Genomic DNA, 115,343 nt, shown 5'->3' on the forward strand with positions numbered 1-115,343 from the left:
GTTTAAACAAACTTATAATTATAACTATGATGGAAGAGATAATTTATAAGAATATTATTGTTGTAGTAAAAATATAACAGATTGAAGATTAATTTGTAAATATTACTAAAAAAATAACAGGATTAATAAATTAGAATATTTCTCAGATCGAAAAAAGACTGTTATTACTTACCTATGTAAAGTTGATAAAAATAATAACTGAATAGAGATCATAAAAAAGATTAATGGAATTGATATGTATAAATGGATTAGAAAAATACAGTACTATTAAAAATCTACAAAAATTGCCAATTAATTAAATTGTAATGAAATAAATTTAATTTAAACTATTCCTCGTCCCTTTCTGCCAAAGAATCCTTCAATTTCAGCAGTTCAGCCTTCACAAATTCCAGCCTGTCGATAATGGTGATGGTTTCGGAGATCTTGCTGTTGGTGGTTAATGCGATTTTGGCACCGTCCAAAGTGTAGCCCTTTTCTTTTACGAGATGATAAATGATCTGAAGATTTTTAATGTCTTCCGGAGTGAAATACCGGTTGCCTTTTTTGTTCTTTTTGGGCTTAATGATGGGGAATTCCTGTTCCCAATAACGTATTAATGAAGTATTTACATCAAAAGCTTTCGCTACTTCTCCTATTGAATAATACAGTTTATCAGGTAAATTTATCTTCATTTTTAGAATCGTAATGGTCAAAGATAAAAATTTTTTAAATCCCACAGCAAATTCAGAAGGCAAAAGTTCTTTTTTTACTTTGTAAATCAGGGGATAAAAGTCATTTTTATAGTACAGGAAGTTTTATTGTTTTTGTTATTTTTGAAGGATAAAAATTTCTAAAAAATTGAACTCTATCTCTGTCCTGCATATCAATCTTTTTCAGCCGGGTAAAAACACTTCGGATTTTTATTTTAACCGAATGAAAGAGCATCTGGTTTTGGGACACAGGCATATTGAAAAACCGCACCGTCATGATTTTTATGCCACGATTCTCTTTACAAAAGGAAGCGGAACACATGAAATCGATTTTCAGAAATATGACGTTTCGGAGGGAAGCTTATTTTTTATGTCTCCGGGACAGATTCACAGTTGGGAACTTTCTGAGGATATCGACGGATATATTTTTTTCTGCTCACAGGATTTTTACGAAATGCATTACGTCAATCAGAAGCTCAGAAGTTTTCCCTTTTTCGGATCGGTTAATTTCCCCAGAAAATTACAGCTTACTGCAACGGAACTAAGGGAAAATAATCACCTTTTTGCAGCACTGGAAAAAGAATATCAGCTTCAGAACGTGATGAAAGATGGTTTTATCCTTTCACTGATGTCACAGATTTTTATCCACGCAACAAGAGCTTTTTCAAAAGAGCTGGGAAAAGAAAATTCTGAGGTTAACATTTCTTATTTTAAACACTATCAACAGTTTGAAAATCTTATTGAAGAGCATTTTGCAAAAGAAAAATCCGTTGCCTTCTATGCTTCTCTGCTGGAAATTTCATCCAAACATTTAAACAGAATTACCAGAACTGTCGTTCAGAAAACAGCGACTGATGTTATTACAGAAAGGATAATTCTGGAAGCCAAAAGAATGCTTATGTATCTCGATGAAAGCCTTACGGAAATTGCGTTCCGTCTTGGCTTCGAAGAATATTCCTATTTTGTGAGAGTCTTCCGTAAAACTTCCGGCATGACTCCCACGCAATTCATTAAAAAATATAAGGCTTAATTTTTGTTGATAGTTGTCCGTTTTTAGTTGATGGTGTGAAGTTTAACTCCAAACTCTAAAATCCTCAAACTCTCAAACTCAATATCTACAATACCAATTGAAAAGGTCCTTCAAATACCGTTTCGAAAGAATCTACCATATTTCCTTTTTCATCAAACACGCCGATCGTCATATTCTGCTTAGAGAACCGGATCTCTTTTTCGGGGAACGAAATGTTGATATTTCCTTTTAAGATCTGATCTCCTTTCAATATGATTTTTTCATTGCCAAAGAAATTGATTTCCGCATTCTTAGGATTCAAGACTTTTATTGTGAGTGTTTTCTTTTCGTTGGATTTGTTTAAAAGCGTATAAATAAAAGTATTCGTAATTTTTCCGTTTTTAATGAAAAATGTTGATCCTGCCGGTTTTATGAATTTCGCTTCCATCGAACCTCTGTCATACATCAGAAATCCTAAAAACCCGATCAGTAAACCTAAAATCACCGTTGTTGCCTTCATTCTTCCGGTAAATTTGAATTTTTCCTGATTTTCAATTTCCGCTTCTGTGGCATAACGGATCAGTCCTTTCGGAAGACCTACTTTTACCATAATTTCGTCGCACGCATCAATACAGGCGGTGCAGTTTACGCATTCCAGTTGCTGTCCGTTTCGGATGTCAATTCCTGTAGGACAGACAACAACACATTGATTACAGTCTATACAATCTCCTTTTCCGACGGCTTTTCGGTCTTCGTCTTTTTTCCATTTGGAGCGGTTTTCACCTCTTTTAAAATCATAATAAACATTGATGGTCTGTTTGTCGATCAGAACGCCCTGCAATCTTCCGTACGGACAAACCAAAGTACAAACCTGCTCTCTCAGCCACGAAAAAACAAAATAGAAAGCCGCAGTGAAACAGATCATCGCAAGAAACTTCAAAGGATTTTCAGCGGGACCTTCGGTAATGATTCTGAAAACTTCTTCATAACCGACAATATACATGAACATGAAATTCGTAATCACCACAGAAAGAACGGCGTAAGCAGACCATTTGGTGAGCCTTTTTCTTATTTTTTCGCTGTTCCATTCCTGTCGGTCGAGCTTCATCTGTTTATTACGGTCGCCCTCGATCCAGTATTCTATTTTCCGGAAAACCCCTTCCATAAAAATGGTCTGCGGACAAAGCCAGCCACAGAAAATCCTTCCGAAAACAACGGTGAAAAGCATCACAAAAATAACGGAAGTGACGGCGCCAAGTGCTAAAATGAAAAAATCCTGCAGATAAAACGGCTGTCCGAAAATAAAAAATTTCCTGTCGATAACATTAAATAAAAGAAAAGGATTATGGTTGATTTTCACAAAAGGTAAAGTGAAAAATATCACCAAAAGCAAATAAGTTACATAATCTCTGTAGTTGGTAAATTTTCCTTTGGGTTTTCTGGGATAGACCCATTTTCTTCTTCCGATTTCGTCCATTGTTCCTACGGAATTTCTAAAACTTTCCTCATAAAGTTCCGGAGCCTGAAAATTACTGTTCTGTGTGTTCATCTTTTCGGTATTATCTGAAAATTCGTGTGAGGAGCATTTAAAACCTGTTAAATGCTCATTTCAAATATTTTTTACTTGAATCCTGTAGTGTTTTTCACTGATGCAAAGCTCTGCAATAATTGTTTCCGGAACTAATATGATCTGCTTCTGAAATAGTACAATTCGGACATCTTGGAGTCTGTTTTTATTTGATCAAAAAGAGAAAATAAACTTTGAATCTTGTTCTGCATATCGTAAATTGCTGACTTTAAATTGTGCGGAATGAAAAATATTTTAAAAACCGGCTCGCTTGGTTTGATTTTAGCAGTATACAGCTGTCAATCAGTAAATACCACTAAAATGTTTTATGAAGATGTAAAGCCCGAGAAAGTTTCGGATCAGTTCAGTTTTACCGAAGGTCCTTCCTCGGATAAAGAAGGGAATGTGTACTTCACGGATCAGCCGAATGATAAGATTTATTATTGGGACTGGAAGACCAATAAAGTGATCGAGTTCATGAATAAAACGGGAAGAGCCAACGGAACGCATTTCGACAAAGACGATAATTTAATCACCTGCTCCGATGATCAGGGCGAAATCTGGAAGATTTCAAAAGATAAAAAAGTACAGGTTCTGCTGAAAGGTTTTGAAGGCAAAAGACTGAACGGACCGAATGATGTCTGGAATGACGAGTTTGGCGGAATGTATTTTACCGATCCTCTGTATGTAAGAGATTACTGGGTGAATTTTAAGCAGGAAACTCCGCATAAAAGTTTATACTACAGAAATAAAGACGGACAGATTTCCAAACTTGAAACCTTTACACAGCCGAATGGAGTGGTAGGAAGCGAAAAATTCAGAAAATTGTATGTTTCGGATATTGATGCCGGAAAAACGTATGTCTATGATATTTTGGGCGAAGGAAAATTATCCGAGAAAAAACTTTTCTGCGAAATGGGTTCCGACGGAATGACGTTAGACAAGCACGGAAATCTTTATTTGACAGGAAAAGGGGTTCATGTATTCAACAGAGAAGGAAAGAAAATTTATCATATTCCCATCGAAGAAGACTGGACTTCCAATGTGACTTTCGGAGGGAAAAATAACGAAGTTCTGTTCATCACTGCTTCAAAATCTGTTTATACTTTACCGACACGGGTAAGAGGAGTGAGATAAATTTAAGGTTGAGGTTAAGGTTTAGATAAGCGCTGTGTTTTAATCTCAGCCTTAATCTAAATCTTAACCTCAACCTCAATCTTAATACGCCACTTCCATTTTTACTTTCTTGCCCTTCAGTTTTTCATTGGCAAGTTTTTTCAGAAGTGCATTCACTTTATTTCTCGATACGGCAACGTAAGAAGTCGTGTCTTTTACTTCGATCAAGCCGACATCTTCTTTCTGGAGTTCTCCTTTTTTCAGCAGATAGCCAACAATATCCACTTTATTCACTTTGTCTTTTTTTCCGGAGCTGATGTAAATGGTCTGGAAAGGCGTTTTTTCCGGCACTTTGGTAAATCCGGCTACGCTGTCTTCCGGCGTATTGCTTTTAATGAAAGGGAAATTTTCATCTTCCGTCATAATAAGATACGCAAAACCTTTCGCGTTCATTCTTGCTGTACGACCGTTTCTGTGGATAAAAGCATCCTCTTTCGGCGGTAACTGATAATGAACGATGGATTCTACTTCCGGAACATCTAACCCTCTTGCAGCCAGATCAGTGGTAATTAAAATTCTTGCGGAATCGTTCCTAAATTTCAGCAGGGCGCGTTCTCTTTCATCCTGTTCCATTCCTCCGTGGAAGGTTTCTCTGTCAATTCCTTTCTGTCGGAGAAGCTCGGAAATCCGGTCAACTGCTTCTCGGTGATTGCAGAAAATCAGAGTTCTTTTGTTCCCGATTTTACAGATTAAATTAAATAACGTGTCCAGTTTTTCTTCCGGCGTAGTCATTACTTTTTTAAACTGAATATCGGGTTTCGCCTCGCTTAATTTTAGAAAGTTAATGATTTTCTCGTCTTTTAGTCCGGTAAATGCAGGAATTTCGTCCATTGCCGTTGCGGAAGTTAAAATTCTCTGAGACAATCCTTTCAATGAATTGGAAATAAACTCCATATCATCATGAAAACCAAGCTCAAGAGCCTTATCAAACTCATCCAGAACCAGCGTTTGGATGGTTTTCGGATCAAAATTATTATTTCTCAAATGATAAACCACTCTTCCGGGTGTTCCGATTAATACAGCCGGAGCTTCAATCAGGTTGTTTACCTCAATTTTTTTGTCGTGACCGCCATAACATACGGAAACTTTAAAATCGGTTCCCATTGCTTTAAAAACCTGCTCGATCTGTAAAGCCAGTTCTCGCGCCGGAACCAGAATAAGAGCCTGAATTCCTGAACTGTTTTTCTTTAAATTTCGCAGTACAGGAAACAAAAAAGCCAGTGTTTTTCCCGAACCGGTAGGAGAGAGCAGAACAACATCCTGATTGTTTTCTGTCGCTTTGTATGTAGATTTCTGCATCTGATTCATGTCCTGAATCTGCAGTTTTTCGTAGATAGATTCTAATTCCATGGTGCAAAGATACAGAATTCGTTATGGTTGTTGGGTAGTTGTTTTTTCAGTTCAAAGTTTAATATTTGTATTAACTAAAAGCTGTCAATAAAAATTATGAGGAGCTTTTTCCGGCTTTCCACTATACCTTTTGAGTTGCGGACGGAGCGAAGCGCAGTCCGCAACCCAAAAGGATGCCGCTGCAATCCGAGCTAAATTAATGATTGAATTAGAATGATGATTTAGCGGTCTTAGGTAGCGTCATTTAATTAAAACAATATTTCAGGGATGAATATTTATAAAGTATGCATTGTCTGATAAGAATATGCAGTATTTTGATGCTCAGAATATTATTGTTTGTTTCAAATAAATTTCATATCTTTGCACCCACTTTTGTGGCGAAAAGGTTTGAAGAGTAAATAACTAAAAATTAATTACTTCCGTATTTTTCAATTCACATTTATTCAGACCGTTGAAAGAGAAGGAATACAAATTTTATTAGAATTATGTCAAAAGAGACAAATTCAGCAGAATTATTATTAAATCAAAACGTAGCACCTGAACAATTTGACTGGGATTCTTTCGAATCTGGTCTTGATGCTGATGCTAGAAAAGAGAAAAGCGATTTAGAAGAAATCTACAACGGATCTTTAAACAACTTAGACGATAACGACGTTCTAATTGGTAAAGTAGTAAGATTAACTGATAAAGAAGCTATCGTAGACATCAACTTCAAGTCTGAAGGTGTTATTTCTCTTAACGAATTCCGTTACAACCAAGGTCTTAAAGTAGGAGACGAGGTAGAAGTAATGGTAGACAGAAGAGAGGATAAAACAGGACAGTTACAGTTATCTCACAGAAAAGCAAGAACGCTAAAAGCTTGGGATAAAGTAAACGAACTTCACGAAACAGGTGAAATCGTTAACGGTTTTGTTAAGTCTAGAACTAAAGGAGGTATGATCGTTGACGTACACGGAATCGAAGCATTCTTACCTGGTTCTCAGATCGACGTTAAGCCAATTAAAGATTACGATCAGTTCGTAGGAAAAACTATGGAGTTCAAAGTTGTGAAAATCAACCCTGAGTTCAAAAACGTAGTAGTATCTCACAAAGCATTGATCGAAGCAGATATCGAAGGTCAGAAAAAAGAAATCATCGCTCAGTTAGAAAAAGGACAGGTTCTTGAAGGTACTGTTAAGAATATTACTTCTTACGGTGTGTTCATCGACTTAGGAGGTGTAGATGGATTGATCCACATTACAGACCTTTCTTGGTCTAGAGTGAACCACCCATCTGAAATCCTTGAGGACGGACAGACTGTAAAAGTGGTTATCCTTGATTTTGATGATGAGAAAACAAGAATCCAGTTAGGTATGAAGCAATTAGAAGCTCATCCTTGGGATGCTCTTTCTGCTGACTTAAAAGTTGGAGATAAAGTAAAAGGAAAAGTAGTAGTTCTTGCTGACTATGGTGCATTCGTAGAAATCGCTCCGGGAGTAGAAGGATTAATCCACGTTTCTGAAATGTCTTGGTCTACTCACTTGAGATCTGCAGGAGACTTCGTAAAAGTAGGTGATGAGGTAGAAGCTGAAGTACTTACTTTAGACAGAGAAGACAGAAAAATTTCTCTTGGTATCAAGCAATTAAGCAAAGATCCATGGGAAAATATCGAAGCTAAGTATCCTGTAGGATCTAAGCACGTAGGAACTGTAAGAAACTTCACTAACTTTGGTGTATTCGTAGAGTTAGAAGAAGGTATCGACGGTTTAATCTACATTTCTGATCTTTCTTGGACTAAGAAAATCAAGCACCCATCTGAATTCTGTGCAGTTGGTGATAAATTAGATGTTGTAGTTCTTGAACTAGACATCCAGGCTAGAAGATTATCTCTAGGTCACAAACAATTAACTGAAAACCCTTGGGATGCATTCGAAACTAAATATGCTGAAGGAACAGTTCACGCTGGTAAAGCGGTAGAAGTACACGATAAAGGTGCTTCTGTACAGTTCGAAGATGCTGAAGTTGAAGCATTCTGCCCATCAAGATTATTAGAGAAGGAAGACGGATCTAAAATCAAGAAAGGTGAAGAGGCTGATTTCAAAGTAATTGAATTCAACAAAGAATTCAAGAGAGTAGTAGTTTCTCACACAGGGATCTTCAGAGACGAAGAGAAGAAAAACGTAAGAGAAAACTCTAACAACAGATCTAATAATGTTTCATCATCTTCAAACGAAGAGAGATCTACTCTTGGAGACATCGATGCATTAGCAGAATTAAAAAGAAAAATGGAAGAAGGGAAATAATACCTGATTCATTTTAAATATTAAGCCACTCGTTTGAGTGGCTTTTTTGCTTTTAAACAATAGATAATATTACCTCTATAATGTGGGAATTTGAATTTGATTTATTCACAAAATAAAGAGAATTTATTTACTGTTATCAAATTAAATATCTATTTAAATAATTTTAAATATAATATTGTTTTATTATTAATTATATGTAAATTAGCGGCTTTATTAGTGTATATGAAAAAAGTAGCTTTACCCCTTTTATTTGTAGTTTCTGCAATGTTTCCTTCTGTTCTTTTCGGACAGGATAATGAGAAGTTAATTAAGGATTATATTTCTCAAAATAAGATCAGAGAATATAAAAAATCAGATCTTGCGAATTTTAAGATTGATAATGTTGATGAGTCAAAGTCATTAAATGGAAATGTAATTAAATTCCAGCAGACTTATAACGGACTTCCTGTTTACAATGCGGAAGGTACTGTTTTGGTAAGAGATAGTAAGATAATTTATTATTCTGATACTTTTTTGAAAGATTATACTTCTTCTGTATCAAATACCGCTTCTATTACGAAGACTACTGCTCTTCAGAAAATAGCTGAAAATTTACAGAAAGAAAAAATTCAGAATTATCCTATTTTAGGGTATAATAATGCAGATTTAAATAATGGACCTGCCGCAAAACAGAGATTGGTATATGTACAAGATAATGGTGCTTTAAAATTAGCTTACCAGTTTTCTTTTCCGGAGCCGAATTCTCCAAGCTATTGGGATATTTTGGTGGATGCAAACACAGGAAATATTATCAGCAAACTTGATTTGAATTTATCTTGTAACTTCCATCATGATGCCTATTCTCGTGATTACAGTCATGTTCATAATGAGACTATTGCGGGACCACTAAAGCAAGAAGAAAGTAAAAATAGTTTTTCACTTTTGGCACCCGATAATGCTTCTTATAATGTTTTTGCATTACCGATAGAGGCTCCTACTTTTGGTTCCCGATCCATTGTAAGTAATCCATGGATTTTGACAGCTTCTCCGGAAGGTTGGCATTATGATGGCACAACTCGTTATACAATTACCAGAGGTAACAATGTACATGCTTATGAGGATACATCAGCTTTAAATGCGCCAGGTTTTTCACCAGATGGAGGAGCTACAAGAAACTTTAATTATCCTTTTAACATTAATGATGATCCATTTAATAATCAGAGTGCTGCAATAACGAATTTATTTTATATCAATAATAAAATTCATGATATCTTCTATATGTTTGGATTTACTCCGGCAGCAAGAAATTTTCAGAATACTAATTTTGGTCTAGGTGGTGTTGGTAATGATTACGTACAGGCTGAAGCACAAGATGGGGGAGGAACAAATAACGCTAACTTTGCAAGTCCTAGTGATGGAAATAAACCAACGATGCAAATGTATCTTTGGTCAACTGTGAACAGAATATTTTATTATAATGCTCCAACTTCAGCAGTACCTCGTCAACCAATTGCAGGCACAGCTTTATTTGGAAATGCGTTAGATGCTACCGGAGTTACAGGAAATGTGCAGTTATCTTCTGTTTTAGATGGTTGTACAGCAATACCTGCTGGATCTTTAACGGGTAAGATTGGTTTAGTAGAAAGAGGAACCTGTAATTTTACAGTTAAGGTGAAAAATGCACAAAATGCAGGAGCTACAGCAGTAATTATTTATAATAACACCACAAATGGTGATACGGTTGGAAATATGTCCGGAACTGATGCAACGATTACAATCCCATCCGTTTTAATTTCAAACACTGAAGGTGAATATATTAAAAGCCAGCTTTCAGCCAATACAGCTGTAAATGTAACTCTAAAAAATGATCCTGCGAGCAGCGTGACACCAGATGGAAGCTTTGATAATGGAATAGTAGTTCACGAATATGGACATGGAATTTCAAATCGATTAACAGGAACTGGTGCGGGTTGTTTAAATTCATCTGCAGACAAAGAACAGATGGGTGAAGGTTGGTCAGATTTCTTTGCGTTGATGTTAACAAATAAAGCTGGAGATAACGCTTCTGTACCGAGAGGTATTGGAACATATGCTGTAGGACAAGGAATTTCTGGAGGAGGTATTCGACCGGCAAGATATTCTCCAGACTTTACTATAAATGATTATACTTATGGTGATACGAATGGAATGGAATATACAAATACAAGTGGACAAATAGTTCCTGATGTTCATTCCATTGGATTTGTTTGGGCTTCAATGCTTTGGGATCTTCATTGGCAGTATGTTGCTAAATATGGGTATTCTTCTGATGTGATGTCAAATACGACTAATGGTAGTTCAAGAGTTCTACAGTTAGTTACAGATGCTTTAAAACTCCAAATTTGTAATCCAACATTTATTGACGGAAGAAATGCTATAATAGCAGCAGACCAGGCTAAAGGAGGTGCAGACAGATGTATGATCTGGAGAACTTTTGCGAAAAGAGGGCTTGGAGTAAATGCTGCTGCTGGTTCGAAAACCAATATCAACGATCAGGTAGAAGATTTCACTGTCCCTGCAGACTGTGTGTTAGCTACAGACGAAGTAAAAGTTGTTAAAAATAACATTTCAATTTATCCGAATCCTGCGAAGAATGAGTTCTTCATCAATTTCCCAAGCAATACATTAGGAAAAGTAAGTGTCGAAATTTATGATATGTCTGGAAAACTAGTTTCTTCAGAAGATAAAATTTCTCCGGATGCTAAGAAATCAATTTCGACAGACAAGTTGATTAACGGAACTTACATGGTGAAAGTAAAAGGCATCGGTATTGATGCGGCATCAAAAGTTATTGTTAAAAAATAATCTGAACATTTATAAATTTTAGTTACGGCGCGAGCGAAGCTCGCGCCGTAACTTTTTTACATTAATCCCATCTCATTAATTTAATAATATATCCGTACCTTTGCAGGCTGTAAAAAATGAATTATGCAGAAGAGAAATATATTAAAGGGAGTTTTATTTGTAGGGATTGGAGCCAGTATATACGGAATGTTGGCAACGTTTGTTAAACTCGCTTATCAGGATGGGTACACCACTTCAGAAGTTACAACATCACAGTTTTTATTGGGAATTGTTGGTCTTTTAGTCTTAAATTTTATTCAGACAATCACCTCTAAAAAAGCATTACCGTCACCAACATCAAAAGAAGTAAGAAACTTAATGTTGGCTGGAACTTCATTAGGCTGTACCAGTTTGTTTTATTACATTGCTGTACAGTACATTAATGTTTCGATTGCGATTGTTTTACTGATGCAGTCGGTCTGGTTCAGTGTAGTGGTGGAAAGTTTTCTGACAAAAAAAATACCCAATGCAAGAAAAATCGTTTCTGTAATTATTGTTTTGGTGGGAACTATTTTAGCAACCAATTTAATCAACGAAAGCTTGGATTTGGATTGGAAAGGCATTTTCTGGGGATTATTGGCAGCAGCTTCCTATACGCTTACTATGTTTACTTCCAATACATTAGCGACACATTTGCCTGTTTTCAGAAAAAGTATTATTATGCTTTTGGGTGGATCAGTTGTTGTTTTTGCATTCTTGTTTTTTGCACAGATCGGGCCGTTGCACTTCGAAGGATTAAAATCTTTTTACCTTACTTTTACAGATAATACAGAGCATATTCATTCCTTTAATTATTCAATTTTATGGAAATATGGTTTAATTTTATCACTTTTCGGAACCATAATTCCACCGATTTTATTTAATGTCGGATTTCCGAATGCCGGACTCGGATTGGGAAGTATCGTTTCTTCTTTGGAACTGCCGGTTTCCGTAACAATGGCATTTGTTTTATTGGGAGAAAAAGTTATTTTTATTCAGTGGGTGGGAATTATATTGATTCTTTTTGCCATTGTTTTAATGAATCTTCCCAAAAAAGACAAACAACTAGCTGAAATATCTTAAATAAATCATCATAAATACTTGAAAACCGTTCTTTTGGAACGGTTTTTTAATTTCAGTAGATAAAATGGTTTATGAAATATTACAGAAATATATTTACCGCATTAATTTTTATTACAAGTACGAATCTTTTATTATCACAGGTGAAACCACTGGATGCGGAATTAACGAACTATCAGTATCCTTTCGAAGTTCAGTTTTTAAATTTCAAATCTCAGAAAAACGATTTGAGAATGGCTTATATGGATGTTCATCCTAAAAAGTCAAACGGTAAAACTATAATGCTTCTTCATGGTAAAAATTTTGACGGAGCTTATTGGGAAAGGACCGCCAAAGACCTTTCAGATAATGGTTTCAGAGTGATTATTCCGGATCAGATAGGATTTGGAAAATCTTCGAAGCCTCAAAGTTACCAGTTTTCATTTTCGCAGTTGGCAGAAAATACAAAAGCCATTTTGGATAAATTAAAAATCGATAAAATTATCGTTTTAGGACATTCGATGGGAGGGATGGTTGCGACAAGGTTTACTTTACAATACCCCGAAAAAGTCGAAAAATTGATCATGGAAAATCCAATCGGATTGGAAGATTATAAAACATTTGCCACTTATCAAACCATCGATCAGGCATATCAGTCAGAATTAAAGAATACCGCAGAAACCTATAAAAATTATCAGCTTAAATTTTATTACGATAATAAATGGAAAGCAGGATATCAACCCTGGTTAGACTTAATTGCAGGATGGACTGTACATCCTGATTATCCAAAAGTTGCATGGGATGCAGCCTTAACTTCGGATATGATTTACAATCAGCCGGTTTGCTATGAATTTAAAAACATAAAAGTTCCGACTTTACTCATTATCGGTACAAGAGACAGAACCGCGATCGGGAAAGACCGCGCTCCAAAAGAACTGCAGCCCAAAATGGGGCAATATCAGGAATTAGGAAAGAAAACACAAAAACAGATTGTTGGTTCTAAACTCGTGGAAATCGAAAACGTAGGTCATCTTCCGCATATCGAAGTTTATGATAAATTCTGGAATGCGCTGTATGAATTTATTAAGTAGAAAAGCAAAAGGTTTGATGATTGAAAATTTAAATGATTGAGAGAATATATAAATTTATTTTTAATGAATGAATTCCCCTCCTCTGGAGGGGTGGCAAAAATTTCCTGAAATTTTTGACGGGGTGGTTTTAAAATGCATTCTTTTCTTAGCCCCGATTGCAGTAAAAATCCTTTTTTGAAAAAAAAAGATTGCAGCGGAAAGCGGGAAAAAGCTCCAAATAAATATGTACTTCAAATAAAAAGAGACCGCTAAAAATTAGCAGTCTCTTTTCGTATGTATTGTTGTCTGAATTATTTCTTCTTGTAAGCAGCGTCTTTAATTCTCGCTTTTTTACCTCTAAGGTCTCTGAAGTAGTAGATTCTAGATCTTCTAACTTTACCTCTTCTGTCAACTTCGATTTTTTGAAGAGCCGGCATGTTGATTGGGAATACTCTTTCTACACCTACATCACCAGACATTTTTCTGATCGTGAAAGTTTTTGTAGAACCAGTACCTCTCAATTGGATAACTGTTCCTTTGAAGAACTGAGTTCTTGTTTTTTGTCCTTCTTTAATTTCGTAGTAAACAGTGATCGTATCACCAGCTTTGAATTCAGGGAATTCTTTTTTTGTAATGTACTTGTCTTGTACGTACTTTAATAAATCCATTATTAATAAATAAAATGTTAAAGCTAAGCAACTTACACGGACTTCGTCAGAGGTTGAATAACAGGTTGCAAATGTACAAAACATTTTTGAAATTTTCCAAACAATTTTATATTAAATATGATGAAATTTTCTACCCATTTTTCGGCTCAGATTTAATATTTCCTTCAACTTCCCATCAGACACAGTTTACATGTGAATTCTACTTTTGCACGAAAATAAAATCAGACAATAAAAATTTTGATAATTCATTGATATACAATTTTTAATCTCAATAAATCTAATAAAAAGTAAACTAAAAATGAAACATTATTTTTTCTTTTTCCTCTTCGTCGTCCAGATGGTTTTTGGGCAGGCTTTGTATCCTTACTTACAAAATCCTACACCAACTTCCATGATCATCAACTGGAAAACCTCTTCCAATAATGAAACCACCGTTTTTTACGGAACCAGCCCCACCAATCTGAATGTTACATTCACAGGAACAACGAATATTTTTTCAGATACAGGATATAACAACAATTATTTTTACCACACCGCAAAAATTGCCAATCTTCAGCCTAACACAAAATACTATTATAAGATTAAAACAGGAACCAGCGAATCTGCGGTGTATAATTTCCGGACACTTCCTTTACCGGGACAGGCGGCAACAGCCAACGGAAAAATCCGTTTCCTTATCATGGGGGATAATCAGATTAAAGCAGAACCGAGATACGATACCTTAACTTTAAATGCGTATAAAAAATTAAAGGAAAAATTCGGCGCAGCTTCCGATCCTTCAGATAATATTGCTTTAACCTTCATGGTAGGAGATCAGGTAGATGTGGGAACTCTGGATCATTACGAAAATGTTCATTTCAAGAAAAACATTAATTTATCGCCTTATCTTCCGATTCAGACTACAGTGGGAAACCATGAAACATACGGAAGTATGGGAATGAATTCCTATTATGCACATTTTTACATCGATGAAATTCAGTATAAAAACATTAGCTCAGGAAACGAAAATTACTATGCGCAACAGGCTGGAAACGTTTTGTTTATAAGTTTGAGTTCCGAACATACCGGTTCTGCGCAAATGACTTGGCTGCAACAGGTATTAAATGCTGCAAACGGCGATTCTACGGTCGACTGGATCATTTCTCTTAGCCACAGACCGTATCAGGCGGAACAATATGTAGGAGATATTTCTACGTGGGTAAGAAACAGTGCAGTTCCGCTTTTAACCACTTCTTCAAAGTATTTAATGCACGTCGGAGCGCATCACCATTTATACCACAGAGGTCAGTTGAAAAATACACCCAATTACCAGATTATTTCCGGTGGAGTTGCATGGGATCAGTACTGGGGAATGTCGACGGAACAGGATTTTGATGATGTTCAGAAAACATTAACAGACTGGACTTATCAAATTGTGGAAGTAGATGTAAACTCAGGAAAAGTAGATGTGGAATCCTATTCTATCGGAGGGGTTTATCATAAAAAATATAATGAGCTGATTGATACGTTCCACCGCTATAAAAACCAGCCAAAACCAGCAAAACCTTCCATTTCCAATACATTTACGGCGCCAGTTACTTTACCGTTAACTTTAAACGGAAGTGCATTTTCAAGCTCAAACGGAGAATTGCTGAATACCACTCAGTTTTTAATTAGTAAAGCTGCCGATTTTTCTATTATTGAAAAAGAATTTTACAGAGATTACGAAAACTGGTTCGGAAAAGACGGAAATGGAACTCCCGATGTCACGAAAAACCTGAATGCAGGAGTAGACATTACCAAAGCGACCATTGCCGCCAACTCAATAACCAACGGAAACTATTATGTAAAAGTGCGTTACAGAGACCGCAATATGGAGTGGAGCGACTGGAGTGATGTGAAACAGTTTACAGTAACCGGAAGTGTAATTTCTAACCCTACATTTACTTTGAACAAAACAGAATATCTTCAAAACGAGCCCATTATTGCCAATTTTACAGACGGTCCCGGAAATAATCAGGACTGGGTAGGAATTTATAAAAAAGGACAGAATCCTTCTGCCGTCACTTCTCAGGCTTTCATGTACACTAACGGACAAACCGCAGGAACAGCCACTTTTCCGAACGGAATTGCTGCCAAAGGTCAGTATTTTGCAGGATTTTTTGCCAATAATGGTTACACGGAAATTACACCGAGAAAAAATTTCTACGTAGGTCCGAAAGTTAATTTAAGCACAACTTCAGATGTTTATCCTGTAGGAGGAACTGTAACCGTAAATTTCTCCAACGGACCGAATCTAAACAAAGACTGGATCGGAATTTATAAAATGGGACACACGCCCGGAACCATAAATTCTACACAGTGGAGCTATGTAACAACCGCTTCGGGAACGCTTAATTTTACAGGACTTGCCAAAGGATATTATTATGCACAGTACTTTTTGGAAGACGGTTATACAACGGTTGGCGAGAAAGTTTTCTTTAAAGTAGGGGATGTGGTAACCGAACTTTGGATCAACAAGCCGGTTTACAGTTTAGGGGAAAATATCACCGCTTCATGGACGGATTCTCCGGGAATCATCAAAGACTGGCTCGGAATTTATCCTCAGAATATTTCGGTTCCGGATGATCAGTTTGTTTCGTATACTTATTTTGACGGAATTACACAGGGAACCAAAACAATCACCGGAACAGCAGTTCCTGCAACGCCGGGAAATTATTATATGGTGATGTTTACCAACGATTCTTACACGGAAGTTTCAAACAGAGTTCAGTTTCAGGTAACCGGAACAACTTTAGGAACAGAAGAAACAAAAAGTACAGAAAAAAATGTGGTGCTTTATCCGAATCCTACAAAACCGGGTGAACCGACTTTCATCAAAAGTGATTATCCGATCGAAAAAATAGAACTTCTTTCTGCCAACGGAGACCTTTTATATCAGTCGAAAAATGTAAATAACCAGCGTTTTTCTTTGGTGAATGAAAATCTTCCGAAAGGAGTGTATTTTGTAAAAGTATACACAAGAAAATTATTTACCTTAAAATTAGTCATTCAGTAAGACACTTCATTTTTCATATAAAACAACAAAACGGGCTTAGAAAAGTCCGTTTTTGTTATTTTGGTAATTTTCACATCAATGATATATTGACCCATTGCTCATCAATTATCAATCATCAATTATCAATTGTCAATCATTCAAATTGGAGCTGTTTCCAGCTTTCGCTACTCGCTTTTTTTTGTTTTCGGCGGCTGCGAAGCAGCCGCCGAAAACAAAAAAAGAGCTCAGACATGCCGCTCAATCTGGGCTAAAACATTCTCCGTAGCTCAATATTTGACATTCAAAAATCAATTATCAGTAGATTTCAGTGCCCATGCAATCAGCGGAGCCTGCATAAAAAGTCTTCCCAATCTCTGATTATCCGTGTTTAGTCCAAAAGAATCCCTTCTGTTCTTGTATTGGGCAATATTCCCGGGAAAAACAGCCGCGAAAAATCCCGCAACAATTCTTCCCATATTTTTTCTGTATTTTTTAGGCGTTGCGATCATTGCCGTTCCTAAAGCGATTTCAGCAACTCCCGAATAAATAACAGTATCATCTTTATCCAGAGGAACCCATTCCGGAACCTGCGCCTGAAACTCTTTCCTTGCGAAAGTAAGATGTCCTATTCCTGCGGTAATAAGAAATGCGCCGAGTGCAATTCTTGAAATATTTTTTGCTTCCATAATATAGATATTTGTGGGGTGATGATGTAGACTATCCAAATTTCAGACCACGAAAAAAATCAAAAAATCCTGAACACCGGATATATGAGAAAAATTATTAAATTTAGCCAACAGAAAAATCTAATATTTCATGATAGATAAAAGAGTAAAAAATGCAAAGGAAGCCATCGAAGGCATTAAAGACGGAATGACATTAATGTTAGGCGGATTCGGACTTTGCGGAATTCCTGAAAACTCAATTAATGCCTTGGTAGAGAGTGATGTAAAAGACTTAACCTGTATTTCAAACAACGCCGGAGTAGACGATTTCGGTTTGGGATTACTGCTTCACAAAAGACAGATCAAAAAAATGATTTCGTCTTATGTGGGAGAAAATGCAGAATTCGAAAGACAGATGCTTTCAGGAGAACTGGAAGTGGAACTAACTCCACAGGGAACTTTGGCAGAAAAATGCAGAGCGGCACAGGCTGGAATTCCCGCTTTTTACACACCGGCAGGTTTCGGGACGGAAGTAGCGGAAGGAAAAGAAGTAAAAGATTTCAAAGGAAAACCCCACATTCTGGAATATGCTTATGAAGCGGACTTCTCAATTGTAAAAGCATGGAAAGGAGATCACGCCGGAAACCTAATCTTCAAAGGATCGGCAAGAAATTTTAATCATCCGATGGCGGGAGCAGGAAAAATTACGATTGCAGAAGTAGAAGAATTGGTAGAGCCGGGAGAATTGGATCCTAACCAGATTCACATTCCGGGAATCATGATTCAGAGAATTTTTCAGGGTGAAAAATTCGAAAAAAGAATCGAGCAGAGAACCGTTAGAAAAAGAGATTAATTATAAGAAAATTATAAACGTTTATAATTTGTTCATGCATATTGCTCAATAATGATACGGCTTATTTCAATCATTGCTTTTCTGTTCGTGTTTTCCTGTAAAGAAAACAAGATGGTAAAAGATAAGAAAGTGGAAACTTCATTAAACGGCATAAAAAAGGAATCTCAACATCAAATCAAAGAATTTGCAACTTTAGAATTTCGGAGATCATACGTTGGGCACGAGAATTTATCCGAGAGACAGCTTAAAGAATTATACAATTCAAATCCGACTTTGCTGATTGAAAGTACAACAGAAATGGTAAGCAATTTAAATCGAGCCGGATTAATGGATAAACAGGGTTTAGTTATTTCAAAATTTGAGAATAAAAAAGTAAAGAAATCATTTTTAGATAAAGAAAACAAATTAGAAATAAATTTTGACTATTATCCGGATCATAATTCTGAAATAAAAATTGTAGTAAAAGATCATGCAAAAAAGATTTATAAAACAATTGAGTTATCAGTAAGCTATCTTATTGGAGTCATTTTAAAAGATATTGATGGAGATAATTTAAAAGAAATTCTGATAGTAAAAGTAGGATATGTAGTGAACGGAGATAATTTTGATCTACAAATTTTAAAATATCAGTAAAGACTTCGTTCAATTTTCATAAAGGACGAGCTGAAGTAATACTCTGGATTACAAAATAATACCCCGAAATCAACATTCGGGGTAATTTATTTTAGTTATAAAAGCCTAATTGTCATTCTGAACAAAGTGAAGAATCTCACAATCATATAAACTTCCATCTCATCTACACCAAAGTTTTTCTTTCCCCGATCTGCTGTCTCCACATGGCATAATACAAACCTTTTTCTTCAATAAGATTAAGATGAGAGCCGGTTTCTACAATTTGTCCGCGTTCTAAAACGTAAATTCTGTCGGCGTGCATAATCGTGCTTAAACGGTGTGCAATAAGAACCGTAATCTGCTCTTTTTCCTTTGAAATTTCTTTAATGGTTGTGGTAATTTCCTCTTCGGTAATACTGTCCAGTGCAGAAGTGGCTTCATCAAAGATCAGTAAATGAGGTTTTCTCAGTAATGCTCTTGCAATCGCAATTCTCTGCTTTTCACCACCGCTTAGTTTTAGTCCGCCTTCTCCGATCACGGTATTAATCCCGTTTTCAGCACGTTCCAAAAGCGCGGTACAGCTTGATTTTTTTAAAGCCAGTTGCAAATCTTCTTCCGTTGCAGAAGGATTTACAAACAAAAGATTTTCTTTAATAGTTCCAGCAAAAAGCTGAGTGTCCTGCGTTACAAATCCGATCTGGTTTCTCAGTTCATCAAAATCAAATTCCTTTCCGTTGATATTGTTGTATAAAATAGAGCCTTCCTGCGGTCTGTACAATCCCACCAACAGTTTTACCAGAGTACTTTTTCCCGAACCGCTTGGTCCCACAAAAGCAATGGTTTCTCCGTTTTTTACATTAAAGGAAATAGAACTTAAAGCCTTATAATGCGCAGTCTGATGCTGAAAAGAAACTTTTTCAAACTCAAGCTCCTCAATAGCTCCGATTTTCTTCGGCGTTAAAGGTTTCGGTTCCACTTCTTTTTTCATCACCCGGTCGAAATTATTCAGCGAAGCCTGAGCTTCACGGTAAGAAATGATGATGTTTCCGATTTCCTGCATAGGTCCGAAAATAAAGAATCCGTAAAACATTAACGATAAATACTGTCCTGGAGTTACAATATTTTTAAAAATTAATAACAACAACGTAAATGTGATGATCTGCTGTAAAAAATTAACCAGAGTTCCCTGTACAAAACTCAGGGAACGGATACTTTTTACCTTTCTCAGTTCCAGATTCAGAATTTTATAGGTATTGTTGTTCAGACGTTCAACTTCCTGATTGGTCAGTCCCAGACTTTTTACAATCTCAATATTTCTGAGACTTTCCGTGGTACTTCCCGCAAGATTGGTTGTTTCGGTAACAATATTTTTCTGAATGGTTTTTATTCTCTTGCTTAATAAATTCGTTACCACTGCAATAAAAATAATTCCCACTACATAAACCGGCATAATCGACCAGTGCAGACGAATCGCGTACACAGAAACGAAAATAATACTCACCAGAATTCCAAAAAAGACATTAATGAAATTATTGATAAACTTTACAGAATCTTCACGTACTTTCGTTAAAATGGAAAGTGTTTCACCGCTTCTCTGGTCTTCAAATTCCTGAAAAGGAAGCCTCATCGAATGCTTCAGACCGTCCGTGAATATTTTAGCCCCAAATTTCTGAATAATCACATTCACCACATAATCCTGAAACGCTTTGGCAACACGGCTGATCATCGCAGTACCGATTAAAAGTCCTAAAAAGTAAAAAACACCATGATAGATATCAGTTCCGTAAAGATAGTCTTCCATATTTCGGGGAAGAGTTTTCTCTTTATCAAAAAAATTGGGATGGGTTACAAGTTTGTCTAATATGTTTCCTGTAATCGCAGGTGCAAACAAAGAAAAAACCTGATTTACAGCCGCTAAAATAAGCGATATAATAATCAGCCATTTATAAGGTTTGAGGTAATGTAATAAAATTTTCATCGTTTAAATTAAAAGATTACAAATCTACGACAATTTGCCTTTCAAAATTTATCATAGGATAAGAAAGAAAATTATTTCGTAATTCTGAAAAAATGGCTAATTTGGCGGGATAAGATTAAGCTATGCTGACTAAAGAACAAATTGCACAAAGAATTTCAAGAGAAGTAAAAGACGGATATTATGTAAATTTAGGAATCGGAATTCCCACATTGGTTGCCAACTACGTTCCGGACAATCTTTCGGTAGAGTTCCAGAGTGAGAACGGAGTTTTGGGAATGGGGCCCTTTCCTTTTGAAGGAGAAGAAGATGCAGATGTCATTAATGCAGGAAAACAGACGATCACGATTTTAGACGGAGGTTCCTTCTTCGATTCGGCGTTCAGTTTCGGGATGATCAGAGCACAGAAAGTAGATCTTACCATTTTAGGAGCGATGGAAGTTGCCGAAAACGGAGATATTGCCAACTGGAAAATTCCGGGGAAAATGGTGAAAGGAATGGGCGGAGCAATGGATCTGGTAGCTTCGGCGGAAAATATTATCGTTGCGATGATGCACGTAAACAAAGCAGGAGAAAGTAAAATACTTAAAAAATGTACGCTTCCATTAACCGGAGTAAACTGCGTGAAAAGAGTAGTTACCGAATTAGCCGTTTTAGATGTTACTCCTCAAGGTTTTAAACTTATTGAAAGAGCTCCGGGAGTTTCTGTGGAGCACATCATACAATCTACAGAAGCTGATCTGATTATTGAAGGAGAAATTCCGGAAATGCAGTTCTGATAAAAAATAAAAGCTGTTTCAATTGTCTGAAACAGCTTTTTTGTTAAGCTTCATTTATTTCATTCAAACCTATGAGCCTATAAAATATCTTCAGATTTCTTTAAAATAAAAATTTAAAACCGAAAGACAGCGTAGAGATTGCATTTCCGTTAGGTCCGAATACCGCCTTATTATAATCCGGTACTACAGTGGCAACATGAGCCAGAGAAAAATCTGTTGTTTTAATATCTTTTGTTGTTCCCGGATAGTTTTTAATTGTTGTATATGAAAGATTAGCCAGATTATAAGAAAATTCTACCGTAAAATTTTTGGTGAGAACATAATCTAATCCTCCGGAAACAGCCAGCCCTATCTGATTTACCTTGATATCACTATTCGGTACAGATTGTCCGTTTGCTGTCATTTTTGTTTTTCCTGAAATGATAGGAACTGCAAGTTGCCCGAAAAAGAAAAGTCCTCCGTGTATATTCCAGTATTTTCTTGCCAGAGGTTCCACCACCATAAGATTCGTTTTTAAAGTTACATTATCCGCAACCTGATTTTGAGATTTTACACCAATATTTCCTGCTGCAATTCCTACGGCAGTGGAAGGCCCCACAAAATAACCGGCGAGAGGAAGAATCGTAGTACTGGACGATTTACCGGTTTCCGAACCGTCATTTGTGCTTTGATAGCCAAATTGTGCAGTTGCAAACCAAGTTCCTTTTAGACCTTCTTGCTTTTCCTGTGCGTTGCATAGCCCCATTATTATCGTAGAGCCAGCTAATAACATTTTTTTCATGTTCCTAATTTTATTTATTTAACACGATCAAATTTAGGGGGTATTCATCTTTTTTTGTGATGATTTTCGCTGATATTTGTCATTTTGATATTTATCATTTTTGCTAAAAAATATAAATTTTATTTTTAAATTTACGGTATATTAAGCATTTTTATTATGTTATTTTTAATTAATAATTGTTTATTTTAAATTTTATATATTTAAAATATGAATTGAATTTTCAATTATTATTCATAAAATCAATATTCATTTTTTTTATTGAAGAAGCTAACTTTTATCATACTCCGGAATTCTAAAAACAACAGTTTGTTCGCTAACTTTGAGTATGCAAAATGGAGTTTAGTAAGTGATTTCTTTAAAAACAATTTAAATTTTGAATATTATGAAACAAAGAATTCCTGTATCTCAGATCATGACGAAAGACTTAATAACTCTTAATGTTTCGAATACACTGTATGATGCCGAAAAATTATTTAAGAATCACAAAATAAGACACATTCCTGTTGTGGAAGATAAAAAACTGCTGGGAGTATTAAGCTATTCCGATTTATTGAAAATCAGCTATGCAGATGTGGAAGAAGCAGAGGATGTTGAAACAGATGGAGTTTCTGCCGTAGTATATGATATTTTCAGCATTTCGCAGGTGATGACGAAAAGCCCGATGATTGTAGAACCCAATACAACCATTAAAGAAGTGGTGGAAATTTTATCTGAACAGAGCTTTCATTCTATTCCTGTAGTGGAAAATGGAGAACTGAAAGGGATTGTAACTACCACAGATATTTTAAAATATTTATTGAAACAATATTAAATTACAGATAGTACTTCTGCTTTATTTTGATATCGGATATTAAGCAGACAATTAACAGATTATCATGAATTAATCCCTTCAAAACCGGACATTTTGAAGGGATTAGATTTTAAATTATTTGCCGTCCTGCGCTCCGAAAACCTTCTGCAAAATACTTGTGGTTCTCATGGCGGGAGTATTTCGGATTCCGCTTTCTTTTTCTGCTACCATTTTGAAAACTCCGTTAATGGTTTCTGTGGTTACATATTCATTAAGATCTGTAGTTACAGCCTGTCCTGTAAAAGTATTGTATTTAGAAATAATATTGCTCCAGACTTTATCGGCTCCCACTTTTCCCAGTGAAGCTTTTACTTTTGGCTGAAACGCTGTAAATAATTGCGATTGAGTTTTAGTCTGTAAATAGTTTGTCGCTGCATTATTACTTCCCAGTAAAATATTTTTAGCATCCGTGATCGTCATTGAAGTAATCGCTTTTGTAAAGATCGGGGCAGCTTCCGTTACGGCATCTTCCGCAGCTCTGTTCAGCAATTTCACGCCCTGATCGGCAAGACTTCCCAACCCGATAGAGCGTAAAGTAGTGTCGATTTTTCTCAGTTTTTCCGGCATTAAGATTTTTACAGCTTCATTTTTCAGGAAACCGTCCGTTACACCTAATTTTTTCACGCCTTCATTCACACCCAGACTTAATGCTTCCTTTAGTCCCGAAGAAATCTGCGTTGAAGTAAGACTTCCGAGGTTGATTGGAGATGTGGTTGTAGTCGTTTTTGGAGTGGTTGCTGTTCCGCTGGTTTGAGCAGGAACTTTTGGATTGTTAAGATCAATTCCCGTCTGATCTTTCACGGTAGATTTTATAACATCTAAAATCTGTGCATGTGCAGAAACAGAAAATAAAAGTCCGCCCACCAATAGAAATGTTTTTCTCATCGTTTATTTTTTACAAAATTAGATGTTTTCTTATTTAATAAGTTAAATTACGTTTAAAAATTTTCAGAAAATAAGTATATTCGCTTAATCTTAAACTCACAAAATGCAGCGTTTTTTACTGGTACTTTCTGTGCTTTTTTCAAGTCTTTTTTTTACTCAAACCAGATTAAATTTAATTCCCTATCCGCAAAAGGTTGAATTAAAAACAGGGAATTTCGAGGTAAGCGGGAATACACTTTTCGTGGGAGACAAAAAATCGAATGAATACAAATATTTTATGGATAATTTTAAAAAAATCTATCCAAAAAATTCATCTCAAAACATAAAAAAAACAAAGCCAAATTTTATTTCGCTACTGTTAAATAAAGATTTAAAAATTGATAATAAACGAGAGTTTAATTCAAATTACATTATAAATATCAGCAACGAAATGATGATGGTTATTGGAAAGAACCCTGAAGGTCTTTTTCAAGGCATTCAAACTCTTTTACAATTAATAAAAACTTCAGAAGACGGAAAAATTCCCGCTCTCGAAATCCAGGATTCCCCAAAATTTCAATGGAGAGGAATGCATTTGGACGTTTCAAGACATTTTTTCACCGTTGAAGAAGTAAAACAATACATCGATTATCTTGCGATGTACAAACTCAATACTTTCCACTGGCATTTAACCGACGATCAGGGTTGGAGAATTGAGATCAAAAAATATCCGAAATTAACGCAGATCGGTTCAAAACGTAAAGAATCGATGATCGGAGCGTATGTTGATAATACCTTCGACGGAAAACCTTACGGACCTTATTTTTATACGCAGGATCAGATTAAAGAAGTCGTAAAATACGCTCAGGAAAGACATATTACCATAGTTCCAGAAATTGAAATGCCGGGTCACGCTTTAGCTGCATTGTCCGCCTATCCGGATTTAGCCTGTACAAAAGGATCTTTCGAACCTGCCACAAAATGGGGCGTTTTTGATGATGTTTTCTGTCCGAAAGACGAAACTTTTACCTTTTTAGAAAACGTTTTAGATGAGGTAATTGCACTTTTTCCTTCGCAATACATCCACATCGGAGGCGATGAATGTCCGAAAACAAGATGGAAAGAATGCCCTCATTGTCAGGAATTAATCAAAAAAAATAACCTGAAAGATGAGCATGGTCTGCAAAGCTATTTTATCCAAAGAATTGAAAAATATGTGAATTCAAAAGGCAGAAAAATTATCGGTTGGGACGAAATTCTTGAAGGCGGACTGGCTCCGAATGCCGCAGTTATGAGCTGGACAGGAATTAAAGGCGGGGTTGAAGCTGCCAAATCCGGTCATTTTGCCGTTATGACTCCCGGTTCTTACTGTTATTTTGATCATTATCAGGGAGATCCGGCGACGGAACCCAATGCTTTCGGAGGATTTACGCCTTTGGATAAGGTCTATTCTTACAATCCGATTCCCGAAGAACTGAATGCTGAACAGGCAAAATATATTTTAGGAGTTCAGGCAAATTTATGGACGGAGTATATTCTCGATTTCAAACACGTTCAGTATATGATTTTCCCGAGATTACTGGCGCTTTCTGAAGTGGGATGGGGAACTGCTGATCCTAAAAATTATAAGGAATTTGAAGGAAGAGTAGTAAATGAATTCAGAAATCTGGATAAAATGGGTGTGAATTACGCCAAAAGCATTTACAATGTTTCAGGGAAAGTAATTTCTTCTGAAAATGGAGTAGCTTACGAACTTTCAACCTCACAAAATCTGGATGGAATACGATATACAGTGGACGGAACAGATCCTTCTGCCAATTCTCAGACCTATAAAAATCCTGTTCAGATTTCAAAATCAATGACGGTTAAATCGGCTTATTTCGAAAACGGAAAACTGAAAAGTGCCATATCTTCACAAAGTTTCACGATATCCAAGACAACAGGCAAAAAAATCACTTTGGAAGAACAACCGAGCGAAAATTATTCTTTTGGCGGAGCTTTTACTTTAGTCGACGGAATTACTGGAAACCAAAAACAACTGGGAAAAACATGGCTCGGTTTTAATGGAAAAGATGTGGTAGCAACGATTGATTTCGGACAAAAAACTCAGTTTTCAGAGGTGTACTTTAATACTTTAGACAACAAAGGAAGCTGGATTCATTTCGCAAAATCTGCCCAGATTTTTGTGTCTGAAAACGGAACAGATTTTAAATTAATCAAAGAAATCGGAAAAGAAGAAATCCTTTCATCACAAGGAAAAATTAAAGTGAATGCAGGAAGTCAGAATTCAAAATACATTAAGATTAAAATAGAAAATGCAGGCATTATTCCTGCCGGAAATCCGGGTGCGGATTCTAAAGCGTGGCTTTTTGTTGACGAAATTGGCGTAAATTAGTCTTAGAAATTTTATTATGCAGGATTCAGTGCTTTCTTCAGAATTTACTTCCTCTCCGGAACTGGTGGAAAAGCTTTACAGATACGGAGTTACAAAAACCTATGAGGAAGGTGATATTATTCTCGATGAAAATTCGTCCATCCGTTCCATTCCGATTGTGATGAAAGGGATGATGAAGGTGATCCGCACCGAAGAAGACGGGAGGGAAATTCTTCTGTACTACATCAAAGCAGGAGAAAGCTGCATCATGTCTTTTCTGGGCGGAATGCATAATGAAAAAAGCATCGTAAAAGCGGAAGTAGAAGAAGATACCGAAATTCTGTTTCTGCCTGTAGACAAGGTTTCATTGTTTATTAAGGAATATCCGGAATGGCTCGATTATATTTTCAGGTTGTACCATAAACGTTTTGAAGAACTCTTGGATATCATCAATGCGATCGCTTTCAAAAAAGTAGATGAAAGACTGCTGAATCTTCTCCATAAAAAATCTGAAATTCTGAATTCCAAAACCATCATAATCACCCACGAACAGCTTGCCAATGAACTAGGAACCGCCAGAGTCGTCGTTTCCCGACTCCTGAAACAACTCGAAGATTCCGGAAAACTCCAGCTCGGACGAAATAAAATTATGATTTTAGAAGATTAGACAAATCTCTTTGCGATCTTATCTAAGTGAATAGTTTATGCTGAGCTTGTCGAAGTAGCTTCGCGAACTTAAAAACATTTAGTAGTCAAAAAAATCTTCGTGAACTTCGCGATCAAAAAATCTTACAAGTTCGCAAACTTAAAAAACACGCTATAAAAAATCCTTCTGTAACAAAAGTAGCGGTACACCTTTCCCAATATCTTCAATTTTGCATCATAAAGTTGAAAACATGGAAATTTTTGGATATCTCGCTTCTGTTTTAATAGGAATTTCGTTAGGTTTAATCGGTGGTGGCGGAAGCATTCTTACCGTTCCCGTTTTGGTTTACCTTTTCGGGTTAGATGCTTTTCTGGCAACAGAATATTCCCTATTTATTGTCGGAATCAGCAGTGTGGTCGGTTCAGTTTCCTATTTTAAAAAAGGATTGGTGAATTTTAAAACCGCACTTGTTTTCGGCATTCCGTCCATTATTTCCATTTTCCTGACAAGAAATTATATTGTACCCTTAATTCCCGATGAAGTTGTTACGGTCGGCAACTTTGTGGTAACGAAAGATATTTTGTTGCTTTTAATTTTTGCGGGATTAATGATTTTAGCTTCCTACAAAATGATTCAGAAAACTACAGATTGTGTTACCGAAACATCAGATTTACAGAAAAACAGTACCCTTTTGGCTGCAGGAGAAGGATCTGTTGTCGGAATTTTAACAGGTTTAGTCGGAGCAGGAGGCGGATTTATGATCATTCCTGCTCTTGTTAATCTCCTCAAAACCCCAATGAAAGCAGCCATCGGAACTTCGCTGGTTATCATTTCGCTTAATTCGCTCATCGGATTTTTCTCATCAATGAATGCTGTGAAAATCGATTGGAAATTATTAACCACCATTTCATCAATTGCCATTGTAGGCATCATCATCGGTTCGCAGTTATCTAAAAAAATCGACGGAAAAAAACTCAAACCTGCATTCGGATGGTTCATTCTTGTGATGGGAATTTACATCGTCGTTAAAGAACTTTTTTTGTAGTTTTTTCTTTATTAGGGCAGCTGTTTCCGCCCTCCGTTCCCGCTTTTTTGTTCCGTTGCGCTCCACAAAAAGAGCTCCACTCAGGTCGGGCTGCGAAAGATTCGGGGTAAAAAGTATCAAAGTTTAAATTTCTGAATGTAGAAAATATAATATCCTAAAGTCCAATCATTTAAAAGTGTTAGCATCTTTATGACACTCAAAAAGCATAGTAGTCAAAAAATCTTGAGTACATAGTGTTTTAACGTGAGTTTGATGTAAAAACAGTACAAAAGTATCAATAGGAATGGGCTTCAGCCCATTTTAATAATCAAGAAAACAATGGGCTTTAGCCAAAACTTGTACTTAAAGTTAATTTTAGAATAACCATGAAATTCAATCTCTTATAAGCTTTAGCGGCTTTGTGAAACTAAAAAAAATGTGTATTTAAAAAAACTCCGTGGTCTTTGCGTTCAAAAAATAAAACCCCTTCTGTAACAAAAGTAGCGGTACAGAAAATCCCAAACCAAGAAATTTGTATCAGAAAAAATAAGTAAAATTTAAAATCATAAAAAATGAAAATAGAACAGATTTATACAGGATGTTTAGCGCAGGGCGCTTATTACATTGTTTCTAACGGTGAAGCGGCAATCATAGATCCATTAAGAGAAACGCAGCCTTATATTGACCGTCTTAAAAAAGATAATGTTACGCTGAAATACATTTTTGAAACCCACTTTCACGCAGATTTTGTAAGCGGACATTTAGATTTAAGCAAAAAAACAAATGCATCCATTGTTTACGGACCGACTGCAAAACCTGAATTTGAAGCCATTATTGCAGAAGACAATCAGGTTTTTGAGGTAGGAAATATAACCATAAAAGTTCTGCACACACCCGGTCATACCATGGAAAGTTCATCTTTTCTTCTGATTGACGAAAACGGAAAAGAAACGGCACTTTTCAGCGGAGATACCTTGTTTTTAGGCGATGTAGGCCGTCCCGATCTGGCGCAGAAAGCAGCAAACATGACGCAGGAAGAACTTGCCGGTTTGCTTTATGAAAGTCTGTACTACAAAATTTTACCTTTGAATGACGATATTACCGTTTATCCGGCACACGGAGCGGGTTCTGCATGCGGAAAAAATATGCAGAAAGAAACAGTAGATTCATTGGGAAACCAGAAGAAAACCAATTACGCCTTGAATCAGAAAGATAAGGAAAGTTTCATCAAAGCGGTTACAGACGGACTTCTTCCGCCTCCTGCGTATTTTGGAATGAATGTGGCAATGAATAAAAAAGGGTACGACAGTTTCGATGAGGTCTTGGTAAAAGGTTTACAGGCGTTTTCTCCTGACAAATTTGAAGAAATGGCAGAACATTCCGGGGCTTTGATTTTGGACGTAAGAAACAATGAAGATTTTGCAAGAGGATTTGTTCCGCAATCCATTAATATCGGACTGAATGGCGATTTTGCACCTTGGGTCGGAGCTTTGATTGTGGATGTAAAACAGCCGATTCTGCTCATAACCAACGAAAACGAAGAGGAAGAAACCGTGATCCGATTAAGCCGTGTAGGATTTGACAATGTTCTCGGATTTTTAAAAGGAAGTTTCAACGCATGGAAAGACAGCGGTAAAGAAACCGATTCCGTTAACAGAATTTCCGCACAGCAATTCGAACAGGAAATTAAAGAAAAAGAAGCGAAAATTATTGATGTCCGAAAAGAGAGTGAGTACAATGCAGAACATATAGATGAAGCATTCAACAAACCTTTGGCATACATCAACGAATGGATCAGTTCAATCGATCCGGCAGAACATTTCTATCTTCACTGTGCAGGAGGTTACAGAAGTATGATGGCTGCAAGTATTCTTCAGGCAAGAGGCTACCGCAATTTTAGTGAAATTGAAGGCGGGTTCAGCGCAATTTCTCAAACAGACATTCCGGTAAGTGATTTTGTTTGTCAGAGTAAAATTTTAAAATAGATTTAACAAAGAAAGAGACAAAAGATCTTTGGAGATCCAAAATCAGGCAGAATAAAAATCAACAGAGTTATTTTGAAAAGAAAACTTAGCGCTCTTGGCGTTTAAATCCAAAAAATAGGTCAATTTCTGCTGAAGTCGATTTTATTTGCAATCTTTACATCAAACTCACGTTAAAATCATTAATCAGAATATAAAACAGTTTTAATACAAATACTTAATGTTAGAAATCATAAAAGAACCTTGGCCGTGGTACGTTGCAGGACCGTTAATCGGGCTTACTGTTCCGGCTTTGCTGATTTTGGGAAACAAATCTTTCGGGATCAGTTCATCGCTCAGACATATCTGTGCAGCCTGTATTCCTGCAAATATCGGCTTTTTTAAATACGACTGGAAAAAAGAACTCTGGAATTTATTTTTCGTTTTCGGAATTTTTTTAGGCGGAATCATTGCGTCCCAATTTTTAATGAATCCACAAGAAATTACCGTTAACCAGAATCTCAAAACAGAATTAGCAGCCTACGGAATTACAGATTACAGCAATCTCGTTCCGACACAGCTCATGAATTTTACCAGTCTTTTTACAGTAAGAGGATTTATTATGATGGTGGTCGGTGGCTTTTTGGTAGGTTTCGGGACGCGTTACGCGGGAGGATGTACAAGCGGACACGCCATCATGGGACTTTCCAACCTTCAGGGCGCTTCCTTGATTGCAACAATCTGCTTTATGGCAGGAGGCTTTTTAATGGCAAATGTTATTCTGCCTATAATTCTTTCACTTTAAATAAAAAAAATGACACAGGAAAAAGATAGAAGACATCAGGACAGCATTTGTACCAACGAAAGTCAGCTCAAGCACAAATGGTATCACAATTTAAAATACATGATCGTTGGAATATTGTTCGGAATTGTATTTGTAAAAGCAGAAATTATAAGCTGGTTCAGGATTCAGGAAATGTTCCGGTTACAGTCTTTTCATATGTACGGCGTTATCGGAAGCGCTATTCTAACAGGAATGATTTCCGTATTGATCATTAAAAAATTTAATATCAAAACCATTTATGGCGAAAAAATTTCTATTGCTCCGAAGAAATTTAATAAAGGACAAATTTATGGCGGACTGATCTTCGGATTTGGATGGGCCATAACAGGAGCCTGTCCCGGACCGCTTTTTGCACAGATCGGAACCGGAGCCTTTGCCGTAATCATTACTTTGCTGAGTGCCATTTTCGGAACTTGGGTGTATGGATATTTCAGGGAAAAATTACCTCATTAATTTTCAATAAAATCATTTGAGCGGTAGAAAATCTACCGCTTTTTTTATTTCATCTTCATGCGAAAAATCCTTAATTTGGAGCCAAATAAATCTGAGTATGCAAAGTAGAAGAAAGTTTCTGAAAAAATCTGCCGTCGCTTCACTGGCTTTAGCGGTAAATCCGTTGGATCTGTTAGCTAAAAATCAGCCTGAAAACAACAATACAGTCATTAATAAGCCGATCGTTCTTTCCACATGGAATTTCGGTTTAAAAGCCAATGAAGAAGCCTGGACGATTCTCGGAAAAGGAGGAAGAGCTTTGGATGCAGTGGAAAAAGGAGTCCGCCTTGTGGAAAATGATCCGGAAGAGAGAAGTGTAGGTTATGGCGGTCGTCCCGACAGAGACGGAAGAGTTACTTTGGATGCCTGTATTATGGACGAAAATTACAATATCGGTTCTGTTGCCTGTCTTGAAAATATTAAAAATCCGATTTCCGTAGCAAGGGCAGTAATGGAAAAAACACCTCACGTAATGCTGGTTGGAGATGGAGCTTTGCAGTTTGCCGTTTCGCAGGGATTCAAAAAAGAAAATATTCTCACTCCCGAATCCGAAAAAGAGTGGAAAGAATGGCTGAAAGACAGTAAATATCAACCGATCGTCAATATCGAAAATCACGATACAATCGGAATGATCGCTCTGGATGCGAACGGAAATCTTTCAGGTGCGTGTACAACGAGCGGAATGGCTTTCAAAATGCACGGAAGAGTAGGAGACTCTCCGATTATTGGTGCAGGTTTGTTTGTTGATAATGAGGTGGGTGCAGCAACAGCAACCGGTCATGGTGAAGAAGTGATCCGAACTGTAGGAACGCATTTGGTGGTAGAATTAATGAGACAGGGAAGAACGCCGCAACAGGCTTGTAAAGAAGCTGTTGAAAGAATTGTAAAAATTACACAGCGTAGAAATAAAAATCTGAAGGATATTCAGGTGGGTTTTATTGCCCTTAATAAAAAAGGAGAATATGGCTCCTACTGTATTCAGGATGGGTTTAATTTTGCGGTGTATGACCAGAAAGGAAACCGTCTGGAAAAACCAGGTTTTGCATTAAAATAGATGTAATCATCAATAGGAACGGGCTTTAGCCCGTTTTTCAAAATAAAAAATCCATTGGCTTTAGCCAAAACTTAGATTAAAAAAATGTCAAAAATAGAAATAGCGTGCTTCAATCCGGAATCTGCATTAATCGCTTTTGAAAACGGTGCAGACCGAATAGAATTGTGTGACGGATTAAGCGAAGGCGGAACCACGCCTGATTTTGAAACCGTACAACAACTTCGTGGAAAAATCAATATTCCAATCTTTGTGATGGTTCGTCCTCGTGGTGGAGATTTCACGTACACTGATGAAGAATTTGAGCAGATGAAATCAGATCTGATTCAATTAAAATCTTTAAACGTAGACGGTTTCGTATTCGGAATTCTGGATGAAAATGATGAGGTGAATAGTGAACAGAATAAAATTTTGGTTGAACTGGCAAAACCTTATCCATGTACATTTCATCGTGCTTTTGACCGTGCAAAAGATTTAGAAAAATCATTGGAAAAAGTTATTGAATGCGGCTTTACAACCATTCTGACTTCAGGACAGAAACCCAATGTTTCGGAAGGAAAGGAAAATCTTAAAAGATTAGTAGAGTTATCCAGTGGCAGAATAGAAATTCTTGTCGGTGGCGGACTTCGGTCATCCAATATTCAGGAAATACGGGAATTTACCAAAGCCGGATATTTTCATTCTTCCGCAATTACGGACGGTGGAACTTTTGCGAATGCTGAAGAGATTGTTGCTTTGAAGAATAAATAAATTTTCCAACTAAAAAATATATATCAAGTTTGTCATTCTGAATGAAACGGAGTGGAGTGAAGAATCTAAATATAAATGTTGAGATTCTTCCTTCGTCAGAATGACAAAGTAAGCGTTTGAATTTTACTAATAATCAATCTATTAATGAAAAAATCCATACTTTTTACTTTCCTTTTCATACAAATCTTGACCAACGCACAAACTTCAGAGCGTAATTTATCCTCTGAAAAATGGAAATTCAAAAATTCCAAAGAGAATAATTGGTTGACTGCTTCTGTTCCGGGAACTGTTCATTTGGATTTGATGAATAACAAGATCATTCCCGATCCTTATAAAGATGAAAATGAAAAAAAAGTACAATGGATAGAAAATGAAGACTGGGATTATCAGACTTCATTTAACATTTCCTCAAAGGATTTGGAAAATCAAAATATTGAATTGATTTTTAATGGATTGGATACGTTTTCCGAGATTTATTTAAATGGGAAATTGATTCAATCGACAGACAATATGTTCAGAAAATGGACAATTCCGGTTAGACAAAGTTTAAAGAACGGTGAAAATATTTTACAGGTAAAATTCAGATCTGCGGTAAATGTCGGAAAAGAATTAGCCCAAAAAGTTCCTTTCACCATGCCGGAATCTCCGAGAAGTTTTGTGAGAAAAGCGCAATATCAGTTCGGTTGGGATTGGGGACCAAGATTAGTGACGGCAGGAATCTGGAAAGACGTTAAATTGAATTTCTGGAACATTGCGAGGCTAGGTCATGTAAAAATCGAACAAAAAATTTTAACAAAGCAAAAAGCAGATTTAAATATTCATGCTGAAATTTTCACTAAAGAAGAAGGGAAATACAGTTTTTCAATTAACGGAAAATCTCAAAATATTTCTTTAAAATCCGGATTGAATTTAATTTCAATTCCTTATCAGATTCAAAATCCGAAATTATGGCAACCCAACGGTTGGGGCGATCCGAACTTATATGATATCAAAGTTTCTTTACAAAAAGATTCAAAAATAATTGCTGAAAAATCTGAAAAAATCGGACTGAGAACAGTGGAATTAATTCAGGAAAAAGATGCAAAAGGAAAATCGTTTTATTTCAAAGTAAACGGAAAACCAATGTATGCGAAAGGAACCAATTGGATTCCGGGCGACAGCTTTTCTCCGAGAATGACCAAAGAAAAATACCAAAAACTCATCAAAGACTGCAAAGAAGCCAACATGAATATGATCCGTGTCTGGGGCGGCGGAATTTATGAAGATGACGAATTCTACAAAGCCTGCGACGAAAATGGAATTTTGGTTTGGCAGGATTTTATGTTTGCAGGGAGCTTTTATCCGTCCGATGAAAACTTTCAGAAAAATGTTGAACTTGAAGTAAAAGATCAGATCGAAAGGCTTCAGAATCATCCTTCTCTGGCGTTGTGGTGCGGAAATAACGAAATCGATGAAGCGATCGTCAATTGGGGTTATCAGAAACAGTTTAAATATTCAAAGGAAGATTCGCTGCAGGTCTGGAAAGATTATAAGAAAATTTTTCATGAAGTAATTCCCAATTCCATTCAGAAATATGCGTCTTCCGATAAGCAAATCTATTGGGAAAGCTCACCGTCCATCGGATGGGGACATAAAGAAAGCCTTACGGAAGGCGATTCCCATTATTGGGGCGTTTGGTGGGGAGAACAGCCGTTTGAAATTTACAATGAAAAAGTTCCGCGTTTTGCTTCAGAATATGGTTTTCAGGGAATGCCAACATTGGAAACTACAAAATCCATGTTTTCAGGAAATCCTGATTTAAGCTTACAAAATGGAACCATAAAAGCTCATGAAAAGCATTCCAGAGGCTGGGAAATTATTGAAAATTACATGAAGCGTGATTATATCGTTCCGACAGATTTTGTGAAATACAATTATGTTTCGCAGTTGCTTCAGTCTCGCGGAATGCAGATTGCCATTGAAGCGCACCGCAGAGCAAAACCTTACAATATGGGAACTTTATACTGGCAACTCAACGATTGTTGGCCTGTCGTTTCATGGTCTTCCATAGATTATTCAGGAAACTGGAAAGCGCTGCATTATCAGGTGAAAAGGAGCTTTGAAAATCAGGTGATTTTAGTGGAAGAAAAGGAGGGAATTCTAAATTTTTACGGAATTAATGACGGATCTGATACAATTAAAGACGTAAGCTTAGAGTTTGAAGTTAATAATTTTAAAGGTGAGAATATTCTTGCTGCAGTTTCAACTCCGAAACAAAATTGGGAAGGAGCTGTAAAGTTTGATTCTTCATCTATCAATGAACTAGTCGGTGAGGCTGATAAAAATGAACTGTTTTTAAATGTAATTTTAAGAGGAAAAGATGAAAAAATAATTGCCGAAAGCAACTATTTCTTTGCAAAGCCAAAAGATTTAAAATTAACAAAACCCAACCTCAAAATCAGGAAAATATCTGCCACTGAAATTGAAATTTCCACAGATGTTTTGGCAAAAGACGTTTATCTGATAGGAGATACCCATTTCAGCGATAATTTTTTCGATTTGCTTCCAAAAACATCCAAAAGAATTACCCTTTCAAAACAATTGGAGAAAATAGAGGTAATGAGCTTGTTTGATACGATGAATTGATATTGGATTTATATAAAGCTGCTATTCTGAATATATACAGAAAGTTTACAAACGGAGTTCAGAATCGTAATTAAAAATACTTTGTAGCCAATGCAATAGATTCTTCCTTCGTCAGAATGACAAAAATAAAGTTTTTTGATAATGGGAAATAAGCGATTAAAAAGAAATCAACCGTAAATTTGCACAATAATTCAAAACTATGGTAAATTTTGTTCTGATTGCAGTGTGTATTATCGCGGGAATGGTTTTCAAAGCAACAAAATCCATCCATCCCGATGCGCATAAGGGAATCAACACCTGGATTCTCTATCTTGCACTTCCGGCGGTTTCATTCAAATATTTACCGAAAGTTCACTGGTCGGCAGAAATGCTGTTTCCGGTGGTGGCAACTTTTCTTACAGCGGTTTTCTGCTTTTTCTTTATGATGTTTTACAGCAGAAGCAAAGGCTATTCACGGCGTTCCCGAAGCACTCTGGAACTCGTAAGCGGCTACAGCAATACTTCGTTTATCGGTTTTCCGCTCATTTCAGCTTTTTACGGAGAAAGTTTACTGAGTATTGCCATTATCTGTGATCAGACCATGTTTTTTGCACTTTCAACATTAGGAATTATTGCCGCTTTAAAAGGCGGAAGCAAATCCGGAAAGATCAGCGCTGCATTTATTCTGAAAAGACTCGTTACCTTTCCGCCTTTAATTGGCTGTGTCGCTGCATTGATTCTGTCTCAATTCGTTGATTTCACTCCTGCAGAACCTTTTTTCGATAAATTAGCAGCCACAGTTAGTCCGTTGGCTTTATTTTCAGTCGGATTACAACTGAAATTCAATGGCTGGAAAAAACTGATTCCCCAAATGTCGGTTTCCATGTTTTACAAACTTATTCTGGCTCCGGCAATAACGCTCGGATTAGCACTTTTACTCGGAATAAAAGGAAATATTGCCAGAATTACCATCTTCGAATCGGCAATGCCTACAGTCGTTACCTCAAGCATTATTGCGGAGCAGTACCGATTAAATACAAAACTTACCAATTTAACGATCGGCTTCAGTATTATTGCGGCTTTTTTTACTTCCGCAATCTGGTTTTACATTATCGATTATTTTTTTAATGGATAATGGACATTATTATTTTTAATGTGAGTTTAGTGTAAAAACTATACAAAAACATCAATAGGGATTTATCCTATTTTAATGATTAAGATAACAATTGGCTTTAGCCAAAACGTATGCTAAATTTCGGTTAAAATCAATTTTGATTATGAATTTTCACATTGGACTAAAACTTAACTCTCTTAAACTCTCAAACGCTTCAACATTTTTTTTGGAGCTTTTTCCGGCTTTCCACTGTATCTTTTGGGTTACGGGCTCCGCTTCGCTCCGCCCGCAACCCAAAAGGATGTCGTTGCAATCCGGGCTAAATAAAACTCATGGCGACGAGCAGCGCGACGAAATAATCTCCAATTGAACCGATTAATTTTGAAACTTTTGTATGGTTTAGATTCTTTCAGAACGACAAACTTGATGTTCATTTTTATAAAAATTGTTTAAAGTAAAATGGTAGAAAACTCTATAGAGTTTTATCTGTGTAGACATCATATTCGAAGGCGTTTGGCGTTCCGTAGGAACGCTATCTTTAGACAATTTATCGTATTTACAGATATCAATCCTACGGATTGATGGATAGATTTATTCTTATTTCTACACAGATTCCGCTCCCAAAGGAGCAAAACTCTTTTTGATAATAAGCTTTAAATATTTCATCTCATTTGCTGAGTCAAACGCCTTTGCGAACGAAAAAATATATATAATCATTTAAAGAAAATCTTAGCGGTCATTGCGCTTAAAAGTATCCCATAAAAACACACCATCAAAAAAATTGCAGTTCACAAAAGAAAAAATTAATTTTACACTTTAAATTTTTCCCTTGAATTACGCCCAGATTGTTTTACCGTTAAACCTAAAAGGATCTTTCACTTATAAAGTTCCCGAAGAACTGCAAACACGAATTCAGACAGGAATGAGAGTTTTGGTTCCTTTTGGCGGCAAAAAAATCTATACGGGAATTGTTTTTGAACTTCACAACAATGCGCCTGAAACTTTCGTAGCAAAAGAAGTCATCAGTCTTCTCGACGATCAGCCGATTGTTCCGCAGGAGCAGATTAACTTCTGGAACTGGCTTTCCGACTATTATTTGTGCGGTTTGGGAGAAATTTACCGTTTTGCTTTTCCTTCGTCTTTGAAACTTGAAAGTGAAACCTACCTCAAGCTGAAGCCGAATGTAAAAGTTGACTTTGAAAACCTTGATGTTAACGAAATGTATCTCATTCAGGCTTTGGAAGTACGGCAATTGATTAATCTGACTGATATTGAAGCATTTATTCCAAAGAAAGATATCATTAAAACCGTCAATTCTTTAATCGATTTGCAGTACATTGAAATCGACGAAAAAATTGCCGAAAAATACAGAGCGAAAGAAATTGCGTACGTAAAAATCAATGATGAGGTTTTACAGCGTCAAAATCTTACAGAAATACTTTTATCCTTAAAAAGAGCGCAAAAGCAGAAAGACCTTTTCCTCCATATTTTAGAAAAGCAGACCGAAAATCCTGATTTGCCCATCAAAAAATCAGAACTTTTTGAAGACGGATATTTCGGAAGTTCGCACTTTAAGGCTTTGGCAGATAAAAATCTGGTAGAAGAATATTATATGCAAAAAGACCGCATTGAAAGTTATGAAGGTGAAATAGAAGAGATCGAAGAACTTTCGGAAGCCCAGAAAGAAGCGAAAAATGAAGTGGATGAAGCCTTTGAAGAAGGAAAAAATGTTCTGCTTCACGGAGTAACTTCTTCCGGAAAAACACATATTTATTTAGAGAAGATAGAAGAATGCATCAGCGAAGGAAAAAATGTGCTGTTTTTACTTCCCGAAATTTCTTTAACCAAACAGATCACTCAACGATTAGAAAAAAAATACGGAAGACAACTTGGGTTTTACCATCAGAAACTTACGGATTTTGAGAGGGTGGAAGTCTGGAGAAGAATCAGGCAGAATGATATTAAAGTTTTAATCGGAACACGAAATTCTTTGTTTTTACCTTTTCAGAATGTCGGGTTGGTTATTGTGGATGAAGAACATGATTCTGCGTACCGTCCGAGAGAGGTTTCTCCTTATTTCAATGCAAAAGATGCGGCACTGGTTTTTGGAAATTTTTATGGGGCAAAAGTCATTTTAGGATCTGCAACACCTTCTGTGGAAAGCTATTACAACGCCAGAAAAGATAAAATGAAATACGTTTTTCTGGAAGAGCGCTTTGGAAATGTCAATCTTCCTGAATATGAACTCATTAATTTCAAAGAAGCTCAGGAATCCAAAAAAGTATCCGGAAATTTTTCTTTGCAGTTGATTGACGAGATTAAAAAAGTGATCGAGGAAAAAAATCAGACGATTGTTCTCCATAACCGCCGCGGTTACGCCAATGTTGTGGAATGCGAAACCTGCGGTTACGTGAACTACTGTTCCAATTGCGATGTAGTAATGACGTATCACAAAGCTGCCAACGAAATGAAATGTCATTACTGCGGACAGAGAGCATCCAAACCCAAGGTTTGCCCGAAATGTCATTCCGAAAACCTGAACGAAAGAGGAGTTGGAGTAGAGCAGATCCATGAAGAAGTATCTAAATTATTTCCCGATCATGAAGTGGACCGAATGGATGTGGATTCCATGAGAAAGAAATTTGCCTACGAAAAATTATACGAAAAAATTGAAGATCGGGAGACCGATATCGTTGTCGGGACTCAAATGATCTCAAAAGGTCTGGATTTTGATCACATCGAGCTGGTTGCCATTCCAAAAGCCGATTCCTTGTTATATGTTCAGGATTTCAGAGCAGAAGAAAGAGCTTATCAACTCATTACTCAGGTTTCCGGAAGAGCGGGAAGAGTTTCCGGAAAAGGAAAAGTGTTAATACAGACTTTTAATCCGGATCATTCTGTTTTTCAGTTAATTAAAATGAATAGTCCGGCGAAAATCTATAAATATATTTTAACGGAACGCCAGAAATTCCATTATCCGCCTTTTACAAAGCTGATTATGATAGAACTGAAGCACAGGAGAGAGGATAAAGCCAACCGCGCTTCCCAGTTTTTAGGATCCATCCTTAGAAAATATCTTCCCGAAGATTGTGTTCTGGGTCCGGAAAAAGCTCAGATTGCGCGACTTAACAATCTCTATCAGTTCCAGATCATGCTAAAACTTCCCAAAGGTAAAAAGTATGAAGAGTATAAAAAAAGGGTTTTAGCAAGTCTGAAAGAATTTGATGAAATTACAGCGTATCACAGCATCAGAAAAGACGTTTTTGTAGATTTTTAACAATTTTTAACAAACTTTATACTCTTTTTATAATAGTCTACTGAACTGCCATACAACAATATTTTCTACATTTGATCGTTGATTATATGTTTGGTGTTTTGCATTTCAATTTAACCCGTTGATTTTTAAACCATCCAAACTATAGCAAAAGAAAAATAGATGGTAAATTTCAGAAAGTATATTTCAGGTGTTGCGGTGCTGGCTTCAGGATTTTTTCTTGCACAGTCTACCGTTTCTACAGTTCTGTATTCTCCGGCTTACGACAATCAGAAGAGCAGTTTAAACTTACCTTCTCCCATCACTTCCATGGTGGAAAAAACTATTTTGTCGCCGAAAGAACTTGTAGACATTAATGTAAACACTATGATGACCGATCCTGTGCTGAAAAATGCAACTTGGGGATTCGTAGTGTACGACCCGAAAACGAAGAAAGTAATTTCTTCGTATAACGAAAATACTCCTTTGGTTCCAGCTTCTACAACGAAATTATTAACTACCGAAACGGCAATGAATATGCTGGGCGAAAGTTATCGTTGGAATACCCAATTAGAATATTCAGGAACAGTGGATGAAAACGGAGTGTTAAACGGAAATCTTTACATCGTCGGAAGCGGAGATCCTTCTTTAGGAACCAATAAAGGCGGAGCTTGGGCTTACAGAGACATTATTACAGATTTCAAAGAAGGACTTTCTCGTGAGGGAATCAAAAAGGTAAATGGGGATATTATTATCCAGACAGCGCTTTTCAAAGGCAATATTTCGAAGCTTCCGGAAAATGTTGTATGGTTGGAAAACAATAATTACTATTTGCCGGTTGGTACAACGAAAGAGATCAATCCTGCCAATGAAAAACTGATCGTAAAGAAAGGAAACAACTTTTCAACCGATAAGAAATTTTTCTACGTTTCTCCGTACAACAACCAGATGGTGTATGCAGATAAATACGAAGGCGACGGAATTTTAACAACAAAATTACCCGATGCTCCGGCTTATCTTGCAAACTCTTTCAAAACAACTCTCGTAAAAAGCGGAATTTCTGTAACAGGGAAAGTAACTCCTAAAATGACGGATGCGAATCCTGAAGCCAGAAAATTAGTTTCCGTGTATAAATCTCCTACTTTAGCGGACATTATTTATTATACCAATCAGCACAGCGATAACGGTCTTGCTGAAGCATTGTTAAAAACGGTTGGTTTTCAGAGTCTTGGAGACCAGACCACAGAATCCGGAAGAAAAGTAGTAACGGAACATCTTAAAAATGAAGGTTTCGATATGCTTGGTTTAAATTATATCGACGGAAGCGGACTTTCGAGAAGCAATAACGTAACGCCGATTGCCCAGGCAAAATTCTTAACCTCTTTAATGGATGAAAAATATTACAAAACATATTTAAATTCATTACCGATTGGAGGACAGTCCGGAACGTTGAAAAGAATGTTCAACGGACTTGGAAACGGACAGGTTTTTGCAAAAACAGGAACGCTGAATAAAGTAAAAACATTAGCAGGATACATGAAAACGAATACAGGAAAAACGCTGGTTTTCTCTTTAATGGTGAACAACTACGCAGGATCTGTAGACATGGTAAAGAAAAGAATGGAAAAAATTCTTGAACCTGCTTTAGATTTATAGAATTGTTAAAATTTAACGAATAATAAAACCTTTTAATCATCGATTGGAAGGTTTTTTTATATCTTTGATATATTTTTTAAATTGAATATGAAAAAGTTTTACTTTTTAGTTTTGGGTATGCTTACTTTTCAGCAATTAAGCGCTCAGAATGAAAATATCGAAAGAAAAGCGATGATGGCGAAGGAAATGAAATCTTTCGCTCACAAAATGGCGGTCGGAAACGTCAACCCGAATACCCTGAATTACGATCTCCAGTATCAGAGGCTGGATCTTACCATTAATCCGGCGGTGTATAATGTTTCGGGTTCCGTAACGTCTCATTTTAAACCCAACCAGAGTTTAAGCTCTATTTATTTTGATCTGGATAATCAGATGACGGTTTCGGGAGTGCAGTATCACGGAACGCCGCTTACTTTTCAGCAGTTGTCTACCAAAGAACTGAAAATCAACTTTCAGTCTGCTATTGCGGCAAATGTGCTGGATTCTTTAACGGTAACGTATTCAGGATCGCCTGCAACAACCAATAATGCCTTTTTTAACGGAACACAGGGCGGAACCGCAGTTTTATCTACTTTAAATGAACCTTACGGAGCGCAGGACTGGTTTCCTACAAAACAGAGTCTGAACGACAAAATCGAAAGAGTAGATATAAAAGTAACCACCCCTTCACAATACAGCGTTGCTTCCAACGGAAAGCCCATGTCTGAAACCATTTTAGGCAATGGTCAGAAACTGACGTTCTGGAGAACGCAGTATCCGACTGCAGCATATCTGATCGCTCTTTCCATCACCAACTTCGTAAAATTAACGGATACAATGGGAAATCCTCCTTTTCCGTTCATTAATTATATTTTTCCGGCAACGTCCACAAATACAACAAGTATGAATAACATCGACTGGACAAAAACGGTGATGAATACTTTTGAAACCTACTTCGGACCTTATCCTTTCCGAAATGAAAAATACGGACATATGGAATTTCAGGCGGGTGGCGGAATGGAACATCAAACCATGTCTTCCATGGCGGGATGGAGCAGAAGTCTCATTGCCCATGAGTTGGCTCACCAGTGGTTTGGAGACAAAGTAACCTGCGGTGCGTGGAACGACATCTGGCTGAATGAAGGTTTTGCCACGTTTGGAGAACATGTTGCCAATGAAAAATTGCTGATGACGAGCACCGACTTTTTAAATTATCTGTTGACTCAGAAAAACTTTGTTACAGGTTCGCCAACAGGAAGTGTTTATGTTGCTGATGCCAATCTTAACAGTGTAGGAACCATTTTCAACAGCAGATTGTCTTATTCAAAAGGAGCGTATGTGCTGAGAATGCTGAAATGGATTTTGGGAGATGCTGCATTTTATCAGGCAATTCAGGAATACCATTCCAGACCGAATTTGGCTTATAATTATGTGAAAACTCAGGATTTTAATGCGTCTTTATTAACGTCTACCGGAAAAGATTTTACAGAATTCTTCAACGACTGGATTTACGGACAGGGTTATCCTACGTATGATATCCGTTGGAAGCAGGTAGGAAATACCGTTACTTTCAGAGCGTCTCAGACGCAAAGCAGTTCAACGGTAAGTTTCTTCGAAATGCCTTTACCGATCAAAGTAAACGGAACAGGAGGACAGGTTGCTTATTTTGCTTTGAATAATACGACCAACAACCAGTATTTTACGCAGTCGGTAACATTTCCTGTAGCGAGTGTAGAATTTAATTATGAATATCAGATTCTGGACAGAAATTCTACGGTAACTCAGGATAACACACTGGGAACTGCAGATTTAGTTAAAGAAGAATTTGCTTTATATCCGAATCCGGCTAAAAATGAACTGAACTTAAAAGGGATTACAAAGCCTACAGATTTCTCCATTTATTTCACAGACGGTAAATTGGTAAGACAGGGAACGTATCAGCCGGAGAAATCAATCAATATTTTAGAATTGGTTCCGGGAACGTATATTTTTAAAATTAACGATAAGAACGTGAAGTTTTTAAAGAAATAATTTTTACAGCATAAAGTCAAAACCTTCAGATTTTCTGAAGGTTTTTTGTTTAAAAATGGTTAAATGAAATTGGATAATAGGTGTATAAAGATCTTTCTGAGGAAAATATTAAATAAAGTAGTTCCATGATAATATATTTAGGGTTAATAATTCACTAAATCTGAAAGCTTTTTTGTCTTTTAATGGCGCGATTGGCTTTTCTTCTGGCTTTTCTTACCTTAAAATCGAACCATTTTTCTTTGAATAAATTTCGCATCACATTATCAAAATTCCGGATCAGGACTAAGTTTTTAAAGACCCGCCATTTTTCCAGCCAGCTATAAGGCAAAGCTCTTACAGAAACAGAATATCCTTCCGTTTCATACTGAATGTAATGCCACCATCCGGAAGGAATATAAAGCGTTTCGCCGGGTTGTATAACAGCTTCATAACCGTTTATGTATTTCAGTCCCGGAAATTCTTCGAAATCAGGCTCTTTAATATTGGTGATGGAATGAAAGTTATAAGGAAGTTTATACAGCAGATCCGACTGTTCCCACGGAAAAAGCCAGATTCGTTTAATGCCTTGAAACTGAGTTATGAAAACATGGGACATATCAATATCCACATGATTTCGGGTAACCGAACCTTCACCTCCGAAAAACATAAAAGGAAGCCATTTTATAATTTTTCCATTTGTAACATCGTTGTAAATGATATCATTTTTTAATTCTGGTTTAATGCTTAATAAATTGAATAAAAAAAGACGATGTTCGGTAGGAGAGGAAGTTATAAGATCCAGATATTCTGAAAAAGTACTCTGTCCGATTGGTTTACTGGCGATTCTGTCCAGAGATTCAATTTCACTTCCATAGATATTCACTTTATGTTCTCCTGCAATTTCTTTAAAATATTCATAATTCCATTTTTCAAAAGCAGGACTTTCAGGAGCCGCAAAATCTTTTAAGATTACTGGCTTTGCAGGTTTTAGATAGGTTTTGATAAAATCCTCTGATGATATATTTTCAATTTTTTGTACTGGTGATAATCGCATTTTCTGATTTTATTCAGCAAATATAGCAATTAGTCTACCAAAATTATAGACTATTAACAAAAGTATTATGATTTTGTACAGACATTTACAATAAAAAGGAGAAATCCTGTTACTTTACCGCGATTTTATTAAATTAGCGCATCTTAAAAATTATTAGAAATGATCTCTAAAAAGTATCTTGAAAATTTACAGAACGAACTTCAGAATATTGAAAACGACGGACTTTACAAAAGAGAAAGAATCATCACTTCTCAGCAGAGTGCCGAAATAGAAGCCAACGGAAAAAAGCTGCTGAACTTCTGTGCGAACAATTATCTGGGATTATCCAACCATCCTGAAGTGATGAAAGCTTCTCAGGAAATGATAGAATCTCACGGTTACGGAATGTCTTCGGTTCGTTTTATCTGCGGAACTCAGGATATCCATAAACAACTGGAGCAGAAAATTGCAGACTTTTTAGGTCTTGAAGATACCATTTTGTATGCTGCCTGTTTTGATGCGAACGGAGGAGTTTTTGAACCTTTATTTACGGAAGAGGACGCGATTATTTCAGATGAACTGAACCACGCTTCCATTATCGATGGTGTTCGTTTGTGTAAAGCAGCGAGATACCGTTACAAAAACAACAATATGGAAGATCTGGAAGCTCAGTTAATTGCAGCTTCCGAAAAAAATCACCGTTTTAAAATCATTGTTACAGACGGCGTTTTCTCAATGGACGGAATCGTTGCAGATCTGAAAGGAGTTTGTGATCTTGCCGATAAATACGATGCTTTGGTAATGGTAGATGATTCTCATGCAACAGGTTTCATTGGGAAAACAGGTCGCGGAACGCACGAAGCCAACGAAGTGATGGGTAGAGTAGACATTATTACTTCCACGCTTGGAAAAGCTTTGGGCGGGGCTTTAGGCGGATTTACTTCCGGTAAAAAAGAAATCATTGATATGCTGAGACAGCGTTCAAGACCGTATTTGTTTTCAAACTCTTTGGCTCCGGGAATCGTGGGAGCAGCTTTGAAGGTTTTGGACATGATTTCTGAAGATACTTCTCTTCGCGATAAAGTAATGGAAAATGCAGAATATTTCAGAGCGGAAATGATATCTAAAGGTTTCGATATTCCGGATGGTGATGCTGCCATTGTTCCTGTAATGCTTTATGATGCGCCTTTGGCTCAGAAAATGGCTGAAAAGTTAATGGACGAAGGAATTTATGTAATCGGATTCTTCTATCCGGTGGTTCCGAAAGGAAAAGCGAGAATCAGAGTTCAGCTTTCAGCGGCACATACGAGAGAACATCTTGATAAGGCAATTGCTGCTTTTGAAAAAGTTGGAAAAGAATTGGGAGTAATTTCTTAAAAATAAAACACCTCTACAATTGTAGAATAAAAACAGAATTTCTATATTTACGGAAATTCTGTTTTTTTATGCAAAAAATATCCCTCATTTTACTGAGTGTTTTATTATTGGCTTCCTGCAACACCAAGATGAATCAGTACATCAAAGACGAAAAGAATGTCAGTAAACGACACGGCAAATGGAAGGAAGAATATTCTTCGGATGAAGGAACGCTGATTGCCGTCGGAAAATATAAGAACGGTGAAAAAGTCGGGATCTGGAAAACCACATTGAATAATCAGCTTTTTCAGAAAGATAAAATAAAAAAGAACATTACAAAGACCAAGATATACCATCAGAACGGGAAGCTGATGCAAAGCGGACAGTCTAAAATGGATGTCTCTAAAAATGAACGCCACTGGTATTACTTCGGAGACTGGAAATTTTACAACGAAAAAGGAAATCTCCAATATATAAAGAAGTATGAAGATGGTAAAAAAGTAGACAGTATTTCATTCGACAAACACTAAGCTTGAAAATCCCTCAGCTTTTTAATATAAAATAATGAACATAACAGAATAAAAGCAAGATTTATTCTGTTTTCTAGTAAATATTTTTGTCATTAACATTATATTTGCCATTAATTTTTCAGAATGCTTTACACCATAATAAAAGCGCTTCATATTATCTTCATGGTAAGCTATTTTGCGGGAATTTTTTATCTCGTAAGAATTTTTGTATACTATAAAGATACCGATGAATTCGCGGAAGAAAAGAAAAAGATCCTCAGAGAACAATATACGTTTATGGCCCGAAGGCTCTGGAACATCATCACCGTTCCTGCCGGAGTAATCATGACGGTTTGCGGACTGACAATGATTTTTCTGAATCTCGGATTGATGAAAATGCCATGGTTTCATTTGAAACTAACTTTTTTGGTTGGTTTGGCTTTTTTTCATTATTGGGCTTGGCGAAAGCTGCTTTTAATTATAAAGCTAAACGGCGAAACGCTATCTACTTCTAATGTGAAACTGAGACAGATTAATGAGATTGCTACATTCATTTTATTTCTGGTGGTTTTTACGGTAATTTTAAAATCTTCTGTTATAGAATATTGGTGGCAATTAATCGTCGGATTTTTCGTTCTGGTATTTTTAATCATGATGACGGTAAAACTGGTAAATAAGAATAAGAATAAGAAAAAGTAATGATTCGGTTGATGGTTGTTGGTTTATAGTTGATGGGTGAATTTTATATCAAAAAACAGTCAACTAAAAACAATCAACGATCAACTAAAAACAATCAACATTTGACAATAAAACTATGATTGCAATTTTAAAAAAAGAACTTTGGAGCTACTTCGGAAACTGGAGCGCGTGGGTAATCATCGCGGCTTTCAGTCTGATCGCGACGCTGTTTCTGTTTTTTTTCGACAACGACTCCAACATTTTTGAGATCGGAATGGCTTCTCTGCAAAGTTATTTCGTCCTGGTTCCTTGGTTACTGATGTTTATTATTCCCGCACTTTCCATGAAAACTTTTGCGGAAGAACAGCAGACTGGAACCTTAAACTGGCTGTTTTCTCAACCGCTGAAAGTTTCAGATCTTGTTTTCGGAAAATTTCTTTCAGTTTGGATTGTTGGAATTTTATGCCTGATTCCATCGTTAATTTACCTTTACACGGTTTATGTTTTGGGCGTTCCTGCCGGAAATGTAGATCTGGGAATGACGTTCGGAAGCTATATCGGGTTAATTATTTTAATTGCAGCATTTTCCGGAGTGGGAATTTTGGCGTCTTCGCTTTCCCAAAACCAGATTATGGCTTATCTGTTGGGCGTTTTCATGTGTTTCATCATGTATTTCGGGATCGAGCAACTGGCAAGTTATAAATTGTTGGGAGGCGCAGATTTTATTTTACAGAATGTAGGGTTTTACCAGCATTTCTTAGGCTTTACAAGAGGTCTTATCGATTTTAAGGATGTGGCTTATTTTGCTTTAATCATCGGTGTTACATTAGTTTTGTCCAATCATTTCATTAATAAAAAGAAGTAGAATGATGAAGAAGATACAGTTCAAATCTCCGCTAGGAATTTTACTTTTCGTGGTTTTGCCATTGGTGGTTATTCTTGCTATTTCAGGAATAAGATTGGATTTAACCAAAGAAAAAAGATATACGCTTTCCGATAATACCGTTAAGGTTCTGGAATCTGTAAATAAACCTTTGGTCGTCGATGTTTATCTGGAAGGAGACTTTCCGGCAAGTTTCAAGCAGCTTCAGAGCGAAACGAAATTTATGCTGGAAGAGTTCAGAAAAATTAATCCGAAGATCGATTTTAAATTCATCGATCCTATTAAAACCAAAATGTCTAAAGATACTTTGATGGCGATGGGAATGCAGCCTTCCATGCTTCCGGACATCAAAGACGGCAAAGTTTCTCAGATCATGCTCTTTCCTTATGCAGTAGTAAAATATGATAAGAGGGGAGTTTCCATTCCTTTGGTGGTTCAGCAGACAGGAATTGATGCCGATCAGCAACTTACGAAATCTATTGAAAATTTAGAGTACAATCTGGTTTCGAACATTAAAAATATTGCGGCGCACAAAAGAAAGAAAATCGGGATTCTGGTGAATCAGGATGAGCTGAATCCAAGAGAATTTCAGGGATTCATGCAACTGGCAACAGAAAGTTATGATGCAGGTCCTATTATTCCTAAAAACCAAACCGAACTTACCATCGCAGATATTCCGACCTTAAAGCAAATGAATGCTTTGGTGATCGCTAAACCTAGAAAGGCTTTTACGGACGGTGAAAAAGTAATTCTTGACCAATACATCATGAACGGCGGAAAAACATTGTGGATGATTGATGCCGTAAATGCGGAAATGGATACGTTGATGAGGTCTCAAAAGGTAATGCCTTTTCCTGTAGACATCAATATGACGGATTTTTTCTTCAATTATGGAATCAGGATCAATCCGGCTTTGGTGAAAGATGTGAAGAAGTTTGCGCTGTTGAGATTAGTAACGGGAGAAGTGAGCGGAAATCCACAGTACACCAGTCTTCCGTGGCCGTATTTTCCTTTGGGAATTGCAGAAAGCAACAATCCGATTACGAAAAATATCAATCCTGTCAAGTTTGAGTTTCCGACTTCCATCGATACACTGGGCGGAAGAAAAAATATCAAAACGAACGTTCTTTTTGAATCGAGTGAAAGAACTTTATTGAAGCAGGTTCCGAATTATGTGGATCTGAAAGAAATTTCCAGTGTCGACAGTCTCGGACAGATGGAAAAACCAAGCACACCGAAGATTTATGCAGTATCTTTAGAAGGAAAATTCAATTCTGCATATGCTTCCAGAATCGAAAGAAAATCCTATCCGAATTTTAAAAGTTCGAGCCCTGAAAATAAAATGATTGTGATCGCCGACGGAGACGTAGGAAGAAATAAAGTTCTGAAAGGAGAACCGCTTCCTTTAGGCGTAGATTTGCTTACCAACGAACAGTTTGGAAACGAACAGTTCCTGAGAAATGCATTAGATTATCTTCTGGACGACAGCAATCTTATGGATCTCAGAAACCGAAACATCGAAGAAAGGCTTCTTGACCGACAGAGAATCACGGAAGAGAAAAACAACTGGCAATGGTTTAATTTGCTGCTTCCTTTAGTGATTATCGGTATTTTGGGAGGTTTGTTCTTCTGGCTGAGAAAGAAGAAGTTTGGATAAAATAAAAAGAGAAGTTTTTGCTTCTCTTTTTTATTTAGTGTTGTTTTTAAGGATGATTTATTTAATAGATATAAATTTTTTTCTCTGCGTCAGTTCAAGTTTTTTTCGCACCAACGCGAAGGAAAATGTATTGAGAACTTTTAGAATAAAATTTTCATTGTAAATCAAGAAAATGACCGGATTTCTCCGGTCAATTATAAGATTCTAAATTTTTCAAACCCTGAAATTAATTCAGCTTAATAACTCCGGAAGCAGGAGCGCCGCCGCCTGATGGAGGAGGACCACCCGCTGAAGCACTGTCGGCTAACATTCGGTATTGTGCGGTTCCTTTTTCAGTTTTAATGGTTCCGGAAACAGTATATAAATAAAGATCCCCGGAAACGGAATAAGGATTTGCCGAATTGTTGATATAAAAATTAATTTCCACGGTTGACATTTTCTTTGCCAGTTCCAGGAAAGCGTTCATCAATGTAGTGATCTGAGCTTCTGTAAGTCCTTTTGACAACATGCTCTCTTTTGTTTTCTCGTAGGAAGCAGAAGCGCCTCCACCACCGAAAAACCAGGTCCATACAGAAAGGTTGGCACTGGCTGCGGTTTTTTCAAATTCTTTCACTTGAGTCTGAGCGCTTGCATCCAGCATGCCCATCGCAAGGTTATTAAGTTTTTGTACGTCTTCGCTTGACATGGCAGAGATCTGAAGCTTAGCTTTGATTCTTCCTTCAGCGTGAGCCGGAACCGTGTAAGAAAGCCCGGTAAGCTGGCCCTGTCCGGATACTTCAATCGAGTAAGCTTCTGTAGCGCTGCCCGATGATCTTGCGGCATCAAAAATTACGCGTTCAAAAGGATCGTTGATCCCGACTCCTGTTTTGGTGATTTCAATTGTTTCCATTTTTTTGTTTTTTGGTTATTGTTAGTTTTTACCCTTTAGAGGGCTAGATGATTTGATAAACCAAAGTAACAAAGAAAAAAACAGGAAGGGTAGCGTAGAAATTACTAAATGTTATATTGGGTATAAATACTTACTAGTGTGGTGTTTTTTAATTAATTGTTAGTTTGCTGTAAGTTTATTAATTATGATATTAGTTTATTGAACATTTGATATTGATCAAAATAATCAGGCTGGATTGCTACATAAAATGGTTTCTCAAAATTTTCAATTTTGAAATTTGCTGTATTTTTTATTTTATTTATATAATGAAAAAGCACTTCAATAAAATCATGTCCATTCATCGAATATTTAATATCGCAATTAATTGATTCCTCAATTTTTTTAATGAATTACTTTGTTTCTTATCCAATCAATTAGACGCTCTATTGTTGGTTCAAGTCCTAACCTCTTTTCATTTAAATACTTTTTGATAGTATTTCTTTCGTAATCTTTCGAATAAATTATATCAGAATGATTATATAAAACGGCTCTGGAATCTATAGTCCAAAAAGTTTTTCAACTTTAATTTGGGTCACATTCAAGTTATTGTTTTTATAAATCTTCTCAATTAAACAACCTCCTAAACTCCCCCGGAGACTGATTCGTCTTCTGCTTAAATAACTTACTGAACGACTGCGGATGTTCAAAACCCAGTTCATACGCAATTTCACTTACGGATAAATTCGTTGTACTCAGACGTTCTTTTGCGAGAGCAATCAGCTTATTCTGTATGTGTTGCTGTGTGTTCTGCTGCGTATGGATGCGTAATAAACTTCCCAGATAATTGGGTGAAATATTCAGTTGTTCGGCGATGGTTTTCACAGAAGGAATGCCATGTTCGAGAAGATTTCCGCTGTTAAAATACTGCGAAAGAACTTCCTCAAATTTATCCAGCAATTCGTGACTCGATTTTTTTCTGGTCAAAAACTGTCTTTCGTAAAAACGTTCAGAATAGATTAAAAATAATTCCAGTTGCGCAACAATAAGCTCCTGCGTGAATTTATCAATATTTGTCTGGTACTCCTTTTCGATGTTTTTAAACAGATCCACAATAATTTTTTCTTCCTTATCCGACAGAAAAAGCGCTTCATTGATCTGGTAACTGAAAAATTCGTAGGATTTCATTTTTTTGATGAGCGAAGTTCCCCAAAGAAAATCAGGATGAATCAGCAAAAGATATCCGGTCGGTTCAAACTCAACATCTGGCTTCATCTCAATTCTTAGAAACTGCATCGGCGAAACAAAACACAGCACGCCCGAATCAAAATCATATTCCTGCTGCCCATAATTAAACTTCGCGTTTACATTCCTTTTCAGCCCCACCGAATAAAAATTCTGGGTCCATTTCAGTTCCGTATCATTTACAGGATAGCGGACTTTGCTGTAATCAATCAAGCTGATCAGCGGATGATCCGGACTCGGCAGATTACAGAAAGCATGAAAATCGGAGATCGAATGAAAACGGAAGGTCTCTTTCATAATAACGAAGTTAATTGTTTTTAGTGATTTTTTATGAAATAAATGTTCTTTTGTTGAGACATAAGAGCCTGAAGCGTTAAGAAAATTAAAATGTAATCCGTTAAAAAATTTCCACTGTCTGAGCGCGGGTTATAATCCAGAACCGAAGAACGAATTTTGATTCGCGCGAGTTTTGGGAATTTTAGGATTACGTTTTAATTTTTAGCATTCAGGATCTAAGTCTTGAATTTTTGGTTCTTTTGTTTCAAGACAAAAGAAATAAATCACTCTTAAATTGCTGTAGAATTTGATAAACGTTCATACTTTTACATTACCTGAGATACAAATCAAAAATGTCTAAATCAGATGGCTTTTCCGACATAAGAGCCTGAAGCGTTAAGAAAATTAAAACGTAATCCGTTAAAAAATTTCCACTGTCTGAGCGCGGGTACAATTCATAATCGAAGAACGAATTTTGATTCGCGCGAGTTTTGGGAATTTTAGGATTACGTTTTAATTTTTAGCATTCAGGATCTAAGTCTTGAATTTTTGGTTCTTTTGTTTCAAGACAAAAGAAGTAAATCAATTCTAAATTGCTGTAGAATTTGCTAAAACCTCCCATTTCCTTGCATCCCCTGTAATCGCATCTACTTTATTGGTAAGAAACTCCATGGTTCCTACGCCTAAAAGGAAATGAACCGGTGGATTTTCCTCTTTGCTCAACTGAATCAGAACGTCTGCTGCTTTTACAGGATCGTTCGGCTGGTTTCCGTTGATTTCGTCAAGATGTGCCTGTTCCGAACTTCTTGCCGCTTCATAAGCCTGAATAGGATTTGCCGGAGTTTTTACCGAATCTTTAGCCAAAAAATCTGTACGGAAATATCCAGGATAAACTACTGTTGCATGAATTCCGAAATCTTTCGCTTCTTCAGCCAAAGCTTCTGTAAATCCTGCTACTGCAAATTTAGTAGAGCAGTAAATTCCCCAACCCGGAAAATTTCCCGAAAAACCTCCGATGGACGAAATATTGAAAATATTTCCCGATTTCTGCTCACGAAGATAAGGCATTGCATTTCTGATGACGTTTAAAGTTCCGAAAACATTTACTGCATAATTTTCCCTTGCTTCCTCATCCGTAAGCTCTTCCAGCGTTCCGATCTGTCCGTATCCTGCATTATTAACCACAACGTTAATCTGTCCGAAATGCTCTGTGGTTTTTGCAATGGCAGATTTTACATCATTATTGTCCGTAATATTTACACTTAAGGGCAGAAAGTTTTCCGAAGCCTCTCCGAAAGCAGAAATTAAAGAATTTACAGTGCGGCTTGTTGCAGCCACCTGAAATCCTTCGGATAATAATTTTTTAACCAGTTCAAATCCTAAACCTTTTGACGCTCCCGTTACGAACCATACTTTTTTTGTTTCCATTTTTAAATGTTTTATTGTTTTTAATTGATGGTACAAAGATGGAAAGTTGTGCAGTGGGAAATGTAGCCGAATCGGGAAAGAATGTATTCAGATCGTGAATGATATAAAAACAAAAAAGAGAAACGGGAAAGTTTCTCTTTAATATACTAATCGTGAGTTCGATGTAAAATCAGGACAAAATATCAATAGGAATTGGCTTTAGCACATTTTAATAGGATGTTTAAACTTAATAGTTATAACCATCGCAAAGGCGAAAATATTTATTAAATACGGTCTCTTCCTAAGGCGCATAGATTTTATCTGCGATAAAATTAAGCATCAATCTTTATTGAAAATCTTTGATTTTCTTGCGCCTTAAAGATTTGAGATTAATAAAAATCTTGCGTCTTTGAGTTTTCCAACAAGAATATTTTATTTTTTAAAAGTTTAAAAAAAACAATTGGCTTTAGCCAAAAACTTATACTAAATTTCGGTTAAAATTAATTTTCAATCTTCTAACATCAAACTTACTTTAATTAAGATAAAATCAATCTTCCAAAACAGGAATAATATGTTCCCAATTCAGTTGTCGGGCAAAGTCCAAAGCTGTTTTTCCGGATTTTGTCTTTAAATTTTTATCCCCTCCTGCTGCAAGAATCACTTCCACAGAACTTAGATTTCCGGCAATTGTTTCCGCATGAAGCATAGAATAGCCGTTTATATCCTGACCTGTAATCTCATCCGGATTTTCGCTGACGAATTTTACCAGCTCTTCCTTCATATTTCTGCTCATCGGATGCTCCACAAGATTTTCAGGATGCTCTTTCTGTTCATAAACGATTTCAATATCATTAAAATCTCCGAAATCCATTTGCCATGCATTGTCATGTGCTTTTCTTTCCGCCGGAGACATATCCGAACGCATTTTCTGGATCGTAAATCCGCCATAAGCTTTCGGAGGAAGAGACTCTGAAGAAGATGAAAACAGTTTTGAAAGTCCTTTCGTTTTTTTTGCGCGTTGCGGCATGGCAAAAAGCCAGTCGCTGATTTCATTTACAGGAATTTCCACATAATCTCCGACTTCAACATTGGTGAGTTTATTCGGTTTGTTGATGAGGTAGCCTTTGATAAGATCGCCATCGAAATGGATGTCATTGATCCACATATGTTCTACAATAGGTGAGTCTGAAGAAGGATCTTCCTGAGAAAAAGCCACTTTCACGCATGAAACACTCAGTGCCGGAATAATTCTTCTGTATTCCCAAGATTGTTCTCTCCAGAAATATTTAAAAGTTTCCTGCGCTTTTTTATAAGCCTTAGACATTTCAGGATCTGCTGCGTCTGCGAAAAATATTTTATTTTCTGACATTTTATTTTAATTATTAGTTTTAATTTTGCTGAAAATTTATTCTGTTATTTTTATTTTGACCAAAATACAGAAAAATATAAGAACAGAAGGTTGAATTTTACATAAAAATCTGTTTAAACTTTTTATTTAACCGCAAAAGCCGCAAAAGATGAACTAAACGTCTATTTAAAGTTGTGATTATAAATAAGAAGATCACAACAGTTTTTAAAAATCTTTGATTTTTATTCTTTTAAGCGCTTTGATTATTATTGAAATTCGCTTTATCATTATATTTTGCATCTTTTGCGGTTAATTCTGAAATTAGTTTAACCACAAGTTTAAAAATATTTAAGCGGCTTCCGATCCTGATTTGAATTAAAAATTCACGATTCACCTTGATACAAAACTAGCCTTGAAATCTGTTTTCAAGCTTCGCGAGTCAAATTTCATTTGCCTTTGCCTTCTCAAAATTATACTGATAAAAATAATCTTTGCGTTGAAAAAATCAAATTGAGAAAAGTCCTTAAATGTTTCTTTTGTTACCACATTTAGGACAGAATGTTGCGGTTTCCGTCCGGTAAGGTTTTCCGCAGTTTTCACAGTCAGGACCATACATATCAATGAAATGATGCATGATGGAATTAGGATTTGTTTCTTCAAAACCGGTTAAATTATTGTAATAATCCAGCAGTTTTTTGAAATTTTCGTTTAAAGGCGTTTTTCTGGCTGTTTTAAATTCCTGAAGTCCTTCAGCTAATAATTTCGAAGCGATTTTTCCCTCTTCTTCATCAAGCATGGGAACATCCATTCTGCACCTCCAGCAATATCTTATTTTCATAATATATTTTTTGTATCCTTTAGAAACTATTCACTAAACATCCTTTATAAAATCCTCATATTCATAATAAAACCGTTCAAAGCCATCCATTTTTTCAACAAAAAATTCAAAGGCTTCCCGCCATGTATTTTTATTGAAAACAGAAATACCGTGCTTTTCAACCCAGATTCGGCTGATAACTTTTCCGTTTTCCAGCGTATAAAATTCTTCCTTATGAAAATCGCCGATAAAATCCTTCAGAATATCTTCCAGTGACCATATTTTGTTGTAGTACGCATCTCTGAAAACTTCATCCTTCATTTCAATATCCAGAGAAACTTCCGCTTTTTTCTTATCCGCATAAAATTTAAACGACATATCCTTGATTTTGGTATCGTACAAAATCCATTTTCTTGGAAAAGACTTTCCGAAAGCCGTCCAAAACTCTTTCTTTAACTGCTGTGCTTCCTGTTTACTGAACATGAGGCAAAAATAGGGATTTTGGCCGGAAGAAGGAAGCGAGAAGAGGGAAGTTATGCGGTCCCTGAAAACTTCCAGCATCCATCTTCTAACTTTCATTCTCAATATTATACATATCAAACAATTTTCTTATTTTTGTAGTAATGCTGTCTAAAAAATCTCAATACGCTTTCAAGGCACTGTCATATCTTGTAGAAAAGAGAAATGACGGACCGATTCTTATTTCCGAAATTGCCGAACACAAGAAAATTCCTTTAAAGTTTCTGGAAAATATACTGCTTGAGCTTAAAAAAGCGGACATTCTCGATAGCAAAAAAGGAAAAGGAGGAGGCTATTTTTTCAAAGAAAAGCCGGAAAATGTAAAGCTGGCGAAAATTATTCGTCTTGTGAACGGACCCATCGCACTGCTTCCTTGTGTAAGTTTAAATTTTTACGAAAAATGCGACGACTGCAGTGAAGATCATTGCGGTTTGCACGACGTTCTGATCGAAGTTCGCGACGCTTCGCTGAATATTCTGGAGAAGAGAACGTTAATGGATTTGGTGGATTAATCAGATCCTTTTTTTTAAAATAATTAGTCTACTTTTTTGGTAGGATAGTAATTTTATCTGATATTTGCATAACTTCAAATGAACAAAATATGATTTCAAAAGAAGATGCAGAGTTACTGAAACAGCTTTCCGCAGAAGAGGGACTGAAATTTATTTCTTCAAAAATTTCTGAAGGGGTTGTTTTTTCAACCTCACTCGGTCAGGAAGATCAGGTAATTACGGATATGATTTTCAAAAATTATCTGCCGGTAAAAGTGTTCACGCTTGATACAGGAAGACTTTTTTACGAGCATTACGAGTTGCTTTCCCAAAATAATGCCCGATACAAAACAAAAACGGAAGTCTATTTTCCGGAAAGTTCAGACGTGGAAAAATATGTGAATGAAAAAGGAATCAATGCATTTTATCATTCCATAGAAAACAGAAAAGAATGCTGTTTTATCCGTAAGGTTAAACCTTTAAACCGTGCGTTGGAAAATGCAAAAGTCTGGATTACCGGATTGCGTTCCGAACAGTCTGAAAACAGAGAAAATATGCCGGTTATAGAATGGGACGAAGATCGTAAACTTTACAAATATAACCCCTTAATTCACTGGAATTACCAGAATGTTTTAGATTATCTGAAAGAAAATAAAGTTCAGGAATTGTCTTTACATAAAAAAGGATTCATCAGTGTCGGTTGTCAACCCTGTACAAGAGCAATCGAAGAAGGAGAAAATCCGCGCGCCGGACGATGGTGGTGGGAAAGTTCACAGAAAGAATGCGGTCTGCATTCTCATTAATTCAAAAAAATAAAAAATGACGACACATACGTTAGACTATCTGGAGCAGTTGGAAGCAGAAAGTATCTACATTATGAGGGAAATTGCCGCTCAGTTTGAAAAACCCGCGTTGCTTTTCAGTGGCGGAAAAGATTCTATCACTTTGGTTCATCTGGCAAAAAAAGCTTTTGCTCCGATGAAAATTCCTTTTCCGTTGGTTCATATCGATACAGGACATAATTTTCCTGAAGCCTTGCAGTTCAGAGATTATTTAGCAGAAAATATCGGCGCGGAACTGATTGTAAGAAAAGTGGAAGATACCATTAAAGCTAAAAATTTAACAGAACCGAAAGGAAAATTTGCTTCCAGAAACTGGCTGCAAACCCACACTTTATTAGATACGATTGAAGAATTCGGATTTGATGCCTGTATTGGCGGAGCGAGAAGAGACGAAGAAAAAGCCAGAGCCAAAGAACGTTTTTTCTCTGTGCGGGATGAATTCGGACAATGGGATCCGAAGCTGCAGCGTCCCGAATTGTGGAACATCTACAACGGAAGAATCAACAAAGGTGAAAACGTAAGAGTTTTTCCGATTTCGAACTGGACGGAACTTGATGTCTGGAATTATATTAAAAAAGAAAATATCCAGTTGCCATCCATTTACTTCGCACATGAGCGTGAGGTGATTGAATATGAAGGACAGTTAATTGCCGTATCAGATTTTATTCAGATTGATGAAAATGATACGATTGTCAGTAAAAAAGTACGTTACAGAACCGTCGGAGACATGACTTGTACCGCCGCAGTAGAAAGTGCTGCCGAAACCTTGGATGAGGTTGTGAATGAAATCACGGCATCCAGAATTTCCGAGCGCGGCGAAACCCGAATCGACGATAAAGTGACGGAAGCTGCAATGGAAGACCGGAAGAAAGGAGGTTATTTTTAGGCTGGAAGATGGAGGCTGGATGTTGGAAGTCAGAAGTTGGAAGTTTTTGCATTAAGCTTTCAGTCTCAACCTTAATCTCAACCTTTATATTTAGGATAGAAGTTGGAAGATGGAAGTCAGAAGTTTTTGTAGTAAGCCTTCAGTCTTAACCTCAACCTTATCCTCAACCTTATCCTCAACCTTATCCTTAACCTTAACCTCACTCAATTACTCATAATTAATAAAACAAACGTGAACATATTAAGATTTATAACGGCAGGAAGTGTAGACGACGGGAAAAGTACCCTAATCGGAAGACTTCTGTACGACAGTAAAAATATATTGATCGATCAGCTTGAAGCACTCGAAAAACAGTCAAAAAATAAAAACGAAAACGGAGTAGACCTTGCTATTTTAACCGATGGTTTAAGAGCAGAAAGAGAGCAGGGAATTACCATCGATGTTGCGTACCGTTATTTTTCAACGCCGAAAAGAAAATTTATTATTGCGGATGCACCGGGACATATTCAGTATACAAGAAATATGATTACGGGAGCTTCTAATTCGCAACTGATTGTTATTCTGATTGATGCAAGACAGGGCGTGATTGAACAGACAAGAAGACACTCCATTATTGCGTCTTTATTGAAGATGAAAAATGTGGTGGTCGCCATCAATAAAATGGATCTCGTTGAGTATTCTGAAAAAGTTTTTAAGGATATAAAAGCTCAGTATGAATTGGTTGCAGAAAAACTAGGGTTAAAAAATGTAAATTATTTCCCGATCTCGGCATTTCATGGCGACAATATTGTTGAAAGATCCGAAAATATGGCTTGGTATGAAGGTTCTACGCTGTTGGATTTCCTCGAAACAGTTGAAATCAATTCAGATCAAAACTTTCAGAGTCCGAGATTTCAGGTTCAGTATGTCATTCGTCCGCAAACGGAGGATCTGCATGATTACAGAGGATACGCAGGAGAAGTTCTTTCGGGAATTTACAAAAAAGGTGATGAAATTACGGTGCTACCTCAGAATATTCAGACTAAAATTTCAAAAATAGAAACAGGGGGGAAAGAAGTGGAATTTGTTTTTGCCAATCATCCCGCAGTTCTGCATGTTGAAGATGATATTGATATCAGCAGAGGTGATTTTTTAGTAAAAACCGAAAGCCTTCCGAAAGTTGAAAATGAAATTGAAGCCGTTGCCTGCTGGCTGGATAAAAAGGAATTAAACGAAGGAAACAAATATTTCATTCAGCACAAAAGCAAACTTTTAAAAGCGATTGTCAAAGAAATTGAATATAAAATAGACGTTAATACTTTAGAAAAAACGCCGGTTTCTGAAAGCATAAAATTAAACGAAGTCGTAAAAGTCCGTTTAAAAACAGCTTCACCCCTGGTTTTCGACAGCTTTGAAGAAAGCAATGCAACAGGCAACGCAATATTGATCGACGAGACAGGCAATTCAACGGTGGGAGCCGTAATGATTTTATAAATTAAACATAATCTGAACCATTGAAGAAAGATTTAAAAAGATAAGCTGATTTAAAGTGAATTTCTCTTAGCTGTATAAATATTTCAGAGTGGTTTAAAACGATAGAAAACAGAAAAAATGGTTATTTCAAGAAAAGTTCAGTTCAGGTTAAATGTATTTTTTGTGACGATCGCACTTCTGTCGGTTGTTGCCTTTACGATGTATGAACTGGGTTATCTGGATGAACTGTTCACTGTTTTAGCCAAAGACAATTACATTTTCTATTGGATGATGTTGGTGGGAGTTTTGGCAGAAATCGTTGCAGGATCGATGGGAATGGGATACGGCGTAATTTGTACGACTACGCTTTTGTTTCTCGGAATTCCGCCTCATGCGGTGAGTGCGAGTATTCATTCTGCGGAAAGCTTTACTACGGCAGCCGGAAGCATCAGTCATATCAGACTGAAAAACGTAAGCAAAAGTCTGGTGAAAAGACTCGCCATTCCTGCGATTTTCGGAGCAGTGATCGGGGCGGTTTCACTCACATATCTCGGAGAATATTATTCAAAAATCACCAAAACAATTATTTCCTTCTACACATTATATCTGGGAATTCAGATTTTATCCAATGCGTTTAAAAATAGGCAGGACAAAAAATTAAAACGGAAAACAAATTTAACGCGTTTGGGAGTGATTGGAGGTTTTATCGATTCCTTTGCCGGAGGAGGATGGGGACCGTTGGTAACGGGAACTTTAATTAAAAATTCCTTTACGCCGAGATTTGCGGTGGGAAGTTCTACGGTGGCAAAATTTATTTTAACCTTAACAGCAGCCATTACTTTTATTTTCACATTGGGAATTCAGCACTGGAATATCATTCTCGGTCTTCTGATCGGAGGAATTTTTACCGCTCCTTTTTCTGCGATGTTAACGGCAAAACTTCCTGTGAAAAGTATGTTTATCATTATCGGAACTTTGGTGATCGTGATGAGCTCAATTACCATTTACAAATCTGTTTTTTAGTGATAAAATCTGTTAAATGTGGAAAAATAAAAGCATGAAATATCTTTTCGGTTTTGAAAATATTCTACATTTACACCACTAAAAAAATAACAATGAACATAAACGTAGTTGCGCTTTTCAGATTTAATGAGAATTATCTGATGGAAGCAGTTGAACTTTTCCAGATTTTGGTAAGAGAAACCAGAAAAGAAGAGGGATGTCTGCAGTATGACCTTATTGAAGACAAAGATAACAAAGGAACTTTTTTCATGGTGGAATTGTGGGAAAGTGAAGAACACCTGAACCGCCACAACGGGCAGGATCATTTGCTGAATTTCAGAAGAGACGTTTCTAAAATGCTGGAAAGTTCTACTCAGGTATTTAAAGGATTTAAAACTCTGTAAACTGTAATAAGAAAGTTAGTCACTTAAAAATAACTTCAATCTTCCTGAGGTAAACATAAAACTAAAAGGCTGTTCACTATTGCGGACAGCCTTTTATTAGAAAAAATAGAAAGTATTATCAATAAAGCTCCTGTGAACTTTTGTGATCCTGTGAAAAGTTTATTTTTTAATGAATTTTGATTTTACGATTTCTCCTTCCGCTGTTTCAATCAGGATATAATAAACTCCGGTTTGAAGCGTACTGATATCAAACAATCTTCCGGATAATTTTCCTTCGGCTGTTTTCTGACCTCCCGCTGAATAGATCTGAATTTTTTTCGGTTCTTTTTTAGCAACAAACAGCAATGCGGTATTGTCGGAATTCACTGCAAACTGTACACTTTCCTTTGATTTTGCCTGATCTGAAACTGCAAGTATCGAACTTACCGCGTAAGAAATATCATCCAACTGAATCGCTGTATGATTAAGACTTCCTACAATTCTGAAGGCAATATATTGTTTATTGGATGCAGGAATCGGTACGGAATACTGCGTATCTGTTGAAGTAAGCGTAATCGTATTTCCAATCTTTGTAAAACTTGCCATATCTGCTGTTGTAACGCCGTCCACAAATCCAACTTCAATAGTTCCGGTGCTTCCTGCGGAAGATCCTGCTGTAAGGGAAGACTTGAACGTAAGTGTCTGACTTCCATTGGGTGCAATAATTTGCGGAGCAATAGCATAACCCGGTGTATTCGTCGTGAAAAAGCTGTAATACTGGATATGTTTGTCCGCAGCATTCGAATTATCAACATATACCCACGGTCCGGAACCACTCTGTACACGGTTCCAGTTATTTTGTGGCCATGCTGCACCTGTTCCTGCCGTGAAAGATTCAAAATTCTCATTAATCGCTGTTACCTGTGCATTTCCCGAAATCGCTGTAAGCAGTAAACCTCCAATAAGTAGTCCTAATTTCATAACATTATTTTTATTTAGAATTATTCTACAAAATTATATAATTATTTTTAATTGTTCTAAATAAAATATTATATTTGTCAAAAATTTTTGATCCTATGAAGAAGAAATTGCTTTCTGTTCTGGCTTTAACAATGATTTTGTGGATGGACGCGCAGAAAAAAGATTCTGTAAAGCTGGAAAAAATTGAAGAGGTTGTCCTTACCGGACAGTATACTCAGCAATCCATTAATAAATCAATTTATAAAGTGGAGGTCATCGACGCGCAGCAGATCAAAAATATGGCAGCAACCAATGTGGCAGATGTTTTAAACCAAAGTCTGAACATCCTGATTACTTCAGACCGCAATTCAGGAAATTCAACGGCGAGTTTACTGGGACTGGGTGGAGAATATACCAAAATCCTGATCGACAATATTCCTGTGGTGGGAGATGTAGGATTGGGAAACAATATAGATCTCACCAAACTCAATATCAATAATGTAGAACGTATTGAAGTGGTAAGAGGTTCAATGGGAGTGGATTACGGAAGCAATGCCGTTGCCGGAGTCATCAATGTCATTACCAAAAAAAGCACTCAGAAAAAATTAACGTTAAATGCTTCGGTTCAGGAAGAAACCGTAGGAAAAGAATACAATTGGTACAAAAAAGGAGAGGGAAGGCATATCCAAACGCTGAATGCAGGATATAACTTAAATGAAAACTGGTACATCGGAGCCAATATCAATCATAACGATTTTCAGGGATTCAAGGGAACGCAGGAAGGATATAAATATTTTGAACAGGACGGAAAAAGAGGATATCTGTGGCAGCCGAAAGATGTTCTGAATATCGACGGAGTGATCCGATACAGTAAAAATAAAACGTCCGTTTTCTATAAATTCGGCTTCGTTAATGAAAAACTCAATTTCTACAGCCCGATTGTTTCAGAACTTTATTTAGGAGAGGGAAACAGAACTTATACTTCTGCCGACAGAGATTACCTCACAACAAGATACGTCAATCAGTTAAATGTTCAGACCAAATTAGGCAGCATCAATTATACAGGTGATTTTTCTTATCAGACTCAGGACAGAAAATACAGAGATTTTACCTATGACATTCCGAACAGGAAAGTAATGGGAACCAAAGAAGCTTATCAGTCCTATAACAAAGCAGATGTCATCTATTCGCGAGGTGTTTTCAGCAATTTTCTTGATGATAAAAAAATAGATTTCCAGTTGGGTTATGAACTCGATCATACCAAAGGATACGCAGGTTTTATAGCAGGAGATTTTGCAGGAAATAATGTCGATCGAAAAATTTTCAATTACGCCAATTTTATTTCTGCAGAATGGAATCCTACAGGCTGGCTTTCATTAAGACCCGGTTACCGTTTGGCGCTGAGTGATAAATTTGATACACAGCACAATTATTCCTTAACGGTAAGAGGAAAAATAGATGATTCCAGTAATATCCGACTCGTGGCAGGAAGCGCGAACCGGTTTCCCAATTTTGATGAACTCTACACCTATTTTGTCGACAGCAACCACGACATCAGAGGAAATGAAGATTTAAAACCGGAAGAAGGAATCACGATCTCTTTAAACGGAGACAAAAAATTCAGCACCAGTTCGGGATGGAATGTTCAGGTAGGAGCGAGCGCAACGTACATGGATCTCAAAAACAGGATAGAAGTTCTGCAGATCAATCAGAGTCCGTTGCAGTACAAATACATCAATATCAACAAATTCAGATCATTACTTTTTGAAGCCAATTTTAAAGTTCAGAAAAACCAGTTCAGCCTTGCAGCCAATGCTTCTTATTATGGCATCGGAAAAGAGCTCTTTTCGGGAACTCTGGTTTCTCCAGATGATTTCTTTTATACATTCGAAGGAAAACTGGCTGCAAACTATACCCTCCCAAAAACAGGAACCAATGTTTCGTTGTTTTACAGACACGTCGGAAAACTTCAGATGTTTGTCTTAGACAGTCAGGATATTGCCCATCCTTTTTATTATGTGGGAGAGCGCGGCAACTTTAACATGATGGATTTCGTGGTAAGTCAGCCGTTTTTCAAAAATCATTTTGAACTCAGTGCAGGAATCAAGAACATTTTTGATGTTTCATCCGTAAGAGACACCACCGTTGCCGGAACCGCACACGGAACCACCGATCCGAACTCGAACCTTTTCTACGGCAGAAGCTACTTCACCAGACTAACCTACAACTTTTAAAAAATAATCATTGAAATGAAAAAAATAATGCTTTATCTCTTCATCGGGACATCATTCATCACCCAGTCCTGCATTAATGATAATGAAGATCCCGTTGCCATATCAAAAATTGAAGGTTCCATCGTGAATCCTACCGTTGGCGGACCTACACAGCCCAATCAGGTCTGGTTTGATCTGGGAACGGATTCTGAAGTGCTGACCAAAAGAACCGATTGGGACCTCGCTTTGTATTCAGGAAGCAATTTTAAAGTCATTCTTAATTCTTCTCTGATGATGGCAGCAGGAAAAATCCCGAATGCTACAAATATCGATTTGGTCACAGAAGCTGAGGTTTCCGGTTTGCAGGATCTTGTACAGGTTGCGAATTTTAATCCTTCCAACACCATTTATATTGATGATGTAAAGGGAAATTTTCCTTCAGGCTATACTGCAATTGAAGAAATTAAACCCAATGAATCTGAAAATGCAGTATACCTTCTGAACATGGGGAAAGGAATTTACACAGGAAATGTTCCCGCAGGAAGTGTTACCACAGCCGGAGAAAACAGAGGATGGATGAAAATTCAGATCTCGAGAACTTCAAACGGAGGATATAAAATAAAATACGCCCCATTAAATTCTGCGTCTCACAAGGAATTAACCATCAATAAAAACTCCGCGTACAATTATAATTTTGTTAGTCTGAAAAATGAAAAAGAACTCTTCATTCAGCCTGAAAAAAAGAAATGGGATCTTTGCTTTTCGGTCTTTACCAATACCATTACAGGAGCAGGAAGTTATGTGTATGCAGACTTTATCACCATCAATAATGTAGGTGGAGCAGGAGCTTATGAAGTAAAAGCTTCAGGAACCACAACCGGGGTTGAAGCCTACAATAATTTTAAAGTTTCGGATATCGATCAGTCGAAATTCATCTACAACGATCAGCGCGTTATCGGAGGAAACTGGAGAGAAGTCGGACCTTCCGGATATCAGGTGAAAGGTGATGTATTTTATGTCATCAAAGATCCGGACGGATATTACTTTAAGCTGAGATTCACCAGACTTACGAGCAACAGCGGCGAAAGAGGCTATCCGCAGTTCGAATACAAACCCTTGTTCTAAAAATTTTAAATCAAATAAAAAGATATCATGAAAAAATTCATTCTTGCCGCATCTGTATTAATGGCAGTCTATTCCTGCAAAAAAGAAGGAACTGCTACTGAAAATAAAACAGAACAAAGCTCTGAAGCTCCAAAATCTGCGCATAAAATCGTAACGCTGAATGGCGGAATCACCGAAATTGTAGCTGCTTTGGGTCACGAAAAAGAAATCGTGGGAACCGACGTGACAAGTACTTTTCCCGAATCTCTTAAATCGACAGCTAAAGATCTGGGACACGTAAGATCAATGACCATCGAGCCGATTATGGCAGTTTCTCCCACCTTAATTTTAGCTTCCGATAAAGACATCAATCCTGAACTGATGGGGAAAATTAAATCTTCCGGCATCAAAACAGAAATTTTTAAACAGGAATTTACCGTTGACGGAACTAAAAAACTGATCGCAGAAGTGGCGAAAGCAGTCGGAAATACAGATTATCAGAAACTGAATGATAAAATTGATGCCGATCTGAAACAGATTCAGCCGATTGCCAAAAAACCGAAAGTCCTGTTCATCTACGCAAGAGGAAATATGCTTATGGTTTCAGGAAAAAATACACCGATGGCTTCTTTAATTGAAATTGCAGGCGGACAAAATGCCGTTAATGATTTTGAAGATTTCAAACCTTTAACGCCGGAAGCGGTTGTAAAAGCAAATCCGGATGTGTTATTCTTCTTCACGAGCGGACTGCAGGGAGCGGGAGGAAACGAAGGAGCGCTAAAAATGCCGGGTGTTTCCCAAACCAATGCCGGAAAAAATAAAAAAATTATTGCCATGGACGGCGGTCTTGTTTCCGGTTTCGGACCAAGATTAGGACAGGCAGCAGTAGAATTAAACCAACTTCTGATTGAAAGCACCAAGTAAATTATCCGTTTACATCATCATAAGCACCGTATTGCTTTGTATCATTGCAGTATGGTCGCTTAACACCGGAGTTTACGATTTCGGAGGTCAGTCTGCATTCACTGTTTTACAAAAAATAATGAACGGAGATCAGTCACTCACAATGAGCGATAAATATGTAGTCTGGGACGTGAGAGCAGCCAGAATTGTGATGGCGATCCTTATCGGAAGTATGTTGGCGGTTTCGGGAACAGGTTTGCAGGGATTGTTCAGAAATCCTCTGGCAACGGGAGATTTAATCGGGCTCACTTCCGGCGCAACCCTGCTTGCAGCCATTACCATCGTTTTGGGAGGATATTTCAGAGAATTTCTTCCTGAAGCCGTACAGTTTTCATTGGTGGGGATTGCTGCTTTTATCGGTTCTTTTATTTCCATGCTTCTGGTGTACAGAATTTCAACCAGCGGCGGTAAAACCAATGTCGTGATGATGTTATTATCGGGAGTTGCCATTACAGCGATCGGATTTTCGATTACAGGTTTCCTGATTTACATCTCAAAAGACGATCAGTTAAGAGATTTAACGTTCTGGAATTTAGGAAGTTTAGCCGCTGCAACATGGACGAAGAATATCATTTTGGGAATCGTTCTGGTTATTTCATACACGGTTTTACTGCCAAAAGGCAAAGCGTTGAATGCAATGATGTTAGGCGAAAAAGATGCACAGCATTTGGGAATTAATGTAGAAAGATTAAAAAAGCAGATCATCCTTATTTCGGCTTTAATGGTAGGAAGCTGTGTGGCATTTTCAGGAACCATTGGTTTTGTAGGGCTTATCGTTCCATATATTTTAAGATTTTTGTTTAAATCAGACTATGCTGTTATTTTACCGTTATCAGCAGTTTGCGGAAGCATTTTACTGTTGACGGCAGATACTTTCAGCAGGAGTATTGTGGAACCTTCGGAACTTCCGATCGGGATTTTAACCGCCTTAATGGGAGGTCCTATTTTCATTGCGATTTTAGTTAAATTTAAAAAATCACTGTTATGATAAAAGCGCATCAGATCAGTTATCAGCATAAAACCTTTCATATTCTGGATTCTGTAGATGTTCATCTGGAATATGGCGAGTTTCTGGCAATTGTCGGTCCGAACGGAGCAGGAAAATCGAGCCTTCTGAGTATTCTTGCCAATGAAATTAAATCTGAACAGCAGATTGTATTTAAAAACAGACATATCAACGACTGGAATGTGAAAGAGCTTTCAAAACACAAAGCCAAATTTTCACAGCACAACAGCAACGATATTCCGCTGGAAGTAAAAGAGGTCGTGATGATGGGACGTTATCCGTATTTCGATGCACAGCCTAAAACAGAAGACCATGAATCGACAAACCGAATGATGAATGAAACGGATATTCTGCATTTAAAAGAAAGAGAATACAACACTTTATCGGGAGGCGAAAAACAGCGCGTTCATCTTTCGAGGGTTTTTGCGCAGCTTCAGAACGAAATTGCCCACAAACTTGTTTTTTTAGATGAACCTTTAAATAATTTAGACATTAAACATCAGTACAAAGCATTGGAAATCATTAAAAATTTCACCAAAAAAGCCAATTCTGCGATTGTTGTTCTTCATGATCTCAATCTTGCCGCACAATATGCCGATAAAGTTTTATTAATGAAATCAGGAAAAGTTGCTGCGTACGGAACTCCGGAAGAGGTTTTCACCGCAGAAAATATCCGGGAAGCCTACAATTTTCCGTGTACGATCTGCAATCATCCGGTAACTTCGCACCCAATGATTATTTTTGGATAATATGGATACAGAAAAACTGAAAATATTAGCACAGAATCTCGCCCATCCTCAAGGAGAAAAGGGAATTGAGATCGGCGAAATGATGAATGAAACCAACATCGGAATGACGTTGGAAAGCATACAAACCCTTTTAATAGAAGACAATGAACACATTCTGGAAATCGGTCATGGAAATGCAGGGCATGTCAGAAATATTTTAAACAAAGCCATTGATGTAAAATATACCGGAATTGATATTTCGGAAACCATGCATCATGAAGCCATAAAACTGAATAAAGATTTTGAGAATCAGGCTGAATTTATCCTGTATGAAGGAACAGAACTGCCTTTTGAAGACAAAACATTCGATAAAATATTTACCGTAAACACTGTTTATTTCTGGCAGAAACCAACAGATTTTCTCAATGAAATTTACAGAGTTCTGAAAGACAACGGAACATTTGTTCTCACTTTCGGACAGCGGGATTTCATGGAAAAACTCCCTTTTACACAGTTCGGTTTTACGTTGTACAATACCGATGAAATGGAGGAAACTGTTTCCAAAAGTTATTTTAAAAGAATGAAAATTTCCGAACGGCAGGAAGAAGTAAAAAGTAAAACCGGAGAAGAAACCATCACAAGAAATTATACAATTTTAACCATTAAAAAATAAATAAATGAGCACATTAGTAAACGATCTGAAGGAAAAATGGGAAGCTCTTAAAGCTGAAAATCCGCATCTGAGAATCCGAAATGCCGCAGCAGAACTCGGAGTAAGCGAAGCGGAACTGTTGGCAACCAGCGTAGGAGAAGGCGTAACGGTTCTGAAGTCGGAATTCCAGAATATTTTAGCAGAAGTGGAGCAGTTAGGAAAAGTAATGGCGCTTACACGCAACGAAGAGTGCGTTCACGAAAGAAAAGGAGTGTATCTGAACGGCGATTTCAGCAGTCCTCATGCACAGCTTTTCGTGGGAGAAGATATTGATTTAAGAATTTTCCTGAATCACTGGAAATTTGCTTTCGCAGTGGTGGAAGGAGATAAAAAAAGCCTTCAGTTTTTCGGAAAAGACGGTTTGGCGCTGCATAAAATTTATCTTACCAAAGACAGCAACGAAGCTGCATTCGATGAAATGGCAGAAAAATATAAAGCAGATGAGCAGAACGGATCTTTCGATTTTGAAAAAGCAGCTCCGAAAGCAGAAGAAAAACCGGATGCCGAAATTGATGTAGAAGGCTTCCAAAAAGCATGGACAGAACTGAAAGATACCCACGATTTCTTTATGATGACCCGAAAATTCGGAGTGAGCAGAACGCAGGCGTTGAGACTGGCTCCTGAAGGTTTTGCAAAGAAAATTGAAAGCTCAAAAGTCGTAAACGTACTGGAAGATGCATCGGAAAAAGAACTTCCGATCATGATTTTTGTCGGAAACAGAGGAATCATCCAGATTCATACGGGAAATGTGAAAAAAACACTTTGGCATCAGCAATGGTTCAACGTAATGGATCCGGATTTCAATCTGCATCTGGACGTTACCAAAATTGCGGAAGCATGGATTGTGAAAAAACCGACGGAAGACGGAGAAGTGACCGCTATTGAAGTTTTCAATAAAGAGGGCGATTTTATCGTTCAGTTTTTCGGAAAAAGAAAACCCGGAATCCCGGAACTGCAGGAATGGAAAAACCTCGTCGCAGATCTTGAAAAATAAATTGAAATAGTTAGATAGTTTCTTTAAGCCGTTTTGTTTTTTACAGGCGGCTTTTTTTATCTAAACACGAATTTATTGAATGGTTTCACGAATGATACAATATTTAACGCGAAGAACGCGAAGTCTTTTTGACCTAATTGAGCATATTTTTTTGTTCGCAAGGGCACTTCGTTCAGCAAATGATAGAACTAGCCATAGCTGAGTGAATAGTTTATACTGAGCTTGTCGAAGTACCTTTGCGAACGAAAAATCAACAGCATAATTTTTAAAACAAAACTTAGCGATCCTTGCGTTATAAAAATAAATCAACGTTACATTGTGTCATTCGTGAAACCATTTGTGTGATTTGTGTTTAAAAAAACAACAGAAAATTAAATAAAATTTTTTCAATTGCATTCACTCTGAAAATTTTAACGCAAAGTAGATATTTTAAGGTAAATATTTTAAAGTAAGCAAAGTTATTCAGATTTCATCTGTTATTAAGCGAACGTTTTATGATTGCATTTGGCAATGTTTTAGCTGAGTGACTCGTTCTATCATTTGCTGAACGAAGTGCCTTTGCGAACGAAAAATATCCTCAATAAGTTAAAAACAAAACTTAGCGATCCTTGCGCGCTAAAAATAAATCAACGTTACATTGTATCATTTGTGTTTAAAAAAACAACAGAAAATTAAATAAAATTTTTTCAATTGCATTCACTCTGAAAATTTTAACGCAAAGTAGATATTTTAAGGTAAATATTTTAAAGTAAGCAAAGTTATTCAGATTTCATCTGTTATTAAGCGAACGTTTTATGATTGCATTTGGCAATGTCTTAGCTGAGTGGCTCGTTTTATCATTTGCTGAACGAAGTGCCCTTGCGAACGAAAAATATCCTCAATAAACTAAAAACAAAACTTAGCGATCCTTGCGTTATAAAAATAAACAACATTACATTGTGTCATTCGTGAAGCCATTTGTATCATTGGTGTTTAAAAAAGCTTCGAATTAAAATAAACAATAGATCATTAAAAAATTAAAGTTATATCGTGATATTCGTGAAACTATTTGTGTTATTCGTGTTTAAAAAAACAACAGAAAATTAAAATTATATCATGATATTTGTAAAGCCATTCGTGTTTAAAAAACAAATTAAAATGAAAAACCTTTTCACTGCCTTTTTTCTTACTGTTTTCTGCTCATTTCAGGCACAGCAATTTAAAGCCTATCAGTTTTACGACAAAAAAGGAAAATCAATAAAGCCTGAAAAACTCATCAGACAACTGGCTGATTACGACGTGGTTTTCTTTGGTGAAAATCATAACAACTCCATCAACCACTGGTTACATCTTAAAGTGACGGAAGGTTTGTATACTCAGAAAAACGGACAGCTTATTTTAGGTGCTGAAATGTTCGAAAGAGACAATCAGCCGCAACTGAATCAATATCTCAACGGGAAAATAGACGCGAAAACACTGAAAGATTCCGCAAGACTCTGGAATAATTTCACGACCGATTATAGACCTTTGGTTGATTTTGCCAAAGCAAAAAAGCTGAATTTCATCGCAACGAATATTCCCAGAAAATACGCTTCCCAAACCGCCAAAGAAGGTCTGGAATCTCTGAATAATTTATCTGAAAAAGAAAAATCTTATATCGCACAGCTTCCCATAAAAGTAACGCTCGAAACACCGGGTTACCCTGAAATGAAAGCGATGATGGGCGATCACGCAGACGGAACCAAAGTGATGAATTTTATTTCCGCTCAGGCAGTAAAAGATGCGACTATGGCAGAATCTATCCTGAAAAATCTGCAATCCGGAAAAACATTCATCCATTACAACGGAAACTATCACAGCAAGGAATTTGGCGGGATTTACTGGTACATTAAACAAAAGAATCCGAACCTGAAAATGGCGGTCATTTCTGTTTTTGAATCGGATGATCCTGAATTAAAAGTTCCTGAGAAAGACTATATTCCTACAGATTTTAATCTGATCATTCCCAGTGATATGACGAAAACGTATTGAGAAAGAGCCAGGTAAAAAGTTAAAAGTAAAAAGCTATGTTTTCATTTAGATTAAAAGTGTGTGAGAATTTAAACAGATTCTTCCTTCGTCAGAATGACAATGATTCGTTTAAAAGACAATGAGGTCTGCATATTTTTCATTGCTTTTTACCAAAAATTCAATTGGGTTTTAACCAAAACATACAAAACTTAGCCTGCAATATTTATCTTTGCAAAACATTCAGAAAAATGAAAAAAATATCCCTTCTTTTCATCCTTTTCATCGGTTTGATGAACGCTCAAAAACTGACACCAAGCGAAATTTCCATTATCAATCAGGGAGATAAAAATTCTGCGTTGCCGATTTATCAGACTACAGACGAAAATCAGCACAAGACGTTATTAAGCCTTTCCGCAGAAATCGATCCGTTGGATAAAAACACGGCAGTTTTGGTCAGCAGAATGAAAGAATCTTTACTTTCCACCGATGGCGGAGTGGGAATTGCCGCACCACAGGTTGGAATCAACAGAAAAGTAATCTGGGTTCAGCGTTTTGATAAAAAAGGTGAACCGTTGGAATATTTCATCAATCCTGTCATTGTCTGGAGATCAGAATTACAGAATTTAGGTCCCGAAGGCGATCTTTCGATTCCCGATTTCAGAGATCAGTTTTACCGAAGCAAAGTCATTCAGCTTGAATATGTCGATTTAAAAGGTCAGAAATATTCAGAAATTGTGGAAGGCTTTACAGCCGTTATTTTCCAGCACGAAATCGATCATCTTTTCGGAATTTTAATTTCAGACAAAAAAGAAAAAGAGAAAAACGATTCTTATCAGAAAGTGGATGCTTTTAAGAAGAGTGATTCTGGGATGAGGTAAGAATTATTTGGCTTTTATCAATTCATAATTGTTCATCCTTCGGAAAGTATAAAACTCCATTCCGTTATTTTCCATAAAACTGACAATGTCGTAAATTGTCGAACCTTTTAAAGTATCATTTTTCAAAGCAAAAGATATATTCAAAGGAGTTCCGTTTGATTTTTGGGTAATAGCTGCTTTATTTTGAGCAAGAATTTTTATGATTTCTATTGTTTTAATTTTTTGCAGTTTATCAGCGAATATATTACTCTTTTCTATAAAAATAAGAGAATCCTGTTTTGAAAAAGAAGGCTGATTACCACACATGAGAACTGTTGGTTTAAAAGTGTCTATTGCATAATAGGAGATGTTTTTATCTACTATTACAAAATGAATGGCTCCGTGCATATAATTTTTGTTCAGCCTTTTATCGTATCTGTCTAAAAATAAGATGTTTGAAGAATCATTTTTGACATGATTTTTACGTATGCTGTCCAGTTTTTTATTCAGAAGTGAAACACTGAAATTATTTTTAGGAATTAAAAGTTCATTTTCATCTTTCTTAGTTTGAGTACAGCTAAAAAATAGGAATAAGATGATAACAGTTAAATTGAACTTCATGTACGGATTGCATTTGTTAAGAGTAAACAAAATTATTTTTGTTCGGTCTAAATTTATCATTATATATTTTGTGGAGTCCACATTTTCAGAAATTTAAATTTTTTCGGGTATTCCTCTTTCGGGCAAAATGCCAAAGCGACTTCTCTGTTGTCTAGTGAAGATTCAGTTAGTAAAACATAATCTGTCTCATTTTTAAAACTGTTAAATTCGGTTTCGTTTACGACACAAACTACTTTTTTGAATATTCCGCTGATCCATTGAATCATATTTTCGTTGTCCTCAAATTTTTTGTAGCAGGCTAAAGAAGCGTGTGCAGTAATTACAGGAACTAATTTGTCAGGAACAGTATTCAAAACGATGATGTACATTTTCATATAGTAACTTTTTACAATTTGAAAGATACAATAAGTTGTTTCAACTTTTATTGAACCAAAAAGATGAGAGGAATTTTTATTCTTTTGAGAACTTCGAATATCCTTATAAACGCTTTAATTTTCTTTATCTCTTTTGCGGTTAAAATCGAAATTACCTAAAAAAATACAATTAATATCTTCTGATCTGCACATTCGAAACATTTCTGATCTTAATTTTTCTTCCGGCTTTTTTCAGCAAACCGGTTTCAGGATTTCTTTTAAAAACAGTGACATTATTTGTTGCCGTATTGGCGGTGATTAAAAATTGTCCGCTTGGATCGAGATTAAATGTTCTCGGATGTTTTCCTTTTACAGACTGATAACCGATTGTTTTCAGGCTTCCATCGTCCTGAATCGAAAAAATAACAATATTATCTTCTTTTCCTCTATTGGAAGCGTACAAAAACTTTCCGTCCGGCGAAAGATGAACATCAGAACTTTCAAAATCTTCTTTATAGGTTTCAGAATGGGTAAAAATCCTCTGAAGCGGTTTTAGTTTTCCGTTTTCGTAAGCATAAACACTGACTGCACCGCCCATTTCTTCAATACAGTACGCGAATTTTCCATTCGGATGAAAGGTAAAATGCCTCGGTCCCGCTCCTAAAGTTGTTTTTATAAAAGGAATTTCAGCTTCCTGCAAAGGTGTATCTTTTTCATTGTTAAAACGATAGGCGCGAATTTTATCCGCTCCGAGATCAGGCAGAAATAGATAATCGGAATCCGGAGAAAAAACAGTGGCATGGATGTGTGCACGATCCTGTCTGTCGGGATTTACACTTCCTTCCGAAAACTGTATATTCTGCACAAAAGGTTCAAGAGTTCCGTTATCTGAAATCGGGTAAACAGAAACGCTTCCTTCCGTATAATTTCCATTAACGAGCCATTTTCCGCTTGGATGAACCGTCAGGTAAACCGGATTTTCACCACCGCTGCTTTGTTTACTGATGAACTGTAAAGATTTTTTTTCAGGATTAAATTCAAAACTGCTTACACTTCCGCCGTTCTTTGTTTTGCTTTCCGTACACGCAAAAAGATATTTTCCGTCCGGCGACAAAGTGAGAAAAGACGGATTTGAAATCCCCGAAACAGAAGCAATTTTCGATAGTTTTCCGTTTTGCGTGTTCAATTCATACACATAAATTCCCTCCGTTTCTTTTTCCCAGTTGAAGGAACCGAAAAAAACATACGTATGTTGAGCATACAACTGAAGGCAGCTAAAAATTGTGATGAATAAGGTGAAAGGCTTTTTCAAATGATTATGTTTTTTAAAGAAATTCTGTTTAAACTTTTTTACCGCAAAAGATGCAAAAGATTGTAACACTTTAGTTGTTTAAGTTTACTACTTAAATGGGAAAAAGGTAACATAAGTTTAAAAAAAATCCAAAGATTTTTTCTCTTTGCAGACTTTTGAAATACCTTTGAATAAATCCAATAAAGACTTTTGTGTACTTTTTGCGGTTAAATTTAAAATGAGTTTACAACAAACATATAAACGTTTTTCGGATGAAACAAATTTCTGTTTGATATTTCTCATATTACTAAACAAAAAAATCTGCTTCCAAAGAAACAGATTCTGATATTTATACCGTAAAACGCTGAATTAGTTGTTCGTAACTGAAAGTTTTACTTCGATATTATTTCTTGTCGCATTAGAGTACGGACAGATTTGGTGCGCTTTTTCTGTTAAAGCCTGTGCTTCCTCAATAGAAACTTCAGGAATATTTACATCAAGCTGAACCGCCAATCCGAAACCGCCGTTTTCCAACTGTCCGATGCTTACTTCCGCCGTTACCGTAGTTTCTCCGGTTTTTGCTTTAGACAAAGAAATTACTCGGTTCAGTGCGCTGTCGAAACATGCAGAATATCCTGCTGCGAAAAGCATTTCAGGGTTGGTGAAATCGTCATTGGCTCCGCCTAAAGCTTTAGGCATTTTCACGTCCAGATCAAGAACCCCGTTTTCGCTTTTTACGTGTCCGTTTCTTCCTCCTGTTGCAGTTACTTTTGTTGTATACAAAGTTTTCATTTATTTTTCTATTTTAGTTAATATTTTTTGAACATTTTCTTTCAGAGCTTTCCAGTCTTCAGGCGATGCTCCGATTTTCTGAAATAATTTTTCCGGAATTCCGCAGGCTTTTTCCTGTAAATTTCTGCCGGATTCTGTGATGAAAACTTCCACCACACGTTCATCTTCTTTTTTTCTTTTTCTTTCGATAAATCCTTTATTTTCAAGTCTTTTAAGAAGCGGTGTAAGCGTTCCGCTGTCCAGATAGAGCTTTTCGCCGATGCTGTTCACTGGAAGTCCGTCATGTTCCCAAAGCACCATCATCACAAGATACTGCGGATAAGTAATATCCAACTCATCAAGAAAAGGACGGTAAAGCCCCGTAATTTCTTTCGCAATAACGTATAAAGGAAAGCAGAGCTGGTTTTCTAATTTTAAAAATTCGGGATTTTCCATGATTTCTGAAAAATGAAGAGGTTTTTATTTTTTGATGATGAATTCTTCCATCGGAATTCTTACTTTTTTCATGTGCGACAGCCAGTCGTTTTTCTCGTCTCTGTATCCTAAATACAATAAGCTCACACTCTTTAAGCCTAAAGCCCTCAAGCCCAAAATTTCATCCACCACTTCATTGCTGAAACCTTCTGCAGGAGTGCTGTCTACTTTAAGTTCCGCAGCCTGAGCCATGGCAAGTCCTAAAGCAATGTACGTTTGTCTTGCAGTATGCGCGAAATGTTCTTCGGGAGTCTGCGCACCGTAGATTTCTTTAATTTTATCGGTATAGCTGGAAAATCTTCCTCTCGGCAAATCTCTTACATCGGTGTGATGATCGTATACTTTATCGATTTTCTCATCGGAATAGCTGTCCCATGCCGCGAAAACCAAAACATGAGAAGAATCTCTCATTACTTCAGGATTCAATGCTCCCTGAACCATTTTTTCTTTTAATTCCTGATTTTCCACTACGATCACACGGAAAGGCTGTAATCCGGAAGAAGTAGGAGCGAGTCTTGCGGCTTCTAAAATTTTATTTAAATCTTCTTCTGATACTTTTTTTGTTGGATCGTATGCTTTTACAGCGTGTCTCCAGTTTAAATCTTCTATTAATGACATTTTTGTTAATTTTTTATTTGAATAATATGATGCAAAAATATTGCCAAATTAAATTGTGTACAATTTAATTTTGTTAAATTTAATTTAAAAATTTTTAAAACCTTCTTAAAACATCGCAGGAATCGGATTTTTTCTGAAGACTGAACTTTCCACTTTTGCTGAAGAATTTTAAACCAAAAACAATGCAGAGATTTAAAAACAAAACCGCTCTGATTACAGGCGGAACCAACCGAATGGGATTCTCAACAGCACAACAGTTTATAGAAGAAGGCGGAAAGGCAATCATCACTGGAAGAAGTGAAGAAAATGTAAAAAATGCCGTAAATAAACTAGGCGAAAATGCGTTCGGAATTGTTTCGGATGCCGGAAAAATAAGCGACCTGATGAATCTTAGAAATGAAGTTGAAAAATTAACGGAACATATTGATCTGGTATTTGCAAATGCAGGATACGGAAGATTTGCTTCGATTGAAAATGTGGATGCACATCATTTTGATGAACTTTTCAATATGCTGGTAAAAGGCAGCTTTTTTACTGTTCAGCAGATGCTTCCTTTAATGAAAGAGGGGAGTTCGGTTGTGTTTAATACTTCTTTTGTCACAGAATTCGGGATGTCCAATTTTTCCGTGTATTCTGCGGCAAAAGCGGCAGTTCAGTCTTTTATTAAAACTTTCGCAACTGAATTGACGACTAAAGGAATCCGAGTGAATGGAATTAGTCCGGGACATATCAAAACCAATATTTTTAATAATACGGGTTTAAATTCAGAACAGATTGATGAAGCCGTACAACATATTATTCCTACCATTCCTTTTAAAAGACAGGGAGAACCTTCGGAAATTGCAAAAGCGATACTTTTTCTTGCTTCTGATGAAGCATCTTACATTCACGGAGCGGAATTGAGAATTGATGCCGGAATATCTGTAATTAAATGATAATGTGATGAAAAGATTATTTTACGTCTTTGATCTGTCTGATAATATTGGTTTTATTTTCAATGCCAATATCATATTTTTTACTTTTCTTAAGACTTAAAGTTGCCTTTTCGATAAGATGGGTATAATCCTGAGATTTTTTTGAAAGATAGAAAACCTGCGCGCTGATTCCTATGGAAACACGGGCAAATTCCTGTGGTCGATCCGGATCATCTGTAATATCGGTAATCACTGAATTGTTGTACCATGTAAGGTTTTGTGAACTTTGATTGCCGGAGCAGGAAATGACCATCATTATTATGCAGAGGATATAGGTTGAGAATTTCATGAAAATAAAATTTAAAAAAAGCTCCTGCAAAATAACAAATAATTGCAGGAGCTATATAAAGATTTGTTAGAATCCGCAGCTTGCTACACTTGGAGCCGGAACAGGAGAGCATCCGGACAATGTAGAAAATGTTGTCAGTACACAATTCGTGTTTATATAATTGTTGTCATAAAGCAGCGAACCGGACGGACTTCTGTAATATACATTTCCTGCCGTATTGGCGTAAGAAGAAGCAGAGGCGGAACCACAGCTTGTATTTACGCACGCATTTCTCCATGCAGTATCAGTTACCGGTCCGGAGGTGAAAAGAGAAGGATCTATAATTCTTTTTTCCACCACACCGGAAGCATTTTTAAAGCTTACTAAAATAGCTACGTGATATCCCCACGAAACACAGCACGTTCCTGTAGAAGCTTTCAGGTTTCCGTAGACGAATTGTTTTTCGCAGTCATAACCTGCATTCAGAAGGATCTGTCTCATTTTATGAGCTCTTGCGTAACATCCGTCTACTGCATATCTGAACGTGATGCATGGTGAAGAAGCTGTAGAAGTTCCGCACGACTGATTTTTGATCTGTATGAAAAGATTGTTCAGAGTTGCCTGATTCGGAATTACACTTACTGCTTTACTGGTTTCGCTTTGAGTTTCTTTGGTGAAGATGGATTTGAAGTAAGTAACATCTTCATCGGTTGCTTTTTCAACTTTGGCAATTTCGTTGGAATTTTTTTTCAGGAAAACATGAACCGGAGTTTCATTTTCGACCGCTGATTGAATCATTGAGATGAAGGCTTCATTCTCTTTGCTGTCTTTAATTTCATAGAACTGCGCAGAAATGATGAAAGAAACTTTCAGTACATTGCCTTCTTTTTGAATCCCTACCGGAATAGTGCTGCCAAAGTCTCTCATGGCATTTTCATTGTTTTCTTTTACAACAAGATTCGGATCCTGATTGGCACTGGAATCTGAACAGGCATTGGAGGAAAGTACCATTACAAATGCCATTGCGGATAGCAGAAATTTTTTCATAGTTTTAATTTTTGTGGTTAATGAGGTGCAGTTTATTCTTAATAGTTCACTGCATTGTGATTTTAAAAGTAATAAAAAATTGAATATAAAATTCAAAATTTTTAAGAATTTTTATCATGCATTCAGATTGCCGATGAATACTGGAAAAATTAAATTGGGCAAATGTATTTAACGTGAGTTCGATGAAATTAATGGGTAATAAATTGATCATATTTTATCAATCTCACCAGACTTCAGTCTGATGCGAAGATTACCGATCAAGGTTAGGTTGGGTAAAATTGATGATAAGATTTGTCTGAAGCCTGTTTGTTTTTCTGATAAAGTTGTTTATAGTAAAAATCTTTGCTCCTTTAGGAGCAGAATCTGTGTAGAAATAAGAATCAGTTCATCAATCAATCCGTAGGATTGATATCTGTAATTCTCAATGAATTTTCTAAAGATAGCGTTCCTACGGAACGCCGAACGTACGTCTAATATTGATTTTTTAATTAAAAATCCCTGCACATCGCAATATGCAGGGAAATGTTATTTAGTAAAAATTACTTCGCAATAAGTTCCGCTTCGAAAACCTCTGTAAAATGCTTTCTTATTTTCGCTTTAATATCTTCCATTTCTTTAGGAGTGAGTTCTCTTTCCAGTTCTCTTTTTAAGGAAGTTACCTGTTTGTCTTTAATGCCGCACGGAATGATGTATTCAAAATAACGCATATCCGTATTTACATTTAAAGCAAATCCGTGTAAAGTTACCCATCGTGAAGCTTTTACCCCCATAGCGCAGATCTTTCTTGCATAAGGTTTTCCCACATCCAGCCAGACTCCTGTTTCTCCGGGAGAACGTTCGCCTTTCAATCCGTATTCGGCAATGGTTCTGATGATGACTTCTTCCAGATTTCTCATGTATTTATGAATATCCGTGAAGAAATTTTCAAGGTCTAAAATAGGATAGCCTACAATCTGTCCGTAACCGTGATACGTAATATCTCCGCCGCGGTTTACCTTTACGAAAGTGGCATCAATCTCTTTCAGTTTATCAATTCCGGCAAGCATATTTTCTTCATGTCCGCTTTTTCCCAGCGTATACACATGAGGATGTTCTACAAGAAGAAAATGATTGGGCGTTTCGCTGTGCTGTTCCGCAGGAAGATCGCGGTTTTTAATTTTCAGATCTATGATGTTTTTCATCAGAGATTCCTGATAATCCCACGCCGACTGATATTCCCGCGTTCCTAAGTCTTCAAATTCTACTACTTTATTCTGAATTGTATTCATATCATTTTTTGAATACACAAATTTAGTGATTTTTAGGCTTTAATGGAATGGATGAAATCTATAGCTTTGGTCTTCCAGTCTCTATTTTGAAGTAAAATGTTGACGAAAGCAGTTCCGATGATCCCGCCATCCGCTTTTTCGGTTACATTTTCGAAGTCTTCTTTTGATTTGATTCCAAAACCGATCATCACCGGATTTTTCAAAGGAAGTGAAGCTAATCTTGAAAGATATTCCTCGTTTTTGAGAACAGCCTGATCGTTTCCAGTGGTTGAAGACGAACTTACCGCATACAAAAATCCGGAACTTAAGGAATCGAGGTATAAAATTCTTTCGTCCGAAGTTTCGGGAGTCACCAGAAAGGTGAAATTCAGATGGTATTTTGCTAAAACTTTCTGATAATTTTTCTCGAATTCAATAGGAGGGAGATCGGGAATAATTAATCCTGAAACTCCGCTTTCCGAACATGCTGCACAGAATTCTTCAAATCCGAAACGCAGCACCGGATTGATGTAGCCCATTAAAATTAAAGGAATTTTTATTTCGTTTCTAATAGATTTCAATTGTGAGAAGAGTTTTTCGATGGTCATTCCGTTTTTCAGGGCTAATTCATGAGCCTGCTGAATAACGGGACCGTCTGCAACAGGATCTGAATACGGCATCCCGATTTCGATCATCTCTACGCCGGAATCCTGAATTAATTGTATGATTTCAGCAGTGTTTTCCAGCTCGGGAATTCCTGCGGTGAAGTATATATTTAGTTTTTTCATTTAAAAATGCTTTTTAATGATGTCATTTCGTAAAATCTGCTTAAAATGTTTTTTATTTTAACCGCAAAAGGTGCAAAAGATATTTATAATGTATGATTATAATATATTTTAAGCTCTCAAAAGTTTAAAAATCAAAGATTTTTTGAAAGCTGTTGTGATCTTTTTATTGATAAACACTAATCATTTAGTTTATCTTTTATGACTTTTATGGTTAAATAAAGTGTAAGTTCATCAGTTCTTCGTAATGACAAAAATTATTTTTGATGTTGACGATGCGATCCGGCTTGAACGGAGCTCTTTTTGTGCAGCAAAGCGGAACAAAAAAGCGGGAGTGGAAGACGGAAATTATCGCCCGAATTATTTTACAAATGTTTCAAATACGTTTCCATGTCTTTATCTCCGCGACCGCTGAGACAAATGACCACAATATCGTCTTCGTTGAATTTCTTTTTGTCGAAAACCGCGAGCGCGTGAGAGCTTTCCAGAGCGGGAATGATGCCTTCGATTTTGGTGAGTTCGAACGCTGATTTTAGTGCTTCATCGTCGTTGATGCTGAAAAATTCTGCTCTTTGTTCCCTGAACAGATTTGCGTGAAAAGGTCCTATTCCGGGATAATCCAGCCCTGCAGAAATGGAGTGGGGCTCGATAACCTGTCCGTCATTGGTCTGCATCACAAGGCTTTTGCTTCCGTGAAGAATGCCTAAAGTTCCCAGAAAAGTCGTTGCGGCAGATTTTCCGGATTCTACGCCGAAACCACCGGCTTCAGCAGCAATAATTTTCACGTGTTTTTCGTTCACAAAATGGTAAAAAGCGCCTGCTGCATTGCTTCCACCACCAACACAGGCAATAATATAATCAGGATTTTCTCTTCCTGTCTGTTCCAGAAGCTGTTCTTTTATCTCTTTTGAAATCACACTCTGAAATCTCGCCACAAGATCCGGAAAAGGATGCGGACCGACCACACTTCCGATGACGTAATGAGTGGTCACGGGATTGTTGATCCAGTCTCTTAAGGCTTCATTTACAGCATCTTTTAGTGTTTTGGAACCTGAAGTTGCGGGAACGACTTTTGCGCCGAGCATTTTCATTCTTGCGACATTGGGAGCCTGTCTCTGGATATCGACTTCACCCATGTAAACAATGCATTCCAGTCCTAAAAGCGCGCAGGCTGTAGCGGTGGCAACGCCGTGTTGTCCGGCTCCGGTTTCGGCAATGATTCTGTTTTTTCCGAGACGTTTTGCCAACAAAACCTGTCCTAAAGCGTTATTGATTTTATGCGCTCCGGTGTGGTTGAGATCTTCTCTTTTTAAGTAAATTTTGGTGTTGTATTTCCGGCTTAAATTTTTCGCAAAATACAATGGTGTTGTACGTCCTACGTAATTTTTTAACAAATCCTGATATTCCTGTTGAAAATCTTCAGATTCAATAATGTCAAGATAGTTTTTTTGCAGTTCCTCTACGTTCGGGTAGAGCATTTCCGGGATGAAAGCGCCTCCGAATTCTCCATAATATCCGTGTTCGTCGGGGTTTCTATAATTCATTTTGTAATGTATTTATCAGTGAAAGGTTATAATCAAACTGCTGTTTGCTGATCTGTCTGTTCTGATGCAGCAGATGCAGTTTTGCAGTTAAATCTATTAAAATATCTAAATCTAATTTCGAGTTGTACATGGTAATCGCAATTTCAAGATTATCAACAAGATAATAAGAGTCGAATTTCTCATACAGGCAGAAAATTTTACAGTAAACGATTCCAAAATCATATTTCACACTGGCTTTTACGTTGCTGTCGAGTAATTTATCGGCAATCACTACCAAATGATAGCTGTCCCAGAAATGAATGGTTTTAAAGAAATATTCGACATCTTCTTTGTGAAAATTTTTAATGATTTCGATGAAATCACTTAATAATCCTCCGATGTACCAATATTCTGTATTGCTGTCATTTTCAGAGACAAAATCATGCAGTCTTTCTACTTTTTCATTTTCAAATTTTTGAGAAAACAGGACTCTGTGAACGGATTTTCCGATCTCTTCAAGATTTAATTTCTTAAATTTTAAAAGCTTCAGTTTTCTCGAATAATATTTTTTCAATGTTTTTTGTTTTTTTATTGTAAGCTTGTTTAAACTTTTTTACCACAAAAGATGCAAAAGATTGTAACACTTTAGTTGTTTAAGTTTACTACTTAATGGAAAAAAGAGCACATAAGTTTAAAAATCAAAGATTTTTTTTCTTTGCAGACTTTTGAAATACTTTAAATAAATCCAATAAAGTCTTTTGTATCTTTTGCGGTTAATTTTAAATGAGTTTAAACAAATTTTGTGTTTTAATTTATGATCAGATCAGTTTTTCTTTAAATATTTTTATCCGGCTGATGTTTTTAACTCCGGGTTCTGTTTCGAACCTCGAATTGATGTCCAGAGCAAAAGGCTTTTGTTGTAAAATGCCGATGTTTTCTGTATTTTCTTCTGAAATTCCGCCACTTAAAAAATAGGGAAGGGGAATTTCAATGTCGTTTAACAGATTCCAGTCGAAGGTCTTTCCTGTTCCTCCAAATGATTTTGAATCGGTGTCGAAAAGAATATAATCGTTTGTTTGCGCATATTGATTGATTGTTTTCTGAAGCTCATCAGAGTTTTGATTTCCAATTCGGATCACTTTGATGATTTTGATTTCAGAATTTAATTTTTTTCTTAATTCTGTAATAAAATATTCATCTTCATCGCCGTGAAGCTGTATGAAATTCAGTTTTGCTTTTTCTGCTGTTTCAACTATTTTTTCTAAGTTTTCATTTACGAAAACGCCGACTTTTCCTGGATGTTCAATTGCTGAAATCTGTTCCGGATTCAAATGCTTCAAAACATACCTGAGCGATTTTTCATAAAAGATAAAACCAAGAAAGTCTGTCTGTAAAGATATTAACTTCTGAATCTGATCAGATTGGGTTAATCCACAAACTTTTAGCTTTGGAGCATTTTTATTCGTCAATAGATTGTTGTCTGTAAAATTCATACCAGATTTTTAAATTCCTGTACTCGTAATAAATTCAGCCAACTTTTTTCCGGGATCTTCATGTTTCATAAAATATTCGCCCATCAGAAATCCGTCGAAACCTTCATTTTTTAAATATCTGAAATCTTCTTCGTTGTAGATTCCGCTTTCGGCAACAGACAGAATGTCTTTCGGAAGCTGATTTTTCAAATTAACCGAATGTTGCAGATCCACTTTGAAATCTTTCAAGTTCCTGTTGTTAATTCCCACAAGATCAATGTTTTTATTAATGTGTTTCAGCTCTTCTTCGGTATGGATTTCCAGTAAAACTTCCAATCCCAACTCGTGAGAAAGTTCTGTAAATTCTGAAACCTGTTGTGGTGAAAGACAGGCTGCAATCAATAAAATAACATCTGCACCGATGCTTTTGGCTTCATAAAACTGATATTCATCGATCATGAAATCTTTTCGCAGAATCGGAATATTTACAGAATTTCTTACATTCAGAATATCCTCAGAACTTCCTCCGAAAAAATCACGATCCGTTAAAACAGAAATTCCGCTCGCCCCGAATTTTTCATATGCGGAAACCACTTTTAAAGGTGAAACTGTATCATTAATAATTCCTTTTGAGGGAGATTGTCTTTTGAATTCGGCAATGATTCCGCTTCTCTTTTTTAAGCTTTCTTTCAGTGAAAAATTTTCTCTTCCGAAAAATTCAGATTCCTTCAATGCTGAGATTGAAGTATTCGATTTCGAGAAGGAAACCTCTTCTTTTTTTCTTTGTATGATTTTATCTAAAATATTCATCTTTCTTTTTAATTTACTATTCATTGTCATTTCGAACGTAATGAAATGAAGTGAGAAATCTGTTTTTTAAATGTAGTTATGTGTACCTAAAGTTTTCAGCATATTCTGTGTTTTTATAGATTCTTCACTTCACTGCGTTTCGCTCTGAATGACAAAAGACCGATAATGAAATGAAAAAGTATTATTCCAAAAGAAGTTCCAGACTTCTTAATGCTTTTCCTCCATGTAAACTTTCTTTCGCCATCAAAAGGCAATCTTCATAGCTTCCGAATTTTTCGGTGTGATAAAGGGCGACGGCTGCATTTGCCAATACGACTGTATTCTGTTGTTCCGTTCCTTTTCCCTGAAGAATATTTCTGAAAATTTTTGCCGTTTCCTGAGGCGTTTCTCCCGCTTTTATACTTTCATGCGTGATAGAATCAAAACCAAGATCTTCCGTGGAATAGACTTCTTCTCCTTTTTTGGTAATAATTTTACTGTCGTGGGTAAGACTGATCTCGTCGTAGCCGTCCATCCCGTGAACAAGGATAAAATCACGGTTGTCCTTCTGCAAAAGATACTGGTAAATTCTTGCGATTTCCAGATTGTAAACGCCGATCATGGAAAACTGAGGTTTTGCCGGATTCACAAGCGGGCCGAGAAGGTTGAAAAACGTTCTGAGACCTAAAGCTCTTCGCAGCGCACCAACCGATTGCAGTGCCGGATGAAAGTAGGGAGCGTGTAAAAAACAGATGTTGGCTTTTTCAAGATCTTCCTGAAGTCTTTCCGAACTGTTTTTGAATTCATAGCCCAGTTCTTCCAGTACATTGGAAGATCCGGTGATGGTAGAAGCTCCGTAATTTCCGTGTTTTGTTACTTTCTGTCCCGTTCCTGCAACTACAAAACTTGCTAAAGTTGAGATATTGATAGTGTTTTTTCCGTCACCGCCCGTTCCTACAATATCAATGGCATCTCCGGAATCGATGTTTACGGGAACTGCCATTTGCAGAAGGGCTTCACGAAAGCCTTCCAGCTCTTTAAGTGTGATATTTCGCATGAGGAAAACACTTATAAAAGCCGTAACTTCGGTTGCATTGAATTTATTCTGGGCAATCTCAATCATAATCGCCTTTGCCTCAGATTTGGACAAGGTATGATGATTAAAAAGGTATTGCAGGATCTCTTTCATTTGTGGAGGTTTTATGGTTGAGGGAATTTGTGCTGTTTTCAATTGAGTAGAAAGTTTTTGATAATAATTTCTCCCTGCGGAGTAAGAATGCTTTCCGGATGAAACTGTACGCCGTGAACATCATATTTTTTGTGCTGTAACGCCATAATCATTCCATCTTTGTCTACTGCGGTAATTTCCAGTTCTTCCGGCAGATCTTCGCGGTTAACAACCCAACTGTGGTATCTTCCGACTTCAATTCCGCTGGATAGATTTTTAAAAATTTTGGTATCTTCTTTTACGAAATCTGCGGAAGTTGCCACTCCATGAAAAATTTCGGAAAGATTGGTTAAACTTCCTCCAAAAGCTTCTGCAATTGCCTGCTGACCGAGACATACGCCTAAAATGCTTTTTGTAGGAGCGTATTCTTTGATCAGATCCAGTAAAATTCCGGCTTCTTCCGGAATTCCGGGACCGGGTGAAAGCACGATTTTATCGTACTGATCGATTTCTTCCAGACTGATCTGGTCATTCTTTACCACATCCACTTTGGTATCCAAAACTCTCTCGATAATCTGAACCAGATTGTAGGTAAAGCTGTCGTAATTATCGAATACGAGAACTTTAGTTTGTTTTATAGTATTGCTCATTTTTTTTGATTTTAATAATTTTCGACTAATTTCTCCGCTTTTTCCACTGCTTTTTTCAGGGCATTCAGTTTATTGTTTACTTCCTGAAGCTCACTTTCGGGGTTTGATTTTGCCACAAGTCCGGCTCCTGCCTGATAATACAGCGTATTGTTTTTGCTTAAAAAAGTACGGATCATAATTGCCTGATTGCAGTCTCCGTTCAAGCCAATCATTCCGATGCATCCGCCATAATAACCTCTGGAATCTTTTTCATATTGGTTAATTAACTGCAACGCTCTGTGTTTTGGGGCTCCGCTTAAAGTTCCCTGCGGAAAAGTTGTTGCCACCATTTCGAAAGGATTTACATTTTCCTGCAGATCTGCGGTTACTTCGCTTACCATGTGGATAACGTGAGAGAAAAGCTGTATTTCCTTTAATTTGGTTACCGTTACGTTTTTTCCGAGTTTTCCAAGATCATTCCTTGCAAGATCAACAAGCATCGTGTGTTCTGCATTTTCTTTTTCATCGTTTTTTAAATTTTCGATAGACTGGAGATCCGTTTCAAAATGTCCTGTTCGTTTGAATGTTCCGGCAATCGGATGAATAACGGCTTTGTTGTTTTTGATGATTAACTGGCTTTCAGGGCTTGAACCGAAGAGTTTGTAATTGCCATAATCGAAGAAAAATAAATAAGGGGAAGGATTGATGTTTCTTAATGCACGGTAGACATTGAATTCATCTCCTTTAAATTTCTGCTGAAATCTTCTGCTTAAAACCAATTGAAAAACATCGCCTCTCATGCAGTGTTTCTGGGCTGTTTTTACGAGTTCAATATATTCTTCATCCGTAATATTAGAAGTTTCTGCTCCTTCTTTTTCGAAAGGATAAATTACGGAATTCAGATTCTTGATTAAGCTTTCAAGAAGGTAAAATTCAGATTTTACACCTTCCATCTGATTTTCAATAATATGCATTTCATCATTGTAATGATTGATGGCAATAACATATTGATATAATCGGTAACGAAGAATCGGGATTTCAACTTTGGGACTCTGTGCTTTGAACTGAATATTTTCAAAAAACTGAACCGCCTCGAAACTGGTATATCCGAAAAGACTTTGTGCCGTCTGTTCTATAGGATCTGCCGTTTTTTCGCATTCGAAAAGATCTGAGAAATTCTGAAAAACATCTTCAATTTTATTTTCAATGATAAATTGTTTTACAGGTTCCTGTCCCGGAAGCTTTATTTCAAAATCATTTAAATTTTTAATTTCAATTCCGGCAATCGCATTGATGGCAATGAAAGAGAAGTTGTTATCGATATTTTTAGAATCTGAGCTTTCCAGAAGAATAGTATCTCTGAATTTGTCGCGAATCTGCAGATAGATATTCATCGGAGTCTGAAGATCTCCGAGTGTTTTTTTGGAAACGGTTTTTATTTTTATCTTTTTACTGAACATTGCAGTTGAATTTTAAAATGGATGAAACAAAAAAAGACTTCAACGGATTACGTCAAAGTCTTTATTATTTGTTATAAATTATTTCTGTTGGTTGTTTAGCATTAACAACATGACAATAACATCAGACCCGACGAAGAGTTTGAATGCCACCACCACATATTTTTGTTGTTAACCATAGTACAAATGTATATAATTTTTTTAATATGAAAACAAAAAAATTATGAAATTAAAAAAAACTTTTATGGTTGTCCGCAATTTGTCATCATTAAAAAACCTTTGAGTTCTTTGCTGAGTGAAACGCCTTTGCGAACCCAAAAACAGTTGGCATATAAAAGAATCTTAGCGAACCCTTTGCGTTAAAAAGCAATATGATTAATAACAGATCATCAAAAAACTTAATCTGAAACTGATGGCTTTCACTAATCAGAAGAATCATTTAGCAGAAAAAATTTAATGAAATATCTTTAAAGTGGAGGTTTATCATAAGTTTGAAACTTTATTTTTTATATTTTTGTCTAAATTTTATAGGAAAAATAATGAAAAAAGTATTAGCAATCGCGTTTATCGGTGGTTTATTGGCAGCTAGCTGCTCTAAAAAGCCAAATCATGACTTACAGGACAGCAACACGATGTTGCCAGAGCCGGATGCTCCAACTGTGGTGGATTCTACTGCCAAAAAAACTGAAGCAGCAAAAGTAAATGCCGCAGAATCTCTTCCTGCAGCTGAAGCTAAAGCAGATACTCTTACAAAAAAATAATGAAAAATCTGTTTTTGACAGGATGTCTGGCAATGCTGATGTTTTCCTGTTCCAAAAAAGAAAATACACCTGTTGATGCGGCTTCTCCTGAAGCTACATCAATGAATGAACCGGCGAAAAGTAATCTTTCCGGCGACAAAATTATTGAAACGCTGGACTGTTCCGGATGTCATGCGGTGAATGAAAGAATGATAGGACCTTCTTATCAGGAAATAGCGGATAAGTATTCTGAAAAAGATGCAGAAATGCTGGCTTCCAAGATTATAGAAGGCGGAAGCGGAGTTTGGGGAGGCGTTCCGATGTCTCCACATCCACAGGTATCGAAAGAAGATGCCAAAAAAATGGTACAGTATATTTTAAGTCTGAAAAAATAATTGATGACTGAAAAGTCTGCTTTACATCCAAGAAATCTGCATCGTGATCCTTATGATTTCGAAAAGCTGATTTCCTGTGTACCGGAACTTAAACATTATGTTTTTGTGAACGCTTATCAAAGTGTAACAATTAATTTCAGTCTTCCGAAGGCTGTAAAATTGCTGAATAAAGCTTTGCTGTTACACTTTTATAAGGTTCAGGATTGGGATATTCCCGATGGTAATCTCTGTCCTCCGATTCCCGGAAGAGCAGATTACATTCATTATATTGCCGATTTAATCGGTGAAAAAGATCCTCAGAATTCTGATATTAAAGGACTGGATATCGGGACAGGAGCAAATCTTGTCTATCCTTTAATTGCCCATCGTTCTTACGGGTGGAAAATGCTTGGAACTGATATTAACGACATTTCCCTGAAAAATGCAGAATATATTTTAAGTCAGAATCCGGATTTATTACCTTTTATACATCTGAAAAAACAGCCGAAAACTCAACGTATTTTCAAAAATATTATTGATAAAGAAGATCGTTTTGTATTTTCGATGTGCAATCCGCCTTTTCATGATTCCGAAGAATCTGCCATGAAAGGGAATTTCAGAAAGACAAAAAATCTCAAAAAATCTACGGTTAAAAAACCATTACTGAATTTCGGAGGACAACAGTCGGAATTATGGTGTGAAGGCGGAGAACTGGCTTTCATTACAAATATGATTCGCGAAAGTGCTCTGTATTCCTCTCAGGTTTTATGGTTTACCTGTCTTGTTTCCAAAAAAGAGAACCTCAGTAAATTAACATTCCTTTTAAAGAAAATAAAAGCAGTCGATTTCAGGATTATCGAAATGTCTCAGGGACAGAAAATCAGCCGTATATTGGCTTGGACCTTTGTTGATCTTAATAAGCATAAAGACTGGTTTTTGAAGTCAAAAATATAAATGTCCTACATTATATTGGTAAGGCGTTTTAATATTGTGTTTTTAGAACAATTTTCTTTACAATATCTGCGTCTGAGTATTCTATCCATGCAAAATATCAAGCCTATTGTTTTCGGTAGATAAACTTGGTATCGGTTTGACGCTGTCTGCTAATTTAGCAGCCGAATTGATTTGTGACTGTACATAATAATCTATTACAGCATAAAATATTTGCTTCAACTTTAAAGCAGAATTTTATAAATAATCACTAAATTTGTACGCTTTTAGAAAAATAAGAAATGCAATTATCAGAACAAGAAATCATTAGAAGAGAAAAGCTGAATAAGCTTGTTGAAATGGGGATTAATGCATTCCCGGCGGATGAATACATCATTACAGATACTACAGAATCTATAAAACAGGATTTCGCAGAAAGTAAACAGGTGAAGATCGCGGGAAGACTGATGTCGCGAAGAATTCAGGGGAAAGCTTCTTTTGCTGAGTTGCAGGATTCTACAGGAAGAATTCAGGTGTATTTTAACAGGGATGAGATCTGTACAGGAGAAGATAAAACGTTATATAATGAAGTGTACAAACATCTTTTGGATATCGGAGATATTATCGGAATTGAAGGTGAGCTGTTTACAACACAGGTAGGAGAGAAGACGGTTTTGGTGAAAAATTTCACGCTGTTAACGAAATCTTTAAGACCTCTTCCACAGGCAAAAACGGATGAAAACGGTGTTGTTCATGATGCATTCAATGATCCGGAGCTAAGATACAGACAGCGTTATGTAGATTTAACGGTAAATCCTCAGATTAAGGAAGTTTTCGTAAAAAGAACAAAATTGTTCAATGCAATGAGAACATTCTTTAATGATGCAGGATATTTTGAGGTGGAAACTCCGATCTTACAGGCGATTCCGGGAGGAGCTGCGGCAAGACCTTTCATTACACATCACAATGCTTTGGATATTCCTTTATATTTAAGAATTGCCAACGAGTTATATCTTAAAAGATTAATCGTAGGTGGTTTTGACGGGGTTTATGAATTCTCCAAAAACTTCAGAAATGAAGGAATGGACAGAACCCACAATCCGGAATTTACCGCAATGGAAATTTATGTAGCCTACAAAGACTACAACTGGATGATGGATTTCACGGAGAAGTTATTAGAGTTCTGTGCCATTCAGGTGAACGGAACAACAAAAGCTACTTTCGGGGAATACGAAGTGGATTTCAAAGCGCCTTACCAGAGAATTTCCATGACGGATGCGATCCTGAAATTTACAGGATTCGATATCACCGGAAAAACAGAACAGGAATTATTCGATTTTGCAAAATCTATCGGAATTGATGTGAATGAAACGATGGGGAAAGGAAAATTAATTGATGAAATTTTTGGTGAAAAATGCGAAGGAAACTTTATTCAGCCAACTTTCATTACAGATTATCCGATCGAAATGTCACCGCTTACGAAAAAGCACAGAAGCAAAGAAGGTTTAACCGAGCGTTTTGAACTGATGGTTTGCGGAAAAGAAATCGCCAATGCGTATTCTGAGCTTAATGATCCGATTGACCAGAGAGAACGTTTTGAGGAGCAGCTAAAATTATCAGAAAAAGGAGACGACGAAGCAGGACAGTTTATTGATGAAGATTTCTTAAGAGCGCTGGAATACGGAATGCCGCCAACTTCCGGTTTAGGAATCGGAATGGACAGATTAATTATGTTCCTTACAAATAATGCATCCATTCAGGAAGTTTTATTCTTCCCTCAGATGAGACCTGAAAAAGCGGTTCCTCAAATTGAACTGGGTGAAGATGAAAAAGTAATTCTTGAAATTTTAAAATCAGGAGAACAGATTGCTTTGGCAGAAGTGAAAGAGCAATCTCAACTTTCAGGAAAGAAATGGGACAAGGCATCCAAAACTTTAACGAAAAATAATATCGTGAAAGTGGAGAAGATTGATGAGGTTCTTTTGATGAAACTGGTTTAAGATTTTATATCATATAATTTAGTTCCGGCGGAAGCAAAGCTTCCGCCGGAATTTTTTATAAAGCACAAAAAACTATTTTTGCATAATTTACGTTATTCATAAAAACTAAATGAGATGAGAATTCTTATCGTCCTTATTTTTCTGTTCGTCAATGTGAAAGCTCAGATGCTTAGTTCGGTTTATTTTGAGTACAATAGTTCTAAACTGACGAAAGAATCGCAGAAAAAGCTTGACAGTCTGGCGCAGTTGAGAAGCAATCTGAAATTCAGAATTTTTGGAAATTGTGATATTTCCGGAACTTCGGAATACAATAAAAAGCTGTCTGAAAATCGTGCTAATGCGGTTAATCAATATTTACAGTCAAAAGTCGGAAATAATATCAAACTGGAAAGTGTAGTAGGATTGGGAAAAGAAAAACCCATCAATGACAACAGTACCGAAGAATTGCGCGGTAAAAACAGAAGGGTAGATGTATTTATTGATCGGGTGATGATTGCCGGAGAAATACATTCGGGGAAAACCTTTGAGAGCTTTTTCAGCAAAAAAGTTTCAGAAATGAAAATCGGAGAAACTTTTTCTTTGCCGAATGTTAATTTTATCGGAGGTCGCCACGTATGGCTGCCAAAAGGAAATAGTGTATTGATGCAGTTAGCGGAAATTTTAAAAAATAATCCGACAATCGAAGTAGAATTGCAGGGACATATCTGCTGTGATTATGACAATTTCGATGGTGAAGATTTAGATTTGAAAACATTTAACCTATCTTGGGCGAGAGCCAATGCCATCAAAGAATTTCTGGAAAAACAGGGAATTGCTTCCACGCGCATCAAAGCAACCGGAATGGGACATCTCAATCCTGTTGTTTATCCCGAAAGAAAGGAAGAGGATTTCATGAAGAACAGGAGGGTGGAAATTGTTTTGCTTAAAAAATAGATTACAAGATTTCGGCGCAGCAAAGCTGCGCCGAAACTATTATACCTTTTAAAATTATCTTCTCAGTTTACTGAATGATGCCATCAGATAAAACAAAAACGGAAGGATGAAAACAGAGCCGAGCATTAACGCCCATCCCAAAGCCGAAATTGTTTTTGGCGCTGCAACGTTGTCTAATAAAGAAAGATGTTCTCCGTTTGCAAACAGAATAATATTCGGATTGTGCTGATATGTGGCGGCAACCAGAATCATAATCACCTGAAATCCTGCTAAAGCTCTTACAGGTAAAAGTTTACGGCGATTCATTGCTCTCAGAATCAAAAATAGACAGATGGTAGCAAAAACCGTTGCCATAATTCCCAAAGGCTTTGAGAAAACCCACATCAGTAAAGGAATATCGGAAAAATAAGCCGTGATGAAAACCAGAAGTCCTGCGATAACAACAAAGATCATGGTCTGTTTGGATTTTCTGATCATCATACCCAGTTCAAAACGGTCGGAAGTCTCTCTCAAAGCAAAAACGGAAGCAAGATAAGCACAGATGGAAACGGTAAATAAACCTACTGCAACACCAAACCAGTTCAGCCAACTGAAAATATACAAATCTAAAAAATTGGTCGCCTCCGGATTAATAGAATGGGAGATCGTTGCTGCTGCCGTTAATCCCAGAAAAAAAGGAGTCAGTAAACTCGCAAAGTAAAAAATCTGTGTGTAAATGCGTTGCCAACTGTCTTCCACCGCATCATAATGCCGGAACGTAAAAGCTGTCCCGCGTGCAATAATTCCCACCAGCATTAAAACCAAAGGAATATGAAGGTACGTGGAAAGCGTGGTGTAAACCTCCGGAAAACCGACAAAAAGAATAACAATGGCAATAATCAGCCACATATGATTGGCTTCCCAAACCGGAGCAATAGAAGTGTACATCAGAGTCTGCGTTTTGGGTCTGTTCTTTTTTCTGGTGAACTGTTCCACAATTCCCGCTCCGAAATCGGCTCCGCCTAAAATAACATACAGGCAGATCGATAGCCAGAGAAATCCTATAACAACATAAATCATGACTTTTTATTTTTAGAGTTAAACTGTGGATCGGTAGGATCGTATAATTGGGGAACCATTTTAATCTGTCTTGTTAAAAGGAAAATAATAACCAAAGAGAGTGACGCGAAAATCGCGGTAAAAAAGTAAAAAGAATACTGAATTCCCGGCATTGGTGTCACGGCATCGGCTGTTTTCATAATTCCGTAAATAATCCACGGCTGTCTTCCCACTTCAGTTACTGTCCATCCAGCTTCCAGAGCAATATATCCGAAAGGAGTTGCATATAAAAATGTTTTCAAAAGCCAGTTTTTGGAAAGCCATTCTTTCCTGAAAAACGTTGCATACAGAAAAACACTTCCAATAATAATCATCACAACGCCAAAAAAAATCATGATCTGAAAAGCATAATGCACAACCGCAATCGGAGGCCATTCATCTTTTGGAAAATCTTTCAGTCCTTTTACTTCAGCATTAAAATCATTAGCTACTAAAAAACTCAGAACTTTCGGGATTTTTACGGCATATTTTATCTCTTCTTTTTTCTCATCCGGAATTCCGCCAATAACAAATGAAGCCCCTTTTTCCGTTTCAAAATGGGCTTCCATGGCAGCTAATTTTATCGGTTGTCTTTCTGCAACGGATTTTGCGGCAACATCACCACTTAAGGGTGCTCCGAATGCTCCGATCAAAGCAAATCCTGCTGCAATTCTGAAAGCTTTGGTATGAAATTCAACATTTTTTTTCTTTAGAATCAAGAAAGCATGAACTCCGGCAACGGCAAATCCAGTAGCACAAAACGCTGCAACCGTCATGTGTAAAGCCTGAGGAAACCACGCGTCATTAAACATGGCTTTAATAGGATCTATATTTAAATATTGTCCGTTCACATAATCGAATCCTGCCGGAGAATTCATCCATGCGTTTGCGGCAACCACTAAAATTCCCGAAGCCAAACCACTTAATCCTACCAAAAATCCGCAGAACCAATGAAACCATTTATTAAATCTGTCCCATCCATACAGAAAAAATCCGATTGCGATGGCTTCAATAAAGAACGCGGTTCCCTCCAGAGAGAAAGGCATTCCGAAAATAGGTCCTGCATGTTTCATAAATTCCGGCCAGAGAAGTCCAAGCTCAAAGGAAAGCATCGTTCCGGAAACAGCACCGGTTGCAAAAAGGATTGCCACACCCTTGCTCCAGGCTTTCGTAAGACCTTTATAAACTTCGTTTTTTGTTTTTAAGTATTTCCAGTGTGCAAAAGCCATAAGAAAAGGCATAACCATACCCACACAGGAAAAAATAATGTGGAAGCCGAGTGACATTGCCATCTGTGCACGAGCTGCAAGAAAGTCGTCCATAAACCATTCATTTTGAGTAAATAAATTTACGTATAAATTAAAGATGTACATTATGATTTACAACAGCATTTGTTTGAGAAATAGGTTTTAACTTTGATATTTTTTAAGAGAAAACAATCTTTGCTTTTTGTGGAAAAATCAATACTTTTTTGACACTTTTTAACTTTCATACCTCGAAAAAAATCACGATATTTGTAAGTCTTTGCATTTAGCAGGATTTTTTAATATTTATATGAGTCAGAAACAATATACAGCGAGTAGTATTCAGGCATTGGAAGGAATGGAACACGTACGTATGCGTCCTTCAATGTACATTGGTGATGTGGGAGTAAGAGGTCTCCATCATTTGGTTTATGAAGTAGTAGATAACTCTATCGACGAAGCGTTGGCAGGATACTGCGACACGATCTTTGTCAGCATTAAAGAAGGAAACGGGATCGAGGTTAGCGATAACGGTAGAGGTATTCCTGTGGATTTCCACGAAAAAGAACAAAAATCCGCTCTTGAGGTTGTAATGACGAAAATCGGGGCAGGAGGTAAGTTTGATAAAGATTCTTATAAAGTTTCCGGAGGTCTTCACGGAGTTGGGGTATCGTGTGTAAACGCACTTTCCAACGAAATGGTAACGACAGTTTACAGAGACGGAAACGTTTATCAGCAGATATATTCAAGAGGTAAAGCTCAGACGGGCGTTGAGGAAATAGGACACAGCGATCAGAGAGGAACAAAACAGTTCTTCCAGCCGGATGATTCTATCTTTACAGAACTGGTGTATAATTATGATACATTAGCAAGCCGTTTAAGAGAGCTTTCTTATTTAAATAAAGGAATTACCATTACCCTTACAGACGAAAGAGAAAAACTGGAAGACGGTTCTTTCAGATCAGAAGTTTTCCATTCTGAAGGAGGTTTAAAGGAGTTCGTTGCCTTTATTGACGGAAACCGTGAGTCGATCATGGAAAATGTTATTTTCATGGAAGGCGAAAGAGACGATATTCCTGTAGAAGTGGCAATGCGTTACAATACGTCATTTAATGAGAATCTTCACTCATACGTTAATAATATAAATACTCACGAAGGAGGTACTCACTTGGCAGGTTTCAGACGTGCTTTAACGAGAACTTTAAAGAAATATGCAGACGATTTAGGGATTCCTCAGAAAGAAAAAGTAGAAATTACAGGAGATGATTTTCGTGAAGGACTTACCGCTGTAATTTCCGTAAAAGTAATGGAACCTCAGTTTGAAGGACAGACCAAAACGAAATTAGGAAACTCTGAAGTTTCGGGAGCTGTTGATAAAATTGTAGGGGAAATGCTTACTAACTTTTTGGAAGAAAATCCTAACGAAGCAAAAATTATCGTTCAGAAAGTAGTGTTGGCTGCAAAAGCAAGACAGGCTGCGAAAAAAGCCCGTGAAATGGTTCAGAGAAAATCTCCGATGGGAGGTTCCGGACTTCCCGGGAAATTATCCGACTGTTCTTCAAAAGATCCGGCAGAATCAGAAATTTTCTTAGTTGAGGGAGATTCCGCGGGTGGAACGGCAAAACAGGGTCGCGACAGATTCTTTCAGGCAATTCTTCCGTTAAGAGGTAAAATTCTGAATGTTGAGAAATCAATGCTTCATAAAGTATATGATAATGAGGAGATTAAAAATATTTATACCGCTTTAGGAGTTTCCGTAGGTACGGAAGAAGACAGCAAAGCGTTGAATATGGCGAAGTTAAGATATCATAAAATCGTAATCATGACCGATGCCGATATCGATGGTTCTCACATCTCAACCTTAATCTTAACGTTCTTCTTCAGATATATGAAGGAATTGATTGAAAACGGCTATATTTATATTGCTCAGCCGCCTTTGTATTTATTGAAAAAAGGAAACAAAAAAGTATATGCTTACAACGAAAAAGAGCGTGAAGAATTTACTTTGGAAATGTCTCCGGATGGAAAAGGTGTTGAAGTTCAGCGTTATAAAGGTCTTGGAGAGATGAATCCTGAACAGCTTTGGGAAACCACTCTGAATCCTGAACACAGAATTCTGAAGCAGGTAACCATCGATAATGCGGTGGAAGCAGACAGTGTATTTTCTATGTTGATGGGCGACGAAGTTCCGCCAAGAAGAGAATTTATAGAAAAGAATGCCAAATATGCGAAAATTGATGCATAATTGAATTCAAAAAATACGATTATAAAAGACTTCAGCAATGAAGTCTTTTTTTTTCAATATGAACCATTCAATACAATAAAAAATAATTTTGTCAGTTATAAGATTTCATTATTTTTGCTAAATTTTAATAACCATGATGAAAATACTTTGTATTGGAGCGCTTTCGATGGCTTCTTTTTACTACTCACAAAATTTTCCGGTTTCTGCCATTCCTGAGACTCTGAAGAAAAATGCAGATGCGGTCATCAGGAAAGATCTAACGACGATTCAGGTTAATAAAATTGATGATATCAGATATCAGTATTATACGGTGACCACTGTTTTGAATAAAGACGGCGACTCCGATGCGCAGATTTATATTCCTTATGAAAAAGGCAATAGCATTTCAGACATCAGGGTAAATATTTACGATGAATCCGGAAAGAAAATAAAGTCATTTTCCAAATCAGATTTTGGGGATTTTGCCAATAATAATCAGGGAACGTTCTATTCGGATAACCGAGTGATGGCTTTGTCTTATACGCCTACGCAATATCCTTACACTGTGGAATTTTCCTATCAGATCGCAGATGAAAATACGGTTTTCCTGCCGGATTTTATTCCATTCAGATCAACTAATCTTTCGCTGGAAGAAGCTCAGATGAAGATCATCAACAAATCAGGCATCGAGCTTAAAACAAAAACATATCTTTCGGCTTATAACTATACTTCAGTTACAGAAAGCGATAATGCAGGAGAAAAAATATATTCTTATAAAAATGTTCCGGCTATTGATGATGCTTTTTTGCTTCCCCAACCGATAAAAATTTTGCCAAAAGTAAGTTTTGCGTTAACGAAATTCAATCTTGAAGGAAAACAGGGGAGTATAAACAACTGGAGTGAGTTCGGATCTTGGTATTACAACAGCATTTTACAGCCGGTTTCTTTATCAACGCCTGCAATTAAAGCGGAAGTTGCAGCACTGAATTTACAGGGAACAACCGAAGAAAAGGTAAAAAAACTGTATCAGTATATGCAGAGCAAGACAAGGTATATTTTTGTAGCCTTGGGAATCGGCGGTTGGCAGCCGATGCTTCCGGATGAAGTTCAGAAAAAAGGATATGGCGACTGCAAAGGATTAACGAATTACATGAAAACTTTACTGGATGAAGCCGGAATTCCGTCTTATTATTCGGTGATCAATTCCGGTTCCTCTCCGGTTTCGTTTGATAAAGATTTTCCTAAAATGGGAGGAAACCATGTTATTCTGATGGTTCCTGCTGAAAAAGGAAATATCTGGCTTGAAAATACATCTCAGCAAATAGCTTTTAATCATCTAAGTTACGGAACCACAGAAAGAAATGTGCTTTCCATCAGAAAAAACGGAATTGAATTAATTGATACTCCGGTTTATGCAGCAGACCAAAGCAAAGAAAAACAGCTTTTAAAAATAAAGCTTAATGAAGACAACAGTATTTCCGGCGAAGGTAATTTTGCGTACACGGGAATTCAGTATGATAACAATCTCGTTCTGGCAACGATGTCACCAAAAGAAAGAAACGAAGCCATAAAAAATCTTCTGGATGTTCTTCATTTTGAAAAGATTGAAATGAAAAATTTCCTGAACGATAAAGACAATGCCGTTGCAAAATTTGATCTTGATTTTAAAGCCAATAATTATTCTAAAAATGCAGGAAGCAGCATCATTTTCAGAGCGGTACCCATTTATTCAAACAATGTTTACAAAACAGACGAAAACAGGGAATTGCCTTTTGAATTAAGACAGTCTTTTCAGGATGAATACGAAATCAACTTTGCGCTTCCTAAAAACTATAAAATAGAGGAACTTCCCGAGAATGTGACCTTAAATTCAGAATTCGGAACCTACAAATTAAGCTTTGTAAAAAATGGCGAAGAATTGAAAGTCAGCCGAACCATAAGAATCAATAAAGGACTTTATCCTAAAGAAAAATATAACGATTACGTTAATTTCAGAAAAAAAACCATTAACATCGACAACTCAAAAATTTTAATTTCTAAAATTTAACATGAAAAAAATATTTCTAGTGGCTTTCTGTTCAATGAATTTGATATTTATTGAAGCTCAGAAGCATGAATTTCTTAACTATCCTAAATTTAATGATGCAGATCTTTCAAAGCAGAAATCAGCGTTGGATGAAAATGCACCTGCCGAAATTTTATTCAAATCTCTGCATTTCAGCATTGATAACAATACCGGAAATCTTGTGAAAAAAGCTTTTTACAGGGTGAAAATCTATGATAAGGACAAAGCAGAAGACTGGTTGAATCTTGAAATTCCGTTATACCAAAGCGGAAGCGATCAGGAAACCATTTCGAAGGTAAAAGCTTTCACATACAATCTGGAAAACGGTACTTCCGTAGCTACAAAAGTTGATAAAAGTTCGAAATATAAAAGTAAAGAGAGCAAATATGTTTCCATCACAAAATTTGCATTCCCGAATGTAAAAAACGGCTCTGTTATCGAATACCAGTATGAAGTGACTTCTCCGTTTCTCTATGTGGTTCCGGAAATCATGATCGAAACAGATACACCGTCGTTATACACGGAATATGTTTTAGACAGCCCTTCAAACATTGCCTATAATGTTAATTACACAGGTTTTCTTACTCCTAAATATAGAGAAATCGATGAAAGAATGATGTACGGAATGAATTACAGAACATACCGCTTCGGATTTGAAAACATAAAAGGATTTAAAACAGAAAAATTTGTAAATAACGACCGAAATTACAGAACAAAAATTGGTGCAGAGCTTCATTCTACAAACTTCAGAGAACTTAAATTGTATTCTTCGTCGTGGGAACAGATTAAGCAGAGGTTGTATGAAAATGAAGATTTCGGAGGCGAATTAAAGAAAACAAGACTGGCAAAAGACAATATGCCTGCAAATATTTCAGGAATTTCAGGAGAGATAGAAAAAGCCAATGCTGTTTTTGATTATGTTAAAAATACCTTTACATGGAACAAAGACAGAGGGATTTATACAGAAGACGGTATCAAAAAAATGCTGGAAACAAAAACCGGAAATGCGGCAGAAATCAATCTTTTTCTGGTCATGATGCTTCGTGAAGCCGGAATTAAAGCAGATCCGCTTACGATTTCTACGGTGAGCAACGGTTTTATTAATATCGCTTCACCCAATGTTTCCAACATGAATTTTGTAATTGCTGCTGTTCAGACAAAAGATGGCTTTCATTTGTATGATGCGACTTCAAAGCAGTCTTCGATCGATCAGTTACCGCCAAGAGACTGGAACCAGTTCGGAATTTTGATGAATAAAGACAAAGTTCAGCAATTATCCATGATCAATGCAAAAACAAGTTTTACCTATCTTACGGCGGAGGCAAAAATTAATACAGACGGAAGCATTTCGGGAACCTATTCCGATAAAGACACAGGAACGTATGCTATTTTTGCAAAAGAGAGCTATGACGATAATGCAGAGAAATACAAAAAGCAGTATAAAGATAATTTTGCGATAGACTTTACCAATATCGATTCAAAAGTACATGAAAACGGTGATTTTGAAAGCACCATGAAGTTTTCTTCCGAAAATTTAATCGACAGGATCGGAAAGAAAATGATTATCAATCCGATGTTGTTTTTAAATAAAAACTCAAATGAATTCGATCAGACAGAAGAAAGAAAATACCTTATCGATTTTACTTCGCCGTTCACAAGAATTAAGAAAATAGTCTTGGAAATTCCGGAAGGATATACTATTGAAGAAATGCCGAAAAACAAAAAAATTGTAACCGACGATAAAGAAATCGAATACAGTTATATTGCTGAACAAAAAGGAAACAGGATCGAAGTAATTTCCACCACCAAAGTTAAGAGTCCGAATTATGAGAAAGAATATTATCCGGCTTTTAAACAGATTTGGGGAGTTGCTTCCAAACAGGAAAACCAGGTCATCAGTCTTGTAAAAAAACAGTAATTAAATTTTTTTTTCAAAAATAATCTCAAACCATTCATTTTTTGAATGGTTTTTGCATTGAAGAAGGAAAATCAGAATTATGAAAAATACCATTGCCGTCTTGGCACTTTCTTCTTTCTTTGTTTTTTCTGCCTGTAAAAAGACGGAAAGAAATAATATAAATGAAACAGAAGCTGCAGCTCCCGAAAAGTTTACAGTAGATTCCGTGAAAATTAGCGATTCCACGAAATTAAGCGATTCTTTAACCGTTAAATATACTTCCAAAATGTTGCTGTTCCCGACAGTAAAGGATAAAAAATTATTAGACAGCATTTATTTTACAGAAAAAAATATTGGCGATTTTTCCAGAGAAGGATTGCTGAATTATCTTCAGAAAAGCAAAAACGAATATTTTAATAACATCAGAAAAGATTCAAAAGACTGGATTTCAGATATTTCATTCTCTCAGGAATGGTATTCGGATACAGCAATGAAAGTAAGATCCAATACCAATGATTATCTCCAGATAGAATACTTTTGGGCTTCTTATGAAGGAGGTGCACACGATAATTATGGATATGCAGAAAGAGTTTTTGATCTTCAAAACAATAAAAAGCTTGAATTAAAAGACATTACTTCCATGCCGAAAGAAAAAATGGAAGCCCTTTTAATGAAAAATATCAACAAAACCAACAGTGGAACAACAGATGATAAAGGAGAAGTTAATAATTCTGAAATGCTTTTGGTAGACAAAATTCCGGCAACGGAAAATTTTTATTTTGATGACAAAAACCTATATTTCCATTACAGTCCGTATGAAATTACAGCTTTTGCAGCAGGAGACATTACGATTCCGGTTTCGTGGGCAGAAATGAAAGGCACACTTACTCCCGAATTGATGAAAAGAATGAAAATTAAATAATAATAATGCTTCCAGATCGGGAGCATTTTTTATTTTTGCACTAATGGAAAAAGTCGCTTTCATCATCAATCCTTTTTCGGCGAAAAAAAATTATCAGCCGTTTCTTAACGAACTGAAAGCAAAGGTAAAAGATCCTTTGTATTACATCTCGGAATCCATTCCCGGAACCGATCAGTTTATTCAGGATCATTTTAACACCGTTGATATTTTTGTAGCCATCGGAGGCGACGGAACCATTTCTACCGTAGCCGGAAATCTCATCAACACAGAAAAAATTCTGGCGATTTTTCCGGCAGGTTCCGGAAACGGATTTTCCAACGAAACCCAGTTCAGCAAAAATCTGGATGAATTACTGGAAAAGATCAAAACCAAAAATTCCAGAAAGATTGATACGTTCACAGTAAACGACAGACTTTCCATTAATGTTTCAGGAACCGGCTTCGATGGTAAAGTCGTAAAGGAATTTGAAAAAACCACAAGAGGATTTAAAAACTACATCAAAGTTTCCTTTAAGACCTTTTTCAGCTACAAGCCAATCAAACTTAAGTTTTTTGACGAAAAATACAAGCAGTACAACGGGAAATATTTAATGGTGAACATCGCCAACACAAGACAGTTTGGAAACAACGCCTACATCGCACCTCATGCAAGTAAAAGTGACGGTTTGGTAGATATGGTTCTAGTCAAAAAATTCCCTTTCTTCTATTCCATGCTTTTTGCGTTCAGAATGTTTACCAAAAAACTGAAACAGGACGATTACGTTACCTATTTGCCTGTTTCCGAAATAGAATTTAAGGTGAATACCAAAAACTGGCATCTCGACGGAGAATTCAACAAAATAAAATCTCCGGTTCATGTAAAAGTTCAGCCTTCGAGTTTAAGAATTTTAATCTAAAAACGGTCATTCCGGTAAAAAAGAAATTGTTTTCTATTTAATTTTAGGAGCTGTTTCGCGCTTTCGCTACTCGCTTTTTTTGGATTCGGCGGCTGCGAAGCAGCCGCCGAATCCAAAAAAGAGCTCAGACACGTCGCTCAATGGTAAGTTTGCATTAAACAAAAACAGATTGATAACTTAGTTAAAAATATTAACCAGAAGAGCAAAAGCAGCAGGATAAAGACAGACGCTCGAATGATACTTTGATATCGCCCGTGATTTTATTCCCCTGCTGCTGTTTTCTTCCAAATCCGGATAGAACATTGTTGGTAAAACTTTTACCATGGTGGATCAGAAGAAAACCTCTTTATAAAAAAAGATTTACGATGACAAAATTATCAAAAAAAGTGATTGGTGTAGATGTAGGATCAAAGTTTTTAACGATAAGCTTTAATGATTTAAATAATTGTGATCAGGTTTACAACATCGAAAACAACCGGGGCTCTATTTTATCTTTTCTAGATAAAATTTCCTTAGAAAATTATTGTCTGGTTATAGAATCTACGGGTAATTACAGCAGTAGGATTCTTCATCTTTCTCTGGAAAAAGGATTTGAGACCAGTCTTATTAACTGCATGTCTATTAAACATTTTTGCAGGATGAAAAACATCATCACTAAAACAGATGCAGAAGATGCTAAAGCCATCAGACTCTATGGAGAATTGTTTCGTCCTGAAAATTATGTTCCCAAAAGTATTGAGATTGAGCATCTTGACCAGGAGATTAAACTTTTGAATGATCTGGAAGAAGAAAAACGCAGATATGCCGTGAAACTAAAAGCGCTACGTTTTAATCCTTATCTTAACCCTGACACAGAAAAGCATTATGAAAGAAGGCTTAAACAGTTGGAAAAAGAAATCAAAGAAGTTGAACTGCGTCTTCCAAAACTTCAGGATGAGGAATTTAAGAAAGTAAAATATTTGATACAAAGTGTATCAGGAATTGGTGAGAAGACCTCATTACAACTTATGACTGCTACATCGGGCTTTAAGAATTTTGATTCCGCAAAATCTCTGGTAAAATATTTTGGATTGGCACCCAGAATTTACTAATCGGGAAAGAAATCTTATTCGCCCGGAAAGTGCAGGACTTCTAAAACCCATATCAGGAGTCTTTTGTATGTTTGCTCGTGGACTGCAATGAAACATAATGTTCATTGTAAGGAACTTTACCTTCGTCTATTGGCAAAAGGAAAACCTAAAAAATTAGCTTTGATCGCAGTTTGCAACAAGCTTTTAAGAATCTGTTTCGGTGTAGTAAAAAATAAAACGGCTTATCAACCAGATTATCAAAAAAACTTTAAAATTTTAACCTGATTAATTTGCGTATTAACATAGAACATCACGGGTGGTACTTCTTTCATTGATAACCTTAATGCCCTGCGGGAGACCAATAACCGATTCGTCTCCGTATATGCCAATGCGGCCTATACTTTTGATAACCGCTATACCATTTCCGGAAGTGCCAGACGAGATGCCAGTAACCTGTTCGGACTAAAAACTAATGACCAATGGAATCCATTCTGGTCGGCAGGACTGTCCTGGAATGTCTCCAATGAAAAGTTCTATCCTCTAAAGTGGCTGCCTGAACTCAAATTAAGAGGTTCTTATGGCTACAACGGTAATATTAACCCTGCAATGGTTGCCGTGACCACAATGGCCATACTGGGTGTTTCCACCTACACCCAGGAACAGATGGCTAGATTTGACAACTATTACAATCCACAGCTTCGATGGGAAACGGTAAGGATGATTAATGCGGGACTGGATTTTGCGACCCGCAACAACAGGATCTCCGGCTCTGTGGAATATTTCCGTAAAAAAGGAGAAAATCTATTCGGGCAGGTTCCGCTGGATTATACCATAGGATTAACCAGCCTGGTATGGAATGTTGCAGGTATTGAAGGGAACGGTATTGATGTGGAATTAAGGACCATCAACATCAATAAAGCATTCCGTTGGCAGACCACGGCTAATTTCAGCACGTACAAGGACAAGGTGACGAAATACTATCCAAGCAGCACTATTGCCAGGAACTTTGTGCTGTCAAGCGTTCCCATTTCAGGGATTGAAGGCTTGCCTGTCTATTCCATATTCGCTTACCAGTGGGCAGGGCTTGATCCGCATAATGGTGATCCCCGAGGATATCTGAATGGCGAGGTCAGTAAGGATTACGCCAAGATGATGGGCGCTGATGTAAAAGATCTGCAATACTTCGGTTCTGCCATTCCTACGGTGTACGGTTCATTTACCAATACCTTTTCTTACAAACAATTTACGCTGGATGTAGGAATTACTTACAAACTGGGATATTATTTCAGAAGGCCTTCGATCAATTACACCAGCCTTTTTAAGGATTGGGTTGGGCACAGCGATTATGCCTTACGTTGGCAGAAACCCGGAGATGAGGCATTTACCGATGTGCCTTCCAATCAATACCAGACCAACTCCAACAGGGATGCCTTCTATGCGGGTTCGGCGGCTCTGATTGAGAAAGGTGATCATATTCGTCTGCAATACATCAACCTGGGCTATGAGATAAACAAAAAGCAGTGGCAGCAAATGCCGCTTAAAGCCTTACAGCTTTACGCCAATATCAGCAACTTGGGAATCCTGTGGCAGGAAAGCAAAAGCGGGATCGATCCTGATTTTAATTTGGGCAGTTACGTGGTAAAGCCTCCTGTAATGTACACTTTAGGATTAAAAGCTAAATTTTAAAAATATAAAATTAAAAATCAGAGATATGAAAACGATCAAGACAATGAACATTATAAAAACACTCTTTAAATCATCACTGCTAATACCGGTAATACTATCCGTTTTGAGCTGTAGTGATTTTTTGGACGAAAAATCAGACCTGAAGCTGGCCACACCCGATAAACTGGAAGATAATCAGATGCTGCTTAATAACTACGGTTTTCTGAATGTCGATTTTGCATCTAGCGGTGAAACGAGTTCGGATGACTATTACCTGACGGATGCGGATTATAACGCATTAAGCTTTGAGGCATCCAAACGCCTTTATACCTGGATGCCGGATAATGTGGCTACTCCTGTTTCTTCAGGAAATGACTGGTCCGCATGTTACCGGAGCATCTATGTGTGTAATGCCGTACTTTTCAATATGAAGGATAAAAACTATACAGGTGAGCAGGCTGATAATATCAGAGGACAGGCATTGGCATTGCGTGCTTTTCGTTATTTGGATGCCGCACAGATCTGGTGTACAGCCTACAATCCTCAAACCGCAGGAACAGATTTGGGTCTTCCGCTAAGGCTCGATCCGGATATGAATATTCCGTCAGTCCGGTCAACGGTTAAGCAGACCTACGAGCAGATCATCAGTGACCTTCAGACTGCCATTCCACTACTTTTACCAAAACAGATCTCCGGGATGCGGATTTCAAGGGCAGCGGCTTATGGGCTGTTAGCACGAACTTATCTTTTTATGGGAGATTATGAGAAAGCGCTCAGCAATACGGAAGCGGCATTGAATCTTGGTGGTGAGCTGATGGATTTTAATACCCTGAATCCTAATGCAGATTATCCTGTTGCGGAAATGAACAAAGAGGTTCTGCTCTGGGCAGCGATGAAATACGAATATCATCTGATTCCGACCAAAATCCCTGACCACATTTACCAGATGTATGATAATAATGATTTGCGGAAAACCGTATTCTTCGGTACGAATGCAGCAAATGAAGTGCTCTTTAAAGCGTATTACAATAATGCGAATGGTCCGCTCGTAAGTGTGGCCACCGATGAGCTGTACCTGATGGCGGCTGAATGCAAGGTGAGATTGAACAGGATTCAGGAAGGTATGGCTTATCTTAATGCCTTGCTTGTCAAAAGATGGAAAACAGGAACCTTTGTTCCTATAACTGCCAATTCACAGGCACAGGCTTTGGATATTGTTCTGAAAGAACGACGGAAAGAACTTGTGATCCGTGGACTCCGATGGCCAGACCTCAAACGGTATAATCGCGATGGCGCTAATATTACATTGACAAGAACGGTAACAGGACAAACTTATAGCTTACCACCGAACGACCCTCGCTATGCAATCGCTATTCCGGAAGACATCATTACTCTGAGCGGAATGCCGCAGAATCCGAGATAAACAAAACAGGGCTGGAAAACTTCCAGCCCTGCATTGTTAAGGATTGATGAGTTACGGTCTTCTTTCACTTGGGTGCCCTGGGACCAAGGATAAACCTTACCTTCCGGTTGATCCGCGAGTTATAGGGATCATTATCTTATCTGCCAAATTAATCAGTTCATTTTGAGTGCCTTGGTCTGCTTCATTTGACAACAGAACAATACCGGAATTCAAGTCAGGATAAAAGACCATATAGCTACTAAATCCCAAACTCCCTCCGGTATGGGAAATACTTCTTCTGCCATTTACATTATTTTTTACTTTCCAATTAAGGGCGACGGCACCGTCTTCAACCTTTCCAAAAGTTGGCTGGTGGCTTAGTTTTACAGCAGCGTTTGTTTCATCCAGCTGAAAAGCCATATACTTCAGCATATCTGAACTTGTAGAAGCAATACTGGCTGCAACCTGCATGTCTTCCCAATCGATAACGAGCATCAAACGTCCTTTACCGTCATAGCCCTTTGCCAGTTTTCGTGGCAGTTTTCCCGTTGCCAGCAGGTAGGTGTTTTTCATTTTAAGAGGTTTGGTGAAATATATCTTTAAAAGATTATCAAATGAGTCTTTATAAACGTTTTCCATAATGAAACCGAGCAGTTGTGCCGCTGTATTACAGTGTCGGGATACGCTTCCCGGGAGAGCTTTTAGTTTGACATTATGCAGATCACGGTAAAGATCCTCTCTACTGTATTTTGTGTGAACAGAATCTAAGATGAAAGGGATAGCATCAGGATCTGCGTTTCCGAAAAGATCTTTATCCGGCATCCAGTTCGGTAATCCGGATGTGAGATTTGCCAGATTGAGCAGCGTGATCGGTTTTCCATCATATTCCAAATTAGGATAATCTTCCTTCAGATATTTTCTAATATCATCATTCAGGTTTACCTTTTTGTCAAGAACGGCCTTTGCCAGTAGCGTAGCACCGAATGTTTTTGTAATGGAAGCTAGTTCGTATATGGTATATTCTGTCGGAAGATCCTGCTTATCTCTTTCAGTTGAGCCGTAATTATAGATAAATTTCTTTCCATTTTTTATGATACCTACTGAAATACCGACTCTCAAATTATTCTGCATAAATGCAGAGACCGATCGATCTACCAAAGAATCGAATGGTGTTTTTAATTTATTGTCGGTAGGAAATTTTATGGAACCTGTCTGCGCAAAATAGCATGATGCGCAGATTAAAGTGAACATTAATAGCGTTTTTTTCATATAGGCTTAAGTTTTAAAATGTGTTTACTTATACATTCTCATTTTTTATCTTTTAAATAGTTGGCAGCATTGTTATTGTCAGGATTCAGCTCTAACGATTTCCTGTAGTTAAGGATGGCTTCCTTACGATTTCCAAGTGTTTCCAGTATTTCACCATAGCTATCGTAGACATTGGAACTTTTGGGAAACAACAGGGTATTCAATTTAAAAATTTCCATTGCTTCATTTTTTTTGCCTTGTTCTATAAGCTGATACCCCCAGGAATTGACTTCATCCTCGGTCAGAATAAAATTTTTATCGTCTTTACTGATTTTGTTGAAAATTTTATTGGCATCTTTAAAATCATTCTTTAACATTTGCTGGCGCAGGAACTTCAAATTCTTACTTAATCCGAAGCCGTTTTTTAATTTCATATCCGGAAGATAGAAACCGGCAATTTCATCAATGAACCATTCGGGGTTTGAGCCCTGAAGATTGGTTAGCACGATTACCGATAAATTGTCCTGAGGATAGACAAACAATGCGGAGCGCATTCCGCCAACGGGTGCCAGTGCAGGATGCTCTTCTCTGACCACTGTTGGCCAGCCCAGGGCATAACCATTGGTCAACTTATTGAATCCTCTGATATTTCCGTTATTCAGTCTGGCTGTAGCAAACATCTGATCCAGGCTTGACTGTTTTTTCAACAGTTTTTTGCTTTGGAGTGCAATAAGCCATTTGGCCAGATCCTCGGATGTCGAAATAATCCCGGTTGCAGTTCTGAAAAACAGAGGAAAAGTGGCATAGGCATTATGCAGCTTACCATCATTAATCCACTTTCCTCCATCATTGTAAATGGTGGAATATGAGTTTGAATTATGTGGAATGACATCGTTTGAATCGCCAAAACGAGTGGAGACCATAACGCACGGCCTGAATTGATTTTCTTCAATGAACTTTGTGAAATGCTGGCCGCTGAGTTTGGTTATGATCCTTCCTAAAATATAATATCCTGTCTGATTGTAACTGAATTTGTCTCCGGGACTAAATTCCATTGGTAATTTTCTTACCATTTCCCAGTTGCGATTTTCATCACCATTCCCCAATACCTGTTCTTTTTCGTCTATATTATTAGGAAGACCGGAAGTATTGCTTAAAAGCTGATCGATCCTTATAGATTTCCATTCGTTAGGAATGTCGTTAATGTATATGGATATCGGATCCTTTACGTTTAATTTACCCTGTTCCTGCAACTGCATTATTGCTACCCCTACAAAAGCTTTGGTCATAGAATTAATCGAAAAGGTTGTTCCTGAACTTGTTGCTACCTGATGTTCCAGGCTTGCAAGACCGTAATTTTGAAGTTTATCAATTTTTCCATTCCGTATAATTGCCAACTGAAGACCAGGAATGTTCGACTGTACCATTTTTTGTTTGATGAATATATCAATACTGTCTGTGGTGTTTTGAGCAGTCAGGTGTTTTGAAAATAATACTGCAAACAGAAGTGACATAAGTTTGATGATCTGAAATGACTTTTTCATCTGAAATATTTAGTGGTTATTTATACTAATGACAATCGTAATAATCAATTTGTTACATTTATAAAAACCGCTCTTTTCACTATAAGAAAAAACAGGGCTGGAAAATTCCAGCCCTGCATTGTTAAGAAATGATCGCTTACGGTCTTCTTTCACCTGGGTGAATCGCAAGAACCTGGGCGTTGGTCAGCCCGTCGATCACATCATTCAGGCTGCTTCCTTCCGGAACGGTCATTGAACAAGGTCTGTTTCCTGACGTAATACAGGATGGACTTGTGCCTTCCTGCCAGTTGGCGACTTCAGCGAAAGCACCTTCTGACACATCACTGCTGTTGTAAAAATACTGTTTGTCAGCAGACTTTTTCTCCATCACTTTAAACGACATCACCGCCCCTGAGAATATCACGGCAGCAATAGCTACCGCATTGGCTTTCAAAATTTGATTAAGTTTCATAATTCCGGTCTTTTTATACATCAAAAAAGATTACCATAAAAACTTTAGAAACCTGTCTGAGATGTAAGATTGCGTAGGTAAAGTCATTTAATTATACCCATAGATTAAAAAATCTTGTCGTACCAAAATATCCTATTCTACATATTCTCAAACAAATTGTTGTTAATAAATACATTTTAGAATTTCGGATCGTTAAACAGCTTTCGGCTGTCTAATTTTAAGGTTGAACATAAATAGCAAATTCAGTCATAATCATCCGTAAGCAACTACGGTAACATACTTAGTCAGCAGGCCTGCTGTATTTTAGATGTAAACCTAATGCGATAACAATAAGAATGACACAGCCCATATTGAAATATAAATGCTGATGCCTGCTCATTTTCTCCAGAATTCCGCCGCAGGAACAAGGCAGATTTTTACTTGTACTTAGTAGTAAAGCGATATACCAGGTGAAAATGGACATCAAAACAAAGCTTCCTATCAGTCCTGTAGTTCTGGTTTTCCGGTAGCATAACAATCCTGCGATTAGAAATTCAACAATGATTATCATGTAAGGCAGGAATTGCGATGATCCATTCAACAATGGTGATGCTGAAATCTGCAACTGGAAATTATCAAAATCCGATAACTTACTTATAGCTGCATAACAAAACGGCAGTATAAAAAAGTAGCTTGTGAATTTTACGATTATTAGTTTGCACTTTTTCATAATCATTATTAGTTTTTTAAATTTTCCTTCCGGTTTAAATGCCTTGAATTATGAAGGCTAAATTACAGTGACAGAAAGTCTGGGGAAAGCGTTTGTGGGAAAGATGTATCTTTTTATAAGTCACAAATGATACATTTTTACCACTGTTTTTATTTTTAAATAACTGAAAATAAAATATTTGTGTCGTTTTTGCGATTGATATCTGGACGTTGATTTCTCTAAGTGATTTTAAAAGGATTTTTCAGGTAAATTTGAGTATATCTTATTGTTATGAATTATCATCATAAGATTTTACTGCTGATTTTTAATCTATTGCCCTTCTTTATGATGGCACAGGATTCTGAAAAACTAACATACAAGACGATTTCAGACTTGTATGCGGGTTATCCTGAAAATGATGAAAGAGCAATAGTTTTTGTAAATAGGTGTATCCAAAAAGCCAAAAGAGAGCATTGTTTTAAAAAGCAAATCATCGGTTATGAAGAAGCCATCTTTTATACTAAAAATGTAGACCGCAAATTATCTTATGCTGATAGTGCCATTTCTGTGGCATTGCAAACAAAATTTCCTGATTTGATCTCAAGATCTTACCTCCGAAAAGGAATCATTTACTATTACAACAAAAGACAGTATAAGCAGGCTTTGGAACAATATCTCAAAGCTTATCAATGGTCTCAAAATTCAGACAATGATTATCAGAGAAACAAGGTTGTCTACCACCTCGGAATGGTAAAAAGTTATCTGGGAGACTACCAGGAAGCGGCTGAACATTTTCGAAATACGGCAAGGTATTTTGAGAGACGTCTCAAAGAAAATCTTCATTCCAACACCAGGCTGAATAATGAAGCGGGATATTATAATAGTATTTATCGGCTTAGCACCTGTTATAGAAATATCGGGATGTACGCTCAAGAAGATTCGTTGATAGATATGGGTTTGCAAAAACTGAAAAATGTTGATGATCATTTACTGGAATACGGTTGTCTTCAAACAGGAAAAGGCGTACAGCTTTTGAGAAAAGGAAGTAAAACCGAGGCATTAGAACATTTAAAATTATCACGTGATATTTTACTTAATAATCAGGATTACAGTTCATTGACGATGGTTTACTATTACTTAGGAAAAGTATATTGGTTACAAGAAAACAGGACTGAATCTTTGCGTTATCTGAATAAAGTGGATTCTATGATTCATAAATTCCGTTTCGTAAGCCCGGAGATCCGCTCGAATTATCAGTATCTTATTGCTGATGCAAAACAGAATGATAATGTTGACAGGCAGTTATATTATATCGATCAACTATTGAAAATGGATTCAATTCTCATTGCTGATTTTCCAATGATGGCATCAAAAATCTATCACAAGTATGACAGGGTTCAATTAATAAAGGATAAACAATTGCTGAAAAAGAAACATTATATTTTTAACGTAGTAACTGTTGCTACGGTTGTAGCGACCCTGATTATTTTACTTATTACACTGGATTACCGGCGGCGGGTGAAAAAGAAAAGAATTGATATTAAGTATTATGAACTGCTGGAAAAAATGAGAAACCACAATGATCTTTTTGAAACAGTTCCCATACTTTCCAATAAAAAAGAGCCATTCAGTCCGGAGGTTATAGAAGATATCAAAGCGAAACTTAAAAAGTTTGAAGACCAGAAACCATTCCCAATTGTCTTATGTACTGAACGAGCATCTGAAAATGTCTTTCACACAGTATCTGAAAATTTTAAGAATCAAGTATATTACTAATCTTTTGATAGAAGACAAAGAGTATCTTAAATATAATATTCACGTTTTAGCAGACCAATGTGGAATGTCTAACAGGCAATCCTTCTCCGCACACTTCCTAGAAATCAATGGCATGAGACCAACCGAATTTATAAAGAAGAGATTGAAGGAGATTGAGGAAGATTGAATTGACGAACTGCATATATATTTTGATGCAATGTGTAAATTTGAATTTTATATTATAAAAAGTATGGCAAAAAGTTTTAAAGATGAACATTTGACTAAGTTTAAAACAGCATTACTGAATGTAGCTCCTGAATATTTTAAGATTCCAGCAATCAAAGGTCAGATTCATTTAAATTAAAGAGCTTTTGCATTATATCATCAACTTAGGTTAGTTTATACCGGACACAATTGGTATATAAATGGAGAATGGAGAATTGAGAAAAGGATTAACATTTTTACCAAGCTATAAACTTGATAATACTTTGATTCCTGATTTAGTTATCCATCATCATACTACAACTAATAATAATATAATCGCTATTGAAATTAAATCAAATCCAAAAGTGACTGGTTATGAGATAATTGAGGATTTGAAAAAATTAGAAATATATACTCGACCTGGAAAAGACTGCTTAAATTACCAAATAGGGATACTATTAATTACTAATTGTAACTTTATGAAAAAGTTATTAAGTATGAGAATTCAAAATAGAAATAGAATAATTGAACTTTTAAATTTTCACAGAATAGCTATCTGGACAATGTTCCTTTGCCATTGAACGATTGTGGAGGCAGTGTAAAACTAAGTGAAGATTGTTTAGAAATCATTAGAATAAGTAATTTAAAAAAAATAATATAATATAAATTCGGTTGAGCTACTTGTGACTAAAATCTATATTTGAAGAATAGCCCTTATAAAAAATATTGAGTTTTTATATTAAATTCAGTACATCGTGTCTGAAATCATTAGAAGATTAAGAAAAGTGCTGTATTATAAAAGAAATAATTATGCGAATAGCTATTACTGGTTCACACAGGGTCGGAAAAACAACTTTGGCGGAAGAGATTGCTGATAGTTTACCTGATTACGAATTTATAAATGAACCTTACTTACAACTTGAGGAGGAAGGATATCTATTTTCAGAGATACCGACATTGGACGATTATATTGAGCAATTCAATTTTTCTGTAGAACAGCTACAGAATAGTGGAGACAATGTGATTTTTGACCGTTGTCCATTAGACCTCTTGGCGTATGTTTATGCGGTTGGCAAAAAGAAAAATATATCTGATCTCTACGAAGAGATGGCCGCGGCAATTGCTGAGATTGACTTTTTGGTTTTTGTTCCCATAGAAAACGTCGATTTAATATCGTGTCAGGAATCTGATTTACCTAATCTAAGACAAGAAGTAAATGATATTTTAGAAGACTGGATCGGAGATTTCAGCAATGAAGTTCTGGAAATAAGCGGAACTTTAGAGAACAGGAAAAAGCAAATATTGGATAAGATAAGTAGTATGAGAAAATAGAAGCTTATCTACATTTTTACCTTTTCATTCTTTTCATTGGAAAGGTCTGTTTGCGTTTCTGTCCGTTTTTTGTTCCTGAAATTTCGGCTATCAATGAATCGGAAGTGATTTTTGTGTAAGCGATGATCTGCGGAAA

General features: G+C 36.8%; 102 protein-coding genes (1 of these 102 running past the window's edge). 62 read left to right on the forward strand and 40 right to left on the reverse strand.

The window, feature by feature from the left end; translation table 11 throughout:
* Window positions 1-326: 326 nt before the first annotated feature.
* The gene (locus DD829_RS01905; protein WP_108410964.1) at window positions 327-671 is read right to left on the reverse strand and encodes a MerR family transcriptional regulator; all 345 of its coding nucleotides are present in this window, start codon (window positions 669-671) and stop codon (window positions 327-329) included.
* Window positions 672-837: 166 nt separating this feature from the next.
* On the opposite strand from DD829_RS01905, the gene DD829_RS01910 reads away from it, so the two are divergent.
* A complete protein-coding gene (locus DD829_RS01910) occupies window positions 838-1,719 on the forward strand; it encodes an AraC family transcriptional regulator (RefSeq protein WP_108410963.1) in 882 nt (293 codons plus the stop codon).
* An 85-nt stretch (window positions 1,720-1,804) separates the two neighbouring features.
* On the opposite strand, the gene ccoG is transcribed toward DD829_RS01910, so the two are convergent.
* On the reverse strand, window positions 1,805-3,247 hold the full coding sequence (ccoG, locus tag DD829_RS01915) for a cytochrome c oxidase accessory protein CcoG (protein WP_108410962.1): 1,443 nt from the start codon (window positions 3,245-3,247) through the stop codon (window positions 1,805-1,807).
* A gap of 261 nt (window positions 3,248-3,508) precedes the next feature.
* Here ccoG and DD829_RS01920 point away from each other — a divergent pair, with 261 nt between their 5' ends.
* Entirely contained in the window at window positions 3,509-4,402 is an 894-nt protein-coding gene (locus DD829_RS01920; protein WP_076392558.1) for an SMP-30/gluconolactonase/LRE family protein, read from the forward strand.
* 81 nt (window positions 4,403-4,483) lie between these two features.
* Here DD829_RS01920 and DD829_RS01925 read toward each other — a convergent pair whose 3' ends face one another.
* A complete protein-coding gene (locus tag DD829_RS01925) occupies window positions 4,484-5,791 on the reverse strand; it encodes a DEAD/DEAH box helicase (protein ID WP_108410961.1) in 1,308 nt (435 codons plus the stop codon).
* Window positions 5,792-6,276: 485 nt separating this feature from the next.
* Between DD829_RS01925 and rpsA the strand changes: the two genes are divergently transcribed.
* The 4 genes from rpsA to DD829_RS01945 all read left to right on the forward strand — a co-directional run bounded on the left by rpsA (window position 6,277) and on the right by DD829_RS01945 (window position 13,064).
* On the forward strand, window positions 6,277-8,073 hold the full coding sequence (rpsA, locus tag DD829_RS01930) for a 30S ribosomal protein S1 (protein WP_076392562.1): 1,797 nt from the start codon (window positions 6,277-6,279) through the stop codon (window positions 8,071-8,073).
* 90 nt (window positions 8,074-8,163) lie between these two features.
* On the forward strand, window positions 8,164-10,896 hold the full coding sequence (locus DD829_RS01935; protein ID WP_317048563.1) for a T9SS-dependent M36 family metallopeptidase: 2,733 nt from the start codon (window positions 8,164-8,166) through the stop codon (window positions 10,894-10,896).
* A 123-nt stretch (window positions 10,897-11,019) separates the two neighbouring features.
* Window positions 11,020-11,997, forward strand: a complete 978-nt coding sequence (locus DD829_RS01940; protein WP_108411012.1) for an EamA family transporter — start codon at window positions 11,020-11,022, stop codon at window positions 11,995-11,997.
* Between the two features lie 71 nt (window positions 11,998-12,068).
* Entirely contained in the window at window positions 12,069-13,064 is a 996-nt protein-coding gene (locus DD829_RS01945) for an alpha/beta fold hydrolase (RefSeq protein WP_116547468.1), read from the forward strand.
* Window positions 13,065-13,354: 290 nt separating this feature from the next.
* On the opposite strand, the gene rplS is transcribed toward DD829_RS01945, so the two are convergent.
* Window positions 13,355-13,711, reverse strand: coding sequence for a 50S ribosomal protein L19 (rplS, locus tag DD829_RS01950; protein ID WP_007846341.1), 357 nt, complete (start codon window positions 13,709-13,711; stop codon window positions 13,355-13,357).
* 298 nt (window positions 13,712-14,009) lie between these two features.
* On the opposite strand from rplS, the gene DD829_RS01955 reads away from it, so the two are divergent.
* Window positions 14,010-16,748, forward strand: a complete 2,739-nt coding sequence (locus DD829_RS01955) for a fibronectin type III domain-containing protein (RefSeq protein ID WP_108411049.1) — start codon at window positions 14,010-14,012, stop codon at window positions 16,746-16,748.
* 287 nt (window positions 16,749-17,035) lie between these two features.
* Here DD829_RS01955 and DD829_RS01960 read toward each other — a convergent pair whose 3' ends face one another.
* Complete coding sequence (locus DD829_RS01960; protein WP_108411048.1) at window positions 17,036-17,413, reverse strand: hypothetical protein; 378 nt, start codon at window positions 17,411-17,413, stop codon at window positions 17,036-17,038.
* 130 nt (window positions 17,414-17,543) lie between these two features.
* On the opposite strand from DD829_RS01960, the gene DD829_RS01965 reads away from it, so the two are divergent.
* Together DD829_RS01965 and DD829_RS01970 are read left to right on the forward strand one after the other, a co-directional pair.
* Window positions 17,544-18,245 carry a CoA transferase subunit A gene (locus tag DD829_RS01965; RefSeq protein ID WP_029297233.1) on the forward strand — a complete coding sequence of 234 codons (702 nt, stop codon included), beginning with the start codon at window positions 17,544-17,546 and terminating at the stop codon, window positions 18,243-18,245.
* Window positions 18,246-18,356: 111 nt separating this feature from the next.
* Entirely contained in the window at window positions 18,357-18,878 is a 522-nt protein-coding gene (locus tag DD829_RS01970) for a hypothetical protein (protein WP_123906781.1), read from the forward strand.
* Between the two features lie 163 nt (window positions 18,879-19,041).
* Here DD829_RS01970 and DD829_RS01975 read toward each other — a convergent pair whose 3' ends face one another.
* Window positions 19,042-20,835 carry an ABC transporter ATP-binding protein gene (locus tag DD829_RS01975; protein WP_108410454.1) on the reverse strand — a complete coding sequence of 598 codons (1,794 nt, stop codon included), beginning with the start codon at window positions 20,833-20,835 and terminating at the stop codon, window positions 19,042-19,044.
* Between the two features lie 122 nt (window positions 20,836-20,957).
* Here DD829_RS01975 and DD829_RS01980 point away from each other — a divergent pair, with 122 nt between their 5' ends.
* Window positions 20,958-21,611: a CoA transferase subunit B gene (locus tag DD829_RS01980; protein ID WP_108410453.1), complete on the forward strand. Its 654-nt coding sequence runs from the start codon at window positions 20,958-20,960 to the stop codon at window positions 21,609-21,611.
* 100 nt (window positions 21,612-21,711) lie between these two features.
* On the opposite strand, the gene DD829_RS01985 is transcribed toward DD829_RS01980, so the two are convergent.
* Complete coding sequence (locus tag DD829_RS01985; protein ID WP_108410452.1) at window positions 21,712-22,392, reverse strand: outer membrane beta-barrel protein; 681 nt, start codon at window positions 22,390-22,392, stop codon at window positions 21,712-21,714.
* Window positions 22,393-22,774: 382 nt separating this feature from the next.
* Here DD829_RS01985 and DD829_RS01990 point away from each other — a divergent pair, with 382 nt between their 5' ends.
* Entirely contained in the window at window positions 22,775-23,203 is a 429-nt protein-coding gene (locus tag DD829_RS01990; RefSeq protein WP_076393162.1) for a CBS domain-containing protein, read from the forward strand.
* A 114-nt stretch (window positions 23,204-23,317) separates the two neighbouring features.
* On the opposite strand, the gene DD829_RS01995 is transcribed toward DD829_RS01990, so the two are convergent.
* Entirely contained in the window at window positions 23,318-24,127 is an 810-nt protein-coding gene (locus DD829_RS01995) for a DUF4197 domain-containing protein (RefSeq protein WP_108409921.1), read from the reverse strand.
* 103 nt (window positions 24,128-24,230) lie between these two features.
* On the opposite strand from DD829_RS01995, the gene DD829_RS02000 reads away from it, so the two are divergent.
* The 13 genes from DD829_RS02000 to DD829_RS02060 all read left to right on the forward strand — a co-directional run bounded on the left by DD829_RS02000 (window position 24,231) and on the right by DD829_RS02060 (window position 43,885).
* The gene (locus DD829_RS02000) at window positions 24,231-26,501 is read left to right on the forward strand and encodes a beta-N-acetylhexosaminidase (protein ID WP_108409922.1); all 2,271 of its coding nucleotides are present in this window, start codon (window positions 24,231-24,233) and stop codon (window positions 26,499-26,501) included.
* Window positions 26,502-26,517: 16 nt separating this feature from the next.
* Complete coding sequence (locus tag DD829_RS02005; RefSeq protein ID WP_108409923.1) at window positions 26,518-27,147, forward strand: Crp/Fnr family transcriptional regulator; 630 nt, start codon at window positions 26,518-26,520, stop codon at window positions 27,145-27,147.
* A 229-nt stretch (window positions 27,148-27,376) separates the two neighbouring features.
* On the forward strand, window positions 27,377-28,171 hold the full coding sequence (locus DD829_RS02010; protein ID WP_108409924.1) for a sulfite exporter TauE/SafE family protein: 795 nt from the start codon (window positions 27,377-27,379) through the stop codon (window positions 28,169-28,171).
* 551 nt (window positions 28,172-28,722) lie between these two features.
* On the forward strand, window positions 28,723-30,135 hold the full coding sequence (locus DD829_RS02015; RefSeq protein WP_108409925.1) for an MBL fold metallo-hydrolase: 1,413 nt from the start codon (window positions 28,723-28,725) through the stop codon (window positions 30,133-30,135).
* Window positions 30,136-30,352: 217 nt separating this feature from the next.
* Window positions 30,353-30,916: a YeeE/YedE family protein gene (locus tag DD829_RS02020; protein ID WP_108409926.1), complete on the forward strand. Its 564-nt coding sequence runs from the start codon at window positions 30,353-30,355 to the stop codon at window positions 30,914-30,916.
* Between the two features lie 9 nt (window positions 30,917-30,925).
* A complete protein-coding gene (locus DD829_RS02025; RefSeq protein WP_108409927.1) occupies window positions 30,926-31,408 on the forward strand; it encodes a DUF6691 family protein in 483 nt (160 codons plus the stop codon).
* 97 nt (window positions 31,409-31,505) lie between these two features.
* Window positions 31,506-32,501, forward strand: a complete 996-nt coding sequence (locus DD829_RS02030; RefSeq protein ID WP_108409928.1) for an isoaspartyl peptidase/L-asparaginase family protein — start codon at window positions 31,506-31,508, stop codon at window positions 32,499-32,501.
* Between the two features lie 84 nt (window positions 32,502-32,585).
* Entirely contained in the window at window positions 32,586-33,248 is a 663-nt protein-coding gene (locus DD829_RS02035) for a copper homeostasis protein CutC (RefSeq protein WP_108409929.1), read from the forward strand.
* A gap of 144 nt (window positions 33,249-33,392) precedes the next feature.
* Window positions 33,393-35,873: a beta-mannosidase gene (locus tag DD829_RS02040; protein ID WP_108409930.1), complete on the forward strand. Its 2,481-nt coding sequence runs from the start codon at window positions 33,393-33,395 to the stop codon at window positions 35,871-35,873.
* A 199-nt stretch (window positions 35,874-36,072) separates the two neighbouring features.
* Complete coding sequence (locus DD829_RS02045; protein ID WP_108409931.1) at window positions 36,073-36,987, forward strand: AEC family transporter; 915 nt, start codon at window positions 36,073-36,075, stop codon at window positions 36,985-36,987.
* Between the two features lie 808 nt (window positions 36,988-37,795).
* Window positions 37,796-40,243 carry a primosomal protein N' gene (priA, locus tag DD829_RS02050; protein ID WP_116547470.1) on the forward strand — a complete coding sequence of 816 codons (2,448 nt, stop codon included), beginning with the start codon at window positions 37,796-37,798 and terminating at the stop codon, window positions 40,241-40,243.
* 159 nt (window positions 40,244-40,402) lie between these two features.
* Window positions 40,403-41,875 carry a D-alanyl-D-alanine carboxypeptidase/D-alanyl-D-alanine-endopeptidase gene (dacB, locus tag DD829_RS02055; RefSeq protein WP_108410773.1) on the forward strand — a complete coding sequence of 491 codons (1,473 nt, stop codon included), beginning with the start codon at window positions 40,403-40,405 and terminating at the stop codon, window positions 41,873-41,875.
* Between the two features lie 87 nt (window positions 41,876-41,962).
* Window positions 41,963-43,885 carry a M1 family aminopeptidase gene (locus DD829_RS02060; protein WP_116547471.1) on the forward strand — a complete coding sequence of 641 codons (1,923 nt, stop codon included), beginning with the start codon at window positions 41,963-41,965 and terminating at the stop codon, window positions 43,883-43,885.
* A gap of 154 nt (window positions 43,886-44,039) precedes the next feature.
* Here DD829_RS02060 and DD829_RS02065 read toward each other — a convergent pair whose 3' ends face one another.
* A complete protein-coding gene (locus DD829_RS02065) occupies window positions 44,040-44,918 on the reverse strand; it encodes a cupin-like domain-containing protein (RefSeq protein ID WP_108411362.1) in 879 nt (292 codons plus the stop codon).
* A 159-nt stretch (window positions 44,919-45,077) separates the two neighbouring features.
* On the opposite strand from DD829_RS02065, the gene kbl reads away from it, so the two are divergent.
* From kbl to gldG, 5 genes are all read left to right on the forward strand, one after another.
* The gene (gene kbl / locus DD829_RS02070) at window positions 45,078-46,274 is read left to right on the forward strand and encodes a glycine C-acetyltransferase (protein WP_108411677.1); all 1,197 of its coding nucleotides are present in this window, start codon (window positions 45,078-45,080) and stop codon (window positions 46,272-46,274) included.
* A 68-nt stretch (window positions 46,275-46,342) separates the two neighbouring features.
* Window positions 46,343-46,783: a hypothetical protein gene (locus DD829_RS02075; RefSeq protein ID WP_123906782.1), complete on the forward strand. Its 441-nt coding sequence runs from the start codon at window positions 46,343-46,345 to the stop codon at window positions 46,781-46,783.
* 123 nt (window positions 46,784-46,906) lie between these two features.
* Window positions 46,907-47,461 carry a CopD family protein gene (locus DD829_RS02080; RefSeq protein ID WP_116547472.1) on the forward strand — a complete coding sequence of 185 codons (555 nt, stop codon included), beginning with the start codon at window positions 46,907-46,909 and terminating at the stop codon, window positions 47,459-47,461.
* Window positions 47,462-47,576: 115 nt separating this feature from the next.
* Entirely contained in the window at window positions 47,577-48,305 is a 729-nt protein-coding gene (locus DD829_RS02085) for an ABC transporter permease (protein ID WP_087711056.1), read from the forward strand.
* A 4-nt stretch (window positions 48,306-48,309) separates the two neighbouring features.
* Window positions 48,310-49,980 carry a gliding motility-associated ABC transporter substrate-binding protein GldG gene (gene gldG / locus DD829_RS02090; RefSeq protein ID WP_108409053.1) on the forward strand — a complete coding sequence of 557 codons (1,671 nt, stop codon included), beginning with the start codon at window positions 48,310-48,312 and terminating at the stop codon, window positions 49,978-49,980.
* A 226-nt stretch (window positions 49,981-50,206) separates the two neighbouring features.
* Here the strand turns inward: gldG and DD829_RS02095 are convergent, their stop codons facing one another.
* The 6 genes from DD829_RS02095 to DD829_RS02120 form a co-directional block, all read right to left on the reverse strand.
* Window positions 50,207-50,869: a hypothetical protein gene (locus DD829_RS02095; protein ID WP_108409052.1), complete on the reverse strand. Its 663-nt coding sequence runs from the start codon at window positions 50,867-50,869 to the stop codon at window positions 50,207-50,209.
* A 603-nt stretch (window positions 50,870-51,472) separates the two neighbouring features.
* Window positions 51,473-52,387 carry a helix-turn-helix domain-containing protein gene (locus tag DD829_RS02100; RefSeq protein WP_108410198.1) on the reverse strand — a complete coding sequence of 305 codons (915 nt, stop codon included), beginning with the start codon at window positions 52,385-52,387 and terminating at the stop codon, window positions 51,473-51,475.
* 567 nt (window positions 52,388-52,954) lie between these two features.
* Window positions 52,955-53,794: an SDR family oxidoreductase gene (locus DD829_RS02105; protein WP_108410199.1), complete on the reverse strand. Its 840-nt coding sequence runs from the start codon at window positions 53,792-53,794 to the stop codon at window positions 52,955-52,957.
* Window positions 53,795-54,320: 526 nt separating this feature from the next.
* Complete coding sequence (locus DD829_RS02110) at window positions 54,321-55,142, reverse strand: DUF2314 domain-containing protein (protein WP_076393210.1); 822 nt, start codon at window positions 55,140-55,142, stop codon at window positions 54,321-54,323.
* A 502-nt stretch (window positions 55,143-55,644) separates the two neighbouring features.
* Window positions 55,645-55,959 carry a hypothetical protein gene (locus DD829_RS02115; RefSeq protein WP_165796642.1) on the reverse strand — a complete coding sequence of 105 codons (315 nt, stop codon included), beginning with the start codon at window positions 55,957-55,959 and terminating at the stop codon, window positions 55,645-55,647.
* A 33-nt stretch (window positions 55,960-55,992) separates the two neighbouring features.
* Entirely contained in the window at window positions 55,993-56,421 is a 429-nt protein-coding gene (locus DD829_RS02120; protein ID WP_076393214.1) for a DUF4268 domain-containing protein, read from the reverse strand.
* Between the two features lie 140 nt (window positions 56,422-56,561).
* On the opposite strand from DD829_RS02120, the gene DD829_RS02125 reads away from it, so the two are divergent.
* The 6 genes from DD829_RS02125 to DD829_RS02150 all read left to right on the forward strand — a co-directional run bounded on the left by DD829_RS02125 (window position 56,562) and on the right by DD829_RS02150 (window position 61,534).
* The gene (locus tag DD829_RS02125) at window positions 56,562-56,969 is read left to right on the forward strand and encodes an RrF2 family transcriptional regulator (RefSeq protein WP_087711044.1); all 408 of its coding nucleotides are present in this window, start codon (window positions 56,562-56,564) and stop codon (window positions 56,967-56,969) included.
* 89 nt (window positions 56,970-57,058) lie between these two features.
* Window positions 57,059-57,751, forward strand: a complete 693-nt coding sequence (locus tag DD829_RS02130; RefSeq protein ID WP_108410196.1) for a phosphoadenylyl-sulfate reductase — start codon at window positions 57,059-57,061, stop codon at window positions 57,749-57,751.
* Window positions 57,752-57,767: 16 nt separating this feature from the next.
* A complete protein-coding gene (gene cysD, locus DD829_RS02135; RefSeq protein ID WP_108410195.1) occupies window positions 57,768-58,676 on the forward strand; it encodes a sulfate adenylyltransferase subunit CysD in 909 nt (302 codons plus the stop codon).
* Between the two features lie 231 nt (window positions 58,677-58,907).
* Window positions 58,908-60,149, forward strand: coding sequence for a sulfate adenylyltransferase subunit 1 (locus tag DD829_RS02140; RefSeq protein ID WP_108410194.1), 1,242 nt, complete (start codon window positions 58,908-58,910; stop codon window positions 60,147-60,149).
* Between the two features lie 117 nt (window positions 60,150-60,266).
* On the forward strand, window positions 60,267-61,151 hold the full coding sequence (locus tag DD829_RS02145; protein WP_116547473.1) for a sulfite exporter TauE/SafE family protein: 885 nt from the start codon (window positions 60,267-60,269) through the stop codon (window positions 61,149-61,151).
* A gap of 92 nt (window positions 61,152-61,243) precedes the next feature.
* Window positions 61,244-61,534: a putative quinol monooxygenase gene (locus DD829_RS02150; RefSeq protein ID WP_087711034.1), complete on the forward strand. Its 291-nt coding sequence runs from the start codon at window positions 61,244-61,246 to the stop codon at window positions 61,532-61,534.
* A gap of 159 nt (window positions 61,535-61,693) precedes the next feature.
* On the opposite strand, the gene DD829_RS02155 is transcribed toward DD829_RS02150, so the two are convergent.
* Complete coding sequence (locus DD829_RS02155) at window positions 61,694-62,494, reverse strand: T9SS type A sorting domain-containing protein (protein WP_108410344.1); 801 nt, start codon at window positions 62,492-62,494, stop codon at window positions 61,694-61,696.
* A 95-nt stretch (window positions 62,495-62,589) separates the two neighbouring features.
* On the opposite strand from DD829_RS02155, the gene DD829_RS02160 reads away from it, so the two are divergent.
* The 9 genes from DD829_RS02160 to DD829_RS02200 all read left to right on the forward strand — a co-directional run bounded on the left by DD829_RS02160 (window position 62,590) and on the right by DD829_RS02200 (window position 73,060).
* Complete coding sequence (locus DD829_RS02160; protein ID WP_108410345.1) at window positions 62,590-64,707, forward strand: TonB-dependent receptor plug domain-containing protein; 2,118 nt, start codon at window positions 62,590-62,592, stop codon at window positions 64,705-64,707.
* Between the two features lie 15 nt (window positions 64,708-64,722).
* Entirely contained in the window at window positions 64,723-65,811 is a 1,089-nt protein-coding gene (locus DD829_RS02165) for an HmuY family protein (RefSeq protein WP_228408101.1), read from the forward strand.
* Between the two features lie 27 nt (window positions 65,812-65,838).
* Window positions 65,839-66,714: a hemin ABC transporter substrate-binding protein gene (locus DD829_RS02170; RefSeq protein ID WP_108410346.1), complete on the forward strand. Its 876-nt coding sequence runs from the start codon at window positions 65,839-65,841 to the stop codon at window positions 66,712-66,714.
* Entirely contained in the window at window positions 66,698-67,741 is a 1,044-nt protein-coding gene (locus tag DD829_RS02175) for a FecCD family ABC transporter permease (RefSeq protein ID WP_108410347.1), read from the forward strand. The genes DD829_RS02170 and DD829_RS02175 overlap by 17 nt, the downstream gene beginning before the upstream one ends.
* On the forward strand, window positions 67,738-68,508 hold the full coding sequence (locus DD829_RS02180) for a heme ABC transporter ATP-binding protein (RefSeq protein WP_108410348.1): 771 nt from the start codon (window positions 67,738-67,740) through the stop codon (window positions 68,506-68,508). Before DD829_RS02175 ends, DD829_RS02180 begins: the two co-directional genes overlap by 4 nt.
* A gap of 1 nt (window position 68,509) precedes the next feature.
* Window positions 68,510-69,160 carry a class I SAM-dependent methyltransferase gene (locus tag DD829_RS02185; protein ID WP_108410349.1) on the forward strand — a complete coding sequence of 217 codons (651 nt, stop codon included), beginning with the start codon at window positions 68,510-68,512 and terminating at the stop codon, window positions 69,158-69,160.
* Window positions 69,161-69,164: 4 nt separating this feature from the next.
* Window positions 69,165-70,193: a hemin-degrading factor gene (locus tag DD829_RS02190; RefSeq protein WP_108410350.1), complete on the forward strand. Its 1,029-nt coding sequence runs from the start codon at window positions 69,165-69,167 to the stop codon at window positions 70,191-70,193.
* A gap of 1,137 nt (window positions 70,194-71,330) precedes the next feature.
* On the forward strand, window positions 71,331-72,203 hold the full coding sequence (locus DD829_RS02195; RefSeq protein ID WP_108411671.1) for a ChaN family lipoprotein: 873 nt from the start codon (window positions 71,331-71,333) through the stop codon (window positions 72,201-72,203).
* 227 nt (window positions 72,204-72,430) lie between these two features.
* Window positions 72,431-73,060 (forward strand): peptide deformylase, encoded by a 630-nt coding sequence (locus DD829_RS02200; RefSeq protein WP_087711015.1) that lies wholly within the window; start codon window positions 72,431-72,433, stop codon window positions 73,058-73,060.
* A gap of 3 nt (window positions 73,061-73,063) precedes the next feature.
* On the opposite strand, the gene DD829_RS02205 is transcribed toward DD829_RS02200, so the two are convergent.
* From DD829_RS02205 to DD829_RS02230, 6 genes are all read right to left on the reverse strand, one after another.
* Window positions 73,064-73,660 (reverse strand): hypothetical protein, encoded by a 597-nt coding sequence (locus DD829_RS02205; RefSeq protein ID WP_108411670.1) that lies wholly within the window; start codon window positions 73,658-73,660, stop codon window positions 73,064-73,066.
* Between the two features lie 59 nt (window positions 73,661-73,719).
* Window positions 73,720-74,034, reverse strand: a complete 315-nt coding sequence (locus DD829_RS02210; RefSeq protein WP_108410600.1) for a hypothetical protein — start codon at window positions 74,032-74,034, stop codon at window positions 73,720-73,722.
* Window positions 74,035-74,203: 169 nt separating this feature from the next.
* Complete coding sequence (locus tag DD829_RS02215) at window positions 74,204-75,325, reverse strand: lactonase family protein (protein WP_108410601.1); 1,122 nt, start codon at window positions 75,323-75,325, stop codon at window positions 74,204-74,206.
* Between the two features lie 348 nt (window positions 75,326-75,673).
* On the reverse strand, window positions 75,674-76,096 hold the full coding sequence (locus DD829_RS02220; protein ID WP_116097987.1) for an organic hydroperoxide resistance protein: 423 nt from the start codon (window positions 76,094-76,096) through the stop codon (window positions 75,674-75,676).
* The gene (locus DD829_RS02225) at window positions 76,097-76,531 is read right to left on the reverse strand and encodes a MarR family winged helix-turn-helix transcriptional regulator (RefSeq protein WP_076393251.1); all 435 of its coding nucleotides are present in this window, start codon (window positions 76,529-76,531) and stop codon (window positions 76,097-76,099) included.
* A 24-nt stretch (window positions 76,532-76,555) separates the two neighbouring features.
* Complete coding sequence (locus tag DD829_RS02230) at window positions 76,556-77,188, reverse strand: NAD(P)H-dependent oxidoreductase (RefSeq protein WP_076393253.1); 633 nt, start codon at window positions 77,186-77,188, stop codon at window positions 76,556-76,558.
* Window positions 77,189-77,370: 182 nt separating this feature from the next.
* On the opposite strand from DD829_RS02230, the gene DD829_RS02235 reads away from it, so the two are divergent.
* Entirely contained in the window at window positions 77,371-78,123 is a 753-nt protein-coding gene (locus tag DD829_RS02235) for an SDR family oxidoreductase (RefSeq protein WP_108409447.1), read from the forward strand.
* Between the two features lie 16 nt (window positions 78,124-78,139).
* Here the strand turns inward: DD829_RS02235 and DD829_RS02240 are convergent, their stop codons facing one another.
* From DD829_RS02240 to DD829_RS02295, 11 genes are all read right to left on the reverse strand, one after another.
* A complete protein-coding gene (locus DD829_RS02240) occupies window positions 78,140-78,451 on the reverse strand; it encodes a hypothetical protein (RefSeq protein WP_123906783.1) in 312 nt (103 codons plus the stop codon).
* Between the two features lie 66 nt (window positions 78,452-78,517).
* The gene (locus DD829_RS02245; protein ID WP_108409449.1) at window positions 78,518-79,477 is read right to left on the reverse strand and encodes a protein-glutamine glutaminase; all 960 of its coding nucleotides are present in this window, start codon (window positions 79,475-79,477) and stop codon (window positions 78,518-78,520) included.
* Window positions 79,478-80,016: 539 nt separating this feature from the next.
* Window positions 80,017-80,745 carry a lipoyl(octanoyl) transferase LipB gene (lipB, locus tag DD829_RS02255; RefSeq protein ID WP_108409594.1) on the reverse strand — a complete coding sequence of 243 codons (729 nt, stop codon included), beginning with the start codon at window positions 80,743-80,745 and terminating at the stop codon, window positions 80,017-80,019.
* A gap of 32 nt (window positions 80,746-80,777) precedes the next feature.
* Entirely contained in the window at window positions 80,778-81,512 is a 735-nt protein-coding gene (gene trpA, locus DD829_RS02260; RefSeq protein WP_108409593.1) for a tryptophan synthase subunit alpha, read from the reverse strand.
* 362 nt (window positions 81,513-81,874) lie between these two features.
* Entirely contained in the window at window positions 81,875-83,053 is a 1,179-nt protein-coding gene (trpB, locus tag DD829_RS02265; protein ID WP_108410244.1) for a tryptophan synthase subunit beta, read from the reverse strand.
* Window positions 83,043-83,606, reverse strand: a complete 564-nt coding sequence (locus tag DD829_RS02270) for a hypothetical protein (protein ID WP_076393267.1) — start codon at window positions 83,604-83,606, stop codon at window positions 83,043-83,045. Before DD829_RS02270 ends, trpB begins: the two co-directional genes overlap by 11 nt.
* Before the next feature lie 244 nt (window positions 83,607-83,850).
* A complete protein-coding gene (locus tag DD829_RS02275; protein WP_108410273.1) occupies window positions 83,851-84,525 on the reverse strand; it encodes a phosphoribosylanthranilate isomerase in 675 nt (224 codons plus the stop codon).
* Window positions 84,526-84,534: 9 nt separating this feature from the next.
* On the reverse strand, window positions 84,535-85,314 hold the full coding sequence (trpC, locus tag DD829_RS02280; RefSeq protein WP_116547487.1) for an indole-3-glycerol phosphate synthase TrpC: 780 nt from the start codon (window positions 85,312-85,314) through the stop codon (window positions 84,535-84,537).
* A gap of 181 nt (window positions 85,315-85,495) precedes the next feature.
* Window positions 85,496-86,482 (reverse strand): anthranilate phosphoribosyltransferase, encoded by a 987-nt coding sequence (gene trpD, locus DD829_RS02285; protein WP_108411660.1) that lies wholly within the window; start codon window positions 86,480-86,482, stop codon window positions 85,496-85,498.
* Between the two features lie 38 nt (window positions 86,483-86,520).
* Window positions 86,521-87,111: an anthranilate synthase component II gene (locus DD829_RS02290; RefSeq protein ID WP_108411658.1), complete on the reverse strand. Its 591-nt coding sequence runs from the start codon at window positions 87,109-87,111 to the stop codon at window positions 86,521-86,523.
* A gap of 11 nt (window positions 87,112-87,122) precedes the next feature.
* Window positions 87,123-88,550: an anthranilate synthase component I family protein gene (locus DD829_RS02295; RefSeq protein WP_116547477.1), complete on the reverse strand. Its 1,428-nt coding sequence runs from the start codon at window positions 88,548-88,550 to the stop codon at window positions 87,123-87,125.
* 536 nt (window positions 88,551-89,086) lie between these two features.
* Between DD829_RS02295 and DD829_RS02300 the strand changes: the two genes are divergently transcribed.
* The 5 genes from DD829_RS02300 to DD829_RS02320 all read left to right on the forward strand — a co-directional run bounded on the left by DD829_RS02300 (window position 89,087) and on the right by DD829_RS02320 (window position 93,524).
* Entirely contained in the window at window positions 89,087-89,308 is a 222-nt protein-coding gene (locus tag DD829_RS02300; protein WP_076393272.1) for a hypothetical protein, read from the forward strand.
* Window positions 89,308-89,682 carry a c-type cytochrome gene (locus DD829_RS02305; RefSeq protein WP_076393273.1) on the forward strand — a complete coding sequence of 125 codons (375 nt, stop codon included), beginning with the start codon at window positions 89,308-89,310 and terminating at the stop codon, window positions 89,680-89,682. Before DD829_RS02300 ends, DD829_RS02305 begins: the two co-directional genes overlap by 1 nt.
* Before the next feature lie 3 nt (window positions 89,683-89,685).
* Window positions 89,686-90,615, forward strand: a complete 930-nt coding sequence (rlmF, locus tag DD829_RS02310; protein WP_165796750.1) for a 23S rRNA (adenine(1618)-N(6))-methyltransferase RlmF — start codon at window positions 89,686-89,688, stop codon at window positions 90,613-90,615.
* A gap of 278 nt (window positions 90,616-90,893) precedes the next feature.
* Window positions 90,894-92,591, forward strand: coding sequence for a lysine--tRNA ligase (gene lysS, locus DD829_RS02315; protein WP_108411496.1), 1,698 nt, complete (start codon window positions 90,894-90,896; stop codon window positions 92,589-92,591).
* A gap of 114 nt (window positions 92,592-92,705) precedes the next feature.
* On the forward strand, window positions 92,706-93,524 hold the full coding sequence (locus DD829_RS02320; RefSeq protein ID WP_108410463.1) for an OmpA family protein: 819 nt from the start codon (window positions 92,706-92,708) through the stop codon (window positions 93,522-93,524).
* Window positions 93,525-93,578: 54 nt separating this feature from the next.
* Here DD829_RS02320 and DD829_RS02325 read toward each other — a convergent pair whose 3' ends face one another.
* Together DD829_RS02325 and DD829_RS02330 are read right to left on the reverse strand one after the other, a co-directional pair.
* Complete coding sequence (locus DD829_RS02325) at window positions 93,579-94,583, reverse strand: cytochrome d ubiquinol oxidase subunit II (protein ID WP_087710978.1); 1,005 nt, start codon at window positions 94,581-94,583, stop codon at window positions 93,579-93,581.
* A complete protein-coding gene (locus tag DD829_RS02330) occupies window positions 94,580-95,923 on the reverse strand; it encodes a cytochrome ubiquinol oxidase subunit I (RefSeq protein ID WP_108410464.1) in 1,344 nt (447 codons plus the stop codon). The genes DD829_RS02325 and DD829_RS02330 overlap by 4 nt, the downstream gene beginning before the upstream one ends.
* 232 nt (window positions 95,924-96,155) lie before the next feature.
* On the opposite strand from DD829_RS02330, the gene gyrB reads away from it, so the two are divergent.
* From gyrB to DD829_RS02370, 8 genes are all read left to right on the forward strand, one after another.
* Window positions 96,156-98,090 carry a DNA topoisomerase (ATP-hydrolyzing) subunit B gene (gyrB, locus tag DD829_RS02335; RefSeq protein ID WP_108410465.1) on the forward strand — a complete coding sequence of 645 codons (1,935 nt, stop codon included), beginning with the start codon at window positions 96,156-96,158 and terminating at the stop codon, window positions 98,088-98,090.
* 133 nt (window positions 98,091-98,223) lie between these two features.
* The gene (locus DD829_RS02340; protein ID WP_108410466.1) at window positions 98,224-100,116 is read left to right on the forward strand and encodes a DUF3857 domain-containing protein; all 1,893 of its coding nucleotides are present in this window, start codon (window positions 98,224-98,226) and stop codon (window positions 100,114-100,116) included.
* A 1-nt stretch (window position 100,117) separates the two neighbouring features.
* On the forward strand, window positions 100,118-102,052 hold the full coding sequence (locus DD829_RS02345) for a transglutaminase-like domain-containing protein (RefSeq protein WP_108410467.1): 1,935 nt from the start codon (window positions 100,118-100,120) through the stop codon (window positions 102,050-102,052).
* Between the two features lie 79 nt (window positions 102,053-102,131).
* A complete protein-coding gene (locus tag DD829_RS02350; RefSeq protein ID WP_108410468.1) occupies window positions 102,132-102,953 on the forward strand; it encodes an RsiV family protein in 822 nt (273 codons plus the stop codon).
* Between the two features lie 43 nt (window positions 102,954-102,996).
* On the forward strand, window positions 102,997-103,848 hold the full coding sequence (locus tag DD829_RS02355; protein WP_108410469.1) for a diacylglycerol/lipid kinase family protein: 852 nt from the start codon (window positions 102,997-102,999) through the stop codon (window positions 103,846-103,848).
* A gap of 365 nt (window positions 103,849-104,213) precedes the next feature.
* A complete protein-coding gene (locus tag DD829_RS02360) occupies window positions 104,214-104,939 on the forward strand; it encodes an IS110 family transposase (protein WP_123906784.1) in 726 nt (241 codons plus the stop codon).
* A 585-nt stretch (window positions 104,940-105,524) separates the two neighbouring features.
* Entirely contained in the window at window positions 105,525-106,604 is a 1,080-nt protein-coding gene (locus tag DD829_RS02365; protein ID WP_108410714.1) for a TonB-dependent receptor, read from the forward strand.
* Window positions 106,605-106,629: 25 nt separating this feature from the next.
* Window positions 106,630-108,006: a RagB/SusD family nutrient uptake outer membrane protein gene (locus DD829_RS02370; protein WP_108410715.1), complete on the forward strand. Its 1,377-nt coding sequence runs from the start codon at window positions 106,630-106,632 to the stop codon at window positions 108,004-108,006.
* 96 nt (window positions 108,007-108,102) lie between these two features.
* Here DD829_RS02370 and DD829_RS02375 read toward each other — a convergent pair whose 3' ends face one another.
* The 4 genes from DD829_RS02375 to DD829_RS23335 form a co-directional block, all read right to left on the reverse strand.
* Window positions 108,103-109,254: a serine hydrolase domain-containing protein gene (locus DD829_RS02375; protein ID WP_108410716.1), complete on the reverse strand. Its 1,152-nt coding sequence runs from the start codon at window positions 109,252-109,254 to the stop codon at window positions 108,103-108,105.
* A gap of 38 nt (window positions 109,255-109,292) precedes the next feature.
* Window positions 109,293-110,777, reverse strand: coding sequence for a serine hydrolase (locus DD829_RS02380; RefSeq protein ID WP_108410717.1), 1,485 nt, complete (start codon window positions 110,775-110,777; stop codon window positions 109,293-109,295).
* 136 nt (window positions 110,778-110,913) lie between these two features.
* The gene (locus DD829_RS02385) at window positions 110,914-111,180 is read right to left on the reverse strand and encodes a hypothetical protein (protein ID WP_123906785.1); all 267 of its coding nucleotides are present in this window, start codon (window positions 111,178-111,180) and stop codon (window positions 110,914-110,916) included.
* Window positions 111,181-111,508: 328 nt separating this feature from the next.
* Entirely contained in the window at window positions 111,509-111,937 is a 429-nt protein-coding gene (locus DD829_RS23335; protein ID WP_123906786.1) for a MauE/DoxX family redox-associated membrane protein, read from the reverse strand.
* A 270-nt stretch (window positions 111,938-112,207) separates the two neighbouring features.
* Between DD829_RS23335 and DD829_RS02395 the strand changes: the two genes are divergently transcribed.
* The 4 genes from DD829_RS02395 to DD829_RS02410 all read left to right on the forward strand — a co-directional run bounded on the left by DD829_RS02395 (window position 112,208) and on the right by DD829_RS02410 (window position 115,207).
* Entirely contained in the window at window positions 112,208-113,692 is a 1,485-nt protein-coding gene (locus DD829_RS02395) for a tetratricopeptide repeat protein (protein WP_123906787.1), read from the forward strand.
* Entirely contained in the window at window positions 113,643-113,858 is a 216-nt protein-coding gene (locus DD829_RS24440) for a helix-turn-helix domain-containing protein (protein ID WP_116547481.1), read from the forward strand. The genes DD829_RS02395 and DD829_RS24440 overlap by 50 nt, the downstream gene beginning before the upstream one ends.
* A gap of 238 nt (window positions 113,859-114,096) precedes the next feature.
* Window positions 114,097-114,456, forward strand: a complete 360-nt coding sequence (locus tag DD829_RS02405) for a hypothetical protein (RefSeq protein ID WP_116547482.1) — start codon at window positions 114,097-114,099, stop codon at window positions 114,454-114,456.
* A 229-nt stretch (window positions 114,457-114,685) separates the two neighbouring features.
* Complete coding sequence (locus DD829_RS02410; protein WP_108410007.1) at window positions 114,686-115,207, forward strand: AAA family ATPase; 522 nt, start codon at window positions 114,686-114,688, stop codon at window positions 115,205-115,207.
* 16 nt (window positions 115,208-115,223) lie between these two features.
* Here DD829_RS02410 and DD829_RS02415 read toward each other — a convergent pair whose 3' ends face one another.
* Window positions 115,224-115,343: the final stretch of a DUF6265 family protein gene (locus DD829_RS02415; RefSeq protein ID WP_123906788.1), read on the reverse strand. Its footprint extends 363 nt past the window's final position; the window shows 120 of its 483 coding nt (coding positions 364-483); its start codon lies beyond the right edge, outside the window; the stop codon is at window positions 115,224-115,226.

This window comes from Chryseobacterium sp. HMWF035 (assembly GCF_003094695.1).
GTDB lineage: Bacteria > Bacteroidota > Bacteroidia > Flavobacteriales > Weeksellaceae > Chryseobacterium > Chryseobacterium gambrini.

Bases quoted from the DNA above. Each gene is read 5' to 3' on its own strand.
- DD829_RS01905 (WP_108410964.1), bottom strand. From the start codon at position 671: ATGAAGATAAATTTACCTGATAAACTGTATTATTCAATAGGAGAAGTA.
- ccoG (WP_108410962.1), bottom strand. From the start codon at position 3,247: ATGAACACACAGAACAGTAATTTTCAGGCTCCGGAACTTTATGAGGAA.
- DD829_RS01920 (WP_076392558.1), top strand. From the start codon at position 3,509: ATGAAAAATATTTTAAAAACCGGCTCGCTTGGTTTGATTTTAGCAGTA.
- DD829_RS01925 (WP_108410961.1), bottom strand. From the start codon at position 5,791: ATGGAATTAGAATCTATCTACGAAAAACTGCAGATTCAGGACATGAAT.
- rpsA (WP_076392562.1), top strand. From the start codon at position 6,277: ATGTCAAAAGAGACAAATTCAGCAGAATTATTATTAAATCAAAACGTA.
- DD829_RS01940 (WP_108411012.1), top strand. From the start codon at position 11,020: ATGCAGAAGAGAAATATATTAAAGGGAGTTTTATTTGTAGGGATTGGA.
- DD829_RS01945 (WP_116547468.1), top strand. From the start codon at position 12,069: ATGAAATATTACAGAAATATATTTACCGCATTAATTTTTATTACAAGT.
- rplS (WP_007846341.1), bottom strand. From the start codon at position 13,711: ATGGATTTATTAAAGTACGTACAAGACAAGTACATTACAAAAAAAGAA.
- DD829_RS01955 (WP_108411049.1), top strand. From the start codon at position 14,010: ATGAAACATTATTTTTTCTTTTTCCTCTTCGTCGTCCAGATGGTTTTT.
- DD829_RS01960 (WP_108411048.1), bottom strand. From the start codon at position 17,413: ATGGAAGCAAAAAATATTTCAAGAATTGCACTCGGCGCATTTCTTATT.
- DD829_RS01965 (WP_029297233.1), top strand. From the start codon at position 17,544: ATGATAGATAAAAGAGTAAAAAATGCAAAGGAAGCCATCGAAGGCATT.
- DD829_RS01970 (WP_123906781.1), top strand. From the start codon at position 18,357: ATGGTAAAAGATAAGAAAGTGGAAACTTCATTAAACGGCATAAAAAAG.
- DD829_RS01975 (WP_108410454.1), bottom strand. From the start codon at position 20,835: ATGAAAATTTTATTACATTACCTCAAACCTTATAAATGGCTGATTATT.
- DD829_RS01980 (WP_108410453.1), top strand. From the start codon at position 20,958: ATGCTGACTAAAGAACAAATTGCACAAAGAATTTCAAGAGAAGTAAAA.
- DD829_RS01985 (WP_108410452.1), bottom strand. From the start codon at position 22,392: ATGAAAAAAATGTTATTAGCTGGCTCTACGATAATAATGGGGCTATGC.
- DD829_RS01990 (WP_076393162.1), top strand. From the start codon at position 22,775: ATGAAACAAAGAATTCCTGTATCTCAGATCATGACGAAAGACTTAATA.
- DD829_RS01995 (WP_108409921.1), bottom strand. From the start codon at position 24,127: ATGAGAAAAACATTTCTATTGGTGGGCGGACTTTTATTTTCTGTTTCT.
- DD829_RS02000 (WP_108409922.1), top strand. From the start codon at position 24,231: ATGCAGCGTTTTTTACTGGTACTTTCTGTGCTTTTTTCAAGTCTTTTT.
- DD829_RS02005 (WP_108409923.1), top strand. From the start codon at position 26,518: ATGCAGGATTCAGTGCTTTCTTCAGAATTTACTTCCTCTCCGGAACTG.
- DD829_RS02010 (WP_108409924.1), top strand. From the start codon at position 27,377: ATGGAAATTTTTGGATATCTCGCTTCTGTTTTAATAGGAATTTCGTTA.
- DD829_RS02015 (WP_108409925.1), top strand. From the start codon at position 28,723: ATGAAAATAGAACAGATTTATACAGGATGTTTAGCGCAGGGCGCTTAT.
- DD829_RS02020 (WP_108409926.1), top strand. From the start codon at position 30,353: ATGTTAGAAATCATAAAAGAACCTTGGCCGTGGTACGTTGCAGGACCG.
- DD829_RS02025 (WP_108409927.1), top strand. From the start codon at position 30,926: ATGACACAGGAAAAAGATAGAAGACATCAGGACAGCATTTGTACCAAC.
- DD829_RS02030 (WP_108409928.1), top strand. From the start codon at position 31,506: ATGCAAAGTAGAAGAAAGTTTCTGAAAAAATCTGCCGTCGCTTCACTG.
- DD829_RS02035 (WP_108409929.1), top strand. From the start codon at position 32,586: ATGTCAAAAATAGAAATAGCGTGCTTCAATCCGGAATCTGCATTAATC.
- DD829_RS02040 (WP_108409930.1), top strand. From the start codon at position 33,393: ATGAAAAAATCCATACTTTTTACTTTCCTTTTCATACAAATCTTGACC.
- DD829_RS02045 (WP_108409931.1), top strand. From the start codon at position 36,073: ATGGTAAATTTTGTTCTGATTGCAGTGTGTATTATCGCGGGAATGGTT.
- dacB (WP_108410773.1), top strand. From the start codon at position 40,403: ATGGTAAATTTCAGAAAGTATATTTCAGGTGTTGCGGTGCTGGCTTCA.
- DD829_RS02060 (WP_116547471.1), top strand. From the start codon at position 41,963: ATGAAAAAGTTTTACTTTTTAGTTTTGGGTATGCTTACTTTTCAGCAA.
- DD829_RS02065 (WP_108411362.1), bottom strand. From the start codon at position 44,918: ATGCGATTATCACCAGTACAAAAAATTGAAAATATATCATCAGAGGAT.
- kbl (WP_108411677.1), top strand. From the start codon at position 45,078: ATGATCTCTAAAAAGTATCTTGAAAATTTACAGAACGAACTTCAGAAT.
- DD829_RS02075 (WP_123906782.1), top strand. From the start codon at position 46,343: ATGCAAAAAATATCCCTCATTTTACTGAGTGTTTTATTATTGGCTTCC.
- DD829_RS02080 (WP_116547472.1), top strand. From the start codon at position 46,907: ATGCTTTACACCATAATAAAAGCGCTTCATATTATCTTCATGGTAAGC.
- DD829_RS02085 (WP_087711056.1), top strand. From the start codon at position 47,577: ATGATTGCAATTTTAAAAAAAGAACTTTGGAGCTACTTCGGAAACTGG.
- gldG (WP_108409053.1), top strand. From the start codon at position 48,310: ATGAAGAAGATACAGTTCAAATCTCCGCTAGGAATTTTACTTTTCGTG.
- DD829_RS02095 (WP_108409052.1), bottom strand. From the start codon at position 50,869: ATGGAAACAATTGAAATCACCAAAACAGGAGTCGGGATCAACGATCCT.
- DD829_RS02100 (WP_108410198.1), bottom strand. From the start codon at position 52,387: ATGAAAGAGACCTTCCGTTTTCATTCGATCTCCGATTTTCATGCTTTC.
- DD829_RS02105 (WP_108410199.1), bottom strand. From the start codon at position 53,794: ATGGAAACAAAAAAAGTATGGTTCGTAACGGGAGCGTCAAAAGGTTTA.
- DD829_RS02110 (WP_076393210.1), bottom strand. From the start codon at position 55,142: ATGTCAGAAAATAAAATATTTTTCGCAGACGCAGCAGATCCTGAAATG.
- DD829_RS02115 (WP_165796642.1), bottom strand. From the start codon at position 55,959: ATGAAAATAAGATATTGCTGGAGGTGCAGAATGGATGTTCCCATGCTT.
- DD829_RS02120 (WP_076393214.1), bottom strand. From the start codon at position 56,421: ATGTTCAGTAAACAGGAAGCACAGCAGTTAAAGAAAGAGTTTTGGACG.
- DD829_RS02125 (WP_087711044.1), top strand. From the start codon at position 56,562: ATGCTGTCTAAAAAATCTCAATACGCTTTCAAGGCACTGTCATATCTT.
- DD829_RS02130 (WP_108410196.1), top strand. From the start codon at position 57,059: ATGATTTCAAAAGAAGATGCAGAGTTACTGAAACAGCTTTCCGCAGAA.
- cysD (WP_108410195.1), top strand. From the start codon at position 57,768: ATGACGACACATACGTTAGACTATCTGGAGCAGTTGGAAGCAGAAAGT.
- DD829_RS02145 (WP_116547473.1), top strand. From the start codon at position 60,267: ATGGTTATTTCAAGAAAAGTTCAGTTCAGGTTAAATGTATTTTTTGTG.
- DD829_RS02150 (WP_087711034.1), top strand. From the start codon at position 61,244: ATGAACATAAACGTAGTTGCGCTTTTCAGATTTAATGAGAATTATCTG.
- DD829_RS02155 (WP_108410344.1), bottom strand. From the start codon at position 62,494: ATGAAATTAGGACTACTTATTGGAGGTTTACTGCTTACAGCGATTTCG.
- DD829_RS02160 (WP_108410345.1), top strand. From the start codon at position 62,590: ATGAAGAAGAAATTGCTTTCTGTTCTGGCTTTAACAATGATTTTGTGG.
- DD829_RS02165 (WP_228408101.1), top strand. From the start codon at position 64,723: ATGAAAAAAATAATGCTTTATCTCTTCATCGGGACATCATTCATCACC.
- DD829_RS02170 (WP_108410346.1), top strand. From the start codon at position 65,839: ATGAAAAAATTCATTCTTGCCGCATCTGTATTAATGGCAGTCTATTCC.
- DD829_RS02180 (WP_108410348.1), top strand. From the start codon at position 67,738: ATGATAAAAGCGCATCAGATCAGTTATCAGCATAAAACCTTTCATATT.
- DD829_RS02185 (WP_108410349.1), top strand. From the start codon at position 68,510: ATGGATACAGAAAAACTGAAAATATTAGCACAGAATCTCGCCCATCCT.
- DD829_RS02190 (WP_108410350.1), top strand. From the start codon at position 69,165: ATGAGCACATTAGTAAACGATCTGAAGGAAAAATGGGAAGCTCTTAAA.
- DD829_RS02195 (WP_108411671.1), top strand. From the start codon at position 71,331: ATGAAAAACCTTTTCACTGCCTTTTTTCTTACTGTTTTCTGCTCATTT.
- DD829_RS02200 (WP_087711015.1), top strand. From the start codon at position 72,431: ATGAAAAAAATATCCCTTCTTTTCATCCTTTTCATCGGTTTGATGAAC.
- DD829_RS02205 (WP_108411670.1), bottom strand. From the start codon at position 73,660: ATGAAGTTCAATTTAACTGTTATCATCTTATTCCTATTTTTTAGCTGT.
- DD829_RS02210 (WP_108410600.1), bottom strand. From the start codon at position 74,034: ATGAAAATGTACATCATCGTTTTGAATACTGTTCCTGACAAATTAGTT.
- DD829_RS02220 (WP_116097987.1), bottom strand. From the start codon at position 76,096: ATGAAAACTTTGTATACAACAAAAGTAACTGCAACAGGAGGAAGAAAC.
- DD829_RS02225 (WP_076393251.1), bottom strand. From the start codon at position 76,531: ATGGAAAATCCCGAATTTTTAAAATTAGAAAACCAGCTCTGCTTTCCT.
- DD829_RS02230 (WP_076393253.1), bottom strand. From the start codon at position 77,188: ATGTCATTAATAGAAGATTTAAACTGGAGACACGCTGTAAAAGCATAC.
- DD829_RS02235 (WP_108409447.1), top strand. From the start codon at position 77,371: ATGCAGAGATTTAAAAACAAAACCGCTCTGATTACAGGCGGAACCAAC.
- DD829_RS02240 (WP_123906783.1), bottom strand. From the start codon at position 78,451: ATGAAATTCTCAACCTATATCCTCTGCATAATAATGATGGTCATTTCC.
- DD829_RS02245 (WP_108409449.1), bottom strand. From the start codon at position 79,477: ATGAAAAAATTTCTGCTATCCGCAATGGCATTTGTAATGGTACTTTCC.
- lipB (WP_108409594.1), bottom strand. From the start codon at position 80,745: ATGAATACAATTCAGAATAAAGTAGTAGAATTTGAAGACTTAGGAACG.
- trpA (WP_108409593.1), bottom strand. From the start codon at position 81,512: ATGAAAAAACTAAATATATACTTCACCGCAGGAATTCCCGAGCTGGAA.
- trpB (WP_108410244.1), bottom strand. From the start codon at position 83,053: ATGAATTATAGAAACCCCGACGAACACGGATATTATGGAGAATTCGGA.
- DD829_RS02275 (WP_108410273.1), bottom strand. From the start codon at position 84,525: ATGAATTTTACAGACAACAATCTATTGACGAATAAAAATGCTCCAAAG.
- trpC (WP_116547487.1), bottom strand. From the start codon at position 85,314: ATGAATATTTTAGATAAAATCATACAAAGAAAAAAAGAAGAGGTTTCC.
- trpD (WP_108411660.1), bottom strand. From the start codon at position 86,482: ATGAAAGAGATCCTGCAATACCTTTTTAATCATCATACCTTGTCCAAA.
- DD829_RS02290 (WP_108411658.1), bottom strand. From the start codon at position 87,111: ATGAGCAATACTATAAAACAAACTAAAGTTCTCGTATTCGATAATTAC.
- DD829_RS02295 (WP_116547477.1), bottom strand. From the start codon at position 88,550: ATGTTCAGTAAAAAGATAAAAATAAAAACCGTTTCCAAAAAAACACTC.
- DD829_RS02300 (WP_076393272.1), top strand. From the start codon at position 89,087: ATGAAAAAAGTATTAGCAATCGCGTTTATCGGTGGTTTATTGGCAGCT.
- DD829_RS02305 (WP_076393273.1), top strand. From the start codon at position 89,308: ATGAAAAATCTGTTTTTGACAGGATGTCTGGCAATGCTGATGTTTTCC.
- rlmF (WP_165796750.1), top strand. From the start codon at position 89,686: ATGACTGAAAAGTCTGCTTTACATCCAAGAAATCTGCATCGTGATCCT.
- lysS (WP_108411496.1), top strand. From the start codon at position 90,894: ATGCAATTATCAGAACAAGAAATCATTAGAAGAGAAAAGCTGAATAAG.
- DD829_RS02320 (WP_108410463.1), top strand. From the start codon at position 92,706: ATGAGAATTCTTATCGTCCTTATTTTTCTGTTCGTCAATGTGAAAGCT.
- DD829_RS02325 (WP_087710978.1), bottom strand. From the start codon at position 94,583: ATGATTTATGTTGTTATAGGATTTCTCTGGCTATCGATCTGCCTGTAT.
- DD829_RS02330 (WP_108410464.1), bottom strand. From the start codon at position 95,923: ATGGACGACTTTCTTGCAGCTCGTGCACAGATGGCAATGTCACTCGGC.
- gyrB (WP_108410465.1), top strand. From the start codon at position 96,156: ATGAGTCAGAAACAATATACAGCGAGTAGTATTCAGGCATTGGAAGGA.
- DD829_RS02340 (WP_108410466.1), top strand. From the start codon at position 98,224: ATGATGAAAATACTTTGTATTGGAGCGCTTTCGATGGCTTCTTTTTAC.
- DD829_RS02345 (WP_108410467.1), top strand. From the start codon at position 100,118: ATGAAAAAAATATTTCTAGTGGCTTTCTGTTCAATGAATTTGATATTT.
- DD829_RS02350 (WP_108410468.1), top strand. From the start codon at position 102,132: ATGAAAAATACCATTGCCGTCTTGGCACTTTCTTCTTTCTTTGTTTTT.
- DD829_RS02355 (WP_108410469.1), top strand. From the start codon at position 102,997: ATGGAAAAAGTCGCTTTCATCATCAATCCTTTTTCGGCGAAAAAAAAT.
- DD829_RS02360 (WP_123906784.1), top strand. From the start codon at position 104,214: ATGACAAAATTATCAAAAAAAGTGATTGGTGTAGATGTAGGATCAAAG.
- DD829_RS02365 (WP_108410714.1), top strand. From the start codon at position 105,525: ATGGTTGCCGTGACCACAATGGCCATACTGGGTGTTTCCACCTACACC.
- DD829_RS02370 (WP_108410715.1), top strand. From the start codon at position 106,630: ATGAAAACGATCAAGACAATGAACATTATAAAAACACTCTTTAAATCA.
- DD829_RS02375 (WP_108410716.1), bottom strand. From the start codon at position 109,254: ATGAAAAAAACGCTATTAATGTTCACTTTAATCTGCGCATCATGCTAT.
- DD829_RS02380 (WP_108410717.1), bottom strand. From the start codon at position 110,777: ATGAAAAAGTCATTTCAGATCATCAAACTTATGTCACTTCTGTTTGCA.
- DD829_RS23335 (WP_123906786.1), bottom strand. From the start codon at position 111,937: ATGAAAAAGTGCAAACTAATAATCGTAAAATTCACAAGCTACTTTTTT.
- DD829_RS02395 (WP_123906787.1), top strand. From the start codon at position 112,208: ATGAATTATCATCATAAGATTTTACTGCTGATTTTTAATCTATTGCCC.
- DD829_RS24440 (WP_116547481.1), top strand. From the start codon at position 113,643: ATGTCTTTCACACAGTATCTGAAAATTTTAAGAATCAAGTATATTACT.
- DD829_RS02405 (WP_116547482.1), top strand. From the start codon at position 114,097: ATGGAGAATGGAGAATTGAGAAAAGGATTAACATTTTTACCAAGCTAT.
- DD829_RS02410 (WP_108410007.1), top strand. From the start codon at position 114,686: ATGCGAATAGCTATTACTGGTTCACACAGGGTCGGAAAAACAACTTTG.